This is a genomic window from Candidatus Thiodiazotropha sp. AKIB8 (assembly GCF_058244675.1).
The window spans coordinates 57,672-173,014 of sequence record NZ_JBSYOO010000028.1 but is presented as its reverse complement, the minus strand read 5'-3'; the positions used below and the strand labels follow the sequence as shown (position 1 = coordinate 173,014).

Below are 115,343 nucleotides of genomic sequence, written 5' to 3'. Positions count from 1 at the left end.
CACTGAGAAGTGGTGAGTCATCATGGAATGGCAAAAGACACACAGGAAATATCAGTCAATTGATGAGTTGATTTAGTATCAATTGACAGTGATATTCAATGTTTGGCAGGAGTTGTGATCTTTACTGCACACCAAATTCACTTTCACAAAGGGGCATACAGCGTTATTACGGAAGTAAACTACAAGATCACTATAAATTGACAGGCTCATGTTATTACAACTTCCGTGTTGTTACAGATTGCTCCTGCGAAACAAATTACCCTGCTATTTTGATACAGCACTGTTTAAGAGCATCTTAAACCTGGCTTTGATCACCACAGCATGGTAATTGTCGATCGGCTTAGATCTCTTTTACTTTTGTAGCGCAAGGACCTTTTTGACCCTGACCTACAATGTATTCAACTTTCTGGCCATCTTTCAAAGTGGCGTAGCCGCCATCATTTTGGATTTCAGAATGGTGAACAAACAAATCCTTACCACCATCATCAGGGGTAATAAAACCAAAACCTTTGTCTGCGTTAAACCACTTTACTGTACCTTGACTCATTGACTTTCTGCCTTTCTCTTCGGGTGTAGATTGTATGCGAATAAGTAACTTTTAAGCTAACTTGGTCACATTCTTGCTCTGTATACATTTTCCGCTGTAAACGGCGTTGAAGAGCACGCAATACGCGCGATCCCCTCCTGAGCGCAGTTATAACACATTTTGCTCCATGGCTTCAGCAAGTTTGTGTGATCCCTGGGCTCTTAATTGCCCTATTATTTGTAATTGATCATGATTCGAGCGATTTTGGCTCATTTTGTACTTACATTGGACCTCCCTGATCGAGACTTCGACACCAACCACAGCCTGCAACATTGAAGTGCTGTATTCAGGCGTCCAAGGGCTCCCAAAAGCTGATTCATGTTTCTTGGTAAGGGCCTCGATAACCTGCTGAAGCTCCCTGGCATCCTGAAACATCTACACTCCCCATAGATATGAACAGCCTGATAGTTCCAGGTGGGGACGCCTGGGCTGCTGTACCAAGCGGGGGAAATATAGCCGTGGGGACCTTGTAAGGATATCAATGCCTGTTGCCCATCAATTTCAGAATGCTGCGGATTGAGTTTGAAAGGTTCCCTAGGTTTTATCCTGCAGGCTTTGCACTGCCTCACAACCTCCCCCCCGCAGCATAAGGTTGATGTAAGGCGCAATCCTTGCCTCAAGCGTAGGGTGGGGCCCAGCCCCACCAAAAGGGGTTGGAAATCCACTGCTTGAGGATGGATAGTATAGATATTGAGTAAACAACAAGTCAGCTGATCCCATTTTCGAACCTCAATGGTGGGGCATGGCCCCACCCTACAGATTTTTGATATCTCGGTACGAAAGGTTCCCTAGGTTTTATCCTGCAGGCTTTGTACTGCCTCACAACCTCCCCCCCGCAGCATAAGGTTGATGTAAGGCGCAATCCTTGCCTCAAGCGTAGGGTGGGGCCCAGCCCCACCAAAAGGGGTTGGAAATCCACTGCTTGTGGATGGATAGTATAGATATTGAGTAAACAACAAGTCAGCTGATCCCATTTTCGAACCTCAATGGTGGGGCAGGGCCCCACCCTACAGATTTTTGATATCTCGGTACGTAAGGTATGCTAGGTTTTGTCCTGCAGGCTTTGTACATACCAGCTGAATGATCCGACACAAGCTGTAATATTTTCACTATCCTTTATTTCTACATCAACTTTTATTATCGAACGCCCCTTCCTTTCAAGCTGCCCGGTAAATTTTTCAATTGCCTCTTCATCTACTCTTGGATATGCAGTTATTGGCTTTGTTGCTGGACGTTTGTATTTAATTTGAGCGTCTCTTACTACAGGTAGAACTTTACCAACAAGGTCTGGGAAGAGATTTTGTAGAAGTTCTCCACTGGCTGCTTCTGCGAGAGCATAGAGTGCACTTGCATGAATGGTTTGTATGTGATTTATAACTGTTTCGTTAAAAGGGAGCGTTAGTGCTCCGTTACAATTTTTCTTTAGACCAACCTTTTTAATAAAAGGAATATGTAAAATATCCACAACTGATCCTTTATATATGAAATTCATGAAACCAAAGATAGGAGAAAGGGTGCGCAAAAAGGTTGCAATGAATGCAAAATATCACTTGCTCAACAGCAGGCTACCCTCGATAGGTATATAATTTGATGCGGAATTGATTAGCGATGCTGCAGTTAGCTGGGGAACACCATAGACCTCTACGAAGCAGCCATAAGCGGCAACTAATCTTTTTGCCAATAAATCGAAATCGCCATCTCCGGATGCCAATACGACTATGTCAGATTCTTCTGCACACTCCATTGCATCTACAGTTATGCCGACGTCCCAATCACATTTAGCTGACCCATCAGATCTCTGGATATAGGGTTTGAGTTTTACCTCAAAACCGATCGCTTTAAGAATGTTCTGGAACTGTTTCTGCTTTTGGTCGCCTTTGTCACAGGTGTAGGCTATCGCATTGATTACCTCTCTGTTGGAAGAGACCTGTTTCCAGAACTCATTGTAGTTAAAGTTATGTCTATAAGCCTGTTTGGTTGTGTAGTAAATGTTTTGTACATCAACAAGTATGGTCACTTTTTGCATATTCGAGTTTGTCTTTAATGCTATTAATATGGTGACCAATTGGATCACTTACTACTGCAGTGAGCCTGCATCTGATTGTTTTAATCTAGGGCCTGTTAACAGGACTAAATATTGGTCGATGAGTGATATTACCATATAAACTAATAGGATAATTCCTGCTGAGCAATTTCAAGATGATGCTGACAAAAACCTATATCGAGCGTCGGTTGCGACCCTGCTGTACCAAAGGTGGTGTTTGTTTGCAGTGGTGATGGTGCGGCAGGGCCGCACCCTACAGTGCGTAACCTCCCATCAAGGGGGGAGGGGCTTTTTAGCTTTTCTGAAGAGAAGGAGCGTTAATGGATCAGCCGTGAGTGATATTGAATGGCTAATTCTTAAGAGTGAGTACAAAGGTTCCTTACCCGACAAATTATTCATTGAAGGGTAGGGCCATTTGATGGTTAATCTTGAGCTGTTTTTTGATAGAGGAAGATTACAGTAAAGAGAGCTTACCCTCTTGGCTGATATGTAGCTTTTCAACATCTATTTTAAAGCTTGCCTGTAATAGTTCTTTGGCTAAACCTTTAATGTTATTAATAGTATTCTGATCAGGTTTTTTACTGAAAGTATCTTGAAACATCACCATCCAGTTGCCAGTCATAGAGAGATATTCGTAGAGTTTCTGTCGTTGGGAGAGATTTGCGTTTTGAATACCTTTGCTTAATGCTTCGTTTGCCGATATCAGTTCACCTACTTGTTTATGCAATTCGAGAAGATTCTCTTCTGGAATCTCAGCGCCTTCGTTATAAGCAGACCAGATACCGTAGAGAAATGAAGCTGTGGCAGTGGCGATGTCACCTTCAGGAACTTTTGCTGCTTTTTCAATACGCTTTTGAACATAAAGCGCAATGTTGAATATCCGCTGCATATTATCCCGGCTCTGTTCAGGAAAATTACTCGCGAGTTCTGTGGCGGTAGCAGATTGGTTGTTTCCGGCGGCCTGCAACTCTTGTTCTGTGATACTGCTTAACTCCCGGACAAAAGCTTTACCCGGATCATCTTCAGCTTGTATGGACACACCATTGGTGGTTTGAGATGACTGTTCAAACAGTTTGTCGAATCCTTCAATCATGAATGATGATGTGCCGGCGCCATTCTCAGATGGTGCACTGTTGATCATTGTTGATGTGGTTGAAAGAATAGAGGCCAATATAAGACGTGAGATTATTAACCTGGTTTTCATGGGGCGTCCTTTACTGTTCTTTATAGTTTTGAGAGGAAATAATCAGTTCACCCTCTTGAGATATTGCAATCGATTCAGGTTCGATCTTTAAGCTGCGGGTTATTATTTCTCTAACCATGATTTTGATATTGTTGAGTGCGGTTTCATCAGGTTGAGAAGTAAGGTGGTGCTGGATCATCAATAACCAGTTGCCAACCATTGCAAAGGTTTCATAGAGTGCATCGCGATTCTTCTTTGACGTATTTTCATACTCTTTGAGAAATTCAGTGCGTGCATACATAACTTCAGTTGTACTCTCAATCAGATTTTTGAACTGTTTCCCTGGTATTGATGCACCCTGATTGAAGATCGACCATATTCCGTACAAAAATATCGTGACCGCGCCGTGTATATCCTGCTGTGGCAGTTTATGAATCTGCTCGAATCGTTGATGTATATAGAGGGAGATATTAAAAAGATTTTCCATCTCACCTCTATGTTGCTTTGGTGCATTTCGGGCAAGTTTCGATGCAGTAGTTGATTTTTTTTTCACAGCACTGTGGAGTTCGAACTCGGTCAGTTCATTGAACAGGCTTTCGTGATCCTTATAGGCAGCCTGTGAATAATTGACTTTTCCAGAGCCATTCTCAGTTTCATGTGTGTTGAATGTATTCACGATAAACCTCGCTGAATAGTGTGGGTTTCAAAATGATGGTTCTTATTCACTAAGTCATATAGAGACGACAGCTGATGTTTGCCGGATATGGGTTGCAGGCTTCCGGGGTGATCTCTGAATGGGGACGTAATGACCGATAGACGCTTACAGTCTGATCATTGTTCAGTTGTTGATTGTTTCGATAACCGGGTTCGTCTGAGACATTGAATAGACCAGATGCACATGCAGAACCATTACCAATACTCTTGGCAGCCCGATGCGAGGAGGATTTAGTCAAGGGGATCAATGTACAATCCATGTAAGTTATCTATCCCTAATAAAAACAGTCAGTTAGAAAACTATGATAGGCTCGGCATAGAGTTGTTGCCGAACTCAGTCAGAATCCTATGCGATATTATGACATCAGACAATATAGGTGGTATCAGGGATAACCCCTATGCCACTCTCGAGGAAGGCTTGATTTATGGCATGGGGGGAGAGCGAATATTGGTATATGCTGCTGAATTGTGCAGCAATCAATAACATTTACTGAATAGCGTTCTAAAACACAGCAGATCAGCTATATTGGCAACATTGGTCAGGAATGCCGATGGTGTCAAATTATAAAAGAGAAGCAGCTTATCCAATTAAAGGGTTACCTGCCAGGTAAGATTGATTAGCGCGTCAATCGTCTTTTCCGTAATTAGGAGGGCAGTTATGCCGGTACCTTCACTGAAAGCAAAAGATTATAAATCGGATATCAAGCCGGTATGGTGTCCAGGATGTGGTCACTTTTCTGTTTTGGCTTCTTTGACCAAGGCGATGGCGCATCTGGGGCTGGTTAAAGAGAATGTGGCCGTGGTTTCTGGTATCGGCTGCTCTTCCAGACTACCTGCATATATCGACAGTTTCGGTTTTCATGGTATCCATGGCCGAGCATTAGCAGCTGCTTCTGGATTGAAAGCAGCTCGCCCCGACCTGACGGTGATCGCCGCTGGGGGTGATGGCGATGGATTCTCAATTGGAGGCAACCACTTTCTGCATGCCTGCCGAAGAAATATGGATATGACCTATATTGTTATGGACAATGAAGTCTATGGAATGACCAAAGGTCAAGCATCACCCACCACCAGACCGAATTGGGAAAAGAGCAAAATGACGCCCCACGGAACGGGTATACCCAGTTTTAATCCTGCAGCTATTGCATTGGCAGCTGGTGCGGGCTTTATTGCACGGGCATTCGCTGGTCATCCTTCTGATTTAACCCGCTCCCTGGTGGAATCGATTGAGTATCCGGGATTCGCCTTTGTCCAGGTTCTTAGCGGTTGTGTCACCTTTCGTCCTGAACAGAAGGAGTGGAAGGAGCAGGTACACCCATTTATAAACGACATACCAACTGATGATCGTATCAAGGCGGCACAGATCATCCAGGCAGATAATGGTCTTGCAACTGGTGTGATCTACGCCAGTCCATTTTCGGTTTGGCAGCCGGAGAATGTCAAAGAGTGCGAGGTCGCAGAGTTGGAGAAGGAGTTTTGTCTATGAATGATGAATCAGTAGAACCTATTACCAATATCGAGGAGTTTCTGGTACATGCCCTGGAGTTGGAGGAGGCCTCCTATGACCACTACGATGAATTGGCCGATAGTATGGAGATCCATAACAATCTGCAGGTGGCAGAACTGTTTCGTAAGCTGGCTGGCTATAGTCGTCAGCATGCGAAAGAGGTTTTTGAGCGAACCCAGGGGATGGAACTGCCCAAGCTAAAACCTTGGGATTTTAAATGGCGCTGCCCCTCTTCACCTGAATCTTTCTGTATGGAAGAAGCTAACTATATGATGACTGTTACCCAGGCTATGGAGATTGCACTCTATAACGAAATCAGGGGCCGGGAATTCTATCAGCAGATTGCCGAGCACTCCCCCAGTGATGCAGTACGCAAGTTGGCTGAGGAGATGGCGGAAGAGGAGGGTTGGCATGTGGCCATGCTGAAGGAGTGGCAGAACAATCTACAGGATGAGCAGCCGATAGAGGATCTTGATCCGCCCAATATGCCCGAGTAGAGGCCTATAGGGCGGATTCATTTGTATTAACCCGGCAATAAAACTAAAAATATCATCTTCAGCCGAAGCGTACCTGCTTGCAGCAAGGGCATGCTTGAAACCCTGAAGACGACATATTTAGTCGCCTGGTTAATGATTTACATGTGATCCTGTTTCAATGTGGGAAACCGGACCTCTATTTTCGATCTCTTTCTCTTCCAATTCCATCTTCTTGAGCAGTTGACCAAAATAGAAGGCGAGGTATGTTGAGGTGTTGAGGGTGAACCAAAAAAAGACAAAGACCCCCAGATAGATCTTTAAACTACTGGTTTGCCCATCGCTCGTCAGGTTCATAACTGCAGAGATCGCTGACGGGTCGATGAATGAGAAGAAGATAAAAGTTAATAGACCTGCTGCGATTGCACTGGTCCATAAAAAGCCAAGCAGGCACTTACATTTAAGTAGATTCAGCACTGATTTCCTCCAGTTTTGTGGTTATGCCGGAGATTATCTCCGGTGGCAGAACCTCAACTTTTTTAACTTGCTGACAATTGTTCCTATCCGATCCTTAGCAAATGGTAGATACCATGTGCATCGACTAGGCCGGCCTGGGTAGGAAGTTAAGAAGCAGGGTTCTTTATTGTTATGTTCTTTTTTTGCAACGCTAGATTAACAATTTAACTACTCATATAAACCATAATTATTTTCTGGAAATAGACTTATTCGTCAATCTGCAGGTTTTTGTGTAATTGCGTGGGGTTCTATTGAGGGTTTTGCTCGAAAATTAAAAAAATATTTACTAATGAAAAAGCATTCTAACTGTTTGTAATTACAACTATTAATGGGTATCACTTACTATAATTGATGAGTGAAAATTGAAGGTTTAATGATTTTTACACACTTTTTAATGCTGAATTAAGGATTGTTCGCTAGGATTTAAATGACTCTGTGTTAACAGACTCCGCTCACTATTTTTTCGAGTGTGCTGGATGATGGCTGTATCAGGACAATTTAAATCAATTGGTGATCGAACAGTGCCGATGGCGTTGCGATCTGCGTTTAACCTGATCCCAGACATAATACTTTAAGGAAAAGGTTAACGTTATGTTGAAATATTTATTCGAAAAAAACCACGAAAGGAAGCAGTTAAAAATTGCGCTCTCTGAATACCATCTGGGTCTGGATGACCTTGATCCCCATGATCTGAAAAAGGTTCTGGCCTCAATCCATAGGCATGTCACTATCGTTTCAAAAAAGTATGGGCAACCCCCAGCACTTGTTTCACACCATGTCATCACTCCGGTAACTTGGGCGATAGCCTACTGTCTGCTGGGTGCTTCCAAAATTTCTCAGATCAATCCTACCTTCCGCGACGATATTGACGAGGTTGAGACTGAACTCGTACTCCACCTTTCAGGTGAGAGTGACGGCGAACAGAGCATCTATCCTGAGATTTTCTCCATCTTTCTTGCTTCTACTGCCTGTCACCCTGAGGTCTTGGATTTCAGACGCAATCTGGGTTACATCAGTCAACTAGAGAATCCTCGAAGTTCCTATGCGCGGTAAGTGATCATCTGGATATCGACTATCTGATCTCTACTCTCCAGTATCCAAACCTCTTAAAGAGGTTATCCCTCCCATCAGTCAGCGATGATGTTGGTCTGTCATTGTCATGCTGTTGTCATAATTAGGGTCTTCTACCCAGTTTACTGGGTAGGGTATGACTTTATTTCCTAAAGAAGTCCTACTACTTGGGCTTTTTTTCCCTTTTTATTTATTTAAGTTTCCTTAAGATTCTTAATAGATTTCCAAGCGGTGTTTAATTGTTGTGGGGTTGGGAATTTCGGAGGGGAGTGTCGGCTGTCGCTAAAAAAAATTGATGGCTACACGAATAGAGTTTAAATCTAGGGGGAATAGGGGATGAAACCATTTCAAATCAAGCCGTCTGTCGCGGCCATGATGTTGGCCAGCCTTTCAGTGGTGGTCACATCGACTCAAGCAGGACATATCTATCAGGGTACTATTGACGGGGCGAGTGTTCCTAAATATGTAACTCCTTTGGTTGTACCACCAGTAATGCCAAAATCCGGTAAGGTCAAAACCTGGATTCCGAAAGCAAATGGTGGAACTAAAAAGAAAGACATTGTCAGATACAAGATCGCTGTCAGGCAGTTTGATCAGCAAATCCTGCCGCAGACTGATGCCAGTGGTAATCCTTATGGTGCTACAACCGTCTGGAGCTATGGCAATAAACGGGATAAAAATGCAGACGGATCTGCCAAAACTGTTGCCCAAGGTGGTACCTTCTTTTATCCCGCCTTCACCATAGAAACGAAAAAGGACAGACCCATCCGGGTTCGTTGGATCAATGATCTGGTCGATGCCAATGGCAACTATCTACCGCATTTATTGCCAATCGATCAGACACTGCATTGGGCCAATCCCTCACAGAATTGCCGTCCTGATCTGCTAACCCTGGGCAATGGCCCTCTGCGTACTGATTGCCGCGGTCAGAGTGGTGATGATTATGCTGGTCCTGTACCGATGGTTGCTCACCTGCATGGCGCGCATGTGGGCCCTGAGAGTGATGGCTATCCGGAAGCCTGGTGGCTGCCAAATGCCAGCAATATTCCTGCTGGCTATGCCACCAAAGGGCATCTGTTCGGAGATATAACCACCGCAACCGGCTTGGCTGGTCCCAGGGTAACTGCGAATAATGGCGCTAGGGGATTTGCTGATTATCAGTATCCCAACGACCAGGATGCATCTACCCTTTGGTTTCATGATCATACTCTGGGTATGACCCGCGCCAATGTCTATGCTGGTCCTGCGGGTTTCTATCTGTTAAGGGATAATGTTGAGGATGCCCTCGGCCTGCCTGGACCTGCGCCAACCAGCAGCAAGCTCAAGCCGAGCAGAAATTTCAAAGAGATCCCAATTGTGATCCAGGATCGCTCCTTTAATCAGGATGGCTCACTCTTCTATCCTGAGACACGGGCACGATTTGACGGTTACGATGGTCTGGTGATGCCCGATTCCGCAGATGGTGTGAACCTGGACTCAGATATCGCACCAAAGTGGAATCCAGAAGCCTTCTTCGAAACCATGGTAGTGAACGGTCAGACCTGGCCCTATTTAGATGTGGTACCGAAACGTTATCGCTTCCGTCTGCTAAACGGTTGTAACTCCCGTTTCCTCAATTTAGATATGAAGGCCTACAATGCTGCTGGTGATCTCTTGGGCGAGGTACCCTTCTATCAGATTGGTGGTGATGGTGGTTTATTGCCTCAGGTGGTTGAGATCTCTACCGGGTTTAAAACAGCACTGCCAGGCAACGGTACTATTCCTGGAAACAAGTCCCCAGCGGATGCAGCCGATGAAGCTCTGTTGATGGGACCAGCTGAGCGTATGGATGTGATTGTGGACTTTTCACGTATACCTCAGGGTACTGCATATGTACTGATGGGTAACACTGCACCAGATTCACCCTTTGGTGGCTTCCCGATTGAAGCGCCGGATGCGCCGGATGCCAACAGTACTGCTCAGGTTATGAAGTTCAATCTGGTGGCGGGTACAGATGATCTTGATCCAAGTACTCCGGTAGAGAGTCTTGTACTTCCTGCGCGCACTACTCTGGCCTCAGGAACGGTTCGTAAGCTGTCACTGCATGAGGAGGAGTCAAGTCTGGTAGAGACCTTAGGTGACAATGGACAGCTGGAACCTGTAGCACCTATGGCCGCAACACTGGGTGCATTCGATCAGACAACCCAGCAGTTCCAGCCCTTACTGTGGTCTGATCCTATCTGGATCAATCCAGGCTTGAACGCAACTGAGACCTGGGAGATCAACAACTTTACCGAAGATGCCCATCCGATCCATCTCCATCTGGTGCAGTTCCAGATTCTGGAACGGGCCACTATGGATGGTACGCCAATCGACCGTGGTGGTGACGGCAATATCGACTGTGCAGCACCTTGTGTAACAGCCAATGAGAGCGGCTGGAAGGACACGGTAATCGCATATCCAGGTGAAGTGACCAAGGTGATTGCCAAGTTTGATATTCCGGGACTCTATGTCTGGCACTGCCATATTCTTGAGCATGAAGACAACGAAATGATGCTGCCATTCTGTGTTGGTGAAGCGGGCAATGATTGTCCCAGCGAACTGTTTCAGATTGACGGTACAGGAACGCCTGGTCATATGGACTCACCGGTTGTCACGGGTCAACCTTTGTAATCTTTAACTAAAGGCGTGGATATGGGGCCCTTACGGGCCCCTTTTGCTATTTGTGCGAAATGAGCAGTCAGGACATGAAATACTCGATTTTAAAAACAGTGTTTGGATTTGTTTTTACGCTCCTGCTCTTATTTCAGCAGGGGATACTCCATGCAGCACAACCAGACAATAAAGAGAGTCAACAGCTGCGGGAATTGGGTGAACGTATCTACCATCAAGGAGTGCTGACCGATGGTTCATCCCTGGCTGGTGTTGTGCCGAATTCGCCACCGGATGGCAATGTCGCATGCGTTCGTTGCCACAGAAGAAGTGCCCTGGGTGGTATGGAGGGGGGGGAATTGGTGCCGCCCGTCACAGGAGACTACCTTTTCAGGAATCAATTAAAGGTTGTGACTAAGCCAGTAGTGCGACGTATCAAGCGCTGGGCCTACAACCAGGCATCATTGGATAGGGTATTGAGTCGAGGTATCGATGTTATGGGGCAGCCATTGACCCAGAGTATGCCCAGATATCATCTTAATGATAGTGATCTCAAGGCTTTAATGGCCTATTTACAAAGTCTGGACAGTAGTGTTTCACCGGGCGTTGAAGAAAAACAGATCCATTTCGCAACAATCGTGCACAAGGATCTTCCTGAGAAAAAACGAAAAGCCCTGATTGAGACCGCAAAGAGATATGCTGAGAGTGAAAATCGTGCCATCCAAGGCAAAGAGAAGCGTGCGCTATTTTCAGATCGACAGAATAACTGGAACAGTAAGAGCTTCAGGCGATGGAACTGGCATCTGTGGGAGATCAGTGGTGAGCCTCAAAGTTGGCAAGCTCAGTTGGAGGATTATTATCAACAGCAACCTGTATTTCTGATCGTCGGAGGGGCTGTCAAAGGGCCTTGGCAGAGGGTGGAGAAGTTTTGCGAATCAACCCAGATTCCCTGTCTGTTTCCCCATACTGAGCTGCCTCAGCCAGATGTTAAAAATTACTACACTTTTCACTATTCGGAGGGTCTCTATCTTGAGGCCAGAGTGTTGGGTAGTTATTTGAAACATGAATTGCCTGACAGCAAACAATTGGTACAGGTTTATCGTGACGACAGGGATGGAGGTTTTATAGCACAACATGTCCGAAACTTGATGCAATCCATTGGTGTTGACGTAACTGACATTGAGATACCAGCAGAAGATAAGATTACCGAGGTGCAGTTACAAAAACTGCAGGAACGAGTTAAAGATAGTGCTCTGATGCTATGGCTGGATGAAGGTGATCTCAAACAATTCACAGAACATGCCCAGTTCGTTGAGGGAGAAAACAGTTTTCTTTCATCAAGTCTGTTAAGTGAATCCCCGGTTTTAAGCGGGACAGTTTGGGATGATCACTTGCGTGTGATACACCCCTTCACCTTGCCATGGGAACCCTCTGGCGGGATCGGAAAAAGCTTTTTAATCAAGGAGAAACTCGGAAATGACCAGTTTCGTCTGAGATCTGAAACCTTCGCTGCCTTTGCCGCTGTTTCGCAAGTACTGAAGCGTGTTAAGCACAATCTGGTCAGAGACTATTTCATGGAACAGCTGGAGCATATGTCAGAAGACTTAAGGGAGACCTCTCTCTACCCAAGATTCAGTCTTGGTCCTTACCAGCGTTACGTTTCAAAAGGGGCGTATGTGTTCCCTCTAAATGCTTTGGACCCGGAAAAACGTGCACGGAACTATCGCTGGGTAATACCGGCAATTTAGTTAGTGATTTATTACAATATGGCTAAAAAAACTTATGATCTTCCTGCTTTTTACCTGGTTTATCAGGATCATCACAGTTGGCGGAATTGCTTGTTCTGCCAGCCATGAAGAGTGCAGCTACGGCGATAATAACCAAAAGCAGCAGGGAAAAGGCGATAAATGGCGAGGCTTCCATGGTATGACTCAATTCATTTGATTGTTCAGGATGCGTACCACGATTATAGGGGGTAAGCTGTGTGAAGTCTTGCTTAACTGATGTTATGTCGGAGTTAATTAAGCTATGGCTGACTTTAGTTTTATTTTTAGGGCGCCTCTATTAATAGCTTTTACCCTCTGCGTGACCTGAAGCGTGAAGCTGCAAGTTGTTAGCTGAAGCAGAATATTGAACTGCTTCAAGCATCATACGATCCATCCCTTGATCCATTGATCTAAAGTGCAACAATATAGAAACTTTCTGTATTGAAAATATTGCAAGTTTGAACTTTTGGATGGGCTTGCATTAAATCGGCTACTGATAAATCCATAATAGTAGGATATGCCTATTAAAGATGGTAGCGATTCAAGAACAAAAACAGCCATTGATAATTATCAATCCGAAAGATAATTACTAATGAATTCAGTAGTGTTGTAGCTGACGAATTTGTACGAAAGATGTAAAACACACATATCAAGCTGTAACTTAGCTATTTGAAGGTGTGTGCCAGTTCGTAATTGTAAGATGTCGCCATAGTTATTTCATTTCATTACTAACTACTAATTTTGCAAAGATTATTAAAGACTTACCTCAAATTGTCGCTAAAATTAACACGTATAAAAAGAGCTTTATTAAAAATACTGGTGTTATGTCTATTTTTTAAAAAGGGTGGTAATGATGTACAAATTATCTAGTAGTTTGTTTTTTCTATTGATTGTTATGTTTTGGTCGTTTGCTAGTGCTGAAGAGTTGGTCGATGCAACGCCTGAAAGTGTAACTGGCGCAACAACTGTCGATGCTAAGCAAGCTAAGAAACTGTTCGATCAAGAAGCACTGTTTATCGATCTTCGTAAAGAAAACATGTGGAACTCAGGACGTATTCCTGGTGCGTTATGGCTGGAGATGAAGTCTGCTTTTACGCAACAAGCGCTTGAGGCAGAAGCTGAAAAAAGCGAGGCATTGGTCTTCTACTGCAGTGGTGTGCGCTGCCCTCGAAGTGCTAAGGCATGTGCCAAGGCACTCAAATGGGGATATACAAATGTGAACTATTTTCGAGGTGGATTTCCTGCCTGGAAAAATGAAGGTTTTCCCATTGAGTGATGCTTGAAGGAACTAGTGGAAGTATATTGAGCTACGATCAATTCGTAGCTTGTTATGCTGTCTAAATATAACATCAAGGATATGTTAAATAAAAATTCTCACTTAGAGAAATTTATTTCAAATTAGTAGAGATCCATTAGTTCTTAGTGAAATGGATATGTAGTTTGTTGGGGAAAGTGATGACAATTCGTTTGCGGATAACTGTCGTAACGTTGATAGCCATAATTTTGGTCTCGGCGGTACTCGTCATAGCCAGTAATTATTCACATCAGACAGAGGTTGGCCGATATGTTCAGTTCTCCCTGAATTCAAAGCAAGTGCTTTGGAATCAGATCGTAGCACGTCATACCTCAGAGATGTCTGCATTTACTAAGGCAATAACCAGAGACAGGGTCAGTCAAAAAGCCATAAAGTCTGGAGATTTAACCAAACTTAATGAGCAAATCAACACAACACACAACCTTTTCTCCAGTGATGGAACCCTTGAACGACTACAGGTGTTAGACCTCGAGGGTAACTACCTCGCTTCAGCACCTAATAATTTTCAAGGCAAGACTGGCAAGCAAATTGTTAATCAGGTATCTCAGAAGCAGAAAACGCTTACGGGAGTATCACGGGATGATGATGGCCAACTACTGGCTGTGCTTGCGTTTCCGCTCTATATACGGGGTAAGATTAAAGCTGTTGTAGTTTACAGCAGAGACATTCAACGAGTCCTGGATGATTTTCAGATTGGCGACTTGTCTGATGCCTTCATTACTGACCAAGAGAATCAGTTGCAGTACGTAGGCAGTGAAAATGAGCAGAAGACGATTGCGATACCTGAATATGACCTGACTCAGGGAGGTATGGATGTCGTAAAGTCTAATGACCGTGTCTATGAAAATATTCTTGCACCAGTGAGTACATCATCTGGAGATGTTATCGCTGGATTACTGACATCAAGCAATCAAACTAAAATCTACAATGCACAGTCTAAAATCAATTCAATTTCTATTGGATCTGTGATGTTGGTAGTAATTGGCTTGGCTGTAGGGCTGTTTTGGTACTTTAAATATCTATTCCGTCCAATAGATGAAGTTGTGGATTCCATGACGGCCATCGCTGCTGGTAATCTTAAGTGCCATATCCCTGATTCTAAAACCAAAGATGAGACAGCTCAATTAGTTCAAGGTCTATGCAGCATGGTTTCACAACTACAGCAGGTTATGGGATCCATTACTCACTCGACGGATGAAATTAGTAATGCAACTCAGCAGCTAACAAGCGTAGCAGAACTAGGCAGTCAACAAGTTGCCGCTCAAAGACAGGAAACTGATCAAGTGGCAACTGCAGCTTCTGAGATGGCTTCGACCATCCAAGAGGTAGCACATAATGCATCCGAGGCTGCACTGGCAACAAGCGAAGCCAGTTCAGCAACGGAAAATGGTAAGTTAGTCGTCCAGCAGACTATCTCTTCTATAAATACCTTGGCTGAGAATGTTAAAAATGCTGGAGATGTAATCTCAGTTTTACAACAGGAGAGCCATAATATCGGTTCTGTGCTTGGGGTTATTCAGAGTATAGCCGAACAGACAAATCTACTCGCTCTGAATGCGGCAATCGAAGCTGCTAGAGCTGGAGAAAAAGGACGTGGATTTGCAGTTGTTGCCGATGAAGTAAGGACTTTGGCGAGCAGAACACAGAAATCAACAGAAGAGATTCAACAAATGACTGAAAAACTGCAAAGCGGTGCAACTGCAGCAGTTAAGGCAGTAGAAGCTAGTCAGGTAAGTTCAAGATTAACTGTGGAACATGCAAATAGTGCTGAACAGGCATTAGCTACAATTAATGAGTCTGTAGCAACAATTACTGATATGAATGCCCATATTGCAACAGCGGCTGAAGAACAATCAGTTGTCGCAGAAATGATCAGCAGCAATGTAAATAATATTGTTGTTTTATCTGCCGATGCTGAAGAGGTTACGCAAAAAGTGACTGACTCAGTATCTAGACTTACTGACCTTGGTGGAACGCTTAAAGAGTTAACGCATAGATTTCAGCTCTAGGTATGGATCTATATTTTTTACTTTTTAGGAGAATATTTCTATCCATTTCCGGCGAATGATGCCTGTTCTGGTATTGTTGAGCTGTGTGGCTACACATTTTTCTGAAACTCTAAAAGGTTGGAATACGAACCAAAAGCCAGATCACTTTCAGCCCCACCAACCAAAACACAGTCCAGCGATGCCGCCTGGGAACCTGCTAAGTCACGCCTGATGGAGTCTCCGATGACCAAGCACTTTTTTTTAGGTAGCCCCAACTCCCTTACTACCATCTCAAATGGTCGTGGCGACGGTTTAACTATTCCGTGATCTGATGAAAATGAATGTGCCGAAAATAGCTCCCATAAACCAAGGCTTCTAAATGTTTGGACCCACATGGCTTTCGGTGCCCAAATATCTATAACAAGAGCTAGTGTAAATTTCTCCTTCAATGCCCTTAATGCAGTCACATAGTTTTGGGGAATTTCACCGTGTTCATGAAAAGAGAATGTTTTTATTAATATTTCTTTTTCTGAAATTGAAATATCTACACCAGCACTCACTTCAATAGCGAACTCTAGAGATGGGAATCTATCTCTATATTCTACGGATGGATACTTTTCATCCAGATAGGCATAGGTTTTTCGAATAACTCCATTCACAACATCATCAGCTAATTTACCACCGATTGATCTGTAATATTCTGAAAAATCTTCATCCGGTCCAAATCTGTCTTCACCAAACATGAATGTACTATTCATGTCGAGCAATAGAGCTTCTTTCCCTTCAATCATCTATCCAGCCTTACTTTCATATAATCTAGTGTTTCAGGTAAGGGACGACTGGCGATGCTTGACGTCCCGCGTAGGGCAGAAAGTCCGGAGTAAATTTGGCAGGTTTGCTCACAATCTATTTTCGCCACAACAGCATGGGTGCGGCAGCAGGAGATTTCTTCGTTAATACCACCCAATCGTTACCATTACCAAAGGTATTCACAATATGCCACTCCAGTGTACAATTTCATGCCCTTCGTAAAACAAGAATGGGTGGTGTATTGAAAAGAGACCAACTGGCCAGCGTGCCAGCAATGCTGATTCCAATGGCGCCACCGATTACTGCAACAAACCAAAGCAGGGGGTTAAAGTGCCAGGGTAGATTGAATACACCGGTGGAGAGGCTGTAACCAATGGCACTGGCGAGTCCGGCAGAGATCAATCCTGCAAGGCCTCCCAATAGGGCGAATTCCAGCGTTATGGATAGGATCAGCTGCTTGCGGCTGAGCCCAAGAGTACGCAGGATGGCGGTCTCCTGTACCCGTTGTTCATGGCTCGCCTGTATACCTGCGTAAAGAACAATCAGACCCGCCGCCAGGGTAAAGAGAAATACTGATTCAACCGCCATTGAGCCCCTATCCATGATAGCCCGCACCTGCTTCATCAATGCGGTGACATCAAGTGCGGTGATACTTGGATAGTTTTGAATCAGCTCATGCAGCAGCTGGCGCTTCTCATCCGGTAGATAGAAACTGGTGATATAGGTCGCCGGCAGGTCCCGCATCAGTCCTGGCGTACCCACCACAAAAAAGTTGACGTTGAAGGAGTCCCATTTCACTGACCTGAGATTGTTAACCTTACCGGTGACCTGTTGGCCGGCGACCTCGAATACCAGGGTTGCACCGATTGGTATGCGGAGGGTTTTGGCAATGCCTTCCTCGACAGAGAACCAGGATTCACCCCAGTCTGCTTCCGACCACCAACTGCCTGCAACAATCTTATTGTCGCTCTGCACACGGGTGGCCTGACTGAGATTGAAATCCCGGGTGGCCAGACGTTGTGCTCTTGGAGTTGGATAGTCATTAGCAGAGACAGGTTTGCCATCGATGCTGATCAGTCGCCCCCTCATCATCGGGTAGAGTCCAGCTGAGGAGATGCCACTGCGATGTAGTTGATCATCGACCCCATCCACCTGATCTGGTTGTATATTGATCAGAAACTGGTTGGGGCTGTTTTCCGGCAGCGCTTCACGCCAGTTGCTCAGTAGGTCGATCCTCACCAGGGCTAGCACCAGCAGTACTGTCATCCCCAGTCCAAAGCCACTGAGCTGGACGCTGGTGGTGGTGGGGTTGCGGGAGAGGCTGGCCAGGCCATAGCGCCAGGATCCTGCGGTTCGGTTTCGTAGCGGGGTGAGCAGGGTGACCAGCGCTCTCGAAATCAGCAGTAACAGCAGCAGCCCTGCCAGCAGCCCGCCTATCAGTTTAAAAGCCAGTTGATCGTCACCGATCTGCCAGACCAACAGGATGGCCAAGGCGACAAATGCAGCAGAAATGAAGAACAGATAACTGATCGGTGGGGCTCCCAGGTGACGTCTGAAGACCCTCAGCGGTGGCACTTCCGCCAATCGGGTCACGGTGGGTAGTGAGAAGCCGATCAATACCAACACGCCTGTAGCAAGCCCGGATAGGAGAGGCCAGGCAGAGGGCGCTGGTATCTGTTGAGTGAACCAGTGTCCGACCAGCGCCACCAGCACACTTTGCGCCGCTAGTCCCAACAGGCTACCGACAAGACTGGCAATCAAACCCAGCCCTAGCAGGCGGATCACAAAGATCAGCAGAACCTGCCGTCGCTTGGCTCCCAGACACCTCAGCAGGGCGCTGGTATCGGCTTGTCGCTCGACGAAGCGTCGACTGGAGAGGGCCACCGCAACCACACAGAGCAGAATCGCGGTGGCTGCAGCCAGCCGCAGGAAGCGGCCACCCTGGTCGAGGGCCGATCTCAGTTCTGGGCGGGCGGCGCGGATATCCTGCAGCTGAATACCGGAGATATTTTGGGCATCCACCCACTCCCGGTATGCACTGAGTTGGCTTGGGGTGCCGGCAACCAACAGGTTGTGTCGGACACGACTGGCTGGTCCCAGCAATCCGGTTTCGGCCACATCCTGCTGATTGATCATTACCCTGGGCGCCAACTGAAAAAGGTTGGCGGATCTGTCAGGCTCATAGGTGATGATGCGGGTCACTGTGAACTCAAGTTTTCCCAGCTTGAAGTGGTCACCAATCTGCAACGCCAACAGGGGGAGCAGACGCTCTTCAAGCCAGGCTTCTCCTGTATTGGGTAGACCATTGGCGTAGCGGGTCTCGCCATTAACCTGATCCCGGACCTGCAGTTTTCCCCGCAGGGGGTAGTTTTCCGAAACCGATTTCACCTGTACCAGCTGGGTATTGCCGTTATTCAGAACCACGCTTGGAAAGGTCAGGGTGGTTGCCAGCTGCAGCTGATGCGTTTCTGCTTCAATCCTGAGCGCATCATCAACGGGTTTGTTGCTCTCTATTCTCAGATCTGCAGCCAGAACCTCTGTCGCCTGTTGTGCCATGGCACGCTCGATGCGATCGGTGAAGAAACCGACTGCTGTAACGGAAGCGACAGCGATCACCAGGGCGGAGGCCAGCAGCCGCAACTCCCCAGCGCGCCAATCCCGGCGCAACAGTTTCAATGCCAGGTGGATGGGATTCATCGCTCGCTCTCCAGACGGCCCTCTCGCAGATAGAGTCGTCGATCACAACGTTGTGCCAGCATCTCATCATGGGTAACCAGGATCAGTACCGTGTCACTCTGATGCTGAAGTTCAAACAGCAGTTCAGCCACCTTCTCCCCGGTATGGGCATCCAGGTTGGCAGTGGGTTCATCGGCAAATAATACTTTTGGGCTGGGGGCAAAAGCCCGGGCCAGGGCTACACGCTGCTGTTCACCACCTGATAGTTGTGAAGGGTAGTGGGTGAGACGTTCAGCAAGACCGGCTCGTGACAAAGCCTCTTTTGCGGCCTGCTCTGCTGATCCCTGTCCGGCAAGCTCAAGCGGAAGCATGACGTTTTCCAAAGCAGTCATGCCACTGAGTAGCTGAAAAGATTGAAATACAAAGCCAACCTGACCTGCGCGCAGGGCGGCGCGTCCATCCTCGTCAAGACCACCCAGGGGGGTGCCAAAGAGTGAGACATCTCCACCTGAAGCTTCATCCAGTCCCGCCAGCAGACCTAGCAGTGTCGATTTGCCTGAGCCTGATGCGCCAAGGATGGCCACTGCTTCACCGGAAGCGACTTCCAGGTCGATCTGTTGCAGAATATCCAGCCTGCCTTGGGAAGTTTCGACGAACTTCATCAGTCCCTTGGCGGTCACAGGATGAGGGTTGGGAGATGTTTGCAACATGAAAAAAGTCCTACGGATATGGTTACACTTATTACTGACTGGTCTGCCGCTTTTATGTTCGGCAGAGACTACCCTGATGGTTGTCGGTGATAGTCTCAGTGCCGGTTATGGGGTGACTACAGAGTCCCGTTGGGTGAACCTTCTGACGCAACAGCTGAATGTCCATTGTGGCCCTTTTCAAGTGATCAATGCCAGTGTCAGTGGTGACACCAGCCAGGGTGGTCGCAGTCGTCTGCCCGCATTGTTAAAAAAACATCAGCCGATCATTGTGATTATTGAGCTCGGGGGTAACGATGGTCTGCGGGGCATCGCGAGTCGGGAGATGCACGACAATCTGCAGCAGATGGTCAGACTATCCAAGCAGGCCGGGGCAGCGGTGCTGTTGTTGGGCGTGCGTCTGCCTGCCAATTATGGCCCTGAATTCACCAAAGCTTTCCATCAAGTCTACTATGACGTCTCCAAAGCGGAATCGGTTCCCCTGGTGCCGTTCTTTCTGCAAGGGGTGGCACTGGATCTCTCTTTGATGCAAAACGATGGCATTCATCCCAATGACCAGGCTCAATCGATTCTGTTGAAAAATGTTTTTGCAGGGTTAAGCCCTCTGCTCAAAGATGCCGGGTTTACCGATTCTGCCTGTCTGAAAGCGCAGTAGCTCATATTAACCCTTTTATGGTTATCAATTATCGGTATAATCCCCCGTCTCACCTTTTATGGCGGTTGGTATCGGTCCCCCCGCAACGAGAAGCTGTGAACCCCGTCAGGCCCGGAAGGGAGCAGCGGCAGCAGTGGAATCGTGTGCCGGGGTGTGGCTGATACCCGCTGCCACCCAATTCCCATACCCAGTGAAGCTATCATGAGTTTCAGGCACTATAGACCTCTGTAGGCTATGGTTATCTGTTGTGGAAATTCCGTTCAAACCCTTTACAAGATGGAATCGTATGCCGAGCAGAAAGTGGATCACCATTCTGCTGGTAGCGATAATCTACCTGATTTTGCTTTGGCAGGTCAGCAATTTCGTGCGGGCTCGCGCGCAACATGAGACCTCGCTCTCTGGGGAGCGTCAGCTCAATATCTATGTCAACTATCTGCAGGCTCAGCTGGAAAAGTATGAATTCCTGCCAGAGTTGCTCTCCACCAATGCGCGTTTGGTGGAGTTGCTCAAACGTCCAGGGGATAGGGAGCGAATTAATGCTCTGAATCGCTACCTGGAGACGATAAATAATATAACAAGTGCCTCTGACACCTACTTGATGGATCAGGAAGGGTTAACGATTGCTGCCAGCAATTGGCAGTCTGAGAAACCCTTCGTAGGTCGCAACTTCAGCTATCGGCCCTATTTTAAACAGGCGATGCAGGGACAGCTCGGACGATACTATGCCCTGGGAACCACATCTGGCAGGCGGGGCTACTATTTTGCCTATCCAGTACGTCATGACGGCGGCATTCTGGGTACTGTAGTGATCAAAATTGATCTGAGTAATATAGAGAAGCAGTGGCAGGGGCGTGAAACGGAAGTGATTGTCACCGATCCAGTGGGTGTTATTTTTATCACAACCCGTCCCAGATGGCGTTTTCGAAGCCTCTTACCCCTTTCAGATAGTGAAAGAGAACGCATCCATGAGAGTCGACGCTATTCAGGTGCTGAGGTGAAACCAATGGAGGTAATTCGCCAGGAGCAGTTGGAAAATGCCACACAGAGAATTGATATAAAAGGAGAGGGCAAACGGGCTACATCTTATCTGATGTTGAAGCAATCGATGGCGGATGCGGGTTGGCAGGTGCACTTGCTGATCCCACTGAAAAAGGTTAACCAGGCGGTCTTGCATGCTATTGGTGCCACCAGTTTTGCCTTCACTGTGCTATTGCTTATCGGGGTTTTGATGCAGCTGCGATACAGAAGAAACAGGGAACGTGCAGCCTATGAGGCGGAGGCCAACCACTCTTTGCGGGAGGCCCGTGATCGACTGGAACAGAGAGTTCAGGAACGAACTGTTGATCTGCACCAGGAGATCGAGGAACGAAGGCGTACTGAAGAGGCATTAAGAGAGACCCGTGATGAGTTGATTCAAGCGGCCAAGCTTGCGATGCTCGGCCAGATGTCTGCCAGTATCAGCCATGAAGTGAATCAGCCTTTGGCGGCAATCCGCACCTATACAGATAATGCCCGCAAGCTACTTGAACAGGAGCGCTGTGCCGATGTGAGCTGGAATCTTGAGCAGATTTCAGAACTGATCGAAACCATGACTCAAATCAGTTCTCAGCTGAAGCTGTTTGCCCGCAAAACAGATGGATCGAGGCGGCCGGTTTCACTGCATAATGTGATAGAGGCAAGTAAGCGTATTCTGCAGCCTCAGCTGCGCAAAAGTGGCACGGAGATACAGATTAAACTCACCGGACAGGACCCTATGGTAATGGCTGATCCAGTACGTTTGGAGCAGGTACTGGTGAATCTGATCGGTAATGCGACCAATGCAATGGAAAACCAGGATAACCGCTGGGTATCGATTGAGATGGTGAGGCAGGATGGCAGTTTGCAGATCGAAATATTGGATAATGGCCCAGGGATAGCAGCAGATCATCTGGCAAGAATTTTCGACCCCTTCTTCACAACCAAGGAGAGTGGATTGGGTTTGGGACTCTCTATCTCTCATCACATTATCGAAAGTATGGGTGGTACACTCTCAGCCCGGAACAGTCATCGGGCTGGCGCTCTGTTTACTTTACAGCTACCCCTGGCAGAAAAAAGAGCAGATGGTTTTACCGAACCAGAGGATTAAACCGAAACATGTCGAGCAAGCCCCCTGTCATTTTTATTGATGATGAGAAACACATACGCATTGCCAACACGCAGACACTTCAGTTGGCTGGCTATGATGTTAATGCTTTGGAGCGTGCCGACAGGGCATTGCCACTACTCTCCTATGACTGGCCCGGGGTAGTGGTGTGCGATATCAAGATGCCGGGAATGGATGGTATTGAGTTTCTGCTCAAGGCTCAGGAGATAGATCGTGACTTGCCGGTGATCTTGATATCCGGTCACGGTGATATTGCGATGGCAGTAAAAGCGATTCGTGATGGGGCATATGACTTTATCGAAAAACCCTTTGCTGCAGAGTTGCTAATCGAAACGGTTAAACGGGCACTGGAGAAGCGGGCACTGACCTTGGAGAATCGATCCCTGCGTCATGAACTGGATACTCAAAACAATGTCCCAGGCCCACGCATCATAGGGCGATCACCGGCCATGCAGCGCTTGCGCTCAACCATTGCCCAGATTGCTGATACTGATGCGGATGTTCTGCTCTTGGGAGAGACAGGCACAGGTAAGGAGTTGGTCTCTCGCTCTCTACACGAACAGAGTCGCCGACGGGAGTTCAATTTCGTCGCAGTCAATTGTGGCGCAGTGCCCGACAATCTGATCGAAAGTGAGTTGTTTGGACATGAACCTGGTGCATTTACCGGTGCCAAGGGGCGACGTGTCGGACGTTTTGAACATGCCAATCACGGCACACTTTTTCTCGATGAGATTGAAAGTATGCCAACTCCGGTTCAGGTGCATCTGTTACGGGTATTGCAGGAGCGGGCGATAGAACGGCTGGGTTCAAACACACTGGTTCCTCTTGATCTGCGAGTGGTGGCGGCTACAAAAATTGACCTCAAGGCCGCCGGGGAACGCAGTGAGTTTCGTGAGGATCTCTACTATCGATTGAATGTGGTGACTCTGGAGATTCCCCCTCTGCGCGATCGTCGCGAAGATATACCCCTACTGTTTCAACACTTTCTGTTGATGGCAGGCGCCAGATATCGGCGTGAAGTACCGCCACCCAACAGTGAGCAGATTCGGGTGTTGTTGACCCACCCCTGGCCGGGCAATGTACGTGAGCTGTGTAATATTGCCGATCGCTATGTATTGCTGGGGGAGAATGTTGGATACGATCTAACGATTCTGATGCAGGAGGTGGGCAATGAGTCCGCTATTACACTGCCTCAACAGGTTGACTGTTTCGAGAAGAGTCTGATCAAACAGCAGCTCGAAATACAGAAGGGCAGTTTGAAAAATACCATGGAAGCGCTTGGTATTCCCCGCAAAACCCTTTACGACAAGATGCAAAAATATGGTCTGGACAAGAGCCATTACAAGTAACAGGCCCTAGGCCCTTCTTGCGGCCTGGTTAATAGAGGTGCCCTTAAGAGTAAGCCTCTTTATAGCTGTTGTAGCTATCCACTACACGCTGCATGCCTTCCTCCTGGTAGGTTTGCAGGCCACGCAGCGCCATGTACTTGGTGCCATGACCCACCTCCTGACCTTGCTCCATGATATGAAAATCGAGTTTAGCAATGGCCTTTTTACCTTGCACTTCCAGGCTGGAGTTGGTGGATTCCAAAAATGGCTCGTGCATCTCATTGAGGTGTTCAAGAGTGAACTCCATGCTCTGGTACATAACCAGGGGTCTGCCAGGATTGATCATGACATTCTGCTGCGCCATCAAAGGAACCAGCAGGTGCGGGAAGGTCTTACCTGAAAAGGCAACATAGCCCTGAGTAAGGTTACTGATCAAGGAAGCATCACGACTGATTTCTCCATCTCTCTGAATGCCTAGGAATTTTTTTCCTTCATCGTCAATGATGTCTATTTTGGAATCACCACTGTCGGAAAAGATCAGCTTTTGATCGGTGACCATGCCGAAAAAGTGGAAGCACATCTTTTGGCTCAAGCCAAAATGGTCAACAGCAACTGCAAACAGCAAGTCTCCGGGGACGCAGAACATTTTTGCGTCGGCGTCATGTATTGGATTGAAATCATTAGCAATATCTTTTGCAAAATGACTCGCTTGATGCCGCGAAAAGGAGACTCGATCGTCTTCTGTTGTATAAAAATTGGCCAGTTTCATGTTAGAAGTGTCCCCCCCAAAAAAAGCAATGCGCGATGATATCAAGAGTGGGCCTCGCTTAATAGCGGCCATAAAGCATCAGAGAATCAGTTTGTGAAGTAATAAGGATCGCTGCAGAGTGACGGAGTTGGCGCATACTTATGGTCTGATTAGTACCACTCGGTCAGTAAAAAGCCAACAATGGCTCAAGCTCAATTTTATAGGTAATATGAGGTGAAACCTCATCAATTGGGAGTCGCTCTTGTCAAACTCTGAAATCCAGACCGGCCATGCAAAGTTTGGAGTGGGTGATCTGGTTCACCATCGTCTTTTTAACTATCGCGGCGTGGTAGTTGATATTGATCCTGTGTTCATGCTTTCCGATGAATGGTATGAGCAAGTGGCCAGGTCAAAACCCCCGAAAGATATGCCCTGGTATCGGGTACTGGTGCATGGCTCAAGCGATGAGACTTATGTGGCCGAGCGCAATCTGACTCACGATCCTGTGATTGAGCCGATTGAAAATCCTCTATTGAAGGAGTTCTTTAGTGCCTTTGATGGTGGTCGTTATATCACTGGCCAACGGGTCAATTAATAGACCTTCTGCTGGAGGGTAAACGACCAATGGGTGAATATTCAGCGTGTCTCTATTGAAGAAAATTTTAGCCCTGCTGCTTTTGGTCGCTGCAGGCTATCTGGGGTTATGGTCCCCAGACGATGTAGTCACTCCCCCTGTTTCTGAGTCTGCTAAAGCCGTTACTCAGGATCAGATCGAGTTGGCTTTTAAGACTCGGGCTCAGGATCTGCAGCTTACCCTTGCGGGTAAGGTGAAAAAGCTGTTACCCGATGACCGCAAAGGTAGTCGTCATCAACGTTTTATTGTTCGTGTTGACTCGGGGCGTACACTTTTAGTCGCGCACAATATCGATTTGGCGCCTCGTCTGGAAGGTATTAAAGTGGGAGACCGGGTAGAGATCCATGGTGTCTATGAGTGGAATGAGAAGGGTGGGGTAGTCCACTGGACTCACCATGATCCACAGGGTCGGCATGAAGGCGGGTGGATCAGACACAATGGCAAGATTTTCCAGTAAGGATATAGGCGATCACTACTCATTATGAAAATGACTGCCGCGCTGATTGAAGATAATTTATGGCTATCCAACTGAACTGTTTACCTCTGATGATTGCAACTACTGCATATCGATGATCTGTTTTACTGTGATGATGCCAGGCCGGTTGCAAGATGCAGGTTGAAGCAAAAAACCAAGAGATTCAGATACCGTTAGAGGTTGCCAGGCGCCTGAAGGTACTGTTGGTGTTATCCGGCGGATTATTGATTTTCGGTCTCTGGCTGCCGATGTTGACGCTGACTAAATTTCTGTTTATTGCCAACTCCTTTTCTGTTATTTCCGGTGTTGTGGAACTGTTTAAGCGGGAGCACTGGTTTCTGTTCATTGTAGTGGGCTTGTTCAGTGTTTTATTGCCATTGTTTAAGATAGCGTTTCTATTTCTGTTGCTGCACAGTCGCCAGATTGGATCGCCCCATTTCTCTCGCTGGCTTAAATGGATGCATGATTTCGGTCGCTGGGCGATGTTGGATGTGATGGTGGTGGCAGTTATGATCGTAACTGTAAAACTGGGGGTGGTAGCCCAGATTGAGATACATACCGGTCTCTATCTTTTCGGTGCTGCTGTCCTATTGATTATGTATATCACTCACCAGGTTGTTGCCTATACCACGGGAGATGATTGATGACACCAGCTATTGAGGTGGCTAAGCGGGCTGGCATTTCCTACACCACCCATAGTTATGAACATGACCCGAAGCATGAATCCTTTGGTATGGAGGCGGTGGAAAAACTTGGTCTGCCTGCTGATCAGGTTTTTAAAACACTGGTGGTCTCCCTGGAAGGGAAGGGGTTGGTGGTAGCTGTAGTGCCCGTCTCATCGAAACTGGATCTCAAACTTCTGGCAAAAGTTTTGAAGGTCAAAAAAGCGACCATGGCTGATGCGCGAGCAGTGCAGCGAAGCAGTGGTTATGTTCTGGGTGGCGTCAGTCCATTAGGACAAAAACGACAATTACCAACGGTGATAGACGCCTCAGCCGAAGGTTTTTCAACTATCTATGTGAGCGCAGGGAAACGGGGACTTGAGATTGAATTAGACCCTCGTGATCTGGCACAGCTATTGAGTGCAACAGTTGCAGAGATTGCTAAATGAGTTACCAAGGAGACGATATGGAGATGCCTCACTCGATAGTTGGTCAACGGTTGAGGGTGCTGTTCTACCTTTTAGGGATGGTTGGGCTATGGCTGGTTAATGTAACGGTCAGTGCAGCTTTTGATAAACCCGTTGCCGCATTTCCAGGTGCAGAGGGATTTGGTGCTGTCTCAGTGGGTGGACGAGGTGGCCGGGTTATCAGAGTGACTAACCTGAATGCTCAAGGCCCCGGCAGTCTGCAGGCTGCAGCGGCAGCTGAAGGTCCGAGAATTGTGGTATTCGATGTTGCTGGTGTGATTCGTGGAGATTTGCGTATTCAACACTCCAATATCACCATTGCCGGGGAGAGTGCCCCAAGCCCGGGCATCACGCTGGTTGGACGGATCGTTGCAGCCCCGCAAAATGGTGAGCGGCTACATGATCTTATTATCCGCTTCTTACGTATACGCCAAAAGCCGGTAAGAGGACATACTGGAGATGTGATTCAACTTCCCAAGTCTGAGCGGATTATCCTCGACCATCTCTCCCTGGCCTGGGGAAATGATGAACTGCTCGATATCATTCATTCATCAGAAGTCACAGTACAGTGGTGTACACTGGAAGAGTCAGACCCAGCTGGGCACAGTAAAGATGTAGCGCATAATTTCGCCTTGCTCAGCGCCTATCCGAATAGCGGCAATATCTCCATACATCACAATCTGTTTGCTCATAACTCGAGAAGAAATCCTTCACTCTCCCCATATGTAAAAGAGAAACCTGCAGATTTTCGTAACAATGTCATCTACGACTTTAAAGAGGGGCTGGGGCATGACGGCCATAAGCCTGCCGCGGGTATTAATATCGTTGGCAACTATTACAAGCGGGGGCCGAGTGCCGATCGGGTAACGCTCTATCATTTCAGTGATCATGGCAAATACTATCTGCATGGAAACCACTTGGCAGGCTATGGTCGAGTCGATCGTCCAGGAGATGTGGGCTTTTTCTCCTCTTTTAAAATTGGCTTCAGTCGCGAGGGAGAGTTGGCGCAGAGAGAGTTTCCTGTGGCAGAGGTTGAAACTGAAGAGGCAACCAAGGCCTATCTGAAGGTATTGGCGTTGGCGGGTGCTTTTCCTCGGGACAGGGTGACCCGCCGTACGATCAGCGAGGTTATCACCGGAACGGGTGGTTGGAGAAGGGGGGCACCGCAAAATCCCGATGATGAGTGGTTTCTTCAGGGATTGAGAGATAAGAGCATGCAAAAGGACAGGGATATGGACGGTATGGCGGATGACTGGGAAGTAGTTAACGGCATGGATCCTGATCATGATGATGCGGGGCAGTCTTTAGATAACGGTTATACTGCTATTGAGGCCTATCTACACTATCGGGCTGATGGACTTATTAAAGATGCACAGGATGGCCGCACGATTCAGCTATCTGTGGATTGGTGAGGTATGGCCATATCCTAAACGCTAACAATTTTGTCGGGTGGGGCCATGCCCCACCAATCACGAATGAATAGTGTTGAGCAAATTCACGAGAGAGTTGTTCATTATGAACCAAGACCAACCTGCATTATTAAAAAGAGTTTCGAATTTACGAGTAGCCAGTGCCCAGCCACTGATCCGGCCATCAGAGCTTCTGCAGGCGATGCCGGTCAGTGACGAGATATACGATCATGTCGTCAGGGTGCGGGAGGCTATTCATCATATTCTGGTTGGGGAGGATGATCGCCCCCTGGTGATTGTCGGGCCTTGCTCAATTCATGACCCCGATTCAGCAATGGAGTATGCACAACGCCTGAAACCGCTGGCTGAAAGTCTCAATGACAAGATGCTGGTGTTAATGCGTGTCTATTTTGAAAAGCCTCGAACCACGATCGGATGGAAGGGATTGATCAATGATCCTGAGATGAATGGTTCATTCGATATGAGCCGGGGTTTGAAACTTGCCAGACAGCTGCTGCTGGATATCAATCAGCTTGGGCTGGGAACAGCGAGTGAAATTCTGGAACCTTTCACGCCCCAGTATATTGGTGATCTATTGGGTTGGGTGGCGATTGGTGCAAGAACCACTGAGAGTCAGACCCACCGACAGATGGCTTCAGGTCTTTCAACACCTGTTGGTTTTAAAAATTCAACCGATGGCAATACCAAAGTTGCCATAGATGCGATGCTGTCTGCGGCGAATCCCCATACCTTTCTGGGCATCAATGAGTCGGGAGAGTCATCTATCATCGCTACTACAGGTAATGAGGATACCCACCTGATACTGCGTGGTGGAAGCCGGGGCGAAAACTACGATAGTGCAGATGTACTCTATGTCGCTGATTCTCTTCGTAAGGCTGGTCTGGCACCTAGATTGATGGTTGATTGCTCTCATGCCAACAGCAGAAAAAACTATGAGCGCCAGGTGATCGTATGGCACGATCTGATCAAGCAGATTGCTCACTCAAGATCTACTGGTGAGGGGCATGCAATGATACTCGGGGCGATGCTGGAGAGTCATCTAAATGCCGGACGGCAGGATATCACCGAGCATCCATCTGATTTGAAGTATGGGGTTTCAGTAACAGATGAGTGTATAGACTGGGAAACAACGGAAAAGCTTCTACTGGAGGCTTACGAAATTTTGTAAAGGTGTTTTGTAAAGTTGTGCAATAAAAAATGAGAATATTAATCACCCTCTGTATCACAATCAGCCTCTCTCTGTTGGCTGCTTGCCAGACGGATTCAAAGCAATGGGAACCTGGTATGTCACAGCAATTTAAAGCGGATATGGAAACGCTGAAACGTGCAAGCGTATTTTTTGGCCATCAGTCTGTAGGTGAAAATATTATTACCGGTTTAGAGGAACTTGCCCGGCAATCACAACAGGATCTCCCAATTCTCGATCTTGAAAGTTATCTTGCTGAGCGTCAGTCTGGCTGTCTGGTACATACACCGATTGGTCAAAACCAAAAGCCACTGACAAAATGTGAAGACTTTGAGCGGATAATCGATCAGGAACTCTCAAACAAGATCGATTATGCATTGTTAAAGTTCTGTTATATCGACATCAACCGCGAATCTGATGTGTCTGAGCTATTCTCAGCGTATAAAAACACCATGGATGGACTGATTCAGAGACACCCAGAGATCACCTTTATTCACACCACAACACCTCTCAGACATAGTCCTGGCGGGCTTGGTGTCTGGATCAGAGAGATGCTTGGCAGAGCAAACAATAGCAAGCTGGATAATCGTAAGCGCAATCAGTTTAATCGTCTGCTACTCGATAATTACAGTGATACTCATGTAGTCGATATTGCACGAAGTCAATCGACCTATGCCAACGGTCGTCGGGAATCATTCAGCATGGATGGAGAAGAATACTACGCTCTGATCGGTAGCTATACCTCCGATGGTGGCCACCTCAATGAGCTAGGCAGGAGCCAGGTCGCACAGGCATTTGCTCACGATCTGGCTCGGATTATTCGTGCAACTCAAAAATGAGTGGCCTGATTTAAAAAAGGTCTTTTTCAGAGATCACCTCACTTCTGCTCATGCCACACCTATCTGACATATGGACACAAGCAATTAATAGAGGTGCCCATATAATTCAAGCGAAGTAGGGTGCGGCCCTGCCGCACCATGCCCAACCGAAACCACCTGACGAGCAGGCTAACCGACATCTTTCACAAATTGATGTAGCGTAAATGAGTTCACCAATGGGTGGGCATAAACTTCAGTAACTTTACAGCAGATGTCAGCGGCCAACTGCGGAAACCAGGATAAACTAAACACTTGCTGGTAGCGGGGTTTTTGAGAAACCCGCAACCTGATGGTGCGGCAGGGCTACACCCTACACCCTACACCCTACACCCTACACCCTACACCCTACACCATCACACTAGTGCCAGCCGTTAAGTAACAACACCTGAAAAAGCATGACTCATCAACTGTGAAATTAAACACTGAGTACATTTAATAGTGCTCATAAATCAGCTAGCTTGGGAATTAATTTTATTCAAGCAGCGTGCTTTTTTGCCGCTACATTCCTATAGAGAGAGGCCCGCAACAACGCTAAGCCTTGGATTTCAAAATTCGCGTCAAAATTGATGGTTTTCCGAACCAAGCCTAGTACTGTTCTGCAGGTAAAAAAACCGTAAGGAGTAGCAATGCCTTTAAACGATCCACTAACTGACAATATGCAGAACGATATCGCCAAGCTGGAAGGTAAGCGCAGAATACTTCAACAGATTGTCGAAATCACTAATGCAATAGAGGGCATGCAGGAGAGTCTCAGTTCTGTATTGGTGCTGGGTGTTCCTTCCAAGGATCTTCCAGAGAGTGCACTGAATCTCTTCAGCTCCTTGAGCGAAAGTCTACGCAATTTGCCTGTCAAACAGATTCAGGTCTATTTCAACAATCTGGAAACCCTTATTAAGAGTCAGCTGGAAAAGATACTCCACTACTCTGGCTTGGATTATTCTCAGGACGAAAATATCGAATTCATCTCTCTCTCAAGTGATGATCAGGAGTCTAGCCCCCTCGATCTTCTCGATGAGTTCAAACGAACTGCCCAGACCGCTGTCTCGATGCGGGTTTTACTTCGTAAAAGAGGTGTGCCAACCCCTGGTTCGCCGGTTCCTGTCTCACCTGAAGTGATAAAAAAACAGCTTGTTGAGCTTGATAATCAGGAGAAGCAGCAACGAGATAAAGCAGCACAGAAGATCGACGAGATGAAGGCAGATGTCGAGGGTATGTTAGCCAATCCAGTCTATCCGGATGGAATGAAAGAGATCCTTAAGGGGGTTATCTCCAATCTTGAAAGGGATCAGAAACTGCTTTCGTCTGGGGCCTCTTTGAATAAACTCAGTTTTGTAGCTGAATCTGAAGAGATTGTTGGTGTTGATGATGTTGCGGCTGAAGAGAGTATCGAGATCACCGCTGTGCCTGAGTCACCAGACACCGGTGGATTTTCCGATCGAGCGAGTCGATGGCTCAATAGCCCCTGGGATGTCTCATGGAAGGACACCGTCGACCGCTAATCCCGTTTATTGAGTAGTGCCAGTTACCTGCCTCTGTGGGTAGGGCATTTCTTACTCTTCTTAATGTGTGAAATCTCCCCACTACAGATAGTAGAAATGGGCGGAAATCCGCCGATTTATGTACGCTCGTTCGATAACGCGCTCTGATTCACCCCTTTATTACCCTGGTATTCTCCACTTTCACCACAGTTGGCCCCTTTATTGCTCTCCTTCACCCCAATCCGTTGCTTTCGGGTTATCCAAAATAATTTAAGATTCCATTCTGGAGGATCATTATGAGAAGAGCCTGTATCCTATTCGCGCTGCTAGCTACACTAGTGGCAGCTCCCCTGTCAGCCGCACCTATTGTGATCAAATTTTCACATGTGGTGGCTGAAAATACACCAAAGGGCCAGATGGCCAATAAATTCAAGGATCTGGTTGCAGAGCGTCTTGCTGGCAAAGTGGTTGTTGAGGTCTATCCCAACTCCCAGTTGTTTGGTGATAACAAGGTTCTGCAAGCCATGCTGCTGGGTGATGTGCAGTTAGCAGCACCTGCTTTGTCGAAATTTGAGAGCTTTACCCGTTCACTTCAGCTTTATGATCTACCTTTTCTGTTTAAAGATATGCAGGCGGTCGAACGCTTTCAAAAAAGTGAAGCTGGCCAAAAATTATTAAGCTCTATTAAGAAAAAGGGTTTAACCGGTTTGGGCTATATCCACAACGGTATGAAACAGCTCTCTTCCAGTAAACCCATTCATGTTCCGGCAGATGCCTCGGGGCAGAAATTCCGTATTATGACTTCTGATGTATTGGCAGCACAATTCAAGGCAGTTAAGGCCACACCGCTTAAAAAACCGTTCTCAGAGGTATTTACCCTGTTACAGACCAGGGCCATCGATGGTCAGGAGAATACCTGGTCCAACATCTATTCCAAAAAATTCTTTGAAGTGCAACCCTATATTACTGAGTCCAACCACGGTCTGCTCGACTATATGGTGGTAACCTCTACCGAATTCTGGATGGATCTGCCGGATGATATTCGTGTTGAAGTCAAAAAAGCGCTGGATGAAGCCATTGTATTTGGTAACTCGGTTGCCGAGCAGAAGGGTGTGGATGACCGTCAGAAGATCATTGACTCTGGACGAAGCACTCTCATTTCACTCAGTGCCGAAGAGCGCGCCCAGTGGGTTGAAGTAATGAAGCCTGTCTGGAAAGAGTTTGAGGATGAGATCGGTAAGGAGCTGATTGACGCAGCTTATAATTCAAACAATATGTAACCCTCGACTACACTTGTGTGATGTCACTTGTTGTTTGTCGGCCAAAAAAGGTATCAGCTTGCCAACCGAGGAGTATGGGCTCAGTAGTTGAATGACCTTATCTGAGTGCAAAATAATAGGGATGGTTAGGCTGTGTGAATGGGGTTCGGTCTTGTAAGCCGACAGATCTACTTGCAACTTGAGACATTACATAAACCTACTGAATTCAATCGGGTTCTAGACCCGATTGAATTCGGCAACTAATAATCCTAGATTCCGCAGTTGACCGCTGAAATTTGACGTAAGGTAGTGATATGCCACATCAATTAATGGTATTTATACTCACCCATTGGGTGATCCCATTTACACTACAAGAACTCTAGGATAACAATTACAAGTCCGGGCAGGATAGGGATTTCCAAGATTGCCATAAGATATGGCACTGCGGAGGTCAGAGGAGAATCTTAATGCTTAAGCAAATACTGAATAAAGCGGAAGAGGGGATTATCTCTCTACTGCTGGTTGCAATGACCCTATTGGTTTTTCTTGAAGTGGTGCTACGTTTTGTATTCAATACAGGTCTACTTTGGGCTCAGGAACTCACCCTGCATCTATCTGCCTGGTTTGTACTCTTCGGTATCTCATACGGTCTGAAGGTTGGTGCTCACATTGGTGTGGATGCCTTCGTCAAAACACTACCCGATTCAATCCATCGTTTTCTATCTCTTGTCGCAGTCGTGCTCAGCCTGGTCTACTGTAGCTTGTTTTTATATGGTTCCTGGATCTATCTGTCGAAGATGAAAAAGATCGGCATCGAGCTTGAGGATATCCCGGTAGAGACTTGGGTCGCCCACAGTATTCTTATTATCGGCTTTGTATTTTTCTCTGTGCGGTTACTGCAGTTGTTATGGCATGTGATCAGAGGTGAGTCAATCGGATTCTCCCATACCAATGAAGCGGAAGAGAGCATGCGCTTGGCGGAGGAACTTGCCGCTGAAGGGCAAAATCTGAATGGGGGAGTCAAGTAATGGCGACAGCAACCCTATTTCTTCTGCTATTCATTTGTATGCTGATCGGTATGCCGATCGCGGTGGCTTTGGGTATGTCGAGCATCGCCACAATACTGTTTTTTTCCAGCGACTCGCTGGCTTCGGTTGCCCTGAAACTGATCGAAGCACTATCTGAACACTACACCCTGTTAGCGATTCCATTCTTTATCCTATCATCAGCATTTCTATCAACCGGAGGGGTGGCAAAACGTTTAATCAATTTCGCTGTAGATTGTGTTGGTCATATCCGCGGTGGATTGGCAATGGCCTCAGTTATGGCCTGTATGCTGTTTGCTGCGGTATCTGGCTCATCACCAGCGACTGTGGCTGCAATTGGTACTATCGTGATAGCGGGGATGGTGAGATCAGGCTATCCAGAGTCCTTTGCTGCCGGGGTTATCGCAAATGCGGGTACCTTGGGTATTTTGATTCCACCTTCAATTGTTATGCTGGTCTATTCAGCTGCAACTGAGGTCTCTGCAGCAAAGATGTTTATGGCGGGCTTCATCCCAGGGTTGATGATGGGACTGTTGTTGATGGTGGCGATTTACGTGGCTGCACGGATCATGAATCTACCTTCTCAGCCATGGCCGGGTATAAAGTCGCTGTTGAAATCAGGTTTTATCGCCTCTGGTGGTCTGATGCTGATTGTGATCGTGTTGGGTTCGATTTATGGTGGTATCGCCAGTCCGACTGAGGCGGCAGCGGTATCTGCTGTATATGCTTTCCTTGTCTCAGTATTCGGTTATCGGGACATGGGGCCTTTGAAAGGCAAACCCTGGCGCTATGATGGCGAACATGGTGCAGGCATGGTGATGCGCAATCTGACACAATCAGTGGTAGCGTTGCCAAAAGCTTTTATCGATGAAGAGGTCAGGCATACCGTACTGGATGCTGCAAAAGTCAGTATTATGCTGTTGTTCATTATTGCCAATGCAATGTTGTTTGCCCATGTGTTGACCACAGAGCGTATTCCACATGCAATTGCGGATACTATTGTAGGTTGGGGGTTGGATCCCTGGATGTTTCTGATTGTGATGAATCTGCTATTGCTTGCAGCCGGTAACTTTATGGAACCCTCTGCAGTATTGTTGATCATGGCGCCTATTCTGTTTCCTATCGCCACTCAGCTGGGTATAGATCCTATTCATCTTGGTATCATTATGGTTGTAAATATGGAAATAGGCATGCTGACACCACCTGTGGGGCTGAATCTGTTTGTTACGGCGGGTATTACAGGTAACTCTATTGGTTGGGTCATTCGTGCGGCACTTCCATGGTTGGGTCTGTTGCTGATATTCCTGATGTTGATTACCTATATACCCCAGATTTCCCTGTTCCTTCCTGATTTTATCGATCAGATGAAAGGTTATAAGTGAGGCGTAACTAAATGAGTTCAATTCCTGAAATCAAAACCATACTTTATGCCACCGATATGGGGCGACACATGCGTCCGGTTTTCAGGCAGGCTATCAGCCTGGCTCAGAGCTACAATGCAGAGATCATCATGTTGCATGTTCTGGAACCATTGGGAAGCACAGGTGAAGCTGTGCTTTCCACCTATCTACCAGGAAAAAAACTGGAAAAGCTTGAACATGAGGGTATGAAGAAGGTCCTTAAAAAAATGAAAGAGCGGCTGGAAAAGTTTTGTCATGAAGAGATGGCGCTTTGTGAAAAAAAGAACTCTATGGTAAGGGAGATTCTGGTTACATCCGGTCATCCTGCAGATCGCATTCCGCAAGAGGCGGAAAAGCATAATGCCGATATAATTGTGATTGGCAGTTGCAGTAAAGGTTTTATTCGCAGCGGTCTGTTAGGGTCAACAGTTCGCCACGTCACTCAAGTCAGTCACCTTCCTGTAGTGGTGGTGCCGAACTGTAATCGATAACCCAGGAAAACTATTTTTATGTCTGAAGAGTTGAGAAAGGCCGCACTTGAATATCATCGGTCTCCCAAACCCGGCAAGCTTGAAATCAAATCGACTAAACCGATGGCCAATCAAAGGGATCTTGCATTGGCTTACTCTCCCGGCGTTGCTGCTGCATGTGAAGAGATAGCGTCTGACCCTAACAAAGCGGCTGACTATACTGCCAGAGGTAACCTGGTGGCAGTGATTACCAACGGAACCGCGGTACTCGGTTTGGGGGCTATCGGTAGCCTGGCCTCCAAGCCTGTTATGGAGGGTAAGGCAGTTCTGTTCAAGGAGTTTGCTGATATCGATGTATTCGATATCGAGATTGACGAAAAAGATCCGCATCAATTCATAGAGACCGTGGCTCGTCTGGAGCCCAGTTTCGGTGGCATCAATCTTGAGGATATCAAAGCACCAGAGTGTTTTATTATCGAGAAAGCACTCAAAGAGCGGATGAATATCCCGGTCTTTCATGACGATCAACACGGTACGGCTATTGTTGTTTGTGCGGCAATACTCAACGGTCTGAAAGTGGTTGGTAAGAAGATTGGTGAGGTAAAGCTGGTCACCGCCGGTGGCGGTGCTGCAGCTTTAGCCTGCCTCGGTCTGCTGGTTGATCTGGGGTTGAAGCGGGAAAATATTATCGTTACCGACATTGCGGGCGTGGTCTATGAGGGTCGTACTGAAGAGATGGATCCTTATAAGGAGGTCTACGCTGTCGATACATCAATGCGCACATTGGAGGAGGCTTTGGATGGAGCAGATGTTTTTCTCGGCCTCTCGGCAGCTGGGGTATTAAAAGCAGATTGGCTGCCGAAGATGGCTGCGAATCCGCTGATTATGGCCCTGGCCAATCCAAATCCTGAAATTCTACCGGATGAAGCAAAGGCGGTGCGGCCAGATGCCATTCTGGCCACTGGCCGTACTGACTATCCAAATCAGGTTAATAACGTACTCTGTTTTCCCTTTCTGTTCAGAGGTGCTCTTGATGTAGGGGCGACTGAGATCAACAGTGCAATGAAGATGGCCTGTGTAAAGGCGATTGCTGAGATGGCCCAGGTTGAGTCATCTGATGTTGTTCGTTCCGCCTATGGTGGGCAGTCCCTTCAATTTGGTCCTGATTATCTGATACCCAAGCCCTTCGATCCTCGCCTGATGGTCTCTGTGCCCTTCGCGGTTGCTGAGGCAGCTATGGAGTCTGGTGTGGCGTTGAGGCCGATCAGTGACCTGGAATCCTATCGTGCTCGATTGCAGAATCGTGTATTCCGCACCAGCATGACGATGCGTCCTATGTTTGAACGGGCTCGTTCAGATATCAGACGGGTGGTCTATGCAGAGGGAGAGGAGGAGCGGATTCTGGAAGTGGCGCAACAGGCGGTGGATCAAGGCATTGCCAGGCCGGTACTGATTGGTCGTCGGAATGTAATTCTCGCTGGGATCAAGGCATTAGGCTTGCGCTTAGTAGAGAATGATGATTTCGAAGTGGTTGAGCTGCTGGAGAACCCCAATTTCGAGCGTCATGCACAACTATTTTTTAAGCATGTCGAGAGACGAGGCTTTTCACCAAAGGAGGCCCGCAAGTATCTGCAAAGAAATCCCACTGTATTGGCTGCAGTGATGCTCTCATTGGGTGAAGTGGATGCAATGATCTGTGGCATAGTTGGACGTTATCAGAAACATCTCAGGCATATCGAGGAGATCATCGGTAGAGAGAGCGGGGTGAATAAATTGTCTTCCATGAATGCACTGGTGCTGCACACAGGAACACTATTTATGGCAGATACCTATGTGCAGGAGGATCCTACTGCAGAAGAGCTAGCCGAAATCGTCACTCTATGTGCAGAAGAGGTGTTGTGGTTCGGTGTCGAGCCTAAGGTGGCGCTGCTTTCACACTCCAATTTTGGAAGTCATGAGTCGACCTCTGCACGCAAGATGCAGCACACCCTGGAATTGGTTCGGGAACGAATGCCTGACCTTGAAATTGAAGGGGAAATGCATGCTGATCTGGCGCTGTCAGAAGAGATTCGAGCAAGTCGCTTCCCCAATTCGCGCCTCAAAGACAGCGCTAATCTGTTGGTAATGCCCAATCAGGATGCGGCCAATATCTCCTTCAATATGCTCAAGGTTTTAGGCGAAGGGATAGCGATTGGGCCGATATTGATTGGCACCGCTAAATCGGCTCACATTGTGACGCCAAGTATCACTGTGCGCGGCCTTTTGAATATGACTGCGCTGGCTTCGGTGCGTGCCAGCTGCATGATGAAAAGTGGTTGATGAGGTATCGTGAGCTTGGATGAATATTGAATATTGAGGTAACTAATTGTTCTGGGTTAGCATATTTTGTCAATGTATTGTGCGGCGCACAATTTAAAAATCCAACATTCTTTCTTCTATCGGGAGAGGGGCAGGATGAGAGATTCCTTTAATTAAAAAGCATCAGCTTTAGAATCTCCTCATCCTATTTTTCTTCCTGAGGAAGAGAGCGTTAATGGCCAGCAGTGATAAGAGATCGCTATATGTCACTCATAAAAATCAGCTGCTTCATTAATATACAGTTAATAACTTGCTACTTTTAGGCTTGTTTGATTCGTTGACGGGTACAGCGTTTTAGTTCCCCATCGTTTATTTTGAATTTAATTTTGGAATACACCACTATGCTAGACACGAAACCAAGACCTGTCTTTCTTAATCTCGTTAAAATACGACTGCCTATGGCAGGCATCATGTCGATTATTCATCGTGCTACAGGTGTGGTAATGGTGCTCTCCATTCCACTGCTTATTTATCTATTTGATCTCTCCCTCTCAAGTGCAGATGGTTTTGCAACCGTAAAAGCTTTTTTCAGTTTGGGCTTGGTTAAGCTTGTTCTGTTTTTAATGTTGTGGGCACTGATGCACCATCTGCTGGCGGGTATACGTTATCTGCTGATTGATATCGATATTGGCGTTGATAAACCATTCTATCGTCAAACGGCCTGGGGAGTGACTCTGGCAGCCCCGGTATTGGCACTGATACTTATGGGGGGTCTGCTATGAGTCGTCGTGCGAGTGGTTTGAGGGCTTGGTTTCTGCAACGTGCCAGCGCCATCTATCTGATGCTGTTTTTCCTCTATTTGCTTCAGCATTTAATCTTTCACGCACCATCAGATCATCTTGCCTGGCAGAGCTGGGTGGCTCAGCCACTGGTAGGTTTTGGGCTGCTGCTCTTTTTTGCCTCGTTATTGATACACGCCTGGGTCGGTATTCGTGATGTGTTGATTGATTATGTGCATCCAACTGCAATTCGCGTCTCCTTGCTGACCCTGATCGGCTTTGTACTTACCGGCTGCGCACTCTGGGTGCTGCAGGTCATTATTCTTGCGCATGTCGCTTGAACAGAAAAGGTTAACCATACATGGCACTTGAAAAACAACGATTCGATACGCTCATTCTGGGAGCTGGCGGAGCCGGTCTGAATGCAGCTTTACAACTCGCGAATGCCAATCTGAAGGTGGCGGTTGTATCCAAAGTCTTTCCAACCCGCTCTCATACAGTGGCTGCCCAGGGTGGTGTTAATGCGGCCTTAGCCAATGTGTTGCCTGATAACTGGCATTGGCATATGTTCGACACAGTGAAAGGATCCGACTATCTGGGTGACCAGGATGCGATTGAGTATATGTGTCGTGAAGCGATTCCGACGGTGTACGAACTTGAGCATAACGGCGTACCCTTCTCAAGACTGCCCAATGGCAAGATCTACCAGAGAGCCTTTGGTGGCCAGAGTCAGAATTTTGGTGGGGATCAGGCAGCTCGAACCTGTGCTGCGGCAGACCGTACCGGTCATGCCATTCTGCATACACTCTATCAGCAGAATATTCGGGCCAAGACCCACTTTTATGATGAATACTTTGCTGTCGACCTGATCAAGGATGAAGAGGGTGTGATTCTTGGTGCTCTGGTGCTCAATATCGCCACCGGTGAACCTCTGCTGATCGAATCCAAAACGACACTGTTAGCCACGGGTGGCTGCGGTCAGGTATTTCGTACCACCAGCAATGCGCATATTAATACTGGCGATGGTATGGCGATGGCGCTGCGTGCCGGATTGCCTCTGATGGATATGGAGTTTTTCCAATTTCACCCAACAGGTATAGCCGGTAAAGGCATGCTGATTACAGAAGGTGTGCGCGGTGAAGGCGGATATCTAATCAACAAGAATGGCGAGCGGTTTATGGAGAAGTATGCCCCTAACGCTAAAGATCTTGCGAGCCGGGATGTGGTAGCCCGCTCTATCGTAACTGAGGTGAGAGATGGGCTAGGATGTGGCCCGGATGGTGATCACGTGATGTTGAAGGTTGATCATCTGGGTGAGGATGTAATTGCAAAACGTCTACCTGGTATCCGAGAGAGCTCTAAAATCTTTGCTGGTGTCGATCCGGTACAGGATGCGATACCGGTGTTTCCCACCGCGCATTACGTCATGGGAGGAATCCCGACAGATCGCTTTGGCCGTGTGATGCCAAGCTCCAGTGATGAGGGTGATCCACTGCCAGGTCTCTATGCTGCAGGTGAATGTGCCTGCGCATCAGTGCATGGCGCCAATCGTTTAGGTGGAAACTCATTGCTAGATATTCTTGTATTTGGCCGATTGGCAGGACACAACATTATTGAGTATGTGAAGGATAACTGCTCTCATCGCCCGTTAGAGAGTGCCAATGTTGATCAGGCTGTTAATCGTCTTGAAAGATGGAACCTTAAAGGAGATGGGATTACTGTCAGCGAGCTACGCAAGGAATTCCGCAAGACCATGGAGGATCATGCCGGGGTATTCAGAGTGGAAGAGATGATGGCTGAAGGGGTTGAAAAAATTAAGGCGATACGTGAAAAACTACAGGATGTTCGTCTTACTGATCACTCCAATACCTTCAATACAAATCGTACAGAAGCACTTGAACTGGAAAATCTGATTGATGTGGGCTTATCGATTGCAGTCTCTGCCTTACATCGTAAAGAGAGTCGTGGTGCCCATTCGCGCCCGGATTATCCGAATCGGGAAGATGGTGAGTGGATGAAGCACACCTTGTATTGGAAAGAGGCAGACAAGTTGGAATACAAGGGCGTAAGAGTACAGCCCCTGACTGTAGAGAGTTTTCCGCCAAAAGAGCGTGTGTATTGATTGAGTTCCATCTGGTTGATGAGGTTGTGCGTTTCTGCAAATCAACCTGATAAACAAAACTCAAAAATACATATTTAGTGATGAGGTTTTTAATATGAAAGTCAGCGTATATCGCTACAACCCTGAAAAAGACAATGAACCCTATATGCAGGAGTTCGAAATTGAAACTCGTCAAGGCATGATGTTGCGGGACGCTTTGTTGGCAGTTCAGGAGCAGGATGAATCATTCACCTTCAGACACTCTTGCGGTGAGGGGGTATGTGGCTCCGATGGTGTCAACGTCAATGGCAGTAATAAACTTGCCTGTATTACCCCATTGAGTGAATTGAAAGAGCCTGTTGAAGTAAGACCTTTCCCTGGTCGTCCGGTAATCCGTGATCTTGTTGTGGACATGAGCCAGTTCTATGCCCAATACAAACAGGTTGATCCCTGGCTGATTCGTAAAGAGCCTTTACCAGAGCAAGAGATTCTTCAATCCCCCGAAGATCGTGACAAACTGGATGGACTCTATGAGTGTATCATGTGCGGCTGTTGCTCTACCTCCTGCCCCTCTTTCTGGTGGAATCCTGACAAATTTCTTGGACCTCAGGCCCTGTTGAGTGCCTGTCGATTTCTAGCGGACAGTCGTGATCAGGCCAGTGATGAGAGATTGGATAATCTGGAAGGGCCTTACAAACTGTTTCGTTGCCACACCATCATGAATTGTGTTGAGTCCTGCCCCAAAGGGCTTAATCCAACCAAAGCAATCGGTCATATTAAGGCGATCATGCTGAAAGATGCGATTTAGTAGGGTATTGAGAGGTTAGTTTTAGTGGTTATAGAGGATAGTGAGTTAGATAACATAGACCGTTTACGCTGGCAGTGTCGACGAGGGATGCTGGAGCTGGATGTGTTGCTGGAGGCGTTTCTCGATCAGCACTATTCAGAATTGCCTCCCCGTATGCAGAGGCACTTCATACAGCTACTCGATTTTCCTGATCCGATTATTCACGCCTGGTGTGTCGGCGGAGAAAAACCAGATGATGATGAGTTTGCTGAATTGGTTGATTCGATTCGGGCTACTTCTGTAGCCTGAATGACAGAAGAGACAAATTGATTCTATTGCCCACTATCTATGGTGGAGCATTGCGCCACTCAACATTTCATTTAGAGATGTGGAAGTCGTATATTTCATCTCACTGCCTAAGAATGCTGTAAGAGGCCAGTTTTGTTAATACATTCAGAGTAAATTTAAAACAGAATCCACGCACCGCATGGTGCGGCAGGGCCGCACCCTACTTATCGAACTTCTCTTAACCTTCAGATCTACAGATTTAGAGAGCGCTTCTCATAATTGTGCAAAAGAGCTTGATTAGCGATTCATACTATCCAGCTCAATAAGAATAGTGACCAATGCATTGGAGAGCTTAAACATCTCTGTCATGGCATATCATTCATCCAAACAAGGATCCAAACTGTAGAGTAGTGCCTCAAGTAGTATCGAGATATCTTTTTTGTCACGGGCATCGATATCAAAAACCGGTATCTTTACGCCAGAGTTTTCAAGCTGGAGGTGGTAGTCTTCTATCATCGGCGTGTTGGCCAGATCCATTTGAGTCACCCCAACAACGACTTTACCCTGGGCAATGAATTCTTTGAAGGCATTCAGAAAGAAGTGGAGATCCCGAAACGGGTCAGGTCTCTGGTTGCTAATCAGTAAAACCAGTCCAATGCCTCCCTGGGTCAAAATCTCCCACATGAAATCGAAGCGTTCTTGGCCTGGCGTACCGTAGAGATGGATTTGTTCATTGCCTTGCAATTTTATCAATCCGTAATCCATCGCCACAGTGGTACCGTTTTTTCGTGAGCGTGTCATGTCAGTAGCCAATTCATCAGTGGAAACCGGTGCGATATCACTGATGGTTGTGATGGCAGTGGTCTTTCCTGCTCCGACGGGGCCGCTAAAAATAATCTTGAAGTCACTCATGATTCGTCCTTGTGTCCTCTTAAGGTGTTCAATAGACGACTGAAAAGTCCTCGATTCGACGATCGCTCTACACCAGGGGGTGCAATAAAAGTATCAACAGCGCGTCTGGTCTCTCCTGCAAGTTGAACTGCGTTGGTAGCACTGTAAAAGGCGAAGACATATCGCTGGGGGATGTTCAGACTGACCGCGGTGTCGATCAGTGAACGAGGATGTTTAGTCCAAAGTGCTGTAATAGCTAATGCGTATGGGGTGACAACCAGGCGACTGAAATTGGGCCAGCGGCGTAAATAGATAGGTTGGGTCAGACTGGTGCCCGCTGGCAGGCGTCCCCTCGATGCCCATAGGGCCAACTGCCAGACGAAAGCGTATAGAGAGTATTCACGTCTGCCGGTAGTCGGTCTGATATGGTCGTTAATCTGCAGGTCCACTTCAAGGGTTGCGTCTGGCATTGTGCAGTAAGGACGTAACTGACGTTCTCCGGCATCAACCAGTACCCGCTGATGTTCAATTATCAGGTCAATTGCAGGCCAAGGCCCCTCTATGGCCACATTTTTGTTATAGCGCTTCGCATGATTCAGGGCCTGCTGCATATGTCCCTGCAGGTAGTGTTCCGGGTTGTAATAGATCTTCGCCAACTGAGCATTATCATCCGGGTCAATATCTGGTGAAGTTCCGATAAAGGTCTTCTCCTGAGCTTTAGTCATTAAAGTGGCAACCTTGTGGGTATCCAGCTTGGGTGTTGACGCGTGAGTTTTCTGTTGGTTTGCTGGGGGTTGATCATCCGCTTTCAGTTGTAGTTCGCAATCTTCAGGAATTATTGCCCTATCGAGAGCTTGAGCATGCTGGTTAATTGCACTGATTAGTTGAGCTACCGGGATTGGCTTCTGCACAAACAGAGTGTGGCTGTCTGTCAATTTACAAGGTTTGAGTGAGACCAGTATCAGAGGACGTTCAGGATTGCGTTGACGGAACTCTTGCCATAGCCGCTCGCCACCGAAGGCATCCAGGTCAAGTATGCAGATCTCTGAAGACTCCTCTTCCATCAGGACATAACGGTTATGGCATTTGCTATCAAATAACATACGTAGAGCGTTACGCTGTCTCTGATCCATGCCAATCGCAGCCAGTCTTATTGGGGAGTCTTGCCTATTGTCCATGATCTATATCCTCCGTGTGGGGTTCATTGATGAAACTGCGCCATTCGGTTTCTGCAGGGCAGCTTTATTATTAAATTGGCGACTTAGTCTCTTGACCGGCTTGCAGCTACAGGCAATCAGCGGTGCTGATTGTTCAGCATCAGAAATGTTGGTTGTGGCAATCCTCTGCAACGAATTAAGAGAAGATACCCTGGGCATAAGGGTGCGTTCATCGGATGATGATTGGGGGCGGGGTATCAGTGATAGCATTGTCTGCTCAGCTGGTCCATGCCTTTGCTGTTCCATGTTGTATTAATCAGCAGGTAAGGATGTGGCGATCTTGTTTCGCCCATCAACGGCATACCCGGAGCTTAGATAGAGTGCTTTGGAATATCCCAGGCCTGGAAATTCTGATAGGCGCAGTGGGATTTCACCCCAGCTCTTCATAACATAGCGTTAGGAAGAGCTAACTCTTTAGTCCCTTCTTTCCTGAGCATTCAATTTCACGGGACTCTGATCGGTTGTGAATCCACCCCGGATTCAGGTTAAACTCTCCATCTAATCGGTAGCTTACAGAGCGTTTTTTTATGTCATACCAGGTTCTTGCCCGCAAATGGAGACCACAACTATTTGGCCAGTTGGTCGGACAGCAGCACGTGGTGACGGCATTGAACAATGCCCTGGAGCATGAGCGTTTGCACCATGCCTACCTGTTCACTGGTACCCGGGGTGTGGGTAAGACCACCTTAGCCAGAATCTTTGCCAAATCTCTGAATTGTGAGAAAGGCATCAGCGCCATACCCTGTGGTGTCTGTGATGCCTGCCGTGAGATTGATGAGGGACGCTTTGTTGATCTGTTGGAGGTGGACGCCGCCTCCCGTACCAAGGTCGATCAGACCCGTGAGCTGTTGGAGAATGTCCCTTATGCACCGGTGCGGGGGCGATATAAAGTTTATCTGATAGATGAAGTTCACATGTTTTCTGCTAGTAGTTTCAATGCGTTACTGAAGACTCTTGAGGAGCCTCCTCCGCATGTGAAATTTATTCTAGCGACAACCGATCCACAAAAAGTCCCGGTTACAGTGCTTTCGCGTTGCCTGCAGTTCAATCTGAAGCGCCTCAGCCGGGAGCAGATCGAAGGCCAGCTGAGACATATCCTGGGTGAGGAAAAGATTCCGTTTGATGATGAGTCTCTGGCGCTGCTGGCCAGAGGGGCAGATGGCAGTATGCGCGACGGTCTGAGTCTGTTGGATCAGGCTATCGCATTTGGTGGTGGGGTCGTTCAGGCTGAAGCAGTGAAGTCGATGATAGGTGTAATCGGAACTGATCGCATCGACAGGCTTGTGGAGGCTCTGCAAGAGGGGCAGGGAGCGGCACTGCTGGAACGCATCGCAGAGATGGCAGAGATGGCGGTCGATTTCAGTCAGGCCTTGCAGGAGTTACTTGCCATGCTGCATCAGATTGCCGTACTGCAGCTGGTATCCGGGTATCAGCCTGATGACGGTTATGATCTGGGACGCCTAAACTATTTTGCAGATGCGATCTCCCCTGAAGATGTGCAACTCTACTACCAGGTTGGTTTGATGGGGCAGAGAGAGTTGAATCTGGCTCCTGATCCCCGCAGTGGATTTGAAATGGTATTGTTGAGGATGCTGGCGTTTCGACCTGAGAATGGTGGTTCTGATATCAATCGACCTGCAGGTAGCGCCTCTGCCAGGTCTGCTCAACCCAGGCCCCGCTCTGTTGCACCCTCATCGCAAGAGCCATCTAAGCCTCGGTCTGTTGCCCCGGCATCCCCTGCGCCAGCAAAGCCCAAGCCGGTACAAACTGTAGTTGAGCCTGATAAACCGGTTGCTCAGTTGTCTGATCCAGCTGATTGGGAGGCATTTTCGGCCTCTCTGCAACTTGGAGGTATTACCCGTCAGTTGGTACAAAATTGTGCATTTGGCAGTTGGGATGGCAAGACCCTCAGTCTTACCCTGGATGCCTCAAGAAGACAACTCAGGGTGGGTCAATCGGAAATGCGTTTTCTGGAGAGTATTCGCAAACGCTTGGGTGATTCAGTTCAGCTCTCGATTTCAGAGGCAGTTCCTGAGAATGAGACCCCGGCCATGCGCCATACGCGTCAGCAGGAAGAGCGCCAGCAGCAGGCTGAGTCGAGTATGGAATCCGATCCGATGGTTCGGGAGATGGAGGAGCGTTTTTCTGCAAAATTGATGTCGGATAGTGTACGACCTGTAGATGACGCTGCTGGGTGAATTTACTAATTCAGATTGTGATAAGTATTCTATAACTCGTTGTAATATATATGTATAGTGCGCGAGCTAAAGTCAATTGTTAAGTTTGTTTTTCGCACTCGTGAGGCGCAATTGCGTCGACGACTGTCTAATTTGAATAAGAGGTGTTCAGCATGAAAGGCGGTATTGGTAATTTAATGAAGCAGGCGCAAAAGATGCAGGCTGAAATGCAGGAGACTCAGGAGCGTCTTGCTCAGGAAGAGGTGACCGGTGAATCTGGTGGCGGCATGGTGAAGGTGACCATGAACGGCAAACACGAGGTGCGCCGTATAGAGATCGATGACAGTCTGATGGGTGACGACAAGGAGATGCTCGAAGATCTGGTTGCAGCAGCCGTCAACGATGCTGCGCAGCGGGTCAGCCATAAGATGCAAGAGAGCATGTCCGGATTGACTGCGGGTCTCGGGCTACCCCCTGGCATGAAACTGCCTTTCTGACTTTATGATACAAGACTACTGTTGCCTGGTTGTGCCCGTGGTTTTAGTCTACAGGTCGGTTAATGCCTAGTCCTTCATTGCTGGATCAGTTGATGATTGCCCTACGTTGCCTGCCCGGTGTGGGGGCAAAAAGTGCCCAACGGATGGCCTATCACCTGCTTGAACGGGATAGGGAAGGGGGGCGAGCACTATCGCGGCTGCTGGCAGATGCCATGGAGCAGATTGGCCACTGCCGCCAATGCAGAACACTGAGTGAAGATGAATATTGTCAGCTCTGTTCCAATCCCCGGCGCGATCAGAGTCTGCTCTGTATCGTGGAGAGCCCGGCTGATCAGATGATGATCGAGCAGGCGGCTGACTACCAGGGGGGCTATTTTGTGTTAGGTGGCCACCTCTCTCCTCTGGATGGCATAGGGCCAAAAGAGATCGGACTTGATCTATTACAAGAGCGATTTGCCTCCGCTGCTGTCAAAGAGATTATTCTGGCAACCAATCCTACAGTTGAGGGAGAGGCTACAGCCCAGTATATCCATGACATGGCTCTGCAGCATGGCATCAAAACAACCCGTATTGCCCAGGGGGTGCCTATGGGGGGTGAACTGGAATATGTGGATGGTGCAACTCTGGCCCATGCTTTTCGCGGACGATCGGAATTTTGAGGAGACAATATGAGTGACTGCCTGTTCTGTAAGTTTGTCAGTGGTGAAATCGAACCCCAGACTGTTTATGAAGACGATGATGTGCTGGCCTTTCGGGATATTAACCCCCAAGCCCCCTGTCATGTTCTAATTGTGCCCAAAAGGCACATTTCAACCCTGAATGATCTCAAGCCTGAAGATGCTGAACTGATGGGTAAACTCTATCTGGCAGCTGCAAAAGTTGCAAAGCAGGAGGGTCTGGACGAAGCGGGTTATCGCACCGTTATAAACTGTAATGAACAGGCGGGACAGACCGTGTTCCACATTCATCTGCATCTGCTTGGTGGTCGGCAGATGAAATGGCCTCCAGGGTAATCCTCAACCATTTCTGATTGCCGCTTCCCATCTCAAATAATCACTACGAGTCTAAGTCGTGAACAATAGCGTTGCTTCAAACTACCGTCTGTTGGTAGATGGCATGTCCTGTATGCACTGTGTCGCCTCAGTTGAAAAAGCTGTGTCTAATCTACCCGGGGTAAGTCAGGTCGAAGTCGACCTTGAATCGGGGATGGTCACAGTGACCGGGGGCTCTGCCTCGGAGTCAGTTGCAGCCATTGTGGAAGCGGGTTTTGGAGCAACGCCCCTACTCGATGCTGAACTTCCTATTCTGCAAACCGATCCCGACAGTTGTGAAGTTGAATCTCAAAACAACGACCGGCTTTCCGAAGAGGGCTATCAACTGACTGTGGAGGATATGAGCTGCGCCAGTTGTGTTGCGGCTGTAGAGCGAGCCATCTGTTCCGTACCTGGGGTGGAGTCAGCCGCGGTCAATCTGGTGGAAAGACGGGCTCAGGTGGTGGGGGGATCACCTCAAGCGGTGGCACAGGCGGTGGTTGATCAGGGGTATGGTGCCCAGTTGATCGAATCACACCCAGACAGTAGTGAGCTCCAGCTTGAATTTGATCAGCAGGGCCTCTCCCAGCATGATCAACAGCAGGCGCTGCAGACTCTGTTTTCCATGTGGGATACCCAAGCGGAGTATCATTTTGATGATCCCCTGTGGCGCCTCAACACCTCATTGCATCCCGCTGATCTGCTGATCGAGTTGCAGCAGACAGGCTATCGGGCCAGATTAGTGGAGCCGTTCGACGATCCCTATGCACAGGAGGCACTGGCTGCGGCCAATGAGATTAGACGTTCCTGGCAGAGGGCGTTGCTGGCTGGTGTTGTGGGTCTTGGTCTGATGGCGATGGAGATGACTGGCCAAACTCCAGCGTTACGGGCGGCTGGCGGTCAAAGCTATTGGTTGGCGGTGGCCATCATCTGTTTGTTGGTGATGCGTTTCAGTGGTGGTCACTACTATCTTGGGGCTTTGAAGCAACTCAAGCACTACTCTGCCAATATGGATAGCCTGATCGCCCTGGGTACGGGTACTGCATGGTTCTCTTCTCTGGTTATCGTAATGCAGCCTGAAGGGGGAGTTATTCAGGGTGAAAAGCTCTATTTTGATGCCTCAGTATTGATTCTGGCTTTCCTTCAATTCGGCCATGTGCTCGAGACCCGCGCAAAACGTACCACCAGTGAAGCGGTAGGCAGTCTGGTGGGTTTGGCTCCGAAGCTGGCCCAGGTAGTACGGGATAAGGCATCGGTTGCCATTCCAGTCTCACTGTTGTCCGTTGGCGATCTCATACAGGTACGTCCCGGTGAAAAGATCCCCATTGATGGTGAGGTGGTGGCGGGGGCTTCAAGTGTTGATGAGGCGATGCTTACCGGCGAGTCCATGCCCCAGCAGAAACAGCCTGGAGATCAGGTGATTGGTGGCAGCGTCAATCGCTCCGGACAACTGCGTTATCGAGTCACACGTTTGGGTGATGAGACAACCCTGGCACATATTATTGCCATGGTCAGGCAGGCACAAATGAGCAAGCCTGAGATAGGTCGTCTGGTGGATCGTGTCTCCGCAGTATTTGTACCGGTTGTTGTGCTCATAGCCTTGACTACATTTTTTATTTGGCTGATTTTCGGGCCAGCACCATCCTTGCCGTTTGCGTTGACAGCAGGGATAGCTGTGTTGGTGATTGCCTGCCCCTGTGCTCTGGGTCTGGCTACACCGATTGCCATCATGGTGGGTACAAGCAGGGCAGCCCAGTTGAATGTGCTGATCAGAAACAGTGATGGATTACAATCCGCCAGCAGGCTGACTCATCTGGTGGTGGATAAAACCGGTACCCTGACCCAGGGTTCTCCGAAGGTCACCCATGTCTATGTTGATGGACTCACTGAGCGTGAGTTACTGGCATTTGCTGCGAGTGTGGAGGCGGTCTCCTCTCATCCGCTGGCAGAGGCGATCGTCGATCATGCCAAAACTGAAGCTATCGATCTCTCATCTGTAGAGGATTTCCGGAATCTTGAAGGCCTGGGTGTTGAAGGAAAGGTTGCTGAATCTTTAGTGCAGTTGGGTGGTGGGCAATATCTCCAATCACTGGGGATCGCACCCTCACAGTCACTACAGCAATCCGCAGAAGAGCAGGCAATGAAAGCAGGAAGTCTCGTCTGGGTGGTGGTTGATGGGTTGTTAAAAGGGCTGATAATACTCAGAGATCCTTTACGGGAAGATACCCCTCAGGCGATAAAAGCACTTCGTAATCATGGGGTTGAAGTTATTATATGTACTGGAGACAACGCCCGCACCGCCCAGGTTGTAGCCGATCGACTGGGTATAGAGCAGGTATATAGCGAGTTACTGCCGAAACAGAAACTGGATGTAGTGAGGTCTCTACAACAGCAAGGAAACCGTGTGGGTATGGTCGGAGATGGGGTGAATGATGCACCGGCTTTGGCCCAGGCTGATACTGGATTTGCGATTGGTAGCGGAACAGATGTGGCCATCGAACATGCCGATATTACCCTGGTGGGTGACTCTCTTTTCAACGTCTCAACTGCAATTACTATTTCCAGGGCCACTCTAAGGAATATCAAGCAGAATCTTTTCGGCGCTTTTGTCTATAATATTATTGGCATCCCTATGGCTGCCGGGCTGCTCTATCCTCTCACGGGCTGGCTGTTGCCCCCCATGTTTGCCAGTGCCGCTATGGCTATGTCGTCCGTAACAGTGGTCGCCAATGCCAATCGGCTGAGATTTTTCAAGCCGAGAGCTGATTAGAGTTTTTGTTTCAGACAGGAGATTATATTGACCACAACACTGAAGGTTTCAGGTATGACCTGTCCCCATTGTGTGAGCAATGTCAGTAAAGCCCTGCAGGCTGTGGCCGGGGTTGAAGAGGCTCAGGTGATGCTCGAAGAGGGGAGAGCAGTGGTGACTGGTGCTGCGGATCAAGCGGTGCTGATTCAAGCTGTGGTTGATGCCGGTTACTCTGTGGAGGCAGCTTCCTGAGGCTGTTGAACCTAGATTCCTCAGTTGACCGCACTATCCATAAGCAAGATATTGATATGACACAGATTTTTACTCGTACGCATCTTTACCTGCTGGGTGAATCAAGCTGATGCAAGTTTCCCACGCACTAGTAACAATCCCCAACCTCGCGGCCTCGCTTGAGCAGCAGAGAAATGCTGCCTCACATCTTGTTCAGGCTTTGCCATTGGCTTCCCAGGTCAGTGGCAGTGAGTCGACACTGCGTAGTGTGGAAAATGTTAAACAGGCTGAGAAATATCTGCAGAGACAACAATCCGAACGGCAATTGACTCAAGTCAGAGACGATCCCCGCAGTCAGCGGGCAGTGACGAGCTATCAATCAGTACAAGCGGCTCATAAGAGAGATTATGTGAGTGAAGTATTGGGGATCGATGTCTACGCCTAGTGGGCCAAAAAGGCACTCTCACTAGATGGTTTTTTGAATGACCTCCCTGTCATTCATTTTATGCAAAAAAAGTTTTCAGGTTGAGGCGGGTTGCATCGCCTCACGGATATTGGTGTGCGCTAAGATTTTATCATCATTGCGCAGGATGAGTTCGATGATATGCTCCCCTTGCATCACGCGAGGATTGATACCTGTCTCTTTCATGACTTCATAGCTCTCGAAAAAACGCTTCCAGGTGATTTTGCGAACTTGAAATTTTGAGCGTATCTCCGGACTGTTGGTCTCGAGGAAAAGACGGTCAATCTGTTTCCACTCCTGGTAGAGTTTTGGGTACTCCATACCAAGTTGATCTAAACGGGATTGGCACTGCATATGGTTTAGGTCATTGACTAATTTACCTTCCATGAAGAGAAGAGCTTGACGTACTGTTGTGGTGGGTGGACGATTATTCCACTCCTCTACCTTTAGAGGGTCGCTGAATATTTCACGAATCACATAGTGAGCCATAGTCTGATTCATCTTGAAGGTATAAGGGATATTAAAGTGTTTCAGGATATCCACCTGCCGGCCATCAGGGGGAGAGAATAGACCCAGGATATTCATCGCCTGACCTTTTGTGAGGGGGCGATTCAAACGAACTCCTTTTTCAGCTAGCTCGTTGAGTATTGCTTCAGTTGCAGGCTCATTTTGCCAGGCTTCATCTGATTCGCGAGGCAAGCTTAATGCTGTTTCAATCTGTTCTTCTAATTCATCAAATTTAATATTGCTACTAGAATTGTCAGTGCTATTGAATTGTACTTTTTTAAACATAAACAATAGACCGCAGAACAACAATACGGTAAGAAAACTGGCTATTTCCATGGGGAGCTCCCTTTGTTATCAATTATTAAGGGTTGAGTATAAGCAGATAGCCTGCTACTAATGTGAGAACTGACACACATAATGTAGGGTAATTGTCAATAGGCGAATGAAATGATTAGCTGAAAACTTTAGCTGTTTTTTGACTTGGTTATGAAGGAATGTGACTTGATTCTTATTTTGTGGTGTTTCAGATCACTACGGACCTGATTATCCCAGCCCTTTGCAGAGGAAGTGGATGTTAAGGAATAAAAGTAATATTAGATATTTGGAAATTAGTGTCATGAAGAAAATTCCTGGCGGGATGCATTTTTAGAGATGATGACGAAATCGAATCGACTCTTTCTTTTAATCTCTCTGTTCATACTGGCGACTGATAGTTTCTTCGTATGGTTGAACTATGTATCCGCACGGGATGTTATGTATGAGAGCCTACAGGATGAATTATTAGAAGCTGGTGGCGCATTCAAAATAGCTTTGGACAGCAATATGGATATGTTGCAACAGACAGCTCTTTTTGTTGCCAGTGACAAACGTGTACAAGAGTTGTTTCTGGCCGGCAAACAAGTGGTTGAAATGGAAGGTGGAGGCGCGGGTGGTGTAGGATCAGAGCAAATACGACAACAACTCTATGAATTGCTTGAACCGGGTTGGAGTGAAATGACAAAGCAATTTAATGTTCGTCAGTTACATTTTCATCTTGCTCCGGGAGCAGTCTCTTTTTTGCGTGTTCATCGGCGGCAAAAATATGGAGATCGTTTGGATGGTATTCGCCATACAGTCATTGATGCCAACAAATTTCAGCAATCTACTCGAGGCTTTGAAATAGGTCGCCCTTATGCCGGTATTCGTGGGGTAACCCCTGTATATGGTATTGATCGTGAATCAGGAAAGCGCCTTCACATTGGCGCAGTTGAAGCAGGTATGTCTTTCCCGCAGATGCTGAACTTATTAGAACGTCATACCCAGGTTAAGTATGCCGTATTGATAAAGCAGGAGGATCTGCAACGAAGGGTCTGGACAGAGTCATTGGAGCAGCTTTATAGAAAGAGAGCACCAGCGTTTGGATATTATATTGAGGCTAGCAGTGATGATAAAATGACAAGGAGTCTATTAGCTGATGAAAAATTGCAACAGGTACTATTCGATCAAAATAGAATATTCGTAAAAGATCAAGCGCAACCAATGGCCATGATTGCAGTTCCTTTTCATGACTATCAAGGTTGGCGAGACCCTGAAAAACCGCATGTGGGCTACATTCTGATGTGGAGAGAGGCGGCAGCTATTATTGAAGGTTTTAAGGCGGGTTTGAAGAATAATATACTTTTTGCGCTGGCAGTTTTTATTCTTCTAGAAATAATAATCTATCTGGGTATACGTAGAGTGACTCGCCAACTGGAAGTGGAAGTGAAGGAGCAAACTGGAAAGTTGTCAGAAAGTAATTTACAACTTGCCCACCGCAACACAGCGTTAAATCACTCTTTACACGATCTAAAGGCTACCCAGGCACAGTTGATCGAATCTAAGAAAATGGCGTCGCTTGCCGGATTGGTTGCAGGTGTTGCTCATGAGATAAATACGCCAGTAGGGACAAGTATCACCGCTGCTTCACACTTGGCCGATCGTATTAGAGATATTCAAGGACAATTCAACAAAGGTGAAATGACAAAAAGTGGCCTGGAAAACTTTTTAAATCGTGCGGAAATGGCCTGTCATATTTTACTCTCAAACCTTCAAAGATCAGGCGATCTTGTAAAAAGTTTTAAGCAAGTGGCGGTAGATCAGAGTAGTTTAAAGCGGCGCCATTTTGATCTGTGTGATTATCTGCAAGAGATCAGGCAAAGTCTGCAGCCACGCTTGAAATATGTGCAACATCAGCTTGTCATAGAGTGCCAGTCACCCATTGATCTCAATACCTGCCCTGGGGTGCTATCTCAAATAATTACCAATCTTGTTATGAATAGCTTGATCCACGGGTTCAGTGAACATCAAGGTCGACCAGGCGTAATGCGAATTGAGGTTTCATCAATAGAAAATTCAACGGTCAGGATTAAATATAGTGATGATGGAGCAGGAATTTCAGAAGATCACCTGCCTTATATATTCGAACCATTCTATACCACCAATAGAGAAGGAGGGGGGTCAGGTTTGGGGTTGAACTTAGTGTACAATGCAGTTACAACTCACTTGGGAGGCACTATTCGTGTTGAATCGAAGCCAGGCAAGGGTGTGTGGTTCATAATCGAATTCCCCAAGGTTTTTGATCATCAGGAGGACAAAAGCAAGGATGAGTAGTCAGTCTAAACAGATAGTGTTCGCGCAAGAGAGGGAGGAGCATTCAAAGGAACGAGCTGCTTGGCGGGTTCTGATTGTCGATGATGAACCAGATGTACACGCCGTAACTGAATTGGCATTAGAGGATTTGGTATTTGATGATCGAAGTATAGAATTTGGCCATGCTTATTCAGCTCAGGAGGCTAAGGCTTATTTAAAAAACTATCCGGATACTGCGCTGGTATTACTAGATGTGGTGATGGAAAGTGATCTTGCCGGGTTGGAATTGGTGGATGTTATACGAAACCAGTATAAGAACTCACTGATTCGGATCATTCTACGTACAGGCCAGCCAGGGCAAGCTCCAGAAAGAGAAGTGATTCTGCGCTACGATATCAATGATTACCGTGAGAAGACCGATCTTACATCATTAAAACTGTTTTCATCGGTAGTTTCAGCACTGCGAAATTACCGTGATTTACAGGTTATTGAGAAGAATAAACGAGGATTGGAAAAAATTATCCGTTCTTCTGGATCTTTGTATAACATCGACTCTCTTGAGACATTCGTAAGTGGTGTACTTACCCAATTAGAGGCCTTGCTGAATCTGGGTGACCAGACCTTTTATAGTCGCGCTTTCGGTGTTTTAAAAGAAGACGCTGGTTCAAGCATTGAGCAGCAAAGAATTATTGCAGGGACCGGTGATTATGCTTCAATGGTCAATCAAAGTTTGTGTGATGTTGTTGACGAACAGGTACTTGAGCGTATCAAAATAGCATTTGCGGAAAAAGGGAGTTTCTTTTACTCAGACGCCTGTCTTATAGAGCTTAATAACGCCGAGGGACGAGATGGCTTGTTATATATTGAAGGTTGTCTAGGTGGATTTGATGAAGTTGATCATAACCTAATAGAAGTCTTTGTAAGTAATGCAGCAATTGCCCTAGGTAATCTATTTCTCAATCAGGAGATCGAGCTGACCCAAAGGGAGGTTCTCTATACACTAGGTGAGTTTGCAGAGTGTCGCTCAAAAGAGGTTAGTCGACATGTTGCCCGTGTGAGTAAATTGACTGCTTTAATAGGAGAGAAGCTTGGACTGGATAAAGAGGAGTGCGATTTACTTCAACTTGCCGCTGCGATGCATGATATCGGTAAGATAGCGATATCATCTGAGATTTTAGAGAAGCCTGGTCCACTTTCTGATGAAGAGTGGCTGACTGTGCAGGATCATTGTCAATTTGGTTATAAGCTACTCAGCAGGGCAAAACGTCCACTATTAAAACTTGCTGCTATTATTGCTCACCAGCATCATGAAAGATGGGATGGCACAGGGTATCCTCAAGGTTTGAGCGGCGAAAATATCCACCTATATGGTCGGATAGTTGCGATTGCTGATGTTTTTGATGCTTTGGGGAATTCCAGGGTCTATAAAGAGGCCTGGTCGCAGGAAAAGATTATTGAATATTTTCAACAGCAGCGTGGCGGTCACTTTGATCCGAAGCTGACGGATTTATTGCTCAACAATATTACAGAGTTTGCCTCTCTTAGAGAGTTCTACAGTGATGAGCATTATCTACGCCCAACCCTTATACCACCCGGTGATGGATTTGGGACTATGTGAAAAGGGCCTTTGATACAATCCGTATCGCCCAAAGAGTTCCCTGGCAGATTGGATTGAACACCTCTTTCGGCTATGGCTTGAAATATTCAGAATAAATCCAAGTTGTGTAGGGTGTGCAGTCCTACCGCACAAAACTCAACCAAAACAAGACCATCAAATGTAGGGTGCGGCCCTGCCGCACCAAGCTCAATCAAAACAAGACCACCAGATACGCGTTTGTAAGGCAATTTCCGTATACCACCGTTGATCCGACGGTGATCTACATTGCATCACGAGATGTCTAATAAACCGCGCAGGGAGGGGTTAAACCCCACCTTATATATCCCAGGTGGAGAAACGCAGATTGTAGATATCGGCTTGCCTGCCAGATAAGTAACCTGAGATTCCCTTCTTCATCCCTGCTTTAAGAGCAGCGTGAGGGGGGGTAATTAGGTCAAGTTTTTTCGTGCTCTAAGTTGTTACACCCAAAAAAGCTACAATGAAAGTTGATCAGCACTGAAATCCAAAGTTGCAAATAGATCATCCAAGGTCTCTTCCCGGCGAATCAGTTCAACACTGCCATCTTCGCGCAACAGTAACTCTTTGGGTCTCAGTTTTCCGTTGTAGTTGAATCCCATAGCCTGTCCATGAGCGCCAGTATCGTGAATGCAGATAATATCCCCATCCTCGATTTTCGGTAGTGAACGTTGAATCGCAAATTTGTCATTGTTCTCACAAAGAGAGCCGACTACATCCACAACCTCATCTTCACCCTCTTTGTTAAGTACAGATATATGGTGATAAGCACCATACATACCCGGGCGCATCAAGGCAGACATGCATGAGTCCACACCAACGTATGTTCTGTAAATCTCTTTGCGGTTGATAGCAGTGGTTACCAGAATACCGTGGGGGCCAGTGATATAGCGACCGCTCTCTAAATAGAGTTTGGGTGCATAACCATGGTTGTTTTTGAATACGCTGAACAGCTCACCAATCTCCTGGCCCATGCTGTGAATATCCAAAGGTTTCTCTTCAGGACGATAAGGAATACCGAGTCCGCCGCCAATGTTAATAAAATCGAATTTGATATCGAGTTCTTTTGAAATCCAATTAATGCGATCCAGAAGCATTCTTGCCGTTTCAACCATATAGGCGTGGTTAAGCTCGTTGGATGCCAGCATGGTGTGCAATCCAAAGCGTTTTACGCCAAGTTCTTTAGCCTTACGATAAGCATCAATCAGTTGATCGTGGGCTACACCATATTTCGCTTCTATAGGATTACCAATGATGCTGTTTCCGGTTCTCCGCTCTCCCGGGTTGTATCGAAAACAGATTAATTCCGGAACCTGCGGTAACTTATCGAGGAGGGAGATATCATCCAGATTCAGGATGCAGCCCCCGTCGGTATCTGCAACGTTAAACTCATTCTCACTGGTGTTATTTGAGGTGAACATGATCTGTTCACCATGCCCCCCAGCCTGGCGGCTTAATACAAGCTCAGCGATAGAGCTGCAATCAAAACCAAATCCAATATCACCCATGATATTCAGAATGGTTGGATTGGGTAGTGCCTTGACCGCAAAATACTCGCGAAACAGATCAACGCTTTTAAAAGCTTCGATCAGCTCACGGCCTGTCTCACGAATACCTTTTTCATCATAGAGATGAAATGGGGTGCCGTAGTGTTCGACAATCTTTTCTAAATTCTGCGCAAGACGATCAGAAAAATCTTTTGATATTGGCACCCGAGCACCTCTTAATACAAATCGGAACGTTCTTCAGGCTAATAGCGATGGAGTAAAAGATGATCATCGCTATCAGCCTCAGTCAAATCAATCGACCCTAGAGAGATGTTTTAAGTCTCTCCATGGCCTGCTGCACATTTTCAAAGCTGTTGAAGGCACTGATACGGATATAGCCTTCACCACATTTTCCAAATCCAGCGCCAGGAGTGCAAACCACGCCAGCGTTGTTCAGCAGAGTATCGAAAAGGTCCCAGGAGTCGCCTTTGGCATCGATCCAGATGTAGGGGGAGTTTTCACCACCAATGCAGTCATAACCCAAAGCTTCTATCTGTTCACGGATATATTTTGCATTTTTTAAGTAGTAGGTGACCAGTTCCTGCACTTGTGCCTGGCCCTCGGCGCTGTAAACTGCTTCGGCAGCTTTCTGCACAGGGTAGGATACGCTATTAAATTTGGTTGTATGACGACGGTTCCAAAGCTCATGGATTGATACTGGATCACCATCGTTCGTATAGGCAGTGCAATCCTTTGGAACAACGGTGTAAGCGCACCGAGTACCTGTAAAGCCGGCAGTCTTTGAGAAACTACGGAATTCCACAGCGACTTCCCGAGCGCCTTCGATTTCAAAAATAGAGCGTGGCAGGCTGGGATCCTGAACGAAGGCTTCATAGGCTGCATCGAATAGAATCAGGGCTTTATTCTGCTTGGCATAATCAACCCACTGCTTGAGTTGCGCTTTGGTAGCCGTTGCCCCAGTCGGATTGTTGGGGAAGCAGAGATAGATCAGATCGACTGGTTGGCTTGGCAATTCAGGGATAAATCCGTTGCCTTTGTTACCATCAAGATAGGTAAGTCCGCTATAGCGGCCATCTTCAGCTTCACCAGTCCGCCCAGCCATCACATTGGTGTCGACATAGACAGGGTAAACAGGATCAGGAATAGCAACATTGATGTCGTTGGCAAATATCTCCTGAAAATTGCCTGAGTCACATTTTGCACCATCACTGACGAATACCTCGTCAGCTACAATGTCACACCCACGAGACTGATAGTCCCCTTTGGCAATTGCCTCACGCAAGAAGTCATAACCCTGTTCCGGTCCATAGCCGTGAAAAGTGGCATCGTTTGCCATTTCATCGACGGCTGCATGGAAGGCTTTTACACAAGCATCAGGCAAGGCTCGAGTGACGTCACCAATACCCAGTCGAATGATCTCTTTATCCGGGTTCGCCTCCTGGAAGGCTGAGACCCGTTTTGCAATGTCAGAGAACAGGTAGGAAGCCTGGAGTTTCTTATAGTTCTCATTGATTTTGATCATGCTACACCTCAGGAAACCGAAAAACGGGCCATTATACAGGGATTGCTGCAGAGTAGGAGAGGCCCAGAAAGTGGATATTTAACTAATTGATTTATATGCTATTTATTTAGAGGTCTTCATGCTTGGGTGGTGGCTTTCGAAAGATTAAACAGATGGGAGGCTGGTTGAGTATCCAATCTACAATCGGCGGGTAACTTGTTGCTGTGATGTTTTGACTCCGACAAGTGGACAAACCTGCTAGCTGAATATTTGAGAATAGTGATCTGCTTTAAATCCCAGGTAGAGTTTTTCCCCATCATCCAGCAGCGGACGCTTAATTATCGTGGGGTTCTGCAACATGATCTCCATCGCCTTAGTCTCATCTAAATTGGACTTTATCCCGTCATCCAATTGACGCCAGCTTGTGCTTCGCTTGTTCAGCAGGGCCTCCCAACCGAGTGATTGAATCCATGACTTCAGCATCTTCTCATCAATACCAGCCTTCTTGTAGTCATGAAATTCATAGCCGATTCCGTGGTCACTAAGCCATATGCGAGCTTTTTTGATCGTATCGCAGTTTGGGATCCCGTAAATTTTGACCATCTTTATTTTGCAACCCGTATTGTTAATCTGCATTATGCGGACTGTTTTTAATGTATTTCAAGAGCTTAAGTAAAGCAGTGAGCTGCTTGCTAAGGGCTAACAATTGCCTTAATAAACTATCCAGAATTGTTATCCTAAAAACATCTGTAGATCAAGAGAGCTCTGTAATGCTTGATTATGTCGTTAAATTCATACATAGATACTATAAACCAGACCATAGCGATCTCAACACTCTGCCATTGTGTGGTTGCTCACTGCAAGAAATCATAGCGCCGTCGTAGCACGTCCCCCCTAAAACAAATTTTGATAACGCAGGCTGTGTGCAACCACACGATGCGCTGTCATTAAAAATCAATAGGTTAGGGCTATAAGAACGGCTCAGCACGGTGTTGCGGTTGTGGGCGCTTACCTGTCGAACATACCTTGGTCTGAGCCATTATTGTTGCCCTGGGTGTCGGATACTTATGCTCTGGTTAGTATGAATTCCGGTTTCTGATTGGGGGATAACCATACAACCGATATAGCTCGTCCTGGATTTGCTACCGTTTATTCCATTTTCTCAATAAGAGGATTAATCACGGAAATAAATAGTGGTAGTATCCAATTCATCCAACGCTGAAAAGGTTTTCTTAAAAGGACTTTTCTATGAGCAAGTACAACGAAGACACTGGCTGGCAAGTGAATGTCGACCAACAGTTAATCTCCCATCAAAACGGTTTTAAAGCCGAATATAAAGGGGATAATATTTATGGCATCAAGCACTTTCCAGTCGAGGCCACAATTCGGGATATAAGAGACATGGTCACGAAAGCTGAAGAAGTTCTCGCTAGCCGGTAGATCTATCTAATTGAAAAAATAGGATAATTAATCCGCATAAGGGAAGCGGTGTTCTTGGCGGGGCTTCTTTTCAAGAGCTGCTTTTAGTTTTGCTCTTTCCAGCTTGAGCGGCCAACTGTACCGGGTTGTTTTGAACCCTCCCCACGGGTTACTGAGTTCAATTTGTGGAAACTCGTCACGATTTTCTCCGTTCGCCATCAATCATTCAGATTTTACTTCTCTATTTATAAAGTCAAAACGATAGGGGAGCACTTAAGTATTGTGGCGACGCCTCAGGAAATGGATTCCTCTTCAATAGTTTTATGACATTCAGCGATCCTTGTCTCAATCTTGCCAGAACAGATTGAACCCAAATTTTAGTGCTTCCACTAGGCAAAACCTGTGATTACCGGCCACCTCATATAGAGTGATTCTGCACCCAACGCTATTTTTGATCAAAATGCGGAGATATGTCGGCATATTTCCATCTAAACTCAATGGCACTGGAGCTAGCTGAACTGAGGTAGGTGATATGCTTGCGGCCTGGTTAGTATGTAGGTCATCCAGGAACTCTATTTTTTAATAAGAAAGAGAAATTATCTCATGCGAATTGAATTGACCACTCTAGAGGCTCGAATTATTGGCTGCCTTTTGGAAAAAGAGATCACCACCCCTGATCAATATCCTCTGTCACTTAGTGCTCTAACCCATGCCTGTAATCAAAAAAGCAGTCGTGATCCGGTTCTTCAGCTCACTGAGACTGAGGTACAGAATTCTCTTGACGATCTTAGAAAAAAGCATCTGGTCAGTGATCGCAGTGGCTTTGGTAGTCGGGTGACCAAATATCAACACCGCTTCTGTAATTTAGGCTTCGGCTCACTGGAATTTTCGCCTCAAGAGTTGGGTATTATTTGCGTGCTACTCTTGAGAGGGGCACAAACACCAGGTGAACTACGAAGTCGTACCAACCGCTTATGTGAATTTTCAGATGTCCAAGAGACAGAATCGGTGCTGGTAAACTTGATGCGCAGAGAGGATGGCCCTTTTGTGACTCGACTTGTTCGTGAGCCAGGTAAAAGGGAATCCCGCTATGCCCATCTGTTAAGTGGGGAGGTAGTTGAAGAGCAGGAGTTGAGTCACTCTGATACTGTGCAGAATCAACTGCCTCAGGATGACCAGTCAAGAATAGAGCAGCTAGAACGGCAGGTTGAGATGTTGCGACAGGAGCTTGATGAAATAAAGGATCAACTTGGTTTGAACTGATCAGCAGCCACGCAAAACAGAAAAATCATAGGCTTCCTGGTTTCTCATGTCGGGTGAGGAATGGGCACGGAAAAGCACTTCACAGCAGAGGATGATGGGCGAGGGGCTTCTACACCTGCTTCTGCTATAGAGTGGCTTTAATGGGATAGCAGTGAAATCGATTTACCAGGGTATCCTCTCGCCATGGCGAAAAAAGCCACCACTCGGTCCATCTTCAGGTAGTGTTGCAGCCCAGACAATACCTTTTGCTCCCTCTTGGACAGAAAGTGTCGCCTCATCACCCCCCATACGAGTTCTGACCCAGCCTGGACAGACCGAGTTGACTTTAATCCGGGTCTCCTTCAACTCATCAGCAAGAATTCTCGTTACTGCATTTATCGCGGTCTTGGAAAGGCGATAGGCTGGACAGCAGCCATTCATTTCACTGAGTTGACCCATGCCAGATGAGACATTTACCACAGCTCCCTGGCCATTCATAAGAGGAATCAGAGATTGGCATAAGCGAAGTGGCCCGAGGGTGTTGGTTTTAAATCCGTCCATTATTGATTCCAGATTGGCACTGAGAATAGTGCTCTGACTGTCAGAAGGAGGGGGGTCGGGAAAGATACCGGCATTGTTAACAAGTATGCCAATTTCGTTATGATTTTCTTTGAGGTGTTGCACTAGGTTTGCTATTGATGCTGTGCTCGTAACATCGAGTGGAAAAAATTCAACATCAAGTCCTTCAGTAGTTAAGCTCTCTGCCGCCGTCTCTCCTGACTCTACATCACGGGCGGTAAGGACAATATGCCAGCCTAATTCGGCCAACTGTCTACTTGTTTCAAGGCCCAATCCGCGGTTGGCTCCTGTAACTATGGCAACTGATTGATTTGACACGAGTTCTCTCCGTTTTGGTGATAGTTTTAACTTCTCCTAACTGCGGAGGTTGAGTATAAATACCACCATTGATCTGGCATATCATCACCTTACGACAGATATTAGAGGAAAACTACGGAATCTGGGATTAGACGGTTGAATCTGTCGCTGTGTTAGCCAGTCCATTTTGTGGTATAGAAGTGTCTATCTGAAGGATGAAACTCTGGGGCAGGACTTTGGATATTTGAGTAAAGGAAATAGTAAGAAAAATGGCCTATTCTTCATACATTGGTCTCACGGATGAGGTGATTGATCTGCTAAAGATTATTTCAGCAAGGCAAAAGTAATTTTTTTATCGCCCGAAAGTCATAATCTATGTGACAAACCAAGATAGATAGGGTCAAATTTCACATATAGCCGATGTCAGGTTGTTATGATGCAAACTTTAGAAAACGTTACCAATGGAACCATACGGGAAATCGATGGCAAAACCGCTATTTTCTACGATGGTTATTGGATTAAGCACTACAAGCCCATGGAAGATAGCTTGGAGACCAAGAAATACCTTATTGAGGCACTGACCCGGCGCCTGTTCAATCATGTTGAGCATGGAATCAATATTCCCGGTAATCGTTTGGATGAGGCCAGAGAGGCCTATGAATCCGAACAGGACGAAGACCTGAAGCGGGTTAAAGGGGCGATGCTGGCAGGTTCTCTCTTTAATCGTGGTACTGAAATATTTCGTCAGCTTGTAAAACTTGAGGACGAAAGCATCAAGAGCGGTAGAGGGAGAGAGATGCTCCATGAGTGTGGGCAATACCTGTTGGAGGCATTGGAACTGGGCAAAATGGTTAAACACCGCAGTGGCGATGAGGGTATCGATGAACTCTGGGGTGAACCTTTTCGTGCCTTCACTGTGCCTATTGAGTCTTTTTATGAGACTCGCTATATCAAAATCGCTCAGACCATGCATGATATTGATCGCATATCGTCAGCGATGATCAAGGCATTTCAAGACAGTCTCTTTTTCAAGAATACCTCGGTTCTGATCAGCCAGCTTGCAGATACTGCAAAGCTGAAATGCGAGACTTTGCGTACCGACCCCGTAATATTTGATGTCTGGTCAAGATTTGCAGTTGCAGGGGAGAAACTACTGGCAATAGGTCCAGCGGAAAAGACATCTAACTCCTGTCTGGCATGTTGGGAGGCTGATGAGGGGCAACGTCTGCTCAAGGATGGTACAGATTTAATCACACATATTGCTCGGGCCAGAGTCTCTATGCCGAAGAGCACCAAAGAGTATATTGATAGATGCCACGCCTATTTAGCTTGTCGTAAACCAATATCCAGTACCATCTCTGCTGAAATCAAGTCACTCTAGTCTACCTCTGGGTGTTACCGAATTTACCTAGCGGCCCACTAGGTATTGCGATACTGGATAATAGTTATTAATGGAAGAATTCAATTTGGTTATGATGTGCCTCAGATAGTTACTCTGTCCGTCTTACTTCCTGATATGAGTAATGAGACATCAATGCAGCCAACTTTCATCTGCTGAGGATATTCCCCTTTTGAGCCAATGGCTTAGAATGACCATGCAGAGGATTATTTATTTAGAATTGAATTTGATACGTGCTGTAGAAACGCCAGATGGTAGATAATTTCATAGAGACTATATATCTGAAGCTGTCTAATATACGATCACTGTTGGGATCTATGAATTATTTGCCGGAACCATGTTTGAATCCTATTACGAGTTAAACGAAAATCCCTTTCGGTTAAGTGCCGATGAGAGCTTTCGCTTTGCTCATAAAAATTATCTAAAGGCCTGGTCATATCTAAGCTACGCTCTGGAGCAGGGTGAAGGTTTTGTCATGATCACGGGCCAACCTGGCTGCGGTAAAACCACCCTGATACGCGATATCCTGTCGCAACTTGACTCATCCAAAACCTTGGCGATTAATCTGGTGACCAATCAGCTTCAGGCTGAGGAGTTGCTTCGCAAGGTGGCGTTGGAGTATGGATTACCCGCTGAGACATATAATAAGGCCACGCTGTTAACCCATATCGAAGAATATGTCGAAAAAGAGTCTCAGAATGGCCGACGGGCAATCATAGTTATTGATGAGGCCCAGAATCTGACACTTAATGGCCTTGAAGAGCTGCGACTGCTCTCAAATCTACAGTCAGGCAGTAACCCGCTGTTTCAGGTGTTTTTGGTGGGGCAGGATGAGTTAAGGGGCGTTATTCTTGATCCAAAAATGGAGCACGTTAGACAACGCCTGATTGCCTCCTGTCAAATAGAGCCTATGTCTGTTTCTCAGACAGAGGGTTATATTGAGCACCGGCTGGGAATCGTGGGTTGGCATGGAGATCCTGAACTTGAATCCTCCATCTTTCCGCTCATACACTACATAACAAAAGGGATTCCAAGAAAAATAAATCACGTTGCCAGCCGATTGTTGCTCTATGGTGCACTGGAAGAGAAACATAAATTTACTGAGGATGATGTGTGGATCATCGCTGAAGAGCTATTCGGCGAGGAGCGTCTCTCTCTAAAATCCGGTGAGACCTTTGAATCCTTCAAAGAGGGATATTCAATTGAAAATGAGCTAGAAGAGAGTGAGCAGGAGAGTGATCTATTAAGGGAAGAGGATCAATCAGAGGAAGTTGTAGAAGAGAGTGCTGATCAAGAAGATTTGGATAGTATTGTTCCTGAGATTGGAGGTCAAAGCTCAGAGCAATCAGATTTAAATATTGAACTGGCTGATGCTGATAACCTGGATTCAATTCAGCTGATGTCGGAGCATTCTTCAGATAGAGAGCAAACCGATAGTTATGTAGAGGAAGATACATCTCAGCTGTTTCCAGAATCAAAGACCCATTTGAGCTCGGCTGAAGTAGATGATCTTACTTCAAAGATTGTTGATGCAAACCGTTTCGTGGCTGATGAACTTGCAATAGAAGCGCGAGCTGACGTCCAGCTGAACGGTGATGATTCAGACGAGAAAGATGATACGGTAAGGCGATGGTCATCCGATGCTGAGAACAATCAGGATTTCACATTGGAAGCAGATGAGATCCTAAACACTCCTACCATGCGCGCTGAGAGACGCCGGCATGAAATAGAGGCCAGCGGAGGATTGATCGTATCAGATGACCTGGTAGAGAAAGATGAGGTGTTCTCGGGTGGCTTGGCACGCTCTTTACGTAACGTTCTACTTATCGTGTTAGTGGGCTTTCCTCTTATTGGATATATTGTATTGCCACCAGAGCAGATAAACCGATTCATTGATGAATTAAATAGCACTATTCCAGCATTGTTTACACCAAAATCAGATTCTTCTCAATCTGAAGTGGCGACCCAATCATCTGAGAAAGAGGTCCTATCAGAGGCACCTGAACAGATAAACAGCGCGCCAATTGTTCAAAATCAATCTGAAGAGAAGCAAAGCGATGAACTCACTTCAACCGTAAAAGACGCCGGAGATGACTACGTTGCCACACAATCCAAATATGAGCAGGTGGTCGTCAAGGAGAAGAGGCCCCCTCCGATAGTGGAGACCGTTAGGGAGCGGAAGTTTCAAGTATTCTTTGAATTAGATAACACAGAGATACCTGAAGAGTTTAAAGAGATGCTGAATGATCTCTATATCGTATTGTCATTGAACGAGCAGGCCAGTTTGAAAATTAGTGGTTATGCAGACGCCGACCCCAATGACGATCCTCTTCAGAATATGCGCCTATCACTTGAAAGGGCGCAGACAGTGTCTAGCTACTTTATCCAACGGGGCATCGATCAGGCGAGAATACAAATAGAAGGGCACAGTCCTATTTTAGTCAGCGAGAATAGCGCTCAAGAGGCACTGGAGAAACATTTGGGTAACAAGAGAGTAGAGCTTGTTTTGCGTGATGGCTTGAATTAAGAAATCAAGTTTCAGAGTTCAAATTTCACCCATTGCTATGCTCACCTTACTCAGGGAATAGCAGAGCTTTTAATCTGTATATCTCAAGGATAATAGAAGTTCGAAACGTAGGGTGCGGCCCTGCCGCACCAAAAGGCTATGGATATCCATTGATATCCCGGCCACTCGCCTCATTTCCATCAGCATCAGTCGAAGCAAGCCTATACAACAATGTTAGGTATGATGCCTTGTTCTTCCAAAGCTGCTAAGAGCGAGTCTACACACTCATCAATTTCCCGATTTTCAGTATCGATAACTATTTCCGGTTTCTCAGGTATCTCATAGGGTGAGTTAATGCCGGTGAAATTTTTAATCTCACCTGCACGTGCCTTTTTATAGAGCCCCTTTACATCCCTCGACTCACAGGTTTCAACCGAAGCTTTTATATAGACTTCGATGAAATCATCTTCCTCAAATAGTCCGCGTACCTTCTCCCTATCCTCGCGTATAGGGGAGATGAAGGCAGTGAGTGCAATAACTCCGGCATCCACAAACAGTTTTGCCATTTCACCGATACGGCGAATATTTTCAGTACGATCTTCAATTGTGAAGCCCAGATCGTTGCATAATCCATGTCTCACGTTATCACCGTCGAAAACGTAAGTTCGACATCCTCTTTGATGCAGACGCTCTTCGAGAGCATGGGCTATTGTCGACTTGCCAGATCCGGATAGACCGGTAAGCCAGAGCAGTTTAGCTCGATGCAGGTTCATCTTTTCCCGTCGATCACGGGTCACAGTGGCTTGATGCCAGATGACATTATCATCCATGTTTTACACCTTTCATCTAATCAGAAAAATCTATTTCTATCCTGTTAATGAGATTAATATGCATTGTCACTTTTAAGTGAGAATGGTGTCCTCGCCAAGATTGAGAGATCAAGCCAGAGGGACCAGTTGTTAATATATTCCAAATCGTACTTTACGCGCTTTTCCATCTGCTCAAGCTCCTTTGTCTCACCACGAAACCCTCTTATCTGAGCTAAACCAGTGATACCTGGCTTGATTCTGTGGCGAGCAAGATAGGCTTCAATCCTTTTTGAATATTCCATATTGTGCTGCAATGCATGGGGTCTAGGCCCAACAAGTGACATTTGGCCGGTCAGTACATTAAACAGTTGTGGCAGTTCATCAATACTGGTTCGACGAATAAACCGACCAACACGTGTAATACGGGAATCTTGCCGGGTTGCCTGTTTCACAACACCATCCTCTTCCGGGTGTGCTTTCATACTGCGGAATTTCCAGATCCTGAAGTTTGTGCCATCCCAGCCAGTACGCTCCTGTCTGAAAAAAACCGGACCCGGGGATTCAGTCTTGATGAGTATCGCGGTGATCAACATAATTGGACTGACCATGATTAGAATAATCAGTGACAGTACACGATCCTCAATAGTCTTGATCAGTAGATGTGTACCGATCAAAGGGGTTTCTGAAAGAGTCAGAATGGGAATACCTGCCAACTCTTTCACGCTATGGTTAATCAAATTTAGGGCGAAAATGTTGGGTGCCCAGTGGATATTTACATTCTCATTCAGCAGGTCGAAGTAGATCTTCTGGATCATTGGTGAACTGTCAAGAGAAACGGCTATATATATAGTCTGGATCTCATGCCGCTTAATCAGGTGCTTGATATCTTCCAAATCCCCGAGTACAGGCAGTTCGGTACTACTTGATGAGTCCTGCATGGGTTTGCAATCAGTGGTCAGTACGGCACCAACAATCTCTTCCGGCATCCAGGGATTTTGGTTGATGCGGTAGTAGATATGCTCGGCTAATGTGCCATTGCCGATGATCAAAGCCTTGGTGTTTGCTTCCTGAGAGGCCATGCGTCGTTGCAGCAGGCGGAAACCAAAGTGAAGAAAAACCTGAACAAAATAACCAGTGACAAACAGAAGCAGTACCAAAGTCCTTGAGTAGGTCTCAGTATGTTTGGTGGCAAATGCTAACAGGAGCAGAAAGGCGAAGGCACTGCTCCAGGCCTTCAGGAGTTTAAAGGCCTTTTTGGTCATGGTGCCGTGATGACGATAGATATTCATCCGGTCATAGATGACAGACATACTGCCCAGCAGAGCCAGGGCTAGAATAATATACTGGTTTGTCAATTCCCCATGCAGGGTGAACAGCAGGGCGAGTATCAGAACCAAAACAGCCAGACCATCGAGAAAGGCCTGTAATGATGTCGTCAGACTATTCCGTCGCTGTAACAGTGACCGTTCTGTTTGTTTGACATCTAGCAAATCCCTTTCCTCCTGAACTGCTGTGTCCGTCATGGTATCTCCAGCTGTGGATTATGATCCAAAGTGATGTGAGATAACAAGAGGGATTTAGTGCATAGGAGAAGAAAGCTAATATGATAAAACTCACTAATCAAACAGCGTCACAGTTCTACTCTATTACTAGTAGAAATATCACACCAAGGTTGATCTGATATCTCAAATATCTAGTAGTGTAATTCGTGGCTGATCCTGAAATTAGATCACCCAATGTAGGTATTACTAAAAATCGTAAGGTGCGGCCCTGTTGCACCAATTTAGGTCTGAAAAGCGTAGGAATTTGCGTTGTTATGTACAAAATTAGTTTTGCGAATATTCTCGACTTGCTTTGACAGCAACCTCACTATACAGAGAGAACCAATTACAAGCTTCTTGATAGTAGTTGCTTATAGGAAGGTTAATATCGAAAGTTACAGCTAGTAGAGGTCTACGTTGATAATTGGAGATTTGCACTCAAAGAGTGCGAAACGGCTATATAGACCAAACGCTGTCGATTTATTTAACACCATCAAAGTGTCCCTGTTTCGCCGATATAAGAAGTAAATGACTAGAAAGTGTAATAGATTCTATTTATAACTTTACCATTCTTAATTCAAGATCAAATGTAACCGCTATCTAGGTTATTGAGTGTTTGAATATGGTGATAATTGTGCATCGCTCAAATTACAAATAAATCTAAGGTATTGATTAAAAGTAAGAAAAACACAGCAATATAGAGAAGTTGAGAATAGTATCCAGCTATATTCTCTTCATTGCAGCAATTGTATCAAATTGGTGCGCGATCAAGATGAATCTAATTGATACCCATCTAAGTGTCGGGAATGCTTACAGTGCTTATAAGTAAGACCAATATTAACCTGCGTAACTTTCAATTAGGATTGTAGATTAATAACCATACTTTCAATAAGTTATATAAAGTCATGTCTTGCTGGGCATGATTATTGCTTAATCACTCCGTGATCACGTCAAATTTTATATCAGAGGTATGTGATCGTGACGCACTCTTAGCGGAATCAGTTTGTGTCTACCCATTAGGGATGATTACTAACGGATGCTTCGCTTTGATAAATAGGACATTTTAAAGAGGCAATTAGATGAAGTTGTATAAATGGATTTCTGTTTTAACATTTGGTCTGTTGGGCCTGATATGTTCTGGAAGTGTGTTGGCAATCAATTACAATGCAGCGCTTACACTTGGCCAAACGCATACATTCAATCACTTAGTTACAGATACCGAAGATTATTCAGGTGCTTTTACAGACAGGGGAACCTTTGAGATAGCTGATAAAGGCTCGGTCAGCTTATCGATTAGGGACAATGAGTTGACAACAAGTTTTATCGATTTGTTGAATGTGTCACAGTTTTCGGTATTTGATAATGCATCCATTGCGTTGTTCTCCACAGGCATAGGCGGGGACCTAACCAGCGCTACATTCACATTGGCGGGACTATCTGCTGGTCTTTACACATTGGAATTTTTTGGTGATGCCAATGGTGTATTTGGAGTTGCATATGATGTCACAGCCAGTTCAGTGCCGTTGCCTGCGGCAGCTTGGTTGTTTGGATCAGCTCTCATAGGCTTTGTAGCCTTTAGCGCGAGAAGGTCTGTATAAATCTACAATATCAAGAGCACTCCAAGGATGGAGATTCAAAAATATGCATTCGAATCTAGGCCTGTCGAGTGAGACTTGAGTCCTGAATATATCTATCATCGAGCTGTGCAGTTTGTCTCCTCTACTATCATGCACTACTGAAAAAAGAAGCGTGAAGTCCATCAAGAATAGCTGTCAGATTATTCTAAATTGTTGATATATAAATATCTAAATTTGTGCTGTTAAGTATTAGAAATTTCTTCTAAAGCTGAATTGTTATGATACAATCCGTGTCTTAGTAATGTGATGTGACAGGGACAATGGAAGAAGAAGAGTTACTGGGAATTGGCGACTACCTGGCCATTCTTAAACGAAGGAAAATGCAGCTAATCGTACCAGCTGCAATCATACTACTATTAAGCATCGCGCTTGCAGTAGGGCTGCCATCAGTTTATCGCGCAGAAGCCACTATCTTGATTGAGCAGCAGGAAATCCCAACGGAGCTAGTTCGTTCCACCGTAACGTCCTATGCCGGTGAAAGGATTCAGGTGATCAGTCAACGTGTAATGACGACTGAAAACCTAGGTAAGATTATTAATGATTATGGTCTCTACAAGGACGAACGGGACAGAACAAGCATGACATTGCTGGCTAAAGAGCTCAATGAAGACATTGAGCTTGAGATGGTCAGTGCGGATGTAGTAGATCCTCGCAGCGGTCGTCCCACAACAGCCACTATTGCTTTCAAGTTGGCATTTAGCAACAAGGATCCGCGCATCGCCCAGAAAGTAACCAATGAACTTGTTTCACTTTATCTCGACGCAAACATGAAACGACGCACACAGTCAGCACTTGAGACATCGACTTTTCTTGGGGCTGAGGCTGATAAGCTCAATCGACAGATAGCTGAGCTGGAATCACAATTGGCGACATTTAAAGAACAACATGTCAGCAATCTACCAGAGCTTCAACAGCTGAACATTCAGCTCATGGAGAGAAATGAGCGGGAGTTATCTGATACAAACCAGCAGATCCGCAACCTTGAAGAGCGAAGAATCTACCTGCAGTCTGAAATAACACAGGTGAATCCTACAAGTGATCTGTACAACTCTAGTGGTAACAGAGTGATGGGAACAGAAGATCGACTCAAAGCCTTACAGACGGAGTACATTGCGCTTTCTACACGCTACACAGACAAACACCCAACTTTAATCAAAATGAAGGGCGAGATTGAGGCGCTGAAAAAGGAGCTTGGTGTTACTTCCAGTGCTGAGAGTGAAATTACCCAATCAGATAACCCTGCTTACCTGCAGCTACAGACCCAGTTACAAGCGGCAGAGAGTGAATTGGCATCACTCAAAGAGATGAGGGGTGAAACCAAAGCAAAGATCAAAGATTTTGAAAATCGATTGATGCAAAGTCCGCAGGTAGAGCGGGAGTATCGTAATCTCACCCGTGATTATGAAAATGCCCTGGCTAAATACCAGGAGGTCAAGTCCAAGCAGTTAGAAGCGGAGTTGTCAGAGTCACTGGAGCGAGAACGGAAAGGTGAGCGTTTCTCGCTCATCGAGCCACCCCAGTTACCTGAGGAGCCAGATAAACCCAACCGAATGGCTATCCTCTTCCTGGGGTTCATGTTCAGCTTTGCAGGGGGGCTCGGTAACATTGTTGTCAGAGAAAGTATGGATCAAACTGTGTATGGAAGCAAAGGTGTAATGGCCATCACACAAGCGCCTCCTTTGGCTGTAATTCCGTATATTGACAGTAGTGAGGATTATCAGCAACAGGCAATAAACGGTAAGCTTGTAGCAATTGGTTTAATGGCTGTAATAGCCTTAATGCTGGTCTCTGTTCATCTATTCTATAAGCCCTTGGATGTGATTTGGTACATCGTAATACGAACACTGGGCATAGAGACGGGTGCATGATGATAAATCAATGGCAAAAGCAATCTAGTCCCGCCTTACTGGAACTTGCACATGATGAGATAGAAGCGCTTAGATCTGCAAGGAGAAGGTTATGGAAAAGATAAAGCAAGCATTGGAACGCGCCCGCGATGGCCGCGCTGCGACTAAGAGTGTCGCCCCCCATCGTTCGATAGCACGCCAAGCGCCCGAGCCGGAGGTTACATCGAAGATAACCTATACCAAAACCAAAAAAGTAGAGGTGTCAAAGGATGCCTTACGGGAAAAACGGGTTATCCTTGGTGATGTAAACGACCAGATTTCAGATCAGTACAAGGTACTGCGTACACATGTTCTTCAGCGTCTAAAAGCCAATCAGTGGAATTCATTGGCTGTGACCAGCCCCAGCGAAGGATGCGGTAAAACCCTCACATCGATTAATCTGGCAATCAGTTTGTCTAGGGATGTCAATCATTCTGTCATACTTGTCGACCTTGATCTTAGGCGTCCGAGTATACAAAAATATTTTTTATCTGATGAACAACTGGGAATAAGCGAATACCTTACCGATGGCAAGGAATTGAGTGAAATCCTTTTCAATCCAGGTATGGAGCGATTGGTAATTCTGCCGGGTAACAAACCTTTTGGCAACTCTTCTGAGATGCTCTCTTCACCAAAGATGTTGCAACTAGTAGATGAGTTAAAGAACCGTTATCCTAATCGTATAGTTATCTTTGATATGCCTCCGCTACTATCATGTGATGATATGATTGCTTTTTCTCCATATATAGATTCCGTGATGTTGGTTGTGGAAGAAGGAGTTACGAAAAAAGATGAACTTAAACGGGCGTATGAGTTGATAGAAAATAGTAATGTTCTCGGTTCGGTACTGAATAAGTCTAAAGTAAAAGACTCAACCTATAGCTATTATTGATATTAATGTGCAGCTAAAATATATAGATACAGGCGATTCTGGGTTAGTATTGTATGAATAATTAGTGAGGTTTAGACTAAATTTTAAGAAATCTTGATTACGAGTAGGCTGTACTGTTGGATTCTATATGTAGTGCAATATAGCATTCGGTTTTAAAGTTATAGAAATATCTATCAAAGATCTATTTACAAAGTAGTTGCTCCCATTAAAAGGTATGTTGACTGTCTGGAAATAGACAGATAATCATCAATAATGAGAAATATTCCTTTTACTTCTAGATATAATGCCTTTATTTGTTCCGCAAATTTTAAAGGTTATTTTTTGGATAGATTTACGTTAAAGATAGTTTTTAGTTAAATATCTAGTTTTCATTTTTATGTGTATTTACCGATGACTTTTTTATAATGATAATAAAGCTTATCTTGCTAAGAATTAAAAGATCAATCCAGTGATCAAGAAACTAGGTATAAGCCGTACTACCCTTGTTATTAAATTCGCCTTTGCAGCAGGAGCTAAAGCTTCTGCGGCTTTAGCAGCTTTCGCTCTGACCGCGCTTGTAACACGAAATATGCCTGAAAATGAAGCTGGGTTATTTCTACTTGGCTTTACTGTTCTTGCGGTATTCGCAGTTGTTTCACGTCTTGGTTTAGATAACGTAATACTACGTATTCTGTCTGCTCATGGAACTGATAATTATGCACAAGAAAAGCTTAATCGCGGTTTGCTTTGGGCGTCTACTGTAAGTTTACCGTTATCTTTACTGGGTATGTTATATAGTAACCAGATAGCTACCAATATCTTTGGTAAACCAGCATTCGCCCCCGTTCTTTTTTGGATGTTGCCAGCACTACCGGCGATGGCAATCTTTTTTCTTCTGTCTTACGCATTTCAATCGCAGCACCGTGTAATACTAACCACTGTGTTCCAGAACTTAGGAATCTCAACCTTCTTTATCTTAGGGATTGCGTACCTCTGGTTCGTTAACCCAGAAGCCATAAATTCAACAACTGCAGCACAGATCTACAGTATTGCAGCTTTCATCGTGCTGATGTGCAGTTTAGTGGTGTGGCTCAGACAAAAAAATGTCAATTTTTCAATAGTTGCCTATAAAGATCCGGTGTTGGGGGCAGCTGCTATAAACCTCTGGACTGCCGCTTTGATGGGTTTGATGGTTCAATGGACTGGAGTTATTGCTGTTGGTGCAATGTTACCTATTGAAAATGTTGCATTATATAGTGCAGCACAGCGCACAGCTGCACTAATAAGTTTTGTACTCATGGTATTTAACTTGGTAGCAAGCCCAAGATATGCAAGATATTGGAGTGATAATCGTTCTGCTTCTATTGAAAAGTTGGCCAAGATGTCAAGTATGGCGATGAGCATTCTTGCTGTTCCAGTGTTTTTGATTATGGTTGTTTTTCCTGATTATATCTTGTCGATATTTGGCGAGAGTTACACTAGTGCGAAATACATTTTAAGTATTATGGCATTTGGGCAGTTTATTAATGTTATGACTGGTTCAGTTGGAATGCTTTTAAATATGACTGGCCACGAAAAAGAATATCGCGTAGTTATTGTTATATCTGGTCTTATTACGATTGTCTTGTCCTTTTATTTGACTTTTTTGTATGGAATTATTGGTGCCGCTATTGCGACTACAATTGGAATGTCTGCACAAAATATTTGGGCGGCAATTTTAGTAAAACGTATACTTGGATTTTGGATTATAGGAAAACCTAGCGTAGAGCGGTAAGTTTTTATAGTGGTACTGGTTGCTATTTATAGCTAGACAGTTCCGTAGCCACTATAGAGGCTTTCTTTTATGTAAGAAAGGTGTGGTTATGCTGATATCAAAAAAAAATAATTTTCTTTTTTTTCATGTATACAAGGTAGCGGGCACTAGTATTCGTGACGTATTACTACCTTATTGCTCAAAGGGTCAAGTTGTAGCTCAGTATGTTGAATATGCTTTGACAGTTGCCAAGATTCCTCACTATTTTCCACCTATATATCAATATCATCCTCCACTTGTATCTGTGAGGGATTATTTAGGTAGCAAATTCTTTGACTATTATCGATTTTCGTTTGTTAGAGATCCTTTTGATTGGCAAAAGTCACTCTATTATTTTATGAGAAAAAATAATAGGCATCATCAACATAAGCTTGTAATGTCAATGGATTTTGATGCATATATTAATTGGAGGATTGAGAATGATCTTCATCTAGTATCTGACCTTATTACTGATGAGAGAGGGGAGTTGCTAGTTAACAAGGTGTATAGATTTGAAAATATTGAGAATGACTTTGAAGAATTGAAAAAAGTAATAAATATAGAGGGAGAGTTGCCTCTTAAGAATGTAGCAGGTAAAGGTCGTAGTGTAGAATTATCTAGTAAAACAGAGCAAAGATTTCTTGCTGCATTTTCTAAAGACTACGAAACATTAGGTTACTTACCAACTATACCAAGGTCTTAAAATAATGGTTTTTTGTATGTCGACTGTTACAGATACAACCATTATGATCTAGTTGTAGGTGTACATTCTTCAAAGAAGTAAGTCATAAGATTAAGATAATAATTTGGTAGAGAAGGATGTAGATGAGGGATTATTGGAGCTATATAAAGATCTTTTTTACATGAGTGAAGGGATAACTAATAATTAAAAGACCAAGTACATTATCAAAAAAAAGTGATAACAGATGTATTAAATTAAGGGCTAGTCTCCATACTTTTAACTACAAATCCAGAAATCTATCGCTATAGCACTATTTATTGTTGTAAAACCTATGGGAATACATATTTTAAATTGGATCTAGACCTCTAATATAAAAACAATATAAAAAAGTTAATAAAGTTATTTATGTTGTTTTTTATTACTCAGTTTTAGCGATGTTGTTTACATGGAGTACTCAAAAAATTGATTAGGTCGCCTTCCTCGTGCTTTGTTCAATAAGATTTGAGTATTGCCTAATAGTAGTAAAAATCACTTACTAATTAAATCTTATATATTCGCATAGGGTGCGATAACGTATGAGAATTTATTAACTTTGGTTTATTTTATTCAGGTTGTGAAGTAGGTGTAATTTACAATTCTAATTTATATATCTTGATTGTAAAGTAATTCGAGCGATCTAACACAGCGATTGAAATAGTATTATGTTGGAGGGATACTGCAACGCATTCAACGAAATGTGGTAGCTAAGTAGTTTGTGACCATAATCAGCAGGCTCCTGAAAGCTAAGTTTATGAAGAATTGAATATATGAAAAATAATAAAAAAAGTTGTCTGAAAGACTATGATATCTTTCAGATACTTTTCAATATTGTCTATAATAAACTGGGTTACATACTAGAAGTAAGAAACTGGGGTACTACTGATAGCTAATGATTTGGTATTATTTGAGATCTTTTAAAAAGCTCCTCATCAGGTAGAGGCTATGCTAGTGAACCTCATAGAAGAGCTTTGGCTCATCATTTAAACTGAAAAGAATTGTATTATGCTGCAATAAAAGATAAAAATTTCGTGGATATCAGATGCTATGGTGTAAGATCTGGTACTGCGCCAAGGTCTATGCCAGTTCAAGAGTCAAGTTCGAATGCTGACGCACTGGAAAATCACGTTATCGATGAACCAAGTAATCTAAAAACTGAGTAAATATATTCGTAGCTAGGTTGGTTATTTTTAGGCTTCAGGAGTTCAAATATAGTTTTGAAAGCTCAATTCTTAGTTGAGAAGTCGTTTGAGAGTGAAGTAGTTGAAGAATGGAAGAAGCCTAGGAAATAATAACTTATCATGATCAAGGCGCATTTTGATCCGAAGTAAGGATAACGAGTATGGATCAAAATGAAACGATGGCATTCATTGATGAGACATCCGTTATCGAAGTATATAACATTAGATTCTTAGTAGAGAGAGTATAGCACTTGTTTGTGATACATGATTATACTTGGAAAATGTTGTGATATTTCAGTAAATTGAGATTGCTATAGTTTGAACGTTGATACTAGTAGTCTGCAACTGTATTAGTTAGTAATAGTTTCTTAAAAAATCATTTTAAAGATGATTTTTATAAGCCCTTTTAGAATGGGTTTGAATATGAATGTGCGTAAAAAAATGGCGAAGGGTGCTTTCTGGTTGTTCCTTGAAAAAGGAATTCAGCAAGTATTAGGATTTATTGTTTTTGCTATTATCGCATCCATGATAGGTCCGAAAGAGTATGGTCTTATTGCTTTATGTACTGTTATATTAGCTTTCTCAAAAAATATCACATTAGGATTAGTAGATTCTATTGTTAGTATGAAAATTCGTGATGATGAACGACTTTCAACATTATTTTGGTTTGTATTGGTTATCGGTTTTGTATTAAGTATTTCCTCTTTTCTTGTTGCTGAATATTTTTCGGTATTATTTGGCGAAAGAAAACTAAAACCACTTCTACAGATGATATCTATTATTCCTGTTTTAATTAGTCTCACTGCTGTTCCTATTGGTCTTATAACAGCAAAAATGGATTTTAGATTATTTGCATTACGTTCCTTGATCGCTTCTATTCTTGGAGGTGGAGTAGGTGTTTATCTTGCATATAATGGTTGGGGTGCTTATGCTATAGCTATACAGCAAATTGTCGTACATTTATCGACAGTTGTAATCATATTTATATTATCATCATGGCGACCGTGTTTTATATTTAAGAGCAGTGTTCTAAAAGAAATGACTTATTTGGGTTTTGGCCAGACAAGTTCTTTAATTATATCTTTTGTTGAGCAGCAGCTTCCACATTTAATATTAGGTTATTTCTTAGGTACTACAGCTGTTGGCTATTATGCATTTGTTCGGAGAATTATTGGAGTTTTACAAGAAGGTATTATCCAACCTGTTCTCAATGTCATATATCCAGCAATTACACAAATTGTTGACAAACAGGAAGAAAAACAAAAAGTAATATATCAAATAGTATTTATTTTAGGAGCAATACTTTTTCCAATCGTTGTAGGGCTGGTGTTAACATCTCCACTTTTTATTACACTTATTTTCGATAATAAATGGGCATCGACTACATGGTTAGTACAGTTATTCGCACCAGCACTCATATTATTTACATATAATTTGCTAATTAGAAATATTCTACGTGCTCACAAGAAAATATATGTAGTTGTACGCATACAGATTCTAATTACATTTTTATCGATGTTAGGTGTGTATCTTGCTTCCCAATCAGGCAGCTTGGCTTGGGTGCTTATGGCGTTACTACTTTCTTCATTTTTAAGCAATATAGCATTTAGTATTTTAGTAAATAAATATGTGAACATTTCTATCTGGAGATGCTATCTATCTCTTCGTACACAAGTTCTTTCATCACTTGCAATGATAGGCCCAATATTATTTGTTCAAAACCTAAAAGTGTTAAATGATAGTATTGTTGTATCATTAGTATTTTCTGTATTATCTGGAATATTAGCCTACATTACAGTATTTACTATCTTTGAAAGAAATAAATTGCCTGAACTGCTTATTATTTTCAGAAAAAATATACAAGGTTAAAGGAGGCGCGTTAACAAAATATTTAAATGGAACATTGTTAGCAGCAGATATCATGGAGTCAATTATGACAAAGATTGTTAATATTTTTTGGACAGGTGGTTGGGATTCAACATTTAGACTGCTTCAGTTAACAAAAAATGAATGCTGTATACAGCCATACTACATTATTGATACAGATCGCCCATCTACATTAGTTGAAATCAAACAGATGTCAGAAATTAACAACGACATTCTTGATAAGTATATAGACTGTACGATCGCGGTTTCAAGTAATAACTGCAATTCAATTACGCAGCAAGTAAATCCTTTCGCTGCCCCATAAATAATTTGATAAGAGTCAGTAAGCTCAACAAGAAGGTATACAAACACATCGAGTCATGGAGAAACCGTCACATCGAAGGAGTTTAAACGATATCTATCTGGTTGGTATCGTGCTTTAAGGCTGTTGAGCTGGTGAAAAAAAGTTTTTGTGCTGGTAGTTGTCGGCGTTGATGAAGAAGGCTAACGCCGTATTCAGGGTGTGGATGAAGAGCAAAAGGAAAAGAATGCTGGATGAAATAATTTTCTTGATCACCTCAAATAGCGAAGATTGAAAGGTGTCAAATGATCATCTCCGATGCCTACCTGGGCCTGGTAGATTCAGTAGCTGATTATTATCCCGAGGCTGACTGGCAACGTTGAACGGGTCATTTCTACCACTAATATTTCAGCTATTTGCAAAACACCAATGTCAATTTAATGAACAAAGTGTTCAATGACATTCATGCTCAGGAGCCTTGAAGCAGCATAACAAAAAGCTGATAGAGTGATCGACCTACTCCAAGAGATGAAACTAACAAGGCTGTAGATATTGCTAATCCTCGTAGTTTTGAAACACTTACCTACTGTCTCTACTTCGATACTAATTGGCAATTCTTACGCACAAACAATTCGTTAAAACAGATCATGCTTGTATTTAGATGCTGAAATTGGGTGGTTGGTGCAGTCCGTTTTGATTCAATGTACTGCTTGACTTAGGCTTATCACACGGATAAATGGGGTAACCAGATGATAGGTCTCTTTTGAAGCATTATACTTCATTACCCAAATTAATAGAAAAATTAATGAAGTCCGTGAGCAGAAAACCCGCTTATTTAGAAGATGGTGTGTAACCGGTATGTAAGATAAGCCGTTGGTCGCCGTTGAAGAAAACGGAAAACCTGAGTGACGTCAGAAAGCAAGCTGGAATATAAACTGTAGTGCGATTAAAAGTATCAACAACGATTTTCTCAAGGAGAACTTTTAGCACTCATGAGCTATGTCTCACTCAGGAAATAGTATTATTGTTAACGTTTGGCATATAACTTATCCCTGTAAAGACACAGGAAATATACTGATAAGAATTTAAAACTGAAATTGTATAACTGCTATTACGATAAATATTATTGCTTAATAATCCAAGGTTCACCAAAAATTAGATCCCATTTATCAGGATAAAAATTTACTAGACCACTAGCAGGGTAAAATGTCGTTTCTCCAAAAAAAACACCTTCATGTGTATCATAAAAATCGACACGAACAAAATCAAATAGTGTGCCTATTTTTTCCGCTAATTGAACCATATGATTAAAGTGTTCAGGTTTTGGTGGAGCACATTTAATCCTTGGATAGCCTTTTGTCACAGGCAGAAAGTTCCACTGTTTATCGAAAAAACCCATTGCATGTTGTTTAAATCTTCCAGTGTCATATTGAATAAAATGTACCCGACCACTATAAACGAAAAATTTATAATCATCTGGACTATCACCGTTGGGCTTAAGTAACATTTTTTCTACAAATATCTTTGGTTGAATATTTTTATATGCCCATTCACGACGCTGCAAACCATATGTACTTTTATTAAAAGCATTCATTATTTTACAGACAGCTTTTTTATTAACATCATTCGTGCGTACAAATATTATATCCGCACAACCATGATTAGTTTTGATAACATAAGGAGGTTTTAGGGTATCAAAAGGTATATCTGCCGCATCATCACCTGACCAGAGAGTTGAGATAATATAGAGATCACTAGTTATTTCTGCAATTTTTTGCTTTACAGATAATTTATCGGTAAACGTTATAAAATTAAGATCATGTTGATAGAGTTTACGCCAATTAACTTTCTCATTAAAAGTTTTTGGATATTTAAAATTGGCAATGCGTTTAAATTTTTGTAAGTAAAGAATATGTAGCGCAAGTTTATCTGGCAATGTTCGAAGTGCTTCAAGTCCTAAAGCATTTAATCTATCCGTGATCAATGTCTATTTCCTTTTATGTGGAAGTTATATTTAAAATACTTTCATGTTCTATAATTTCTTTTTTTGTAAAGCGCCACCCAATTAATCTTGCAGGGTTTCCTCCAACTATTTGATATGGTTCAACATCTTTTGTTACGACAGCGCCGGCTGCAATTATAGAGCCTCTACCAATTGTTATGCCGCTAAGTATGATGGCCGCGTGGCCTATCCAGACATCATCTTCGACAATTATAGTGTGCTTATTATTTCTAGAGCTATGTTCAGATTCATATATCCAAGGTGAAGAAGCGATACGGACACCAACTACTTTATGATCATGATCGTATCGTCCAATAATTCCAACATAACTTGATATCAAAACACCATTTCCTATTGTGCCATTACAGGCAATTGTAGTGTAAGCGCCAATTTCGACATTTTGTCCAATAGATAATTTTTCTGGTGCTCTAATTGTTGTTCCAATTCCCACCGTCAAGTCCGGATTGCACATTACATTCCTACGAACGGCAAGTTTTAGGTTTATCCATCGATATGCTCGGTGTACAAAAGTTCTAGTTTGATTCATTGTAGCTATCCTTTAATTTTCCGTTTTATAGATCCTAGAACTGCAATAAGCTTTTGTACACGAGCATCCCAAGATGCTTTAATTTTATCAATTGCCCAATGATCAACGGAGAAATTATCAGGAAATTTGACTAACTTATTACTTGGGAGAGAAGGATTTACAAGTAGCGAATATGGATTAAGGTTAGAAGCGTGTGTTCCGCCGCTTTGTAAGCCTATATTGCTAATATAGCTAGCTGGTGGGAAAAGAGAAACGCCATGTTCGGAGAATACCTTATAGTTCCATCGGATAAACCAACTGTTAATTTTTCCAGACAATGCAAGTTCTAACATATCACTGAAGGCTTGTATTCCATGGACATCAAAGCTTTTCCTAAAAACCGTTGACTCAAGATCTTGTTTGCGTACAGGTGCGTTTAAATCAAACTGTTTCCAAGCTCGGTCCCAAGTGGCCCAACCCCAACAATGTGTGAAAGGAAGAATAAGTGCTCGGTCTAAATTTCGCAGAGCCGGTGTATCATATTGATAACCGACAATACTCCAAACCCGCTCATTGTCGTTGTAGCGTTTTAGCCCTTCATTAAAGTATTCAAGAGCAACTGGAGAGAGTACTAAGTCGTCCTCTAATACGATTGCTCGACCATACTTAGCACAAACGTCAGATACTCCAGTAAAGATCGATTGTTTAAGGCCTAAGTTTTGATCACGAATATTAATCTGGACTATATTAGGCCAATTTAAAGATTCAACAAATTTCTGTACTTTGTCAATTTTAACCTGATCTGCACTGTTTTTAGGCCCGTCAATAAAAAATATAATCGGACTGTCGGAAAAACCATTACACTCCTCTAGTGCTTTAAGCGTCTTTTTTAGATTATCAGCTCGATTATAAGCAAATATTGCTAATGGTGCGTTATCCATTATTCAGAACCCCTTCAGTACATCGCGAGCTTAACATATCAGTATAACGTTTAGATTGATTGTTGAAAATACATGATTGGATGTTTTTTATGCCAAGGTATTAGCCATAGCACCTACTTTTCAAATCTTCTATCTGGTTTTGTTGCTCTTATGCAAGCTACGTTTAGTGCTCTGATGTGTCTCTTGACCTTGCTTGAAAAAAATTATAAATACTATCATGTTGCTCTATGGGCTCTACTCAGTTAATCGCACTTTAAAATAAGGTTAAGTTATTATAATTTATTGTTCGTTGTATAATTATTCATAACTAAAATTATAAATATAAAACCAGTCATATTGATATTAAATGATCTTGGGAACGTCATTAGTGCTGCAATATAGCTTATAAGTAAACCAAAGTAAGTCCAATTCCTTTTTTTAACTATGCTAAAAAAACTCCTTCCTATTATAATAAGCGCCCCAATTAGTCCAAGCAATCCGGTTTCTGCCATTATTAATAAAAAGCCATTATGAACGAAATCATACTCTCCAATACCATTACCTAAAACCGGTGATTTAAGGAATCCCTCCCAAGCGAGGAGATATCCTTCAGTTCTTCCTGTCAATCCAGTTCCAACACCTCTACGTGAATCATTAAGTAACAATACTTGGTTAAATATATAATCTATTAACCGCTCAAGAATTCCTCTCTCTAGGATTATTTCAGAAGCAGTTACACCAACAAGAAGTACTAATAGAGTAATAAATAAATAGAATAATTTTCTAGATTGTATTGGCAGGAATAGTCCACTGCTAAATAGTAATACTGGCATAAGGGCAACAATGGAACCCCTTGATTGAAGTTGCACCATAAAAATAAAAGCAGCTGTAATTGCAGCTATTCGAAGTTTCATCGATTTTAGAGCCATTGCACCCCATACGGAACCAAGGGTCATCATGCCCCACCAGTTTGGTTGTATATCAAACGGATGCCATCTACCCCAGATATAAGCTTCTCGTTGTGAAATAGAAACATATAGAAATAGAGGTAATGAAAATAAAAAAACATATTTCAAGATGTACTTTAATAAGTCATGTTTACTACAACTAGAAAATATAGCAGCTATGTAAAAACCAAAATATAAGTTAATAATAACAATAATATCGAATATATTAGTGATACCAGAATTTAAGTGATTTATAAAAAATGATAACAATACAGGTATCAAATAGAAAAGTGCGTACATATAATGCCTATGCGCACGTCGTATATCTGCAAGGCCGTACCGAATTTGTAGTAGTGCTGGAAATATTAAAGCGATAAATGCAAGTTCCTGAAGAATTCGAGAATGTAGGAAAAAGTTTATGAAGAATCCGCAAACCAAACATATAGCAATAAGTTTAGCAATTCTAATAATTGATTTTTCAGAAACAATAAGTTTGTTTGAGGGTATATTTTTATCAGATAACTGAAGTGTCATATTTATTGTATCCAGTTATTCTCATTAGATTTTTGCCAAACTCGGGCAGAACGAATATCCATAGACAGATTTTTACCTGTTCCAAAAATTAAAACTATATGCTGTTTATCGAGTATTCCAAAAGTCCATGATGACTTACTCATTGATGTTGTCTGCCCATTGTATAGGGACCATACTGTCTTAGAGCCAATTGGTTTGTTGTCAAAATAAAATTGTCCCCATCCTTGAGTGTCGCTTGTGGCTGGAACCCATAGAAATCCGTATTTATGAAATTTACCTAAATCTATTTTATCAGGTACTTTTTTTTTAACGTTTAGGTATGGAATACTATGACCACAAAACTGTTTTGGACTGCATGTTTTTTTCCAAACACCAAACCAGTCATGAATGTTGGCACCATAAATTTGTTTATTGAGAGGATCTTTAATTAGGTACTCCATGATGTCAACCTCTATGAAATGGACAAAGCCGTCGTCTTGTCCAGTCCATTGTTCTTCCGGAAGGTTTGCCATGTGTTCTATAGCCATTGCCCAAAATGATGGCCAACCACCACTGGTTGAAACAATAACTTCATCAGGATCAAATCTTATATCTGCCTCAAAATAACCTCCACCACCAAAAGCCTGTCCAACCCATTTCTGTGCCTCCTTGACGCGTGTCGCAGTTGCAATTGAAAAATTATTACTTTCACTTGATGTTATTGTTAAATATTTGTTATGGAATGAAAAATTATATCGAGGAGTGGCATTCCATCCAAAAAATTTACCTACGTACCAAGCATAACCAGAGTTTCTAGTATCTTCTATATCTATATCGTTAATTAAAAAGTTACTACTAAATGTATTTTCTAAATATCCCTGTTCTTTCGCTTGTTCTGGAATAGGAACAGCAGCGAGTAAAACTGAGGTAGTACTATTAAAAATAAAAAACAAATAGAAAAAACATGCTAATTTATGTTTGTACATCAGATCTCTAAACATATATTGTCGAAATAGCCATAAACAAATCTAGGGTAATTACCTGAAGAGGTAATTTACTATGAGTATAAGACAATGTAATTTCTGTGGCATAAAATATCCGGGATCCATGCGATTTAATGACGGGTAGTTTTACCTGCTTATTAATATCTTAAAAATTTCACTGGTAAGCTGACCTTTGGCTGTAAACCAATTCAATGTAATAGATAATTTTATTAGTAAGCTTACTTATCGATACCTATCGTTTCAATAGTAGATATATCTCGATGTAACTTGCACAAGGTTTCGACCACTCAATTGAATTGAATACGTGATCTCGGCTGGTTCTTATAGCTTCTGTAACTTTCTTAAGTATGACCTCTCAGTCAAGCCAGCAAGAGACCAGGATAAGCATCAGTCAAATCTATACACTCTTAGGTATTGTAATTGATCAGCAACTTCACACCAGTACGGATAATGAACCCGTCTAATCAGATAATAGTGTAATACCTTGAAATACATTGTGTATTTGTAGCAAAAGATCATAGCCAGATCGCTTGTGTTCATTACCTGAGTAAAAAGCTTTTCAGTTTGCTCACACCCTTATCTTAACTTTAACTACAGGTACTTGATCTGAATCAATCAACCGTACCTTAGTATAAATAAAACACTCGAATATCTGTAAATTATAGATGGTAGTATCTTTAGGTCTTACTTTAATCTATCCAGAAGCCCCTCAATGTGTGCTAACTCAATTTATCCTTACATCAAACTAATAAAAGTGCTATTTTCTATCCGAAATTACGTCTGAAGACCCTAATATATAGAAATAATCAAGATATCCAAGACAAATTTGAATACAAATATTAAGTATTCTATTTAATGACAGTAGAATAGCTTTACGGTAGGCTTTATGAAGATACTATTATTTTCACTCAATCACTTTCCAGAACAAACCGGAATTGGAAAATATCAGGGAGAAACTGCGGCATGGTTCACAGAAAGGGGACATCATGTAAGTGTTGTAACTGCCCCACCTTACTATCCAGAGTGGACTGTATCCAAGGGCTATTCAGCGTGGAGGTACCGTAAAGAATTAGTTGATAATGCTGAAGTATATCGTGTTCCATTGTACATACCTGCGAAGCCTACAGGGCTAAAACGAATTGTACATCTTTTATCATTTACATTATTTTCTGCACCTATAATGTTCTGGCTTGCAATAAAACAAAAACCAGATGTCATTCTGTTGACGGCACCTCCATTAATGTCAACACCTATTGCATTAATAGCAGGTTGGTTAGCAAAGGCAAAGGTCGGTGTTCATGTCCAGGATTTTGAGGTAGATGCAGCTTTTCAGCTTGGGCTCTTGAGTAAGCCATGGATATACAGATACGCGCTAAAGATAGAGAGACTTGCGTTACATGCTTTCTCAATAATATCAACTATTTCGCCAAATATGCGCAATAAACTCATTGAAAAAGACGTACCAGAAAAACAAATACTTTTAATACCAAACTGGGCTAATACTGATATGTTTGATCCCACTAAGGGGGCTGGGAAATGGGAAAGAGTGTTCAAGCAGCATCCAGAGCAGATTTTAGCCCTCTATTCTGGTAATTTAGGAAAGAAACAGGGTTTAGAAACTCTCATTGAGGCAGCGAAATATTTAAAAAATGAAAATAATATACATTTTGCTATTTGTGGTGATGGTGCAGGTCGCGAAGATATGGTCAAAAGTGCACATGGCTTAAAGAATATTACATTTTTACCACTACAACAAATGGATGATTTTGTACATTTAATGATTGCAGCGGATATCCATCTTTTACCACAGAAAGCAGGAGCTGCAGACCTTGTTATGCCATCTAAACTTGGAAATATTCTTGCTAGTGGTCGCCCTGTCGTAGCAGGTGCTACTGAAGGAACACAAGTATTTGAAGCAGTGAAAGGCTGTGGATTCGCTGTTTCTCCGGAGCATGGCAAGGAATTTGCGCAAGCAATCATTCGCCTTGCAAAAGATAGTAATTTACGTACTACTATGGGCGACAAAGCAAAGGAACGTGCTGCTGCAGAATGGAGTAAAGAAGGCGTGCTTTCGAGTATGGAAGAAACTCTATTGACAGTAATCAGTGCTAGTCCATGAAGCTAATATGAAATGGCTAAAAAGCAACTTGTCTAATAAATAGAAATCGCTTTAAGTATTAGCGGCGTACAGGTTAACTTCGAATACTAATATCTTTTTTGTATCTTAAAATATTTAAAGAAACAAGTATTTTATTATTGAAAACCGCCATTTAGATGAGCAGATTATTACCTAAGGCATTCCTCGTTTCCAGTTTTTTTGACAAGTCGTTCACACTAAAGAAAATACACCTGACTTGTGGGATGAATGAATTATTATGGGATGCTTACTCCCTTCTTAGACGATTATGGATAAAACCAAAACTGAATATCATTGCGTTCGATATATGACGCTATAATTATGCATTAGTCAAAAATAACTAATTAAAACAATCGTATATATCATATTTGTGTTGTGTCAGGATTATTTAAAAAAACGTGAATATATTAATGAGCATCAGTGGCTAAAGAAAGCCGCACAACTAACAAGTGACTAAAGCATTCTTTGATGGTGTCGAAGCCGGCTAATGTTCTGTTTCGATAGCTACATCGATATCAAAGATACTGTGACAAATATTCAGTATTTATTTCTGACTGACAATTACAATCTGACATCATCCGGTTTCATCGCGGAAGCTTACAAAACGCGTTGATATATTTAGCAAGATTTCAAAGGATATGGTTGAGTCTGATATAATATTACCTTAAAACACAGATAATGTGGGTATGACTTTGATTTGGCTTCCATCTCTGTCTATTTAGTGCAGTTAGTACCTTTACACTCAATACAAGAATATGCCCAATTCAGCATATTTATTTGATGATGCATGTTCTCATGAAATCTCGATAGTATGGATATAGACTCAATTCACTACCCTTCGGCAGGCTATGACAGGCTTAAATACTTATGAAACCCAATAATTACAGCTTGTGAAGTACCATATTATTGATGATTTGTAAGATTGATGACACCAGTTGGGATAACTTATATGCATAGATGGTGATGTAATTAATATTCTGGGGCTAATAATCAGTGTACGAATTATCTGTTTGTATATATTATGTGCTGATTGATGACTAATGCAGGATTCTTATGATTGAGTTTTGTAGAAGTCAATGCTTTTGATACTTTCTAAATAAGTGGAATTTGAAACTAAGAATGGATTTGCAGAAAAGATGAAAAAGGCGTTTATTACCGGTATTACAGGCCAAGATGGTGCATATTTAGCAGAGTTTCTCCTAAAGAAGGGGTATGAAGTTCATGGGTTGAAACGACGTGCATCATCGTTCAACACAGATAGAATTGATCATCTATATCAAGACCCTCATGCGGATAAACGTGATTTTATTTTACACTATGGGGATTTAACTGATTCGACGAATCTAATTCGGGTTATTCAGGAAATTCAACCAGATGAGATCTACAATCTAGCGGCGCAAAGCCATGTGGCGGTCTCATTTGAAACTCCCGAATATACAGCGAATGCAGATGCTATTGGTACTTTACGTTTGCTGGAAGCGATCAGGATACTCGGGTTGGAGAAAAAGACACGTTTTTATCAGGCTTCGACTTCAGAATTGTTTGGCGATGTTCGTGAGACACCACAGAAAGAGACGACACCTTTCTACCCTCGTTCTCCCTATGCCTGCGCAAAGCTCTACTCATACTGGATTACCGTGAACTACCGTGAGGCCTATGGGATGTATGCTTGTAACGGTATTTTATTCAATCACGAGTCACCAGTAAGGGGTGAAACATTCGTCACACGTAAGATTACACGGGCAATGGCACGTATTAGTCTTGGGTTGCAGGATTGTCTCTATCTGGGAAATATGAATGCGCTCCGAGACTGGGGTCATGCACATGACTATGTGAAGATGCAGTGGTTGATGCTACAGCAGGATAAACCAGATGATTTCGCAATCGGTACGGGTGAGCAACATTCAGTGCGTGAATTTGTGGATGCAGCAGCTAAGGAGTTAGGTATCTCGTTGCGTTGGGAAGGTGAAGGGCTTGATGAGCAAGGAATCGTTGAATCCAATTCAAATGGTACTGGACCACAACCTGGTACTGTTGTTGTGCGGGTTGATCCACGTTATTTTCGTCCGACAGAGGTGGAAACCCTACTCAGTGACCCGAGTAAAGCCAAGAATGAGCTAGGATGGGTGCCAGAGATACCGTTCAGTGAACTGGTTGCTGAAATGGCAAGAGAGGACCTATCTCTTGCTGAGAAGGATGTGGTGATCGAAAAAGCCGGTTTCCGTTCTTATCGCTATTTCGAGTGATAGGGGGGGCAGGGTATGGAACTGGATGCAAAGATCTATATTGCCGGACACAGCGGACTTGTTGGGGCGGCAATCGTAGAACGGTTGAAGAAAAGCAGATGGAATAATCTTCTGTTGCGTACGCACGCCCAGCTAGACTTAACAAATCGCGAAGAGGTCATGGATTTCTTTAACAGTGAAAAACCAGATTATGTTTTTCTTGCCGCAGCCCGAGTAGGCGGTATACATGCGAATAATACTTACCCGGTGGATTTTATTGTTGATAATCTTGCGATAGAGCTGAATGTCATATCGGCTGCTTATGCCAGTGAGGTGAAACGGCTGATGTTTCTTGGTAGTTCCTGTATCTATCCCAAGCTCTGCCCGCAACCCATGAAGGAGGATTACCTGCTGACAGGGTCGTTGGAACCGACTAACGAGCCCTATGCGATCGCCAAAATTGCTGGCATCAAGATGTGTGAAGCCTACAATCGTCAGTATGGGACAGAGTATGTCTCCGTCATGCCGACCAATCTCTATGGACCCAACGATAATTTCGATCTGCAGAACTCCCATGTACTGCCTGCCCTGATTCGTAAGTTTCACGAGGCAAAGATACGGGGTGATGACAAGGTTGTTGTCTGGGGGACAGGGACGCCTCGTCGGGAGTTTCTCTATGTGGATGATATGGCGGATGCCTGTGTCTATTTAATGAACAAGAACGGGTTTACCGATATGGTAAATATCGGCGTTGGGAATGATATTGCCATTGGCGAACTTGCTCAGCTTGTCGGTGAGGTGACTGGCTATCAGGGTAGTCTTGAGTTTGATACAAGCAAGCCAGACGGAACTCCGCAAAAATTGTTGGATGTATGTCGTTTATCATCCCTTGACTGGCAGGCTCAAACCTCTTTAAAAGATGGTATCAAGCTGACTTATCAATGGTTTTTGGCAAATCAGGAGAGCTTGAGGGGGTGATCCACTGATTATGTGCATTGGACTTGAGTGGTGCGGGGTAGGTCATGCTACCACTTTAGCCTGTGACTGAATGTATGGCTAAATAGTGTTTTTTTTAACGTTAGTGCTTGTAGATATACAATTGCTTTTGCCGAATCTTTATATTAAATGGATAGATAACTAAGGACATTGTGATTACAACTACTCCAACTGGATGGCGCATTTCTCCAATGGTATGGGGATTGTTTGGTGTTTCCGCTATTCTCTTAATCTATGGATTCTGGGATGGTGTTGTCGATATGCTTGGCCGCTGGGGCAATAAGGAGGAGTATGGCTATGCCTATTTCTTACCTTTTATTTCAGCTTATCTGATCTGGCAGCGGCGAGGCAGGCTAATCGAGTCGGAATTTCACCCATCCTGGCTGGGTGTGGTGATTCTGCTTGTGGCAGGTCTCCTTTTTTTTGTGGGGGAGATTTCTACCACCTATACCCTGGTTCAGTATGCCTCGATTCTCACCATCATGGGGCTAGCTTATGCGATTTTGGGATGGCCAGCATTTAAAATAGTACTCGGCCCCATTTTCTTGCTTTTCTTTATCGTTCCCCTTCCGCCTTTCATCTACAACAATCTTTCAGGAAAGCTGCAACTGATATCTTCTGAATTGGGTGTCGAAGTGATTCGCTGGTTCGGCATCAGTGTTTTTCTTGAAGGAAATGTGATTGACCTGGGTAGCTATAAGCTTCAGGTCGTCGAGGCCTGTAGTGGGCTGCGTTATCTATTCCCATTGGTTAGCCTTGCTTTTCTGGCCGCCTATCTGTATCGGGTTGAGTTCTGGAAGAGGGCGATTGTTTTTCTTTCAAGTATTCCTATCACCGTGCTGATGAATAGTTTCCGTATCGGGGTAATCGGTGTGCTGGTGGATAACTGGGGACAGGAGCAGGCCGATGGCTTCTTGCACTATTTCGAGGGCTGGATTGTGTTTATGTCATGCCTCTTGATCCTGTTACTGGAGATGACTGTTTTGGCGAAAATAGGGAGATCCAAGCGACAACTCAGTGATGTCTTTGGATTGGAAATGCCGAAACCATTACCTGAGGGCATGACTTTTCGTGTTAGGTCAGTTACTCCTGTCCACTATGCCATTCTGGCATCGGTATCCTTAATAGCGGTCAGCTCTCTCTATGTGAAAAATCAGGAGGAACTTCTTCCTGATCGACATGACTTTAGCGCTTTTCCCATGCAGATAGGTGACTGGCGGGGTGATGAGGAAATGTTAGAGGATATCTATCTTAAATCCCTGAAGTTGGATGACTATATTATCGGTGACTATACCAATTCAGTTGGCTCAATGGTTAATTTCTACATCGCCTACTATGCCTCTCAACAAGCTGGTTCGGCTGCACATAGTCCCCGTTCCTGTATCCCTGGGGGGGGCTGGGAGATAGATAAGGTTACCGAAATCGCTCTACCTGGTCTGCAGGTCAATGGGAACCCACTGAAAGTCAATCGGCTCGTTATCATGCGGGGTGATACCAAAAAGTTGGTCTACTACTGGTTTCAGCAACGTGGTCGTGTGATTACCAATGAATGGCTGGTAAAATGGTATCTGTTTCTGGATGGTCTAACTGAGCATCGTACAGATGGTGCCCTTGTTAGGTTGACGGTATCTATCGGCGATGGTGAGGATTGGTCAGATGGCGATAAGCGTCTTGAGATGTTTGCAGGTCAGGTAGTTCCCTTGTTGGAAGACTATATCCCCAACTAATTGTGTTGCTTGAAGGAAATACATTTTCAGAATTATTTACACAACTATGAATCAGGTGTTGTGTTTTCCTGTGTGAAACATTTGTTAATAGAAATACAACAGTTTGATTGTAAAATGATAAATTAATGGCCCACCAAAAATGAGTGCAAGGTGGGCATTCTCGGATAAGTAGGTAATGTCAATGAAGACGACCCTGGATCTCTCTTTCTCTGTAAAAAAATCTCTTTTGATAGTTCTTGTTTGGTCAGTGCTCGCCATGGTTTCGGGTTGCTCCAGTAAGGAAGATCGAAAACAAGCCTATTTCGATCGTGGAATGGAACTCTACAATCAAGGCAACTACACCAAAGCCCGTCTCGAATTCAAAAATGTTCTGCAGATCGATCCCAAAGACGCCGATGCCTACTATATGTTCGGCTTGCTCGAAGAAAATGAGGAAAACTGGCGAAAGGCTTTTTCACTCTTCTTCCGGGCTGTGGAGCTGAATCCAAAACATCTGGATGCTCAGGTTCATCTTGGCACCATTTATGTCCTTGCAGGAGAGACTGAAAAGGCGTTAGAAGCAGCTGGTGCAGCTTTGACTATCATCCCGAATCACGCAGAAGCACTCGTGCTTCGTGGCTTTGCCATGGCAAAATCAGGTAAGAGTGATGCAGCAATAGAAGATGTGCTGAATGCGATATCGTCTGATCCGGGTAATGTTGAGGCCGCTTCACTACTGTCGGCACTCTATGCGGATCAAGGAGAGATGGATCGTGCAATCAAGATTGCCAAGGATTCGTTAGCCCAAAATAGTGATCGGGTTGCCTCATACCTGCTGTTGGCTAAGCTCTATGCCAAGGCGAATAGAGAGGAGGATGTTGTCAGCGTGTTGTCTGACTTGATCAAGTCTAATCCTGATAAGTTACAACATCGCTTGCATTTAGCCAGCTACTACAAAGAGAAGGGTAAAAGCGATTTGGCAGAGGCGGTCTTCAGGCAGGCTGTAACCGATCTTCCCGATAGTGTTGAAGCGAAAATCGGTCTGGTCGCCTTTTTGAAAAGTAACAATGATGAGGAGAAAGCAGAGGAACTACTGAGTGAGTATGCTGCTCAAAACCCTAAGATTCATGCTTTCAAACTTGAATTGGCACGAAACTATATCAGTTCTGACCGCAAGGCTGAGGCTATTGGTGTGCTGTCCGACGTTATTGATCAGGCCGGTGAGACTTCGGACGGACTGGTTGCCAAAACACTCAAAGCTAGTGTTCTGGTCAAAGAGGGTTCGATCGATCAGGCCAATCAACTGGTCGAAGAGGTGCTGGAGGCAGATCCAAAATATAAAGATGCGCTTTTGGTGCGTGCCGGTATTGCACTGGTTACAAATGATCCAGATAGGGGTATTGCTGATCTGCGAACCCTGCTGCGAGAAGATCCTGGTTACGTCAAGGCCCATCGTCTGAAAGCGAGATCTCACTTAAAGAAGGGGGAGATCGAGCTGGCTCGGCAGAGCCTTGAGGATGCCATCAAGATTCAGCCTCAGGAATCAGCGACTAATTTTGAGTTGGTTCAACTACTGATTCAGATGGGTGAACTTGATGATGCAGCAGTTGTATTGCAAAAGATGCGTCGGTTCGCACCCAAAGATATTACGGTGCTTCGAGGTCTTGGAATCGTCTATCTAAAACAAAAAAACTGGAATGAATTGTTGAATGTAGCAAAAATTCTTCAATCAGAACATAAAGATGAAGCTTTGGGTTACTACTATCAGGGGTTGGTCCTCCAGAGCAAGGGGCAACTGGAAAAGAGTGTGCCTCAATTAACGCACGCTTTGGAGCTTAAGCCTGGGGCAATCGATGTGCTTGTCGCACTGGCGAAAAGCTATATGGGGTTGGAACAGGCTGGTGAGGCGCTGAAACAGATTGAGAAGGCTGTTAAATCAGATCCGAACCACTTCCTTGCTTATAATTTGTTGGGCGAACTCCACCTCTCACAGAAGCGGCTTAAGGAAGCTGAACGTGCTTTCGAGCATAGTCTCAGCATCAAAAAAGAGTGGCCTGTTCCCTATCGTAACCTGGTTAAAATAAAGCTTATGGAAGGCAACCAATCTGATGCTGTAGCCATTTTGAAGAGAGGATTTGGGAATACAAATGACCCGGTTTTGGGTATCGAACTTGCTAATGCGCTGGATCAGCTCGGGCAGGTTGAAGAATCGATTCAAATCTACCAGCGCATTATTGCTAAGTATCCGGATCATGTTTTGGCAGCTAATAATCTGGCTATGATACTCCTTAGAGGGGAGCCTGATCAGGCTAAACTGGATCAGGCACTGAGACTTGTAGATAGTTTTGCCACATCCGAGAATCCGATTGTGCTTGATACGCTGGGGTGGACCTACCTTAAGCGTGGTGAAACAGATCAGGCCTTATCAGTTCTCAGGCGGGCCCATAGTAAAAGCTCAGAGATACCTGAGATCGATTACCATCTCGCCCTGGCTTATCATCAGATAGGGGATAATGGGGCTGCAAAAAATCATCTTGATGCGGCATTAGCATCTGGCAAATCTTTTGAAGGCATGAGTGAGGCTGAATCACTAAAAGCTAAATTGTCACAGTGAGGGTGAAGGTCATTACATTGCCTGCCGAGATTTATAATAAATGCTCTACTAGCAATGATAAATTCAGCATGATCTTGCCAGGATGGTGGGCTGCTCTTACCCTGCAGTCGTTTAGTTGGCGCGAGTAGAGTGTTGCCTGCCGTACCTTGTTTTACCTTTAGGCAGACAGAATGGGCAAAAAAGTCTGCTCATCAAATGAATTTGAAATTGAGTATCCATTCACACGGGTTTTGTACATTCACTCAAGCATTGCCACATGCTGTAAGATTCGTGACTGTCGATACAGTCATAGCCCTCTTTTAATGGATTACCAGTTTTTACAATTAAACAAAGTAGAGCCCTGCAAATCCAAATCTAAATATCACGTAGTTGGCAGAGGCTCAACTCTGTATAATGCTGCATTGCGTTTTCGGTTGGCTGTGGCATAACATATTGATTTGGATGGCATTGTAAGTAATGAAAACAATTCTCGTGACCGGTGGTGCCGGTTTTATCGGTGGTAATTTTGTCCACTTTCTCCTCTCTTTGGCGAATCCGCCTCGTGTTGTGAACCTGGACGCCCTGACCTATGCCGGTAATCTGGATACTCTGCAATCGCTGCAAGATCATCCGAATCACCATTTTGTAGAGGGAAAAATTCAGGATCAGGAGCTGGTTTCGAGCCTTTTTGAGCGCTTTCGACCTGATGCTGTGGTCAATTTTGCTGCTGAGAGCCACGTTGACCGGTCAATCGATGGCCCTGCCGAGTTCATTGACACCAATATAGGTGGTACTTTCAACCTGTTGGAGTGTGCCAGATCTTACTGGCAGACCTTGTCTGCTGGTGAAGCTGACTCTTTCCGGTTTCTACATGTCTCCACCGATGAGGTCTATGGCTCATTGGGGGCGGAGGGGATGTTTACCGAGACTACGCCCTATGCCCCGAATTCACCCTACTCAGCATCCAAAGCGGCCTCTGACCATCTGGTACGTGCCTGGCATCACACCTATGGCATGCCGGTATTGACGACAAATTGTTCAAATAACTATGGTCCATATCAGTTTCCCGAAAAGCTTATTCCGCTCTTCATTCAGAAGGCGCTGGCTGGTGAGCCGCTCCCTATCTACGGCGATGGTAGTAATGTACGGGATTGGCTCTATGTTGAAGACCATTGCAGTGCTATCTGGCGGGTACTTGAATCGGGAAGGGCTGGAGAGGTCTATAACGTTGGGGGTAATAATGAGATGTCCAACCTGGAGGTGGTGGATACCCTCTGCGCCTTACTGGATGAATTGGCCCCTGACTCTGAATATATACCCCACAATCAGTTAAAGACTTTTGTAAATGATCGGCCAGGCCATGATCAGCGATATGCGATCGATGCAGGCAAACTTGAGCGTGAGCTGGGTTGGACGCCCAAGGAGACCTTTGAGACAGGATTGAGAAAAACTGTTCAATGGTATCTGGAAAATGTGACCTGGAGCCAAAGGGTTCTGGACGGTAGCTATCGTGGTGAACGGCTGGGGCAGGGCGAGTGATGGAAAAAACTGTAACCAAAGGTATTATTTTGGCTGGTGGCTCAGGCACTCGTCTCCACCCACTCACGCTCACGATTTCAAAGCAGTTACTCCCGGTTTATGACAAGCCGATGATCTACTACCCGCTTTCCACACTGATGTTGGCAGGAATTCGGGATATCCTGATTATTACTACTCCTCAAGATGCTCACCTTTTCGAGGGCTTGTTAGGTGATGGTAAACAGTGGGGCATCAATATCACATATGCGGTGCAGCCTGAACCAGGTGGATTGGCCCAGGCTTTTATTATCGGGCAGGAGTTTATAGCTGGGGATCCATGTTGTCTCATACTCGGTGATAATATCTACTACGGCCATGGTTTGGTTGAGTCGCTGAAACGGGCTGCCGTTTCTACGGATGGTGCTACAGTTTTCGGCTATTGGGTTAAGGATCCAGAACGCTATGGTGTTGTTGATTTTGATGATCAGGGACTGGTCAGCGGGATTGAAGAGAAACCAGAGAAACCGAAATCAAACTATGCAGTTACCGGCCTCTATTTTTACGATGAGCAGGTAACAGATCTGGCATTGTCCCTCAAGCCTTCACCACGAGGAGAGCTGGAGATCACAGATCTCAATAAATGTTACCTGGAAATGGGTAAATTGCAGCTGGAAAAGATGGGGCGTGGGATTGCATGGCTCGATACCGGTACTCATGAGAGCCTGATCCAGGCCAGTAATTTTATTGAAACAATAGAGTTACGCCAGGGATTAAAGATTGCCTGTCCAGAGGAGATTGCCTTCACTCAAGACTGGATCGGTGTAGAGGAGCTGAAATCGATGGCAGAGGCCCTGAGCAAAAACGGCTACGGACAATACCTGCTTAGCCTTTGCGAGCGGAGAATGTAGACATGGATGTGCAAGAGACAAAAATTCCGGGGGTGCTGATTCTTAAGCCCAAGGTTTTCGGTGACCAGCGTGGCTGGTTTATGGAAAGCTGGCAAAGTGATCGATATGCATCATTTGGTCTGCCACAGCGATTTGTACAGGATAATCAAGCCTATTCAGAGCGGGGGGTTTTACGTGGCCTGCATATTCAGAATCCTTTTGGTCAGGGAAAGCTAGTACAGGTTATTCGTGGTGAAGTTTTTGATGTGGCAGTCGATGTGCGTAGAGGCTCACCCTGGTTTGGGCAGTGGGTCGGTGTACATCTTTCAGAATCCAACCACCATCAGTTTTATGTGCCGGAAGGTTTTGCCCATGGCTATCTTGTGCTCAGTGAAGACGCCATATTTTCATATAAGTGCAGCGATTATTACCATCCAGAAACCCAATTTTCAGTGCTATGGAATGATCCTGAGATTGGGATCGAGTGGCCATCTGATCTAACCCCATTGTTGGCCGAAAAAGACCGGGATGCACCACTTCTCAGTGAAATAGAGACAGAGTTGTTCCCAATATACCAACCTGAAAGTTCCTCGTAAGGTAGTCATGCTTCGTCCTAAAATTCTTTTGATTGGTTGTGATGGCCAAGTAGGCTGGGAGCTCCAGCGGACAATGGCTACATTTGCCGATGTAGCAGCAACTTCGCTTTGTGGTAGCTATGGTTATGCCTTGGACCTTCTTGATGCAGAAGCTGTAAAAACGACAGTTGCAACTCTACAGCCTGATTACATTGTTAATGCAGCTGCACATACAGCGGTTGATAAAGCAGAATCTGAAATCGAGCTATCACATCAACTGAATGCTGAGGCTCCTGAGCTATTGGCTCATATGGCTGCTGAAGTTGGTGCAGTGATGGTCCACTACTCGACAGATTTCGTCTTCTCTGGTGAAAGCAGTACACCCTACACGGAGGGTGATGAAACCGCTCCACTTGGTGTCTATGGAGAGACTAAACTGGAAGGTGAGCGCCGTATTCTTGCGGCAGATGTGAATGCTTTGATTATTAGAACAAGCTGGGTATACGGCAATCATGGCCAGAATTTCATGAAAACCATGCTGCGGTTATTCAGGGAACGAGATGAGCTAAGTGTAGTGGACGACCAGAAGGGGGCGCCAACCTGGAGTCGAATGATTGCCGAGGCAACGGCACAGATTATTCTCCAGCTCCATCTGGGCTTAAAGCAGATCAATCAAGTGCGAGGGCTCTACCATATGACAGGAGGTGGGGTAACCAGTTGGTATGGTTTCGCCAGTCAGATTCTCGCTCTTTCAGGGGAATCTTGTTCGCTGAAAACCATAACTACCTCAGAATACCCAACCCCGGCGCAGCGTCCAGCCTACTCAGTACTTGATAATTCAAAGTTAAATCAACAGTTTAACTTGGTTTTGCCTGATTGGATCAGCTCCCTTAAAAGATGTATGGAAGACGAAGTCCTGCTTTAAAAAAGCAGCTAACTAACAGTCCTTAATTGACATATCATAGTTAAATCAACAACTTACAGAATTTCAGCTGAAATAGTGAAAATGTCGATCTGATTATTGCTGTAAATCAGCGTTGCGTGAGATAATAACAGAACCATAACCTAATATTTGGAGAAGTGGCTGCTTTCCTGAGCCTGAGCACGGATGTACGAAGATTTCTACGGTTTTACTGAAAAACCATTCACCTTACTTCCAGATCCTTCTTTCCTGTTTTTAGGGAAAAAGCATAGTACTGCCTATGCCATGCTTGAGTATGGGATGGTTAGTCAGGCAGGATTTTCAGTAATAACAGGTGAAGTAGGCAGTGGTAAGACAACACTGATCCGTCATTTGCTCAACCAGTTGGATGAAGATATTACTGTTGGACTGGTGAACACCAGCCATCACGATATGGGAGAACTCCTTCAGTGGGTACTGTTGGCATTCGGGTTGGAGTACCGTGAAAAGGAACGGGTTGTTCTACATGATATTTTCACCCAATTTCTCATTGAGCAATACGCACAAAACAGACGAACTGTACTGATTGTCGATGAGGCTCAAAATCTGCAAGCCCAGGTTCTGGAAGAATTAAGACTGCTATCGAATATCAATGCAGATAAGCATCAAGTGTTACAAATTGTGCTTGTCGGCCAGCCGCAGTTACGCAGTATGCTGAAACATGATGATTTTCTGCAATTTCAACAGAGAGTCTCGGTTGATTACCATTTATCTGCACTTAGTGAAGATGAAACACGGGCCTATATCTTTCACCGAACCCGATTGGCAGGAAGGAACAAGCCTCTTTTCACCAAGGGCGCATCTACTCTGGTTTACCGTGCCAGTCAGGGGATTCCCCGGGTTATCAATACAATTTGTGATGCGGCTCTGGTTTATGGATTCGCCGATCAGAAAACACTATTGGATAGCAAACTGGTCATCTCGGTTTTAGAAGATAAAGCCAAGGCTCGAAATGCTCACACGCAGAGTAATCAGGATGCGTCTAACATCGTCAAGCCAGTGGTTTTAGCAGGAGGCCAGGCTGATTCCTTAAGGCCTCAGCGCGAAGATCATGGAGAACTTGGTAAATCAGGTAGACGCATAACTGATTTCAATCGAGATTCTGCCAAGTTACTATTCAAGAAATATTATCACGATTCATAAGGATAGGTTTTCCTAAACGATTTGGACTTTCAATAGCGCATCAGCACCATTATGAAGACCTATTCATACGCTAACAGTTAACTATTTTTTAAGGACAACCTATTTAGGTTTAATATGGATTTGAGCTACCACACAATAACCGAAATGATGCGGGATTCCGGGGTTACGTTTGGTACTAGCGGTGCACGGGGTTTAGTGAGTGCATTGAGTGAAAAAATTGCATATTCATATACAACTGCATTCCTGCAACATCTTACTGATTCTGGGCTGAGCAGTAGAAAAGGACAGGTTGCTGTAGCTGGGGATCTTCGCTCCAGTACTCCAAGAATCATGGGGGCGGTCTGTAAGGCTATTCTTAATAGTGGTCTTCAGCCCATTAACTGTGGTTTTATCCCCTCTCCGGCGGTTGCACTCTATGGACTACAACAGTGTATTCCCTCGATTATGGTTACCGGTAGTCACATACCAGATGACCGTAATGGAATAAAGTTCAATCGTCCTGATGGTGAAATTTTAAAGCAGGATGAAGAGGCAATTCGCAATCAGAAGATAGCGATTCCTAAAGACCTCTTTGATCAACAAGGCGCTTTCACCCAATCCATTGACCTGCCTCCTATCGAGCGTGAGGCATATAAGAAATATGTAAAAAGATATATCGATTTTTTTGAACCAGGTTGTCTGGATGGTATGAAAATCGGTTTGTATGAGCACTCAAGTGTCGCCAGGGAATCCGCTGCAGAGGTTCTTGAAGCATTAGGCGCAAAAGTCACCCGCTTAGGTTTTTCTGAAAAGTTTATCCCGGTGGATACTGAGGCGATCAGGTCAGAGGATATTGTTTTAGCGAAAAAATGGGTCCATGCACACGGTCTGGATAGTATTGTATCAACTGATGGAGATGGTGATCGGCCATTGGTCAGTGATGAAAAGGGAGATTGGTTGCGTGGCGATATGGCAGGAATGCTATGTGCTAATTTTCTTCAGGCAAATTGGATCGCAACGCCTGTAAGCAGTAACAGTGCAGTCGAGCGTTCTGGTTGGTTCAATGGGATCAGCCGTACCCGTATCGGATCTCCCTATGTCGTGTCTGCCATGCAGCATCTGCTTCAGGAAGGAAAGCAGGGTGTAGTCGGATACGAAGCCAATGGTGGATTTCTCAATGCCGACAGTCTGTCACTGGCGGGTAGGATACTCGAACCACTACCCACCCGAGATGCGTTGATTGTCATGCTGAGTATCTTGAATCTGGCTCGCAGCAAAGGAATGAAGGTCTTTGAATTACTGGCTTCGGCACCTGCACGATATACCTTCAGCAATCGTTTGAAGGCATTTCCCATCGACCTCAGTCATAAACGACTGGAAACCTTTAAAAGCGGAGATTTTGAGCGCGACAGTAAAGCAGTTGAGCAGGCTTTTGGTGATCAGTTTGGAGAGGTCAAAACTATTGATTTAACGGACGGTGTACGCATTACCTTTAAGGGGGATGATATTGTTCACTTGCGCCCCTCAGGTAATGCCCCGGAATTACGATGCTACACAGAAGCAGGTTCTGAACAATGGGTTCAGGAAATGAATCGGATCTGTATTAGATTACTTGAAGGATGGAGAGTACATTGATAGTACCAGTTATTTTATCAGGCGGATCAGGAACACGACTATGGCCACTATCCAGGAGTGCCTATCCAAAACAGTTCATACCTCTACTGGATAAAAGTTCACTTTTTCAGGCAACGCTGGAGAGAGTTTCTGGTTTACCGGAAAGCACTGATGCCTTGATTGTATGTAATGAAGAGCACCGTTTTATGGTTGCCGAGCAGATACGAAAGTTGGATAAAAAATCTATCGGTATCATGCTTGAGCCAGTGGGCAGAAATACGGCGCCAGCAATCGCCTGTGCAGCGCTGCATGCATTGCAGCATGATAAAGAGGCACTCATTATGGTGACCCCTTCAGATCACATTATTAATGATCAAGCACAGTTTCTGGAAACAATGGAACAGGGGATCGAGGCAGCGAAAAATGGTGGCTTGGTGACATTTGGTGTGGTGCCTGACAAACCTGAAACAGGTTTTGGTTATATCTGTAAGGATACAGAGAGTCAGACTGCAGGCGCTTACCCAGTCAAAGAGTTCGTTGAAAAGCCGAATTTGGAGACGGCACAGAACTACCTTGATTCAGGATGCTATTTGTGGAACAGCGGAATGTTCGTATTTCGAGCGCAACTCTATCTGGATGAACTTGAAAAATACCAACCTGATATAATTCGAGCAGCGACTACTGCTTATGAGAAGCAGAGCGTAGACCTGGATTTTATACGTTTGGATAAAGAGGCTTTTCTCGCCTGTCCTTCTGAGTCCATAGATTATGCAGTGATGGAGAAGACAGACAAGTCCATGGTAGTACCGATGGAAGCTGACTGGAGTGATATCGGCTCCTGGTCTGCTCTTTCGGATGCAGCGGTAAAAGATAGTGATGATGATAATGTCTTTTTAGGGGATGTTCTCGCCAAGGATGTTACGAACAGCTATTTGCGTAGCGAAAGTCGAATGATTGCCGGTATTGGCTTGGATGGTTTAGTGGTTGTCGAAACCGCTGATGCAGTGCTGGTTGCTGATAAATCACGGTCACAGGATGTAAAAGATATCGTTGATCGGCTCAAAGTCTCAGGTCGAACTGAACATTTCAGTCATGTCAGGGTGTATCGCCCTTGGGGTAGATACGAAACCGTGGACGAATGTGCAAGATTCAAAGTAAAACGAATTGTCGTCAATCCTGGAGCCAGCCTCTCATTGCAAAAACACAATCACCGTGCTGAACACTGGGTTGTAGTAAAAGGCACTGCAAGGATAACTAATGGACAAGAAGAAAAGTTACTAACAGAGGATCAGTCTACGTACATACCAATTGGAACCATGCATCGCCTTGAAAATCCTGGTCTTATTCCTTTGGAAATTGTTGAGGTGCAGACAGGTAGCTATCTGGGGGAAGACGATATCGAACGGTTTTCTGATGACTACGGACGTCATGTGCCTACTGCTGATACAGAAGCTAAGACGACTTTACGAAAGACAGTTTGATAGAGCTGAAGCAATCAATGGATACACAAAGGCATCCATTGATTTGCCAGAATAAGAAGAAAGTTTGTTGAATTGGTGGAGGCGGGCGGATTCGAACCGCCGTCCGCGAGTCCTCTGCCAAAAGTTCTACATGCTTAGTCCAGCCTATTATATTTAGCCGATTACCACCCGACGGACAGGGCGCGCAATAAGCGATTCCGGTAAGGTTTTAACGAATCCACCCCGGACGAGCTTCAACGCGATCTTGTGAGATATGACGCCTGAAAAGCTGGACGCACAAGCACGGCTCCAGTCAGACGGCACCCTACCGGGTATTAAGCGGCGAGTGCGTAGTTGTCGTCGTTGGCAACTATAAGTTTGCAGATAGTTTTGCGAGGTATTCTGCACCTCGGCATGCACTTCAGGTTTTGCAACCCCCGTCGAAGCCTACGTCGCCCCCGTAACGGTTAGTGAGTCAGACATTATATGCCAGGCAGTGGTTCCTGACCAATGAAAATATGCTTAGTGTCGCTGAGCTGTGAAAATGGGATCAGCTGTGCTTAAAGAGGCGCTCTTTTTCTCTTTTCCAGTCACGGTCTTTATCTGTCGCTCTTTTGTCATGGAGCTTCTTGCCTTTGGCGATGCCTATTTCCAGTTTCGCCATGCCTTTCTTCCAGTAGAGCGCGGTTGGTACCAGTGTGTAGCCTTTGCGCTCCACAAGCCCGATTAATTTATTCAGCTCACTGCGATGCAACAGGAGTTTACGCGTGCGTGTGGGATCAGGGTGGATGTGGGTGGAGGCAGTACTCAGGGGGACGATATGGGCACCAAATAGAAAGGCCTCGCCATCCTTGATAGTGACGTAACTCTCTTTGATTTGAACCCGTGCTTCCCGTAGGCTTTTGACCTCCCAGCCTTGTAGAGCCAGACCTGCCTCATATCGATCTTCAATGAAAAAATCGTGGGTTGCTTTCTTGTTCAGCGCTATAGTAGGGCGCCCCTGACCTTTCTTCTTTGCTTTGCTTGCCATCGGGCTATTCTAATGCTGTATTAGACTACTAGCTAGAGCTGGCTTGTGAAATGCCCTCGAAATCAGGAAAATCATCAGCATTTAAATTCCTAACCTCACGTGGCAATATTCAGTTAAGCTTTGGGGGTGCTCATTCAGGGGCTGTTAAAGGGCAAGATTATATGACTGAAAGACAATCCATTCATGGTCAGTGGTCGTCACGGCTGGTATTCATTCTGGCAGCTACCGGATCAGCAGTTGGTTTGGGTAACGTCTGGAAGTTTCCCTATATCACCGGTGAAAATGGCGGTGGTGCATTTGTTATCGTGTATCTGTTATGTATCGCATTGGTAGGTATACCTATCATGATGGCCGAGATCATGCTCGGAAGAAGAGGCAGACAGAGTCCGATCAACACAATGGCAGCTCTGAGTCGGGAGGAGGGTGCCAATAAAGCCTGGGCACTGGTTGGTTGGAGTGGTGTTTTAGCCGGTTTTTTCATCCTCTCCTACTACAGTGTCATTGCGGGATGGGCGTTGGCTTATGTTGTGCGTGCCGGTGCTGGGGTTTTCAATGGCATGGATGCGGTTGCTATCGAGGGACTGTTCAATGGATTGGTGGGTAGTCCAGAACGACTCTTGGCCTGGCATACCCTGTTCATGCTGATGAGTATGTTTGTGGTTGCGAAAGGGGTGAAGTCGGGTCTTGAAAGGGCCGTCACCTATCTGATGCCAGCACTATTTGTACTACTCATTGTGTTGGTCGGATATGCAATGAATACTGGCTTTTTTGTTCAGGGTGTTGAGTTTCTTTTTACCCCGGATTTCAATAAGTTAATTTATACTTGTCAGGTTGTTGATGGGCTTGAACAGTGTAAGTTCAGTGGCAGTCCGCTATTGGTTGCGATGGGGCATGCATTCTTTACCTTGAGCTTGGGTATGGGGGCAATCATGGTCTATGGCTCCTATATGCCGAAAAAGTCCTCAATTGCGGGATCGGCAGTATTAATCGCATTATTGGATACAGCGGTTGCTCTATTAGCCGGTATGGCTATCTTCCCCATTGTTTTTGCAAATGGTCTCGAGCCAGGAGCAGGTCCCGGTCTGATTTTTCAGACTCTACCGATCGCCTTTGGGGCTATGCCTGGGGGGCAAATTTTTGGCACGCTGTTTTTTATTCTGCTGGTTTTTGCTGCCTGGAGTTCTTCGATCTCTCTTATCGAACCTGCAGTAGCGTGGTTGGTTGAGAACCGCAGTATGACGCGAGTTCGTGCTTCAATCTGGATTGGTATGACAACTTGGGTTATCGGTCTGGGTACTGTCTTCTCATTTAATATCGGATCGGAGTTGAAACTCTTCGGTATGACCTTTTTTGATCTGCTCGACTATTTGACGGCCAACATTATGTTGCCCCTGGGTGGTTTGCTGATCGCGGTGTTCAGTGGTTGGTTGATGAAAAAATCATCCAGTCAGGATGAATTTCAGATGGGCCCTGGACGATACAAACTGTGGTGGACACTGATCCGTTATGTATCGCCATTAGCTGTAGTGGTGGTTTTTTTGAATGCTATTGGAATATTTTAAAAGTGCCGGTTGTTAAAAAGAGTGCGCTGGTTACACACTCAGCCCATGAAATGTTTCAGTTGGTTTGTGATTTCGAGGACTACCCACATTTTTTACCCTGGTGCAGCGCTAGTCGATTGATTTCCCGTACACCTGAAGAGATATGTGGTGAACTCGAAGTGTCACGGGTAGGTATCAAACAGCGGTTTTCAACCTGCAATAAACTGGTTACAGATGAAAGAATGGATATCCATTTGAGGGATGGTCCATTCAAAAAATTACACGGGAGCTGGCATTTTATTGCACTCAAACAAGATGCTTGCAAGGTTGAATTAGTATTGGAATTTGAATTCGCTGGCCGATTGATTGATGCTGCTTTTGGTCGGGTCTTCAGTCAAATCGCCAATACGCTGGTAGATGCCTTTTGCCAACGTGCAGACGAGATTTATAGGAAAGCAGGACAATGAAATATGAAGTTGCCTATGGCAAGTTGGACGAGCAGGTATTACTGGTGGTCGAGTCCAGTGAACCCTTGACAGTTCAACAGGCGATAGAACAGTCAGCCGTTCTTGAGCGGTTCCCGGAGATTGACCTTAAAGTCAACAAAACAGGTGTTTTCGGCAAGGCGGCCAAACTTGAAAGTCTGTTGACTGAAGGAGACAGGGTAGAGATATACCGACCATTAATTGCTGATCCCAAGGAGGCTAGGAAGAAACGGGCTGCAGAGGGTAAGACGATGCGTAAAGGGGGGGCTTGAACGATTGCTGCTCGCTCCAGCATGAATTAAATTCAGAAAACTACAGCTGGATTATTTTCCTGAGCGGGTTAACCGTGGGCTCTGGAAATTAATGAATTTACTACACTGCCCACTAGTCTGGCTCACCGAATCCTAGTGAATACCAAAGTCTCTCCAGAATACCAAAATCCCCGTCATAATCGGGTACGCTGGCTACAAGTTCACGCTTTTCCTGATTTGATTCCACATTTTCAGCGGGTTTGATGTCACCACCAAAGCGAGTCAGGTAATCACCCTCGAAATAGGCGCTAAAACGTTTGATCTCAACTGCTTCGTTGCGGCGTTTTATTGAGAGCATATAGTCCCACCGCTCACCGTGAAAGACATCCCTCAGCATCGGTGTACCTAAAGCGAACCGTACTTGACGTTGAGACATGCCGGGCTCAAGCAGAGCAACCATTTCCGGGGTAACAATGTTGCCCTGTTCAATATCAGGTGAGTGAACCAGGGATATCTCCTCCCAGGAGGTACACCCATTGAGTCCAGGCAAAAGAGTTAAAATGAAGATGAGAATCTTTTTCATTACGAGTACAATCTGTTTCCAGTCGTCATAATAACGCATTCCATATCCAAGAGACACTTGTTGGAGAAAAGAAGGGATGGATAATCAAGATATCCGAAAAGCCGGTCTCAAAGTGACCCTGCCCAGGGTCAAGATACTGGAGTTGCTGGAAAGTAGTGCTCAGCGTCATGTAAGTGCTGAGGATGTCTACAAGTTACTCCTTGAGAAGGGTGAAGAGATTGGTCTGGCCACCGTCTATCGGGTTCTCACCCAGTTTGAAGCAGCTGGTCTGGTTACCCGACATAACTTTGAGGGTGGCCATGCGGTGTTCGAATTGGAACGTGGCAGTCACCATGACCACCTGGTATGTGTGGTGTGTGGCAAGGTGGAAGAGTTTGTCGATACAACCATTGAAAAGCGGCAACGGGAAATTGCCAGTGAGCATGGCTTTGAAATCGTCGATCACTCCCTGATTATTTATGGCCATTGCGGTAACCCAAAGTGCCAGGTGGGTTAATATTAATGGGCTGCGAGTGAGACCATCTCCTGTGCGTGAGCCAGTGTCTGCTCTGTAATCTTTACGCCTCCCAACATGCGGGCAATCTCCTGAATGCGCGCTTCATCATCCAGTCTGGCAATATCGGTACGGGTCATCTTTTTCTGCGTTGTCTTCTGGACTTGGAAATGGTGCATGGCCTGTGCCGCTACTTGTGGCAAGTGGGTAACACATAGAATCTGTCGGTCTGAAGCCAGTTTACGAAGCATTTGCCCAACAATTTCTGCAACACTGCCACCGATGCCTACATCCACTTCATCGAATACCAGGGTGGGTGTGGCGCTGTATTGGATGGTCGCTACCTGAATTGCAAGACTGATGCGGGATAGTTCGCCACCGGAAGCAACTTTACTCAACGAGTCGAGTGGTAACCCTGGATTAGCAGATACTTGAAAGTCGATTTGCTCAAGGCCCTGGGGACCAGCTTGTGTTGAATCCAAAGGGGTTAAGGAGACCGTGAACCGACCACCAGGCATGCCCAGTGTCTGCATCGCTTCGGTAATCTCCTTACTCAGCCGTTTTGCAGATGATTGACGCTTCAAAGAGAGTTTTTCAGCCAATTTGAGGTATGTATCTCTCTGCTCCTCAACTTGATTCGATAGATCAGCGAGGGTTTCGTCCGCTCGCTCAAGTGTTGCTATCTCAGTCTCGATTTGCTGGAGTTTTTCAGGCAGTTGATCTATTTTGACCCGGTATTTTCTTGAAGTATCGTGCAGTGTGCTCAGACGCTCCTCAAGCTGCTGTAGACCGGCTGGATCCAAAGCTATGTCTGTCAGATAGTTACGTAAATAAGCCAGGGCCTCATCGAGCTGTATCAGGGCGCTGTCAAACATCTCTCTGGGGTCTGCCAGTGCTGCATCCAGCTGCGCCATCTGGTTGATATTGTCCAGTGAATGGGAGAGTTTGCTGCGTAGTGAGTGATTTTCGCTATCAAGTGAAGAGATAATCTCACTGCAACTGCTTCTGAGCTGTTCCAGGTGACTCAGTCGTGAATGTTCCTGCTCTATCGTTGTGAGCTCTTCTGCAGTAATACCCAGGCTGGTCAGTTCCTGTGCCTGGTAACGGAGCAGATCAAGGCGAGATGCCCGCTCTTCGGCAGCAGCGGTTAAAGTGACAAGCTCTTTATGCGCTTTCTGGTAGCGCTTGTGCTGTTGTGCCAGCTTGGTGCTCAGCTCGGTGTGGCCGCCGTAGGCGTCCAGCAGGCTTCTTTGGTGATTCGGTTTGAGCAGGGATTGATGGGCGTGCTGGCCATGAATTTCGACTAATAATCCACCTAAATCCTGAAGTTGCTGTAAAGGTACGCTACGACCATTGATAAAGGAGCGTGATCGCCCCTCTCTGTTGAGGCTGCGTCGTAAAATACACTCATCCTCTTCATCCAGGTCATGCTGCTTCAGCCATTCACTGGCCTGCTGAAGTTTGCTGATATCAAACTGAGCGGTAACCTCTGCTCTGTCGGAACCTGCCCTGATCATACCGTTGTCAGCCCGCTCACCGAGGGCTAGTCCAAGTGCATCGATGAGGATCGATTTGCCAGCGCCGGTCTCCCCGGTCAATGCAGTAAGTGCATCCAGCAGCTCCAGCTCCATGGATGAGACGATGGCCAGATTATGGACCTGTAATTGAATCAGCATCTATTTTTTTTCGGATTTTCAGCCCATCCGAGCTTCGCTCTCAGGATACTGTAGTAGTCGTAGCCTTTGGGATGTATCAGTCTGACCATCTGTTCCGACTTGCGAATCCGGATTACCTCTCCCGGCATGGCCGGTATGGTGGCTTGTCCATCACAGGTGATCTGAACATCCTCCGCGTGGGCCGGATCAAGACGTATCTCTATCAAGCTGTCACCATCCACAACAATGGGCCGGTTACTTAAGGTGTGAGGACAGATCGGTACCAGAACGATAGCGTTCAACGAGGGGTGGAGCAGTGGACCGCCACCTGAGAGTGCGTACGCAGTCGACCCGGTCGGGGTTGAGACAATCAAACCATCAGACCTCTGATCATTGACCAGTTGATCGTCAACATAGGTCTGAAATTCAATCATCCTTGCGATATTCCATTTATGTAAAACGACGTCGTTGAATGCCAGAATATTCTGCTTATCTGACGACTCATCTCCCATCCCGACCTCAAGCAGGAAACGACACTCCTGCTCATATTGACCGTTCAGTATCTCGGTCAACTGCTGGGTCATCTCATCTGGTGAAATATCGACCAGGAAACCCAGTCTTCCCAGATTTATCCCCAGAAGTGGGATATTCTGTTTCGATAATACCCGGGCTGCATGTAGTAGTGTGCCGTCACCTCCGACAACAATGACAAGATCACTGTGCTTTGGAAGATCGATCTCCGGTACACTGGATACCGGTTTATTGTTAAGCATCCGACAGGTAGCCTCCTCAATGACCACCTCATGTTGCTGCTCGATGAGATAGTCGTAGAGTCGCAGTAGGGTCTGCTTGACTAGCGGGTCGCCATGTTTACCAATCAGTCCGATTTGTTGAAACCGTTTATGCATACTCTGGTATATGGCTCGTAGGTTATGTCATTGAAGGAGTGCTTAAAATGCACCATTACTCAACGTTAGCATGCTGTCAAGGTCAATCCAAGTAGGACATTCAATGTAGTAGAAGGCTTGACTATATCGATTTGAATTGCTAATTTTTTGATTAGTTGGCACTCGACCGGAATGAGTGCTAATAATCACCCGGAGACTCCCTTGTCAGAGAAAAAATCGGTCAATGAAACCGCGGTCAGTGAGCGCGCGCAGCATTTTCTCAAAGCGTTGATTGAACGATATATCAAAGAAGGTCAGCCTATAGGTTCCCGCACCTTGGCGAAAGACACTGGTCTGGATCTCAGTCCAGCGACCGTGCGTAATGTCTTGGCTGACCTGGAGGATCTGGGGCTGGTCTCTTCACCCCACACATCTGCTGGTCGTATTCCTACAATTACCGGCTACCGGATGTTCATAGACTCCCTGCTTACCATACAGGATTTGAGAAAGAGTGAGGTGGAGAAGATACGTTCTGAGCTGATTATGGGTGGGGAAGAGAACAAAGCACTACTGGCCTCAGCCTCACGTCTTCTTTCAGGCGTCACTCATATGGCAGGTGTGGTGACCCTGCCAAGACGGGAAAAGACCACTTTCCGTCAAATTGAGTTCCTGCCCCTGTCTGATCACCGGGTTTTGGGGATTCTGGTGACAGATGCTGGAGAGGTACACAATCGCATACTTCATACCCACCGGGATTTTGAGCGAGTGGAACTGGAACAGGCAGCCAATTTCCTGACAAATTCTTTTGCCGGGCGTGATATGGACCTGGTGCGCCATACCCTCTTGCAGGATCTGAACGAGGCTCGGGATCATTTTGATCAGATGATGACTCAGGCGCTGAAAATGGCAGGAGAAGTGGTCAATGCCAGTGAGTCTGAAGAGGACTGTATGATTGCCGGACAGACCAATCTGATGGAGTTTGCAGAGCTATCCGGATTGGATCAGCTGCGTAAACTGTTTGATGCATTTACAGAAAAGCATGAGATTCTGCATCTTTTGGATCAATTTCAGAATGCGGATGGGGTGCAGATCTTCATCGGGGAAGAGTCAGGTTATCAGTTGCTCAACGGCTGCTCAGTGGTAACTGCCCCATATCAGGTGAATGAAGAGATGGTTGGAATGTTGGGGGTTATCGGACCAACCCGTATGAACTATGAGCGGGTTATTCCTGTAGTCGATATTACGGCAAAAATTCTTAGTGCAGCCTTGAAAAAAAATTAATCATCCCAATTTGTCAGAGAATAACCCGATATAGCGGGGTGTTATACGTTCTATTTTTATAGTTGAGGTCAAACCAAGTGATAGATAAGGATCAACCGCAAGATTCAGCAGAAAGTGTGGATGAACCCCAGGCTTCTCAGGCTGAGGATGCTGCTGAAAATGAGGTGATTGAAGAGGCTTCTGTGTCCGGTCAGGATCATGGTGAGCTGATGAAGTTGCTGGAAGATGCTAGGGCAAAAGCTGATGACCACTGGGATCAGTTGATGCGCACCCGTGCTGAAGTCGACAATATACGCAAAAGAACTCAGCGGGATCTCGAAAATGCCCACAAATACGCCTTGGACAAGATCTCGCAGGACATGCTGCAGGTCTGGGATAGCCTGGAATTAGGCAATCAGGCAGCTCTGGATGAGAGCGCCGATGTGAATACAATTCGTGAAGGTACTGAGCTGACCCTGAAGTTACTGGTGGATGTGATGAACCGTCACGGGATCGAACAGGTCAACCCTGAGGGAGCGGTCTTTAATCCTGAGTTCCACCAGGCGATGTCGATGCAGGAACGTGATGATGTGGAGCCCAATACTGTGGTTGCCGTAGTGCAGAAGGGTTATCTGCTGAATGGACGATTGTTGAGACCTGCGATGGTGATGGTTTCCAAGGCCTCATCCAGCACATCAATAGACGAACAGGCTTGAAAGCCGGCGACATGACCCCACATTAGGGACAGTCAGTAAGAAATTTTATTATTTAGTAAAGAATTCGGAGAGTTAATCATCATGGGCAAGATCATCGGTATCGACCTGGGAACCACCAATTCCTGTGTGGCGGTTATGGAGGGTAGTTCCACCAAAGTGATTGAAAACAGTGAAGGTGATCGTACTACACCATCAATTATCGCCTACGCTAATGATGGCGAGATCCTGGTTGGCCAATCCGCCAAACGCCAGGCTGTCACCAATCCCCAAAATACTCTATTTGCTATCAAGCGTCTGATTGGCCGCATGTTTAAAGATGATGTGGTGCAGCGGGATGCTGACATGGTGCCTTACAAAATCGTTGGCGCAGACAATGGCGATGCCTGGGTCGAGGTCAATGGTAAGAAGATGGCGCCACCGGAGATTGCTGCAAAGATTCTGCAGAAGATGAAGAAAACTGCTGAGGATTATCTTGGTGAGACCGTTTCAGAGGCGGTCATCACAGTTCCTGCATACTTTAACGATTCCCAGCGCCAGGCCACCAAAGATGCGGGACGCATCGCCGGTCTGGACGTAAAGCGTATTATCAATGAGCCTACTGCTGCTGCGTTGGCATACGGTATGGATAAAAAACGTGGTGACCAGACCCTGGCAGTGTACGACCTGGGTGGTGGTACATTTGATATCTCGATTATCGAAATCGCCGAAATTGATGGTGAGCATCAGTTTGAGGTGCTCTCTACCAACGGTGATACTTTCCTGGGTGGTGAGGATTTCGATCTGCGTATCATCGATCACCTGGTTGAGGAGTTCAAAAAAGAGCAGGGTTTTGATCTGCGTAATGACCCCTTGGCTCTGCAGCGTCTGAAAGAGGGTGCTGAGAAGGCTAAGATCGAACTCTCTTCCAGCCAGCAGACCGATATCAATCTGCCTTACATAACAGCAGATGCAAGTGGTCCTAAACATCTCAACCTGAAACTGACCCGCGCCAAGTTGGAGTCGCTGGTTGACGATCTGGTAAGTCGTACCATCGAGCCTTGTAAGCTGGCGATGAAAGATGCGGGTATCTCTGCATCGAAGATCGATGAGATTATTCTGGTCGGTGGGCAGAGCCGTATGCCTAAAGTACAGGATGCGGTGAAAGAGTTCTTTGGTAAGGATCCGCGCAAGGATGTGAATCCTGACGAAGCCGTGGCGATTGGTGCTGCTATTCAGGGCGGTGTTCTGGGTGGTGAAGTCAAGGATGTCCTGTTGCTTGATGTTACCCCGCTCTCCCTGGGTATCGAGACCCTGGGTGGCGTGATGACCAAGCTGATCGAGAAAAACACCACTATTCCAACCAGTGCTTCACAGGTTTTCTCCACAGCTGATGATAGTCAGACTGCGGTGACCGTCCATGTACTGCAGGGTGAACGTGACCAGGCAGCTGCGAATAAATCCCTGGGTCGCTTTGACCTTAGCGATATTCCGCCGGCTCCTCGTGGCGTACCTCAAATTGAGGTCAGTTTCGACATCGATGCCAATGGTATCCTTAACGTTTCTGCCAAAGACAAGGCAACAGGCAAGGAACAGTCGATCGTGATCAAGGCCTCATCCGGGCTGAGTGATGATGAGATTGACCGTATGGTAAATGATGCCGAGGCCCATGCCGACGAAGATCGCAAGTTCCAGGAGTTGGTGGGCGTACGCAATCAGGCGGATTCGATGATCCATGCCACTAAGAAGTCGATGGAAGAGTTGGGCGAGGATAAACTCGAAGCCGGCGAAAAAGAGTCTATCGAAAGTGCTATCAAGGATCTTGAAGCGGTGATGAGTAGCGATGACAAAGAGGTTATCGAAGAAAAAACCAAAGTATTAGCGGAAGCTTCAGGCAAAATGGCCGAGCGTTTGTATGCTCAAAAGGGTGCCGATGCCGGTGAAGGTGTTGCCCCAGAGGCGGAAGCGGAGAACACCGCGAGTGCTACTGATGATGATGTGGTCGATGCCGAGTTCGAAGAGGTTAAAGACAACAAAAACTAGTCTGTCACTGTTGCCAGCAGACCGTACGCCGGCTTGTCCGGTGTGCGGTTTTTGGCGTTATACGGATCAGCATGAAAAAAGGGTGAGATCGCAGTTGAATCAGAATTCATGCGATCACTATTTCATTGAATATAGATGTTATTTAGATAGAACCTACCATGGCGAAAAAAGATTATTACGAAGTTTTAGGCGTTAACAAGAACGCCAGTGAGGCCGATATCAAAAAGGCCTATCGCCGATTGGCTATGAAATATCATCCTGATCGAAATACCGGTGATGCTTCAGAAAAGACTGAAAAGAGCTTCAAAGAGGCCAAGGAGGCCTACGAAATATTGTCAGATGCGCAGAAGCGTGCTGCCTATGATCAGTTTGGACACGCTGGCGTGGATCAGACTATGGGTGGTGGTTTCAGTGGTGGTGATGCCAGTTTCTCGGATATCTTCGGTGATGTATTCGGTGATATTTTTGGTGGTGCACGTGGGGGCGGTGGCTCCCGGGTTCACCGTGGTGCCGATCTACGCTATAACCTGCAGCTCTCCCTGGAGGATGCAGTAGCGGGAACGACGGTCAAAATCCGTGTCCCAACCCTGGTGAAGTGCGATACCTGTGATGGCAGCGGAGCCAAGAAAGGCAGTTCACCCAAGACCTGTGAAACCTGTGCAGGGCATGGTCAGGTCAGAATGCAGCAGGGATTTTTCTCAGTTCAGCAAACTTGTCCCCGCTGTCATGGCAAGGGGACGATGATCGATAATCCCTGCCCTAAATGTCACGGTGAAGGTCGCATTCAAGAACAGAAGACCCTCTCAGTAAAAGTACCACCTGGTGTGGATTCAGGTGATCGCATTCGTCTGGCGGGAGAGGGCGAGGCTGGTGAGAGCGGTGGCCCGCCGGGAGATCTCTACGTGCAGGTGGCAGTCAAGCCGCACACCATCTTCAGTCGGGAAGATAACCATCTGTTCTGCGAAGTTCCAATCAGTTTCGTGATCGCAGCCCTCGGTGGTGAACTGGAAGTGCCGACTTTGGATGGAAAAGTCATTCTGAAAATTCCAGCCGGTACTCAAACAGGACGCCTGTTTCGTATGCGAGGGAAAGGTGTCAAACCAGTACGTGGTGGGCCTGTTGGAGATTTAATGTGTCGTGTGCTGGTTGAAACACCAGTGAA

100 protein-coding genes, 2 other RNA genes and 1 pseudogene (1 of these 103 only partly in view) are annotated in these 115,343 nt (G+C 45.2%); 70 read left to right on the top strand and 33 right to left on the bottom strand.

All coding sequences use genetic code 11. From position 1 onward, the window contains the following. Positions 1-340 precede the first annotated feature (340 nt). The 7 genes and pseudogenes from AC4IFB_RS06385 to AC4IFB_RS06355 all read right to left on the bottom strand — a co-directional run bounded on the left by AC4IFB_RS06385 (position 341) and on the right by AC4IFB_RS06355 (position 4,787). The gene (locus AC4IFB_RS06385; protein WP_490778668.1) at positions 341-547 is read right to left on the bottom strand and encodes a cold-shock protein; all 207 of its coding nucleotides are present in this window, start codon (positions 545-547) and stop codon (positions 341-343) included. A 147-nt stretch (positions 548-694) separates the two neighbouring features. Further along, positions 695-1,155: pseudogene (locus tag AC4IFB_RS06380) on the bottom strand (FMN-binding negative transcriptional regulator). A gap of 473 nt (positions 1,156-1,628) precedes the next feature. Then, positions 1,629-2,051, bottom strand: a complete 423-nt coding sequence (locus AC4IFB_RS06375) for a YiiD C-terminal domain-containing protein (protein ID WP_490778669.1) — start codon at positions 2,049-2,051, stop codon at positions 1,629-1,631. Between the two features lie 81 nt (positions 2,052-2,132). Beyond that, positions 2,133-2,612 carry an NYN domain-containing protein gene (locus AC4IFB_RS06370; protein ID WP_490778670.1) on the bottom strand — a complete coding sequence of 160 codons (480 nt, stop codon included), beginning with the start codon at positions 2,610-2,612 and terminating at the stop codon, positions 2,133-2,135. Between the two features lie 472 nt (positions 2,613-3,084). Continuing rightward, positions 3,085-3,834, bottom strand: coding sequence for a DUF6683 family protein (locus AC4IFB_RS06365; protein WP_490778158.1), 750 nt, complete (start codon positions 3,832-3,834; stop codon positions 3,085-3,087). A gap of 10 nt (positions 3,835-3,844) precedes the next feature. Beyond that, positions 3,845-4,489 carry a DUF6683 family protein gene (locus AC4IFB_RS06360; protein WP_490778159.1) on the bottom strand — a complete coding sequence of 215 codons (645 nt, stop codon included), beginning with the start codon at positions 4,487-4,489 and terminating at the stop codon, positions 3,845-3,847. A gap of 49 nt (positions 4,490-4,538) precedes the next feature. Next, positions 4,539-4,787 (bottom strand): hypothetical protein, encoded by a 249-nt coding sequence (locus tag AC4IFB_RS06355; protein WP_490778160.1) that lies wholly within the window; start codon positions 4,785-4,787, stop codon positions 4,539-4,541. Between the two features lie 98 nt (positions 4,788-4,885). Between AC4IFB_RS06355 and AC4IFB_RS06350 the strand changes: the two genes are divergently transcribed. The 3 genes from AC4IFB_RS06350 (at position 4,886) to AC4IFB_RS06340 (ending at position 6,531) form a co-directional block, all read left to right on the top strand. Continuing rightward, positions 4,886-5,011, top strand: coding sequence for a hypothetical protein (locus AC4IFB_RS06350; RefSeq protein WP_490779705.1), 126 nt, complete (start codon positions 4,886-4,888; stop codon positions 5,009-5,011). A gap of 174 nt (positions 5,012-5,185) precedes the next feature. Beyond that, positions 5,186-6,013 carry a 2-oxoacid:ferredoxin oxidoreductase subunit beta gene (locus AC4IFB_RS06345; protein WP_490779704.1) on the top strand — a complete coding sequence of 276 codons (828 nt, stop codon included), beginning with the start codon at positions 5,186-5,188 and terminating at the stop codon, positions 6,011-6,013. After that, positions 6,010-6,531 carry a ferritin-like domain-containing protein gene (locus AC4IFB_RS06340; RefSeq protein WP_490778162.1) on the top strand — a complete coding sequence of 174 codons (522 nt, stop codon included), beginning with the start codon at positions 6,010-6,012 and terminating at the stop codon, positions 6,529-6,531. Before AC4IFB_RS06345 ends, AC4IFB_RS06340 begins: the two co-directional genes overlap by 4 nt. A 129-nt stretch (positions 6,532-6,660) precedes the next feature. On the opposite strand, the gene AC4IFB_RS06335 is transcribed toward AC4IFB_RS06340, so the two are convergent. After that, positions 6,661-6,984, bottom strand: coding sequence for a hypothetical protein (locus AC4IFB_RS06335; RefSeq protein WP_490778163.1), 324 nt, complete (start codon positions 6,982-6,984; stop codon positions 6,661-6,663). A gap of 630 nt (positions 6,985-7,614) precedes the next feature. On the opposite strand from AC4IFB_RS06335, the gene AC4IFB_RS06330 reads away from it, so the two are divergent. From AC4IFB_RS06330 to AC4IFB_RS06320, 3 genes are all read left to right on the top strand, one after another. Continuing rightward, on the top strand, positions 7,615-8,076 hold the full coding sequence (locus AC4IFB_RS06330) for a hypothetical protein (RefSeq protein ID WP_490778164.1): 462 nt from the start codon (positions 7,615-7,617) through the stop codon (positions 8,074-8,076). A 354-nt stretch (positions 8,077-8,430) separates the two neighbouring features. Further along, on the top strand, positions 8,431-10,746 hold the full coding sequence (locus tag AC4IFB_RS06325) for a multicopper oxidase family protein (protein WP_490778165.1): 2,316 nt from the start codon (positions 8,431-8,433) through the stop codon (positions 10,744-10,746). 74 nt (positions 10,747-10,820) lie between these two features. Continuing rightward, positions 10,821-12,473 carry an ABC transporter substrate-binding protein gene (locus tag AC4IFB_RS06320; protein WP_490779703.1) on the top strand — a complete coding sequence of 551 codons (1,653 nt, stop codon included), beginning with the start codon at positions 10,821-10,823 and terminating at the stop codon, positions 12,471-12,473. Positions 12,474-12,495: 22 nt separating this feature from the next. Here the strand turns inward: AC4IFB_RS06320 and AC4IFB_RS06315 are convergent, their stop codons facing one another. Continuing rightward, positions 12,496-12,648, bottom strand: a complete 153-nt coding sequence (locus tag AC4IFB_RS06315; RefSeq protein WP_490778167.1) for a single-stranded DNA-binding protein — start codon at positions 12,646-12,648, stop codon at positions 12,496-12,498. Between the two features lie 693 nt (positions 12,649-13,341). Here AC4IFB_RS06315 and AC4IFB_RS06310 point away from each other — a divergent pair. Together AC4IFB_RS06310 and AC4IFB_RS06305 are read left to right on the top strand one after the other, a co-directional pair. Beyond that, positions 13,342-13,767 (top strand): rhodanese-like domain-containing protein, encoded by a 426-nt coding sequence (locus AC4IFB_RS06310; RefSeq protein WP_490778168.1) that lies wholly within the window; start codon positions 13,342-13,344, stop codon positions 13,765-13,767. A 356-nt stretch (positions 13,768-14,123) separates the two neighbouring features. Continuing rightward, entirely contained in the window at positions 14,124-15,815 is a 1,692-nt protein-coding gene (locus AC4IFB_RS06305) for a methyl-accepting chemotaxis protein (protein ID WP_490779702.1), read from the top strand. An 89-nt stretch (positions 15,816-15,904) separates the two neighbouring features. Here the strand turns inward: AC4IFB_RS06305 and AC4IFB_RS06300 are convergent, their stop codons facing one another. The 3 genes from AC4IFB_RS06300 to AC4IFB_RS06290 all read right to left on the bottom strand — a co-directional run bounded on the left by AC4IFB_RS06300 (position 15,905) and on the right by AC4IFB_RS06290 (position 19,990). Next, positions 15,905-16,585, bottom strand: a complete 681-nt coding sequence (locus AC4IFB_RS06300) for an HAD family hydrolase (protein ID WP_490778170.1) — start codon at positions 16,583-16,585, stop codon at positions 15,905-15,907. A gap of 226 nt (positions 16,586-16,811) precedes the next feature. Next, entirely contained in the window at positions 16,812-19,301 is a 2,490-nt protein-coding gene (locus AC4IFB_RS06295) for an ABC transporter permease (protein WP_490779701.1), read from the bottom strand. Continuing rightward, a complete protein-coding gene (locus AC4IFB_RS06290; protein ID WP_490778172.1) occupies positions 19,298-19,990 on the bottom strand; it encodes an ABC transporter ATP-binding protein in 693 nt (230 codons plus the stop codon). The genes AC4IFB_RS06295 and AC4IFB_RS06290 overlap by 4 nt, the downstream gene beginning before the upstream one ends. Between AC4IFB_RS06290 and AC4IFB_RS06285 the strand changes: the two genes are divergently transcribed. The 4 genes from AC4IFB_RS06285 to AC4IFB_RS06270 all read left to right on the top strand — a co-directional run bounded on the left by AC4IFB_RS06285 (position 19,989) and on the right by AC4IFB_RS06270 (position 24,134). Further along, positions 19,989-20,642, top strand: coding sequence for an arylesterase (locus tag AC4IFB_RS06285; protein WP_490778173.1), 654 nt, complete (start codon positions 19,989-19,991; stop codon positions 20,640-20,642). The genes AC4IFB_RS06290 and AC4IFB_RS06285 overlap by 2 nt on opposite strands. Positions 20,643-20,711: 69 nt before the next feature. Next, positions 20,712-20,808: signal recognition particle sRNA small type (gene ffs / locus AC4IFB_RS06280), an RNA gene on the top strand. Positions 20,809-20,928: 120 nt separating this feature from the next. Beyond that, entirely contained in the window at positions 20,929-22,767 is a 1,839-nt protein-coding gene (locus tag AC4IFB_RS06275) for a sensor histidine kinase (protein ID WP_490778174.1), read from the top strand. An 8-nt stretch (positions 22,768-22,775) separates the two neighbouring features. Continuing rightward, positions 22,776-24,134 carry a sigma-54-dependent transcriptional regulator gene (locus tag AC4IFB_RS06270; RefSeq protein ID WP_490778175.1) on the top strand — a complete coding sequence of 453 codons (1,359 nt, stop codon included), beginning with the start codon at positions 22,776-22,778 and terminating at the stop codon, positions 24,132-24,134. 43 nt (positions 24,135-24,177) lie between these two features. On the opposite strand, the gene AC4IFB_RS06265 is transcribed toward AC4IFB_RS06270, so the two are convergent. Further along, positions 24,178-24,882, bottom strand: coding sequence for a DUF3581 family protein (locus tag AC4IFB_RS06265; RefSeq protein WP_490778176.1), 705 nt, complete (start codon positions 24,880-24,882; stop codon positions 24,178-24,180). Positions 24,883-25,123: 241 nt separating this feature from the next. On the opposite strand from AC4IFB_RS06265, the gene hspQ reads away from it, so the two are divergent. The 18 genes from hspQ to AC4IFB_RS06175 all read left to right on the top strand — a co-directional run bounded on the left by hspQ (position 25,124) and on the right by AC4IFB_RS06175 (position 42,520). After that, positions 25,124-25,456, top strand: a complete 333-nt coding sequence (gene hspQ / locus AC4IFB_RS06260; protein WP_490778177.1) for a heat shock protein HspQ — start codon at positions 25,124-25,126, stop codon at positions 25,454-25,456. 46 nt (positions 25,457-25,502) lie between these two features. Continuing rightward, positions 25,503-25,952, top strand: a complete 450-nt coding sequence (locus AC4IFB_RS06255) for a DUF3465 domain-containing protein (RefSeq protein ID WP_490779700.1) — start codon at positions 25,503-25,505, stop codon at positions 25,950-25,952. Between the two features lie 152 nt (positions 25,953-26,104). Next, positions 26,105-26,614, top strand: coding sequence for a paraquat-inducible protein A (locus tag AC4IFB_RS06250; RefSeq protein WP_490778179.1), 510 nt, complete (start codon positions 26,105-26,107; stop codon positions 26,612-26,614). Beyond that, positions 26,614-27,081 (top strand): Cys-tRNA(Pro) deacylase, encoded by a 468-nt coding sequence (gene ybaK / locus AC4IFB_RS06245; RefSeq protein WP_490779699.1) that lies wholly within the window; start codon positions 26,614-26,616, stop codon positions 27,079-27,081. The genes AC4IFB_RS06250 and ybaK overlap by 1 nt, the downstream gene beginning before the upstream one ends. Then, the gene (locus AC4IFB_RS06240) at positions 27,078-28,511 is read left to right on the top strand and encodes a pectate lyase family protein (RefSeq protein WP_490779698.1); all 1,434 of its coding nucleotides are present in this window, start codon (positions 27,078-27,080) and stop codon (positions 28,509-28,511) included. The genes ybaK and AC4IFB_RS06240 overlap by 4 nt, the downstream gene beginning before the upstream one ends. Before the next feature lie 103 nt (positions 28,512-28,614). Beyond that, complete coding sequence (locus AC4IFB_RS06235; protein WP_490779697.1) at positions 28,615-29,697, top strand: 3-deoxy-7-phosphoheptulonate synthase; 1,083 nt, start codon at positions 28,615-28,617, stop codon at positions 29,695-29,697. A 116-nt stretch (positions 29,698-29,813) separates the two neighbouring features. Continuing rightward, positions 29,814-30,554 (top strand): hypothetical protein, encoded by a 741-nt coding sequence (locus tag AC4IFB_RS06230; protein WP_490779696.1) that lies wholly within the window; start codon positions 29,814-29,816, stop codon positions 30,552-30,554. Between the two features lie 665 nt (positions 30,555-31,219). Continuing rightward, positions 31,220-32,092 carry a hypothetical protein gene (locus AC4IFB_RS06225; RefSeq protein ID WP_490779695.1) on the top strand — a complete coding sequence of 291 codons (873 nt, stop codon included), beginning with the start codon at positions 31,220-31,222 and terminating at the stop codon, positions 32,090-32,092. 275 nt (positions 32,093-32,367) lie between these two features. Further along, positions 32,368-33,351, top strand: a complete 984-nt coding sequence (locus AC4IFB_RS06220) for a TRAP transporter substrate-binding protein (RefSeq protein WP_490778185.1) — start codon at positions 32,368-32,370, stop codon at positions 33,349-33,351. Positions 33,352-33,797: 446 nt separating this feature from the next. After that, the gene (locus tag AC4IFB_RS06215; RefSeq protein WP_490779694.1) at positions 33,798-34,358 is read left to right on the top strand and encodes a TRAP transporter small permease; all 561 of its coding nucleotides are present in this window, start codon (positions 33,798-33,800) and stop codon (positions 34,356-34,358) included. Continuing rightward, positions 34,358-35,758, top strand: a complete 1,401-nt coding sequence (locus AC4IFB_RS06210; protein ID WP_490778187.1) for a TRAP transporter large permease — start codon at positions 34,358-34,360, stop codon at positions 35,756-35,758. The genes AC4IFB_RS06215 and AC4IFB_RS06210 overlap by 1 nt, the downstream gene beginning before the upstream one ends. A gap of 11 nt (positions 35,759-35,769) precedes the next feature. Beyond that, a complete protein-coding gene (locus AC4IFB_RS06205; RefSeq protein ID WP_490779693.1) occupies positions 35,770-36,267 on the top strand; it encodes a universal stress protein in 498 nt (165 codons plus the stop codon). 18 nt (positions 36,268-36,285) lie between these two features. Beyond that, the gene (locus AC4IFB_RS06200; RefSeq protein ID WP_490779692.1) at positions 36,286-38,565 is read left to right on the top strand and encodes an NADP-dependent malic enzyme; all 2,280 of its coding nucleotides are present in this window, start codon (positions 36,286-36,288) and stop codon (positions 38,563-38,565) included. Between the two features lie 380 nt (positions 38,566-38,945). Continuing rightward, the gene (gene sdhC / locus AC4IFB_RS06195) at positions 38,946-39,326 is read left to right on the top strand and encodes a succinate dehydrogenase, cytochrome b556 subunit (protein ID WP_490778190.1); all 381 of its coding nucleotides are present in this window, start codon (positions 38,946-38,948) and stop codon (positions 39,324-39,326) included. Next, the gene (sdhD, locus tag AC4IFB_RS06190; protein WP_490778191.1) at positions 39,323-39,664 is read left to right on the top strand and encodes a succinate dehydrogenase, hydrophobic membrane anchor protein; all 342 of its coding nucleotides are present in this window, start codon (positions 39,323-39,325) and stop codon (positions 39,662-39,664) included. The genes sdhC and sdhD overlap by 4 nt, the downstream gene beginning before the upstream one ends. Before the next feature lie 20 nt (positions 39,665-39,684). Next, positions 39,685-41,445 carry a succinate dehydrogenase flavoprotein subunit gene (sdhA, locus tag AC4IFB_RS06185; RefSeq protein WP_490778192.1) on the top strand — a complete coding sequence of 587 codons (1,761 nt, stop codon included), beginning with the start codon at positions 39,685-39,687 and terminating at the stop codon, positions 41,443-41,445. A 94-nt stretch (positions 41,446-41,539) separates the two neighbouring features. After that, positions 41,540-42,232, top strand: a complete 693-nt coding sequence (locus AC4IFB_RS06180; protein ID WP_490778193.1) for a succinate dehydrogenase iron-sulfur subunit — start codon at positions 41,540-41,542, stop codon at positions 42,230-42,232. Positions 42,233-42,256: 24 nt separating this feature from the next. Then, positions 42,257-42,520 (top strand): FAD assembly factor SdhE, encoded by a 264-nt coding sequence (locus AC4IFB_RS06175; RefSeq protein WP_490778194.1) that lies wholly within the window; start codon positions 42,257-42,259, stop codon positions 42,518-42,520. Between the two features lie 354 nt (positions 42,521-42,874). Here AC4IFB_RS06175 and AC4IFB_RS06170 read toward each other — a convergent pair whose 3' ends face one another. Then, a complete protein-coding gene (locus AC4IFB_RS06170; protein WP_490778195.1) occupies positions 42,875-43,411 on the bottom strand; it encodes a GTP-binding protein in 537 nt (178 codons plus the stop codon). Then, positions 43,408-44,568 carry a hypothetical protein gene (locus AC4IFB_RS06165; protein WP_490779691.1) on the bottom strand — a complete coding sequence of 387 codons (1,161 nt, stop codon included), beginning with the start codon at positions 44,566-44,568 and terminating at the stop codon, positions 43,408-43,410. The genes AC4IFB_RS06170 and AC4IFB_RS06165 overlap by 4 nt, the downstream gene beginning before the upstream one ends. 566 nt (positions 44,569-45,134) lie before the next feature. On the opposite strand from AC4IFB_RS06165, the gene dnaX reads away from it, so the two are divergent. The 7 genes from dnaX (at position 45,135) to AC4IFB_RS06130 (ending at position 51,737) form a co-directional block, all read left to right on the top strand. Next, positions 45,135-46,805, top strand: a complete 1,671-nt coding sequence (dnaX, locus tag AC4IFB_RS06160; RefSeq protein ID WP_490779690.1) for a DNA polymerase III subunit gamma/tau — start codon at positions 45,135-45,137, stop codon at positions 46,803-46,805. Between the two features lie 152 nt (positions 46,806-46,957). Then, positions 46,958-47,281, top strand: coding sequence for a YbaB/EbfC family nucleoid-associated protein (locus AC4IFB_RS06155; protein ID WP_490778198.1), 324 nt, complete (start codon positions 46,958-46,960; stop codon positions 47,279-47,281). 62 nt (positions 47,282-47,343) lie between these two features. Beyond that, positions 47,344-47,940, top strand: a complete 597-nt coding sequence (gene recR / locus AC4IFB_RS06150; protein WP_490778199.1) for a recombination mediator RecR — start codon at positions 47,344-47,346, stop codon at positions 47,938-47,940. Between the two features lie 9 nt (positions 47,941-47,949). After that, positions 47,950-48,294, top strand: coding sequence for a histidine triad nucleotide-binding protein (locus AC4IFB_RS06145; protein ID WP_490778200.1), 345 nt, complete (start codon positions 47,950-47,952; stop codon positions 48,292-48,294). 58 nt (positions 48,295-48,352) lie between these two features. Further along, a complete protein-coding gene (locus AC4IFB_RS06140; RefSeq protein WP_490779689.1) occupies positions 48,353-51,082 on the top strand; it encodes a heavy metal translocating P-type ATPase in 2,730 nt (909 codons plus the stop codon). A gap of 27 nt (positions 51,083-51,109) precedes the next feature. Beyond that, positions 51,110-51,313, top strand: a complete 204-nt coding sequence (locus AC4IFB_RS06135) for a CopZ family metallochaperone (RefSeq protein ID WP_490779688.1) — start codon at positions 51,110-51,112, stop codon at positions 51,311-51,313. Positions 51,314-51,422: 109 nt separating this feature from the next. Beyond that, complete coding sequence (locus AC4IFB_RS06130; protein ID WP_490779687.1) at positions 51,423-51,737, top strand: hypothetical protein; 315 nt, start codon at positions 51,423-51,425, stop codon at positions 51,735-51,737. A gap of 75 nt (positions 51,738-51,812) precedes the next feature. Here AC4IFB_RS06130 and AC4IFB_RS06125 read toward each other — a convergent pair whose 3' ends face one another. After that, positions 51,813-52,598, bottom strand: coding sequence for a hypothetical protein (locus AC4IFB_RS06125; RefSeq protein WP_490779686.1), 786 nt, complete (start codon positions 52,596-52,598; stop codon positions 51,813-51,815). A 417-nt stretch (positions 52,599-53,015) separates the two neighbouring features. Between AC4IFB_RS06125 and AC4IFB_RS06120 the strand changes: the two genes are divergently transcribed. Together AC4IFB_RS06120 and AC4IFB_RS06115 are read left to right on the top strand one after the other, a co-directional pair. After that, complete coding sequence (locus tag AC4IFB_RS06120) at positions 53,016-54,890, top strand: ATP-binding protein (protein ID WP_490779685.1); 1,875 nt, start codon at positions 53,016-53,018, stop codon at positions 54,888-54,890. A 16-nt stretch (positions 54,891-54,906) separates the two neighbouring features. Further along, the gene (locus AC4IFB_RS06115; RefSeq protein ID WP_490779684.1) at positions 54,907-56,487 is read left to right on the top strand and encodes a DUF3369 domain-containing protein; all 1,581 of its coding nucleotides are present in this window, start codon (positions 54,907-54,909) and stop codon (positions 56,485-56,487) included. A 473-nt stretch (positions 56,488-56,960) separates the two neighbouring features. Here the strand turns inward: AC4IFB_RS06115 and AC4IFB_RS06110 are convergent, their stop codons facing one another. The 3 genes from AC4IFB_RS06110 to AC4IFB_RS06100 all read right to left on the bottom strand — a co-directional run bounded on the left by AC4IFB_RS06110 (position 56,961) and on the right by AC4IFB_RS06100 (position 60,114). Next, positions 56,961-58,214 (bottom strand): diaminopimelate decarboxylase, encoded by a 1,254-nt coding sequence (locus AC4IFB_RS06110; RefSeq protein WP_490779683.1) that lies wholly within the window; start codon positions 58,212-58,214, stop codon positions 56,961-56,963. 97 nt (positions 58,215-58,311) lie between these two features. After that, entirely contained in the window at positions 58,312-59,532 is a 1,221-nt protein-coding gene (locus AC4IFB_RS06105) for an LL-diaminopimelate aminotransferase (protein ID WP_490779682.1), read from the bottom strand. A 237-nt stretch (positions 59,533-59,769) separates the two neighbouring features. Then, on the bottom strand, positions 59,770-60,114 hold the full coding sequence (locus AC4IFB_RS06100; RefSeq protein WP_490778209.1) for an ArsC family reductase: 345 nt from the start codon (positions 60,112-60,114) through the stop codon (positions 59,770-59,772). 645 nt (positions 60,115-60,759) lie between these two features. Between AC4IFB_RS06100 and AC4IFB_RS06095 the strand changes: the two genes are divergently transcribed. Beyond that, positions 60,760-60,951, top strand: coding sequence for a hypothetical protein (locus AC4IFB_RS06095; protein ID WP_490779681.1), 192 nt, complete (start codon positions 60,760-60,762; stop codon positions 60,949-60,951). A gap of 27 nt (positions 60,952-60,978) precedes the next feature. Here the strand turns inward: AC4IFB_RS06095 and AC4IFB_RS06090 are convergent, their stop codons facing one another. Further along, complete coding sequence (locus AC4IFB_RS06090) at positions 60,979-61,149, bottom strand: hypothetical protein (protein WP_490779680.1); 171 nt, start codon at positions 61,147-61,149, stop codon at positions 60,979-60,981. A gap of 384 nt (positions 61,150-61,533) precedes the next feature. Between AC4IFB_RS06090 and AC4IFB_RS06085 the strand changes: the two genes are divergently transcribed. Then, on the top strand, positions 61,534-62,193 hold the full coding sequence (locus tag AC4IFB_RS06085) for a YceH family protein (RefSeq protein ID WP_490778211.1): 660 nt from the start codon (positions 61,534-61,536) through the stop codon (positions 62,191-62,193). Positions 62,194-62,355: 162 nt separating this feature from the next. Here the strand turns inward: AC4IFB_RS06085 and AC4IFB_RS06080 are convergent, their stop codons facing one another. Further along, the gene (locus AC4IFB_RS06080; protein ID WP_490778212.1) at positions 62,356-63,069 is read right to left on the bottom strand and encodes an SDR family oxidoreductase; all 714 of its coding nucleotides are present in this window, start codon (positions 63,067-63,069) and stop codon (positions 62,356-62,358) included. Positions 63,070-63,484: 415 nt separating this feature from the next. On the opposite strand from AC4IFB_RS06080, the gene AC4IFB_RS06075 reads away from it, so the two are divergent. Together AC4IFB_RS06075 and AC4IFB_RS06070 are read left to right on the top strand one after the other, a co-directional pair. Beyond that, on the top strand, positions 63,485-64,429 hold the full coding sequence (locus AC4IFB_RS06075; RefSeq protein ID WP_490779679.1) for a hypothetical protein: 945 nt from the start codon (positions 63,485-63,487) through the stop codon (positions 64,427-64,429). A gap of 355 nt (positions 64,430-64,784) precedes the next feature. After that, the gene (locus AC4IFB_RS06070) at positions 64,785-66,974 is read left to right on the top strand and encodes an AAA family ATPase (protein ID WP_490779678.1); all 2,190 of its coding nucleotides are present in this window, start codon (positions 64,785-64,787) and stop codon (positions 66,972-66,974) included. A 200-nt stretch (positions 66,975-67,174) separates the two neighbouring features. Here the strand turns inward: AC4IFB_RS06070 and cysC are convergent, their stop codons facing one another. Beyond that, positions 67,175-67,783, bottom strand: coding sequence for an adenylyl-sulfate kinase (gene cysC / locus AC4IFB_RS06065; protein ID WP_490778215.1), 609 nt, complete (start codon positions 67,781-67,783; stop codon positions 67,175-67,177). A gap of 53 nt (positions 67,784-67,836) precedes the next feature. Next, positions 67,837-69,285 carry an undecaprenyl-phosphate glucose phosphotransferase gene (locus AC4IFB_RS06060; protein ID WP_490779677.1) on the bottom strand — a complete coding sequence of 483 codons (1,449 nt, stop codon included), beginning with the start codon at positions 69,283-69,285 and terminating at the stop codon, positions 67,837-67,839. 1,097 nt (positions 69,286-70,382) lie between these two features. Here AC4IFB_RS06060 and AC4IFB_RS06055 point away from each other — a divergent pair. The 7 genes from AC4IFB_RS06055 to AC4IFB_RS06025 all read left to right on the top strand — a co-directional run bounded on the left by AC4IFB_RS06055 (position 70,383) and on the right by AC4IFB_RS06025 (position 79,579). After that, positions 70,383-70,901, top strand: coding sequence for a VPLPA-CTERM sorting domain-containing protein (locus AC4IFB_RS06055; RefSeq protein WP_490778217.1), 519 nt, complete (start codon positions 70,383-70,385; stop codon positions 70,899-70,901). A 299-nt stretch (positions 70,902-71,200) separates the two neighbouring features. Beyond that, entirely contained in the window at positions 71,201-72,808 is a 1,608-nt protein-coding gene (locus AC4IFB_RS06050; RefSeq protein ID WP_490779676.1) for a GumC family protein, read from the top strand. A gap of 91 nt (positions 72,809-72,899) precedes the next feature. Beyond that, entirely contained in the window at positions 72,900-73,718 is an 819-nt protein-coding gene (locus AC4IFB_RS06045) for a CpsD/CapB family tyrosine-protein kinase (RefSeq protein WP_490779675.1), read from the top strand. Positions 73,719-74,166: 448 nt separating this feature from the next. Continuing rightward, complete coding sequence (locus tag AC4IFB_RS06040) at positions 74,167-75,471, top strand: MATE family efflux transporter (protein WP_490779674.1); 1,305 nt, start codon at positions 74,167-74,169, stop codon at positions 75,469-75,471. A gap of 88 nt (positions 75,472-75,559) precedes the next feature. After that, positions 75,560-76,192: a sulfotransferase family 2 domain-containing protein gene (locus AC4IFB_RS06035; protein ID WP_490779673.1), complete on the top strand. Its 633-nt coding sequence runs from the start codon at positions 75,560-75,562 to the stop codon at positions 76,190-76,192. A 1,619-nt stretch (positions 76,193-77,811) separates the two neighbouring features. Further along, positions 77,812-79,257 (top strand): oligosaccharide flippase family protein, encoded by a 1,446-nt coding sequence (locus AC4IFB_RS06030; RefSeq protein ID WP_490779672.1) that lies wholly within the window; start codon positions 77,812-77,814, stop codon positions 79,255-79,257. Positions 79,258-79,321: 64 nt separating this feature from the next. Further along, entirely contained in the window at positions 79,322-79,579 is a 258-nt protein-coding gene (locus AC4IFB_RS06025) for a hypothetical protein (RefSeq protein ID WP_490779671.1), read from the top strand. 1,099 nt (positions 79,580-80,678) lie between these two features. Here the strand turns inward: AC4IFB_RS06025 and AC4IFB_RS06020 are convergent. The 5 genes from AC4IFB_RS06020 to AC4IFB_RS06000 form a co-directional block, all read right to left on the bottom strand. Further along, complete coding sequence (locus tag AC4IFB_RS06020) at positions 80,679-81,539, bottom strand: ATP-grasp fold amidoligase family protein (protein WP_490779670.1); 861 nt, start codon at positions 81,537-81,539, stop codon at positions 80,679-80,681. 13 nt (positions 81,540-81,552) lie between these two features. After that, positions 81,553-82,104 (bottom strand): CatB-related O-acetyltransferase, encoded by a 552-nt coding sequence (locus tag AC4IFB_RS06015; RefSeq protein WP_490779669.1) that lies wholly within the window; start codon positions 82,102-82,104, stop codon positions 81,553-81,555. Between the two features lie 5 nt (positions 82,105-82,109). Next, positions 82,110-83,024 carry a glycosyltransferase family protein gene (locus AC4IFB_RS06010; RefSeq protein ID WP_490779668.1) on the bottom strand — a complete coding sequence of 305 codons (915 nt, stop codon included), beginning with the start codon at positions 83,022-83,024 and terminating at the stop codon, positions 82,110-82,112. Between the two features lie 272 nt (positions 83,025-83,296). Then, a complete protein-coding gene (locus AC4IFB_RS06005) occupies positions 83,297-84,484 on the bottom strand; it encodes an O-antigen ligase family protein (RefSeq protein ID WP_490779667.1) in 1,188 nt (395 codons plus the stop codon). A 2-nt stretch (positions 84,485-84,486) separates the two neighbouring features. Beyond that, positions 84,487-85,449 (bottom strand): LamG domain-containing protein, encoded by a 963-nt coding sequence (locus AC4IFB_RS06000; RefSeq protein ID WP_490779666.1) that lies wholly within the window; start codon positions 85,447-85,449, stop codon positions 84,487-84,489. 904 nt (positions 85,450-86,353) lie between these two features. Here AC4IFB_RS06000 and AC4IFB_RS05995 point away from each other — a divergent pair. The 12 genes from AC4IFB_RS05995 to AC4IFB_RS05940 all read left to right on the top strand — a co-directional run bounded on the left by AC4IFB_RS05995 (position 86,354) and on the right by AC4IFB_RS05940 (position 103,282). Continuing rightward, positions 86,354-87,586 carry a WcaI family glycosyltransferase gene (locus AC4IFB_RS05995; protein ID WP_490779665.1) on the top strand — a complete coding sequence of 411 codons (1,233 nt, stop codon included), beginning with the start codon at positions 86,354-86,356 and terminating at the stop codon, positions 87,584-87,586. Between the two features lie 1,154 nt (positions 87,587-88,740). Beyond that, a complete protein-coding gene (gene gmd / locus AC4IFB_RS05990) occupies positions 88,741-89,850 on the top strand; it encodes a GDP-mannose 4,6-dehydratase (RefSeq protein ID WP_490779664.1) in 1,110 nt (369 codons plus the stop codon). A 15-nt stretch (positions 89,851-89,865) separates the two neighbouring features. Continuing rightward, positions 89,866-90,807: a GDP-L-fucose synthase gene (gene fcl / locus AC4IFB_RS05985; RefSeq protein WP_490779663.1), complete on the top strand. Its 942-nt coding sequence runs from the start codon at positions 89,866-89,868 to the stop codon at positions 90,805-90,807. Positions 90,808-91,016: 209 nt separating this feature from the next. Further along, positions 91,017-92,552 carry a VPLPA-CTERM-specific exosortase XrtD gene (gene xrtD / locus AC4IFB_RS05980; RefSeq protein WP_490779662.1) on the top strand — a complete coding sequence of 512 codons (1,536 nt, stop codon included), beginning with the start codon at positions 91,017-91,019 and terminating at the stop codon, positions 92,550-92,552. A gap of 175 nt (positions 92,553-92,727) precedes the next feature. After that, positions 92,728-95,145, top strand: a complete 2,418-nt coding sequence (locus AC4IFB_RS05975; RefSeq protein WP_490779661.1) for a tetratricopeptide repeat protein — start codon at positions 92,728-92,730, stop codon at positions 95,143-95,145. 456 nt (positions 95,146-95,601) lie between these two features. Beyond that, positions 95,602-96,663, top strand: a complete 1,062-nt coding sequence (gene rfbB, locus AC4IFB_RS05970) for a dTDP-glucose 4,6-dehydratase (protein WP_490779660.1) — start codon at positions 95,602-95,604, stop codon at positions 96,661-96,663. Beyond that, positions 96,663-97,550, top strand: a complete 888-nt coding sequence (gene rfbA, locus AC4IFB_RS05965; protein ID WP_490779659.1) for a glucose-1-phosphate thymidylyltransferase RfbA — start codon at positions 96,663-96,665, stop codon at positions 97,548-97,550. The genes rfbB and rfbA overlap by 1 nt, the downstream gene beginning before the upstream one ends. A gap of 2 nt (positions 97,551-97,552) precedes the next feature. Continuing rightward, positions 97,553-98,125, top strand: coding sequence for a dTDP-4-dehydrorhamnose 3,5-epimerase (rfbC, locus tag AC4IFB_RS05960; protein ID WP_490779658.1), 573 nt, complete (start codon positions 97,553-97,555; stop codon positions 98,123-98,125). A 7-nt stretch (positions 98,126-98,132) separates the two neighbouring features. After that, positions 98,133-99,029 carry a dTDP-4-dehydrorhamnose reductase gene (gene rfbD / locus AC4IFB_RS05955; protein ID WP_490779657.1) on the top strand — a complete coding sequence of 299 codons (897 nt, stop codon included), beginning with the start codon at positions 98,133-98,135 and terminating at the stop codon, positions 99,027-99,029. Positions 99,030-99,212: 183 nt separating this feature from the next. After that, on the top strand, positions 99,213-100,208 hold the full coding sequence (locus AC4IFB_RS05950; RefSeq protein ID WP_490779656.1) for an ExeA family protein: 996 nt from the start codon (positions 99,213-99,215) through the stop codon (positions 100,206-100,208). A 120-nt stretch (positions 100,209-100,328) separates the two neighbouring features. Beyond that, positions 100,329-101,822, top strand: a complete 1,494-nt coding sequence (locus AC4IFB_RS05945) for a phosphomannomutase (RefSeq protein WP_490779655.1) — start codon at positions 100,329-100,331, stop codon at positions 101,820-101,822. Next, the gene (locus AC4IFB_RS05940) at positions 101,807-103,282 is read left to right on the top strand and encodes a mannose-1-phosphate guanylyltransferase/mannose-6-phosphate isomerase (protein WP_490779654.1); all 1,476 of its coding nucleotides are present in this window, start codon (positions 101,807-101,809) and stop codon (positions 103,280-103,282) included. The genes AC4IFB_RS05945 and AC4IFB_RS05940 overlap by 16 nt, the downstream gene beginning before the upstream one ends. 73 nt (positions 103,283-103,355) lie before the next feature. Here AC4IFB_RS05940 and ssrA read toward each other — a convergent pair. Further along, positions 103,356-103,721: a transfer-messenger RNA gene (gene ssrA / locus AC4IFB_RS05935) on the bottom strand. A gap of 90 nt (positions 103,722-103,811) precedes the next feature. Then, positions 103,812-104,291 carry an SsrA-binding protein SmpB gene (gene smpB / locus AC4IFB_RS05930; protein ID WP_490779653.1) on the bottom strand — a complete coding sequence of 160 codons (480 nt, stop codon included), beginning with the start codon at positions 104,289-104,291 and terminating at the stop codon, positions 103,812-103,814. A 161-nt stretch (positions 104,292-104,452) separates the two neighbouring features. On the opposite strand from smpB, the gene AC4IFB_RS05925 reads away from it, so the two are divergent. Genes AC4IFB_RS05925 through AC4IFB_RS05915 form a run of 3 tightly spaced genes read left to right on the top strand, consistent with a single transcriptional unit; the run spans position 104,453 to position 106,589 of the window. Next, positions 104,453-105,853, top strand: coding sequence for a sodium-dependent transporter (locus tag AC4IFB_RS05925; RefSeq protein WP_490779652.1), 1,401 nt, complete (start codon positions 104,453-104,455; stop codon positions 105,851-105,853). Positions 105,854-105,855: 2 nt separating this feature from the next. Next, positions 105,856-106,299 carry a type II toxin-antitoxin system RatA family toxin gene (locus AC4IFB_RS05920; protein ID WP_490778257.1) on the top strand — a complete coding sequence of 148 codons (444 nt, stop codon included), beginning with the start codon at positions 105,856-105,858 and terminating at the stop codon, positions 106,297-106,299. Then, positions 106,296-106,589 carry an RnfH family protein gene (locus AC4IFB_RS05915; protein WP_490778258.1) on the top strand — a complete coding sequence of 98 codons (294 nt, stop codon included), beginning with the start codon at positions 106,296-106,298 and terminating at the stop codon, positions 106,587-106,589. The genes AC4IFB_RS05920 and AC4IFB_RS05915 overlap by 4 nt, the downstream gene beginning before the upstream one ends. Positions 106,590-106,701: 112 nt before the next feature. Here the strand turns inward: AC4IFB_RS05915 and AC4IFB_RS05910 are convergent, their stop codons facing one another. After that, complete coding sequence (locus AC4IFB_RS05910; protein WP_490778259.1) at positions 106,702-107,190, bottom strand: outer membrane protein assembly factor BamE; 489 nt, start codon at positions 107,188-107,190, stop codon at positions 106,702-106,704. Positions 107,191-107,227: 37 nt separating this feature from the next. Between AC4IFB_RS05910 and fur the strand changes: the two genes are divergently transcribed. Next, entirely contained in the window at positions 107,228-107,647 is a 420-nt protein-coding gene (gene fur, locus AC4IFB_RS05905) for a ferric iron uptake transcriptional regulator (RefSeq protein WP_490778260.1), read from the top strand. 2 nt (positions 107,648-107,649) lie between these two features. On the opposite strand, the gene recN is transcribed toward fur, so the two are convergent. Beyond that, complete coding sequence (gene recN, locus AC4IFB_RS05900) at positions 107,650-109,320, bottom strand: DNA repair protein RecN (RefSeq protein ID WP_490779651.1); 1,671 nt, start codon at positions 109,318-109,320, stop codon at positions 107,650-107,652. After that, positions 109,314-110,207, bottom strand: coding sequence for an NAD(+) kinase (locus AC4IFB_RS05895; RefSeq protein WP_490778262.1), 894 nt, complete (start codon positions 110,205-110,207; stop codon positions 109,314-109,316). Before AC4IFB_RS05895 ends, recN begins: the two co-directional genes overlap by 7 nt. Before the next feature lie 201 nt (positions 110,208-110,408). Here AC4IFB_RS05895 and hrcA point away from each other — a divergent pair, with 201 nt between their 5' ends. The 4 genes from hrcA to dnaJ all read left to right on the top strand — a co-directional run. Then, positions 110,409-111,467, top strand: a complete 1,059-nt coding sequence (hrcA, locus tag AC4IFB_RS05890) for a heat-inducible transcriptional repressor HrcA (protein ID WP_490778263.1) — start codon at positions 110,409-110,411, stop codon at positions 111,465-111,467. Positions 111,468-111,544: 77 nt separating this feature from the next. Then, positions 111,545-112,162 carry a nucleotide exchange factor GrpE gene (grpE, locus tag AC4IFB_RS05885; protein ID WP_490778264.1) on the top strand — a complete coding sequence of 206 codons (618 nt, stop codon included), beginning with the start codon at positions 111,545-111,547 and terminating at the stop codon, positions 112,160-112,162. An 81-nt stretch (positions 112,163-112,243) separates the two neighbouring features. After that, positions 112,244-114,181 (top strand): molecular chaperone DnaK, encoded by a 1,938-nt coding sequence (gene dnaK, locus AC4IFB_RS05880; RefSeq protein ID WP_490778265.1) that lies wholly within the window; start codon positions 112,244-112,246, stop codon positions 114,179-114,181. A 158-nt stretch (positions 114,182-114,339) separates the two neighbouring features. Continuing rightward, a protein-coding gene (dnaJ, locus tag AC4IFB_RS05875; protein WP_490778266.1) for a molecular chaperone DnaJ crosses the window boundary here: on the top strand, positions 114,340-115,343 show its 5' portion. It continues 133 nt past the right edge of the window; the window shows 1,004 of its 1,137 coding nt (coding positions 1-1,004); it begins with the start codon at positions 114,340-114,342; its stop codon lies off the right edge, out of view.

What these genes read in the sequence shown, in the direction of transcription:
- AC4IFB_RS06385 (WP_490778668.1), bottom strand. Translation starts at nt 547, where the DNA reads ATGAGTCAAGGTACAGTAAAGTGGTTTAACGCAGACAAAGGTTTTGGT.
- AC4IFB_RS06370 (WP_490778670.1), bottom strand. Translation starts at nt 2,612, where the DNA reads ATGCAAAAAGTGACCATACTTGTTGATGTACAAAACATTTACTACACA.
- AC4IFB_RS06365 (WP_490778158.1), bottom strand. Translation starts at nt 3,834, where the DNA reads ATGAAAACCAGGTTAATAATCTCACGTCTTATATTGGCCTCTATTCTT.
- AC4IFB_RS06355 (WP_490778160.1), bottom strand. Translation starts at nt 4,787, where the DNA reads ATGGATTGTACATTGATCCCCTTGACTAAATCCTCCTCGCATCGGGCT.
- AC4IFB_RS06350 (WP_490779705.1), top strand. Translation starts at nt 4,886, where the DNA reads ATGACATCAGACAATATAGGTGGTATCAGGGATAACCCCTATGCCACT.
- AC4IFB_RS06345 (WP_490779704.1), top strand. Translation starts at nt 5,186, where the DNA reads ATGCCGGTACCTTCACTGAAAGCAAAAGATTATAAATCGGATATCAAG.
- AC4IFB_RS06340 (WP_490778162.1), top strand. Translation starts at nt 6,010, where the DNA reads ATGAATGATGAATCAGTAGAACCTATTACCAATATCGAGGAGTTTCTG.
- AC4IFB_RS06330 (WP_490778164.1), top strand. Translation starts at nt 7,615, where the DNA reads ATGTTGAAATATTTATTCGAAAAAAACCACGAAAGGAAGCAGTTAAAA.
- AC4IFB_RS06325 (WP_490778165.1), top strand. Translation starts at nt 8,431, where the DNA reads ATGAAACCATTTCAAATCAAGCCGTCTGTCGCGGCCATGATGTTGGCC.
- AC4IFB_RS06320 (WP_490779703.1), top strand. Translation starts at nt 10,821, where the DNA reads ATGAAATACTCGATTTTAAAAACAGTGTTTGGATTTGTTTTTACGCTC.
- AC4IFB_RS06315 (WP_490778167.1), bottom strand. Translation starts at nt 12,648, where the DNA reads ATGGAAGCCTCGCCATTTATCGCCTTTTCCCTGCTGCTTTTGGTTATT.
- AC4IFB_RS06310 (WP_490778168.1), top strand. Translation starts at nt 13,342, where the DNA reads ATGATGTACAAATTATCTAGTAGTTTGTTTTTTCTATTGATTGTTATG.
- AC4IFB_RS06305 (WP_490779702.1), top strand. Translation starts at nt 14,124, where the DNA reads ATGTCTGCATTTACTAAGGCAATAACCAGAGACAGGGTCAGTCAAAAA.
- AC4IFB_RS06300 (WP_490778170.1), bottom strand. Translation starts at nt 16,585, where the DNA reads ATGATTGAAGGGAAAGAAGCTCTATTGCTCGACATGAATAGTACATTC.
- AC4IFB_RS06295 (WP_490779701.1), bottom strand. Translation starts at nt 19,301, where the DNA reads ATGAATCCCATCCACCTGGCATTGAAACTGTTGCGCCGGGATTGGCGC.
- AC4IFB_RS06285 (WP_490778173.1), top strand. Translation starts at nt 19,989, where the DNA reads ATGAAAAAAGTCCTACGGATATGGTTACACTTATTACTGACTGGTCTG.
- AC4IFB_RS06290 (WP_490778172.1), bottom strand. Translation starts at nt 19,990, where the DNA reads ATGTTGCAAACATCTCCCAACCCTCATCCTGTGACCGCCAAGGGACTG.
- AC4IFB_RS06275 (WP_490778174.1), top strand. Translation starts at nt 20,929, where the DNA reads ATGCCGAGCAGAAAGTGGATCACCATTCTGCTGGTAGCGATAATCTAC.
- AC4IFB_RS06270 (WP_490778175.1), top strand. Translation starts at nt 22,776, where the DNA reads ATGTCGAGCAAGCCCCCTGTCATTTTTATTGATGATGAGAAACACATA.
- AC4IFB_RS06265 (WP_490778176.1), bottom strand. Translation starts at nt 24,882, where the DNA reads ATGAAACTGGCCAATTTTTATACAACAGAAGACGATCGAGTCTCCTTT.
- AC4IFB_RS06250 (WP_490778179.1), top strand. Translation starts at nt 26,105, where the DNA reads ATGCAGGTTGAAGCAAAAAACCAAGAGATTCAGATACCGTTAGAGGTT.
- ybaK (WP_490779699.1), top strand. Translation starts at nt 26,614, where the DNA reads ATGACACCAGCTATTGAGGTGGCTAAGCGGGCTGGCATTTCCTACACC.
- AC4IFB_RS06240 (WP_490779698.1), top strand. Translation starts at nt 27,078, where the DNA reads ATGAGTTACCAAGGAGACGATATGGAGATGCCTCACTCGATAGTTGGT.
- AC4IFB_RS06235 (WP_490779697.1), top strand. Translation starts at nt 28,615, where the DNA reads ATGAACCAAGACCAACCTGCATTATTAAAAAGAGTTTCGAATTTACGA.
- AC4IFB_RS06230 (WP_490779696.1), top strand. Translation starts at nt 29,814, where the DNA reads ATGTCACAGCAATTTAAAGCGGATATGGAAACGCTGAAACGTGCAAGC.
- AC4IFB_RS06225 (WP_490779695.1), top strand. Translation starts at nt 31,220, where the DNA reads ATGCCTTTAAACGATCCACTAACTGACAATATGCAGAACGATATCGCC.
- AC4IFB_RS06220 (WP_490778185.1), top strand. Translation starts at nt 32,368, where the DNA reads ATGAGAAGAGCCTGTATCCTATTCGCGCTGCTAGCTACACTAGTGGCA.
- AC4IFB_RS06215 (WP_490779694.1), top strand. Translation starts at nt 33,798, where the DNA reads ATGCTTAAGCAAATACTGAATAAAGCGGAAGAGGGGATTATCTCTCTA.
- AC4IFB_RS06210 (WP_490778187.1), top strand. Translation starts at nt 34,358, where the DNA reads ATGGCGACAGCAACCCTATTTCTTCTGCTATTCATTTGTATGCTGATC.
- AC4IFB_RS06205 (WP_490779693.1), top strand. Translation starts at nt 35,770, where the DNA reads ATGAGTTCAATTCCTGAAATCAAAACCATACTTTATGCCACCGATATG.
- AC4IFB_RS06200 (WP_490779692.1), top strand. Translation starts at nt 36,286, where the DNA reads ATGTCTGAAGAGTTGAGAAAGGCCGCACTTGAATATCATCGGTCTCCC.
- sdhC (WP_490778190.1), top strand. Translation starts at nt 38,946, where the DNA reads ATGCTAGACACGAAACCAAGACCTGTCTTTCTTAATCTCGTTAAAATA.
- sdhD (WP_490778191.1), top strand. Translation starts at nt 39,323, where the DNA reads ATGAGTCGTCGTGCGAGTGGTTTGAGGGCTTGGTTTCTGCAACGTGCC.
- sdhA (WP_490778192.1), top strand. Translation starts at nt 39,685, where the DNA reads ATGGCACTTGAAAAACAACGATTCGATACGCTCATTCTGGGAGCTGGC.
- AC4IFB_RS06180 (WP_490778193.1), top strand. Translation starts at nt 41,540, where the DNA reads ATGAAAGTCAGCGTATATCGCTACAACCCTGAAAAAGACAATGAACCC.
- AC4IFB_RS06170 (WP_490778195.1), bottom strand. Translation starts at nt 43,411, where the DNA reads ATGAGTGACTTCAAGATTATTTTTAGCGGCCCCGTCGGAGCAGGAAAG.
- AC4IFB_RS06165 (WP_490779691.1), bottom strand. Translation starts at nt 44,568, where the DNA reads ATGGACAATAGGCAAGACTCCCCAATAAGACTGGCTGCGATTGGCATG.
- dnaX (WP_490779690.1), top strand. Translation starts at nt 45,135, where the DNA reads ATGTCATACCAGGTTCTTGCCCGCAAATGGAGACCACAACTATTTGGC.
- AC4IFB_RS06155 (WP_490778198.1), top strand. Translation starts at nt 46,958, where the DNA reads ATGAAAGGCGGTATTGGTAATTTAATGAAGCAGGCGCAAAAGATGCAG.
- recR (WP_490778199.1), top strand. Translation starts at nt 47,344, where the DNA reads ATGCCTAGTCCTTCATTGCTGGATCAGTTGATGATTGCCCTACGTTGC.
- AC4IFB_RS06145 (WP_490778200.1), top strand. Translation starts at nt 47,950, where the DNA reads ATGAGTGACTGCCTGTTCTGTAAGTTTGTCAGTGGTGAAATCGAACCC.
- AC4IFB_RS06130 (WP_490779687.1), top strand. Translation starts at nt 51,423, where the DNA reads ATGCAAGTTTCCCACGCACTAGTAACAATCCCCAACCTCGCGGCCTCG.
- AC4IFB_RS06125 (WP_490779686.1), bottom strand. Translation starts at nt 52,598, where the DNA reads ATGGAAATAGCCAGTTTTCTTACCGTATTGTTGTTCTGCGGTCTATTG.
- AC4IFB_RS06120 (WP_490779685.1), top strand. Translation starts at nt 53,016, where the DNA reads ATGTATGAGAGCCTACAGGATGAATTATTAGAAGCTGGTGGCGCATTC.
- AC4IFB_RS06105 (WP_490779682.1), bottom strand. Translation starts at nt 59,532, where the DNA reads ATGATCAAAATCAATGAGAACTATAAGAAACTCCAGGCTTCCTACCTG.
- AC4IFB_RS06100 (WP_490778209.1), bottom strand. Translation starts at nt 60,114, where the DNA reads ATGGTCAAAATTTACGGGATCCCAAACTGCGATACGATCAAAAAAGCT.
- AC4IFB_RS06095 (WP_490779681.1), top strand. Translation starts at nt 60,760, where the DNA reads ATGAGCAAGTACAACGAAGACACTGGCTGGCAAGTGAATGTCGACCAA.
- AC4IFB_RS06090 (WP_490779680.1), bottom strand. Translation starts at nt 61,149, where the DNA reads ATGGCGAACGGAGAAAATCGTGACGAGTTTCCACAAATTGAACTCAGT.
- AC4IFB_RS06085 (WP_490778211.1), top strand. Translation starts at nt 61,534, where the DNA reads ATGCGAATTGAATTGACCACTCTAGAGGCTCGAATTATTGGCTGCCTT.
- AC4IFB_RS06075 (WP_490779679.1), top strand. Translation starts at nt 63,485, where the DNA reads ATGCAAACTTTAGAAAACGTTACCAATGGAACCATACGGGAAATCGAT.
- AC4IFB_RS06070 (WP_490779678.1), top strand. Translation starts at nt 64,785, where the DNA reads ATGTTTGAATCCTATTACGAGTTAAACGAAAATCCCTTTCGGTTAAGT.
- cysC (WP_490778215.1), bottom strand. Translation starts at nt 67,783, where the DNA reads ATGGATGATAATGTCATCTGGCATCAAGCCACTGTGACCCGTGATCGA.
- AC4IFB_RS06060 (WP_490779677.1), bottom strand. Translation starts at nt 69,285, where the DNA reads ATGACGGACACAGCAGTTCAGGAGGAAAGGGATTTGCTAGATGTCAAA.
- AC4IFB_RS06055 (WP_490778217.1), top strand. Translation starts at nt 70,383, where the DNA reads ATGAAGTTGTATAAATGGATTTCTGTTTTAACATTTGGTCTGTTGGGC.
- AC4IFB_RS06050 (WP_490779676.1), top strand. Translation starts at nt 71,201, where the DNA reads ATGGAAGAAGAAGAGTTACTGGGAATTGGCGACTACCTGGCCATTCTT.
- AC4IFB_RS06045 (WP_490779675.1), top strand. Translation starts at nt 72,900, where the DNA reads ATGGAAAAGATAAAGCAAGCATTGGAACGCGCCCGCGATGGCCGCGCT.
- AC4IFB_RS06035 (WP_490779673.1), top strand. Translation starts at nt 75,560, where the DNA reads ATGCTGATATCAAAAAAAAATAATTTTCTTTTTTTTCATGTATACAAG.
- AC4IFB_RS06030 (WP_490779672.1), top strand. Translation starts at nt 77,812, where the DNA reads ATGAATGTGCGTAAAAAAATGGCGAAGGGTGCTTTCTGGTTGTTCCTT.
- AC4IFB_RS06025 (WP_490779671.1), top strand. Translation starts at nt 79,322, where the DNA reads ATGACAAAGATTGTTAATATTTTTTGGACAGGTGGTTGGGATTCAACA.
- AC4IFB_RS06015 (WP_490779669.1), bottom strand. Translation starts at nt 82,104, where the DNA reads ATGAATCAAACTAGAACTTTTGTACACCGAGCATATCGATGGATAAAC.
- AC4IFB_RS06010 (WP_490779668.1), bottom strand. Translation starts at nt 83,024, where the DNA reads ATGGATAACGCACCATTAGCAATATTTGCTTATAATCGAGCTGATAAT.
- AC4IFB_RS06005 (WP_490779667.1), bottom strand. Translation starts at nt 84,484, where the DNA reads ATGACACTTCAGTTATCTGATAAAAATATACCCTCAAACAAACTTATT.
- AC4IFB_RS06000 (WP_490779666.1), bottom strand. Translation starts at nt 85,449, where the DNA reads ATGTACAAACATAAATTAGCATGTTTTTTCTATTTGTTTTTTATTTTT.
- AC4IFB_RS05995 (WP_490779665.1), top strand. Translation starts at nt 86,354, where the DNA reads ATGAAGATACTATTATTTTCACTCAATCACTTTCCAGAACAAACCGGA.
- gmd (WP_490779664.1), top strand. Translation starts at nt 88,741, where the DNA reads ATGAAAAAGGCGTTTATTACCGGTATTACAGGCCAAGATGGTGCATAT.
- fcl (WP_490779663.1), top strand. Translation starts at nt 89,866, where the DNA reads ATGGAACTGGATGCAAAGATCTATATTGCCGGACACAGCGGACTTGTT.
- xrtD (WP_490779662.1), top strand. Translation starts at nt 91,017, where the DNA reads ATGGTATGGGGATTGTTTGGTGTTTCCGCTATTCTCTTAATCTATGGA.
- AC4IFB_RS05975 (WP_490779661.1), top strand. Translation starts at nt 92,728, where the DNA reads ATGTCAATGAAGACGACCCTGGATCTCTCTTTCTCTGTAAAAAAATCT.
- rfbB (WP_490779660.1), top strand. Translation starts at nt 95,602, where the DNA reads ATGAAAACAATTCTCGTGACCGGTGGTGCCGGTTTTATCGGTGGTAAT.
- rfbA (WP_490779659.1), top strand. Translation starts at nt 96,663, where the DNA reads ATGGAAAAAACTGTAACCAAAGGTATTATTTTGGCTGGTGGCTCAGGC.
- rfbC (WP_490779658.1), top strand. Translation starts at nt 97,553, where the DNA reads ATGGATGTGCAAGAGACAAAAATTCCGGGGGTGCTGATTCTTAAGCCC.
- rfbD (WP_490779657.1), top strand. Translation starts at nt 98,133, where the DNA reads ATGCTTCGTCCTAAAATTCTTTTGATTGGTTGTGATGGCCAAGTAGGC.
- AC4IFB_RS05950 (WP_490779656.1), top strand. Translation starts at nt 99,213, where the DNA reads ATGTACGAAGATTTCTACGGTTTTACTGAAAAACCATTCACCTTACTT.
- AC4IFB_RS05940 (WP_490779654.1), top strand. Translation starts at nt 101,807, where the DNA reads ATGGAGAGTACATTGATAGTACCAGTTATTTTATCAGGCGGATCAGGA.
- smpB (WP_490779653.1), bottom strand. Translation starts at nt 104,291, where the DNA reads ATGGCAAGCAAAGCAAAGAAGAAAGGTCAGGGGCGCCCTACTATAGCG.
- AC4IFB_RS05925 (WP_490779652.1), top strand. Translation starts at nt 104,453, where the DNA reads ATGACTGAAAGACAATCCATTCATGGTCAGTGGTCGTCACGGCTGGTA.
- AC4IFB_RS05915 (WP_490778258.1), top strand. Translation starts at nt 106,296, where the DNA reads ATGAAATATGAAGTTGCCTATGGCAAGTTGGACGAGCAGGTATTACTG.
- AC4IFB_RS05910 (WP_490778259.1), bottom strand. Translation starts at nt 107,190, where the DNA reads ATGCGTTATTATGACGACTGGAAACAGATTGTACTCGTAATGAAAAAG.
- fur (WP_490778260.1), top strand. Translation starts at nt 107,228, where the DNA reads ATGGATAATCAAGATATCCGAAAAGCCGGTCTCAAAGTGACCCTGCCC.
- recN (WP_490779651.1), bottom strand. Translation starts at nt 109,320, where the DNA reads ATGCTGATTCAATTACAGGTCCATAATCTGGCCATCGTCTCATCCATG.
- AC4IFB_RS05895 (WP_490778262.1), bottom strand. Translation starts at nt 110,207, where the DNA reads ATGCATAAACGGTTTCAACAAATCGGACTGATTGGTAAACATGGCGAC.
- dnaK (WP_490778265.1), top strand. Translation starts at nt 112,244, where the DNA reads ATGGGCAAGATCATCGGTATCGACCTGGGAACCACCAATTCCTGTGTG.